Below are 113,205 nucleotides of genomic sequence, written 5' to 3'. Positions count from 1 at the left end.
CACCCGATTTCATCGAGTATTAGTCATTGCCAGCACCCTGCTGGCAACGCCTATTTCAGCCGAGATACCCCCTGTTTGCAAGCCGGATTTGCCAATTTCAGAGGTACCTCACATCTGACAAATCCAGGTCTAAAAAAGCCTTACGAAAAGAAACGGGTCAGGATCCAGGAGTAGGCCAATCCCCCCAGATAGACCCCGACAATCCCCATCACCCCGGACAAAACGGGAGGCGCCGGGATCGGCAATTTGAGGAAAGAAAACAACAAACCAACTATAAAGCCGGCCACCATCGCCAGTAGCACTTCATTCATATAACCTCCGATTTGACTCATTTTATTATTAGTTTAGATAGGAAAACGGTTGTCACCGCTCCATACGCGAACGCCACGGCAGATGCCGTGGCGTTCGTGTTTATACCCTGTCAGTCAGGCGGCGATTACATGCCGGACAGTGCCAGGAAGAAGCCTGCGATAGTGGCAGACATCAGGTTGGACAGAGAGCCAGCCAGTACGGCTTTCAGACCAAAGCGTGCAATGGTGCCGCGGCGGTTCGGCGCCATGGACCCCAGACCACCCAGCAGGATGGCAACAGAGGAGAGGTTGGCAAAACCACACAGCGCGAAGGAGATGATCGCCTTGGTGTGATCGGACATGGCCACACCGTTGATCAGCACTTCGTCTTTCAGGTACGGAGCGAAGTTCAGGTAAGCCACGAACTCGTTCACTACCAGCTTCTGACCGATGAAGGAACCAGCAACCACTGCTTCATTCCAGGGCACACCGATCAGGAAGGCCAGCGGGGAGAAGATCCAACCCAGCAGCAGTTCCAGAGAGAGTTGCGGATAACCGAACCAGCCACCCATACCGGAGAAGATGCCGTTGATCATGGCGATCAGACCGATGAAGGCCAGCAGCATCGCGCCGACGTTCAGGGCCAGTTGCATACCGGCAGAAGCGCCAGCAGCAGCAGCGTCAATGACGTTGGCAGGCTTGTCATCCAGCTCGGCATCAGCAGAGCTTTCGTCGTAGTTCGGGGTCTCGGTCTCGGGAACCAGCAGTTTGGCGAACAGCAGACCACCCGGCGCAGCCATGAAGGAGGCAGCGATCAGGTACTCCATCTTCACGCCCATGGAGGCGTAACCGGCCAGTACGGAACCGGCAACGGAAGCCAGACCACCACACATGACGGCGAACAGCTCGGAGTCAGTCATCTTGGCGATGTAGGGACGAACCACCAGCGGCGCTTCGGTCTGACCGACGAAGATGTTGGCGGTTGCAGAGAGGGATTCGGTGCGGGAAGTACCCAGTACTTTCTGCAGACCGCCGCCCAGCAACTTGATGACCATCTGCATGATGCCCAGGTAGTAGAGCACTGCTATCAGGGAAGAGAAGAAGATGATGACCGGCAGAACACGGAAGGCAAAGACAAAGCCGCCGCCACCGAACACTTCAAACATCTTGTTGCTGACCAGACCGCCAAACAGGAAGTCGATCCCGTTCTGGCCGTAGCTGATCACGCTGGATACCGCGTCGGATACGCCGACCAGGATATCGCGACCAACCGGAACATAGAGTACAAACGCCCCCAGACCGGCTTGAATTGCGAACGCACCGACAACGGTACGAACGTTGATTGCCTTGCGATTGCTGGAGAACAGCACCGCGATAAGGACGAGCGTCGCCATCCCTACCAGACCCATGAACAAATTCATTATTATCTTCCTCTAGTAGCACCTGGCTTGTTAGCGAGTTGTTATTAAACCCAACTAATCAAGGGGAGCGCATTATACTAATTAAAGTCCGATAAAATAGAATGCTGGTCACATTTTATCGTTATCAAAATGTCCAAGTGTCACAAAATTAGACAGCAAACGATTTTTACGCTCATTTTTTTTCCTGACAACTCAATCAGGTGTTGCGAATTTGTTTCATGGCTATTGGTCGTGATGGAAAATATGTTGGGCAGTTTCAAATAACACCTTGGCAACATCTGCCGATGGTTCATCCCGCAATGTCATCAATATTTCCGCTATTTTCGGCAGAGCTTCCGGTGTATTTCGGGAGCCTTGTACGCCTTGCAACGGCATATCTGGCGAATCGGTTTCCAGCACCAGGGCCTCGAGCGGCATAGCCCGAAATACCTCTCGCGTCTTGTTCGCCCGTTCAAAACTGATTACCCCGCCCACCCCGAGTCGAAAGCCCAGTTGCCAGAAGGCCTCCGCCTGCTGCAACGAACCGCTGAAAGCATGGATCACCCCACCACGAGGCGGCTTGAAGCGGCGCAACAGCTTGGCCACAGTGTCATTGGCGCGCACCGAGTGGATCATCAGGGGGAGCCCGGCATCTGCAGCCAGCCGGATCTGAGCCTCAAACAGCGCAAGCTGCCCCTCCTGCGGCACGTGAGAACGGAGGTCCAGCCCACACTCACCGATAGCCACCAGCCTAGCAGGTTGGCTCATCACCAGCGCTCGCAGCCGTTCCATCACCCCCTCACGCTGCTCACCGGCATACCAGGGATGAATGCCCAGACCATAAAAGAGGCCGTCATGCTGATCTGCCAGTGCCATCACACGAGTCCAGTTATCCTCTGCGATGGCAGGAATGATATACTCCGTCACCCCTAATGCCCGACAACGGGCCAGCAGCGCCTCCCTGTCTTGGTCGAACACCGGAAAGTCGAGATGGCAATGGGTATCTATCAGCTGCATATCACTCACACCTGTTTGCGGTATTTAATGGGTCATTGAACATGATGAACAACAGAAACAACGGCTTTACCCTGATTGAACTGGTGTTGGTGATCATAGTGCTGGGGATCCTGGCCGTCACCGCCCTGCCACGCTTTATCAATATCAAGGATGATGCCCTGAAAAGCACGGTCTCGGCGACTGCTGGCAGCTTTGCCAGTGCTGTTCAGCTGGCTCATGCTGGCTGGGCAGTGAAAGTACAGGGGCAAGCGATCGCGCTCTACAACCTGAGCAGCTTTGGTAAAGGCGATGTGGATATCAATCGATATGGTTGGCCAACGGGCTCGAAGGAAGACCAAGGGAGTGCGGGAAGCGATAAACCATATCAGCCGGGCTCAGGTAACCATATATCGGTCAACAATGATGATGACTGTGAATTGCTATTCAATGACCTGCTTGATGGAGACCAAACGGTCACCCCCATAACTCCCAACGCTGTGAATATCCCAGAAGGGTTTGATTATCTATCCACACAAGTCGGTTCAGGCCATCAAGATGAGGATGAAGGCAACGAGAAACACTTCAACTGCCGCTATATCCTGCGCGACTCAATCAACCGCTTCCAGACCAACCCGGATTATCGAAACGGCCTCGGCTTCGAGTACAACAGCGTTACCGGTGCCGTGACCCGCAATTTTGATTGAGCTCAGCCTCTTCTGCGCAAGCTCGCTCTTTGCTTGAATCATCATCATAACGAACCGGCGTGCAGCAGCGCCGGTTCTCCTGAGTGAGCCCCCACTCCTCGCACCATGCATCGTAACGGGCCAGCCAACGCAGCAATATCCCTTTCATCGTCACACCTCCGCCAACAGGTTCAGGTCAAAAACCATCCTAATCAGAGTTGGCAAGGGGAGCAAGTCATCCCCATAACCGCGATCAGGCGGAATAAAAAGAGCCGGTCAGCATGGCTGACCGGCTCTTTTAACATTCCCTGAAGAGGTTATCCGATGAGCGACAGCTCATCAGCCTCACAGACTCTTCAGCTTCTCTTCCGGCAGGGCCAGCTCGTCGTTGTGGTTGACGCCGATACCGCGCTCCAGCACATGACGGGCGATGGCGTGCGCCTCTTCCAGCGAGTGCATGCTGTAGGTGCCGCACTGATACTCGTTCAGCTCGGGGATCTTGGCCTGATCCTGCACGGTCAGCACGTCGCTCATGGCCGCCTGCCAGGCTGCGCCAACACGGGCTTCGTCCGGCGCGCCGATCAGGCTCATGTAGAAGCCGGTACGGCAACCCATGGGGGAGATGTCGATGATCTCCACGCCGTTGCCGTTCAGGTGATCACGCATAAAACCGGCGAACAGGTGCTCCAGCGTATGGATACCGCGCTCGGAGAGGATCTCCTGATTCGGCACACAGAAACGCAGGTCGAACACGGTAATAGTGTCCTTGTTCGGGGTCTGCATGGTCTTGGCCACACGCACCGCTGGCGCTTCCATACGGGTGTGGTCAACGGTAAAACTGTCCAATAACGGCATTTCTGACTCCTGATTTGGTTACCAGAACCAGCCCCCACGGGAGAGCTGATCCTTGCATTGACGGTACTGGGCGCCGTAGCGCTGGGCGCGAGCTTCCACTTTGCGAGAGGTCTTCATCAACCACCCCTTGCTGCGATAGCTGCCACGCCGGTAGCCACCCCACCCTTCGTGATAGTTGAGGTACTGGCCATAGGCATCCCACTTGGAGGTGCCATTTAGCCGCTGGGCCTTGTTAGTGTACCAACCCATAAAATCGATGGCGTCGGCAAAGTCATCGCGGTCACTCCAGCTGTTGCCGGTTTCCCGCTGGTAATCCACCCAGGTTTCATCTTTGACCTGAGCATAACCATAAGCCGAACTGGCCCGCCCGGTCGGGATGAAGAGGAAATACTGCATCGGCGGCTGGGCATCATGTACGTAAGAGGACTCCTGATACATCATGGCCATCACCACATGGATCGGCGTCCCCCACTTCTCGTTCATCTTGAGCGCGGCCTTGTGCCAGTCAGGCTTCTCGCGAAAGATCTGGCACAGATTCTCCGGCTGAGCCGGTGGACGGGTACTACAGGCGGTCAGGCCCGCCAACAGGCTGGCGACCACAGCAAAACGCATCCACCCCATCAAATGAGGTCGCGCTTCACGCCTCTGGTCAGGTAAAGAGATAGCCAAGGTCAGATCGCGTCTTCGTTCTCTTCGCCGGTACGGATACGAATGACACGCTCCACCTCGCAGACGAAGATCTTGCCATCACCAATCTTGCCAGTACGGGCGGTGTTCTGGATCGCTTCCAGACAGGCATCGAGATCCTCGTCCTGCACCACCAGCTCCACCTTCACTTTCGGCAGGAAGTCGACCATATATTCGGCGCCGCGATAGAGCTCGGTATGGCCCTTCTGGCGGCCGAAGCCTTTGACTTCGGATACGGTCATGCCGTTGATGCCGATCTCGGCCAGGGCCTCGCGCACATCGTCCAGCTTGAACGGTTTGATGATGGCTTCAATCTTCTTCATGGTGACTCCTTACCAGTTCTGTTTGCCGAACCCGGATGTAATGGGGTAACGGCGATCCTTACCAAAGTTGCGAGCCGTAATGCGGGGCCCAACCGCCGCCTGACGGCGCTTGTATTCGTTGAGGTCCACGAGGCGGATCACCTTGCGCACCACCGCCTCCTCGAAGCCCTCTGCCACCATGTCGGCGACCGAGGCATCCTCTTCCACGTAACGTTTGAGGATGGCATCGAGGATGTCGTATGGCGGCAGGCTGTCCTGATCCACCTGATCCGGCGCCAGTTCTGCCGAAGGGGGGCGGTCGATAACCCGCTGCGGGATCACGTAGTCAACCGAGTTGCGATATTCGCACAGCTTGAAAACCAGCGTCTTGGGCACATCTTTCAGCACGTCGAAACCGCCCGCCATGTCACCGTACAGCGTGGCATAACCGACTGCCATTTCGCTCTTGTTGCCAGTGGTCAGCACGATACGACGACGTTTGTTGGAGAGCGCCATCAGCAGCACGCCGCGGCAGCGGGCCTGCAGGTTCTCTTCGGTCGTATCGCGGGCGGTGCCTTCAAAAAGCGGCGCCAGCTGGGTCATAAATCCTTCGAACATCGGCTCGATGGAGATGATGTTGAACTCAACCCCCATCCGCTCGGCCTGCTCCTTGGCATCTTCCACACTCATCTGTGCTGTGTAGCGGAACGGCATCATCACCGCCTGCACCTTGTCGGCCCCGATGGCATCGGCCGCGATGGCCAGCGTCAGCGCCGAGTCGATCCCACCGGAGAGACCCAGCACAGCGCCGTGGAAGCCGTTCTTGGTAACGTAGTCGCGCACTGCCAGCACCAGCGCCTGATAGGTCTCTGCCAACGGCTCAAGCGGCGCAGCCGGTTCACACTCTTTCACCGGCTGGCCATCAGCAAAACGTACCAGCGCCAGCTCTTCGGCAAACGGGGCCAGCTTGTGAGTCAACTCGCCCTGGCTACTGAACACCTTGGAGCAGCCGTCGAAAATCAGCTCATCCTGACCGCACACCTGATTGAGGTAGACCAGCGGCAGACCGGTCTGATCGCAGCGCTCCGCCATCAGCTCGCGGCGGATCCAGGGTTTCTCCTGATCATAGGGCGACGCATTGATGGTGAGCAGCAGCTCGGCACCCGCCGCCTTGGCGGCCAGCGCCGGGCCCGGCTGCCACAGATCTTCACAGATGAGCAGCCCCAGCTGGTGACCACGGAACGGCACCACGCAGGTCTCGGTTGCCGCGGTGAAGTAGCGCTTCTCATCAAACACGCCGTAGTTGGGCAAGTCCTGCTTGAAGTAACGGGCAATCAGCTTGCCCTGCTCATAGAGTGACGCCGCGTTGTAGAGCGCCTCCCCTTCACGCCAGGGATGCCCCACCAAAATGGCACAGTTGCCCTGCCATTCGGCAACACGAGCCAACGCGGCTTCGACCCGCATCATCAGATCGGCGCGCAGCAGCAGATCTTCCGGTGGATAACCGGTCAGGGCCAGCTCGGAGCAGACGAGCAGATCGGCACCTTGCTGTTCGGCCTGAGCCGCAGCAGCGAGCACTTTGTCAGTGTTATCTTCGATGGCGCCTACCGTCAGATTCAACTGGGCAAGCATCAGAGAGAGGGCTTTTGCCATGGCGATGCATCTTGAATTCGAAAATGATGGGGAATGATAAAGAAAAGGGGGGCAATCTGCCAGTTCAAGACAGGCGTAACCGTGTGACAGCAACCTGCGGGAAGGATAAGCTGTAGATAGTCACGGAACGACAGGCCTTCGCAGATATGAAAAACGCCGGATTTACCCTGATGGAGTTGATGATAGCCATTGCGCTGGGCGTCATTCTGTTGGGAATTGGTATTCCTTCCCTCTCTAACCTGCTTGGCAGCAATAATTTGGCGACCTAGGAAAAAAGCCTTCTCAACCACTTAAACTATGCCAGACAACAGGCTATCTCTAACCAGCAAACGGTTACTCTCTGCCTGACCACTATCAATAATTCTGTAGAAGAGTGCGTTACTGCCAATCAAAATGGAGCGACCCGGCAGATCGCTTTTATCGATACTAATAGCGATCAGAAGCTCAATGGCAGCGAAACAACTCTGACGGCAAGTCCAGAGTTTCCTGCAGAACTGGCCATTTCTGCAGATGCACAGGCGCTGCGCTTCACCCCAGATGGCACCATTACGTCTGACAGCGAGGTCATCTTTTCACTCTGTGTAAGCGGCGAAAAGGGCGTTCAGATTGAAGTTATGCCTGCCGGGCGTGCCCATAGCCAGGCAAGTGGTGCAGTATGTCCATGACCAGCATTAACTACCGCGAAACACACACGAGCACAAAAGGATCCATTTCAATCCAATAGCTATGCTTAGAGTCTCCTTTGAATAAGGACTCATACGCTATGGCACGAAATGGATTTACCCTGCTTGAGTTTTTGATATCGGCAAGCCTGACAACCATCCTGCTGACATTAGGACTGCCGTCATTGGCAAATCTGCTGACATCTACCGACAGCGACATCTACACAAGAAACCTGCAGGACCACCTGATCTTCGGCCAACGACAAGCCATCACACAGCAGCAACCCGTCACGGCATGTCTTGCCATGCCTGTCAGGAACTCCACAAAAGAAAGCTGCGTACTCGCAAATCAAGCTGGCGCCCAGCGCATGCTTGTCTTTCTCGACATCAATCAGGATCGCCAGTTCGATATTGCAAATGGCGATATCTTGTTATCAGCAACAGAACCCTTTCTTGAAAAACATACCGTGACGGCCAATCGACAATTTGTGCGATTCAGTCCAGATGGCACTGCGATTGGCACCAACATGACACTCCGGTTTTGTATCGACCAGGCACCTCGAGTCGATATCATCGTTTCCCCATCCGGCAGAAGCAGAAGCGAAAAAAAGGGGCTGAGTTGTTCTTAGCCCCTTTACCCTACTCAATAACCAACGTTATCTGGGTTGGATTTCATCTTGTTTTTTTGCATCAGCCAGCGAAAAGGTAGCCGCCAAAGGAACGCACTCGATTACCTCTGTGACAAGATGTACCACCCCATCAATCTCATAACCTTTCTGTTTAAACACCCTGACCAGATTTGCCTTGCTCGTATCAGTTACCGGTTGCTGCAACACCATCTGCACGCCACCTTCCAGAGTGACATAACATTTTATGTCTTCCGTTTGGGCATGAACCAACAAGGGCAAGCTCACACACCAGAGCAGCATGCGTTTCATCCCTGTTCTCCTTCATACAGATAGATTTTCTTGGGAGACATATCCATTTTTGCCTCTTCCGCACCTTGTGAGCATTCTCCTTCACCGGTACAGCGCTCAGGCTCTCCCTTCCCATCATCTTTGAGGATGACCTCCTTGCCCGGAGCACCACCTATAATCCTGATCCGGCCATCATCCCCACCATGAATAACCAGATCATCAGCAACCTTATTTTGCACCTCTACGTAACGCTGAATAACTTCCTGATTGTTGTTATCCAGTACATATTTGAAAGAAGTGCCATAGTGCATATCAATCATATATTGGCGCATGGCACCGATCGATTGAATCGTACATTGTTGGAAGTCCTGTACCTGAGGCAAGAAGGAGGTGAAATAGAGCTTGCCTTGCAACACCAAACCAGCCCCCATTGATTTTTCACCGCTTTCATTGAGCCAGAATTTCCATCCCAACTTGCTGGTCAACGCCTTGGTGGTGTTTACAATCTGCTCTTCATTCAAACCCGTAAAGGGATCGCTGGTCACATCGTAGAGATCGTTCAGTGTGATACTTGATGGCACAGCTGGTTCAGACGTTGCCCCAAACAAGGTTGGATTAACATTGTAGTCACGTAGCATCACATACACATTTTGGGTTGTCGCCTCCGAGGAGGGGCGGTTTCTATCACCACTGCCTATCAATACGGCATCAAACGGACGCTCACTGTAAAGATAATTTGTACCATCATACTTCCAACCTTTATTAATGGTGCGCACCAATACGGGCTGGGTAAAGAAACGGCGATCATCTTCCAGCTTCTTGGCAGTTCCACTTAAATGTGCATTTCCCAAACTGGCAAATTTGATGGCCGTCCATTTGGATTTTTCTGTCCCCTTCATGTCGATGCGCCAGATCTGGCCGCCGGTATCACCCGCATAAACCCGATCAGATACACCATCTCCATCGCTGTCCAGCACAGAAACAGAGCCAGGCATGCTATAAACCATGCCTGCAACCTGTTTGTTGGTTGCACTGGCCGCATCCGGGGTAAAGCTGAACAATAGCGTACCGGCCTCAGCATCCACGATATAAATACCCAACCCTTCACTGTCTTCAGCCCCCTGGCCCAAATAGCTCTTGGCCTGATCATAACCTCCAGAGAATATCAGGACTGGCTTATAGGTTTTTTTACCATTGGTTTCTGTGTAATAACCGGGAATAAACGCAACCTCGGGGATCGACCAGGTCTCACCCAGTTTGCTGAAACCGGCGCTGTTTTTATCCAACCGCCACATCAGCGAAGGGGAGTCCGGATTAGATATATTCAACGCATAATAGGCCTTGCCACCACCGCGCAGCCCGGTAAATAACCACACCTTGTCACCTTGTGACGACTTGATATGACCATCTTTTACTTGCTCATTGACCAGCACTGTAGGCGATGCATCCACACCATAGAGATGCACTGATGAGTCCAGGTTCTCTCGCAGCGCTTTCTGATTCGCGATAAATTGATAAGGCATAACGGCCCAGCTTTCATCAACCGTGGTGCCGCTGTCTTTAAACATATGCAAGAAGCCGGCATTACTTCCCATCACAATGCGCAAGTCAGGTGTACATGTAGTCTGTCCTGTCGACGTTGTACAACCGTAGTTGATCACTAATGGCCGTGAATGCAACGGGTCACCAAGAATATGCTCCCGATTATCTGTTCTATCACCATCCTGATTCTCATCAAACGCATCAATCCCCTTGGTCCAATTAAGCAGGTCATCCATGCTATCAGCACTATCAAGCTTCATGACAGTGCGTAGCTGCGTCGCCCCGCCTGCCATGCCCTCAAGAGCAGACTTGCTAAAGGGAGTTAATGTATTAGTGGAAGGGGGCATAACATAAAGATTGCGATTGGTTTTAGCTGCCAGCATCTCTTGTACCCCACCCTCGGCAACCTTGTTACCATCACTGGTGGATGACCAATAGGTTCTTGCTGACTCAAGAATTGTTCCATCACTGGATATCGCAGGTAAGCCACTCTGATCGACTACATAACCCTTATCTGGATTCAGAACCAGCTTTTTAAGATTGCCCTTCCATCGTGGACCAGAACCAGGCTCAAACATTGCATAATAAATATTATTCAGACTGCGAGTACGGTCAAAGTTATTAGTGGCAATGGCGGGAGAGACCAACGAGGTATTCATTTTCAAGATAGCTAGCAATGATGATTTTAATGCTTCGTTAAGTTGGGTTGCATCGGTTGCTGGATAGTATTTACCCCCACCACGACGAGCGGTCTCTGCCAATAATGCACCGGCCCCCTTAATTGCTTCATCTCCAAAACCCACGGTGAATGTTGTGACTGTTTGTTTGCCTATAGCCGAGGTGTTTACATCATTGTTTTTCATATATCCGGCAAGTGCAGCAAGATAGCTTTTTTCACCAGAAGACCCATAACTAACCAAGCCGCCATAAGCAACCTTATCCTCTGTAGATAACGTACTGATCAGGTTGGCAACAAGGGAATCGGCTGCTTTATCATTGGTTGGTTCACCATCTGTCATATAGATGATATAACCATTATTGGAACATTTATCATAGGGGGTTTTATATATACCCGATGTTACTTCAGCATTGCTATCCCGCTTGGGAGTACGATTTACATCATCGTCACCAAAGTACACCCCCAAACCGCCAAAGTATCTATATGATTCATATAATGTTTCACACAAGGGAGTCCAAGTGTCAGAGCTCAAACTATTTACCTTGTCAATCAAATCCTGCGCACCGCTTTTACCAGAGGTGAGGATGGCATCGTTACCTACAATATTGCGGATTATTCTTCCGCCATTTCTACTACCTGGTTCATTGCCATCATTGTAGTTAAAAACAGCCAGACCAAAATCGACAGCTGGCGTAGCCAAAACCAGTTCTTTGACTGCATCCTGAGCAACTTTTAATCGAGTTTGTGTTGACACACCTGTACTACCGTAATACCAACGGACATAATTTGCCGTAAATAATGAGATCTGGGTAGAACTACCACTAGCAAGAGCATTGGCTACATTTGATGTGTAAAACCAGCTTCCCGTTGTGCGGTTTGGCTTGTCAACGGGATAACCATCAACAATATATGTTGAATATGGACCTGAATATTGATTATTTGCGTCTTGCTCATCAATATCTTGCTGGCAATCTGCAATTATTATACTGTAAATATCAAAATCATTTAGAGATCGCCAACGCCCCTTTCTATTTTTATCATATATTTCATATCCCCAAACTCGTGACTGAAATCGGCCCACATTATTTAGAGGGCCTTTAGATGTCGCACATGCATTTAAATTCTCACTAAAACGTTTGGTACTGTTGATAGTGGGAACTTTTCCATCAGTGGAGAAATAGATGAAGCGATTACTATTATTAACATCTGGATCATTAGCTAATGATGGATAACTTATCGATGAGTCATAAGGCTCTTTAGCAACTTCGGTTGTATTTTTCATACTCCCCGAGTTATCGAAAATAAAGAGCACCTTAGGGCGGAAGTCCCCCGCCTTGGCAAAGTCATAAATAAACAACTCGGTATCATCGGAATAGCCAGTACCTACCGCCAAAGATCCCCCTGATATTCCGCAACACAATACCAGCAAGCTTGTAAACAAACAGTTCCTTATGTTCATCACCCGCTCCCTAATTGGCACTGAGCAAGGGTTGTTCTACCCCGGCAGTAAAGGTCATTTGGCTATTCACCTTGCCATAAGCACTGGATGTGGTGGCTTCAGCATAACGACAAGCTGGCGTTACATTCTGGCTACTGGCTTCAAATTTTCGTTTGCATACACTTTCTGTATTGACTGTCAAAGTAGTAGCAGGAGTGGTAGTGCCTATTGCCGCCGAAGTACCAATTGCCTGCGTTGCAATTTGTGTTGAGAGAGAAGTATCGCTCAATGCAGACTCCAGAGTACCTTCAACTTCGTGCTCCGCCCGTTGCAAACTGGCACTGGAACCCGCCATCTTCAGACTCATACCACTGGATTGCATGACGACCACCGCAATCAGAGTCAAGGGAACCAGAATAACCAGTGCAACGATCAATGCTACACCCTGGTTTTTTTTAACCAATCTCATGTTCCACCTCGGGTGGTTATTTGTTGATTGCGTAATGCAATACTGCTTTCCAAGAGCAGACGGCGATAACCATCACCACCACCATTAACCGTAATATTACCGAGTTGATAGCTATTGTTATTCTTATAGCGACTTGACTCCCGAGCAGCTCTAATCAGCAAGAAAAGCCGAGCCCCCAATACTCGCCCCTCATTCCAGCGCTGTGTTGTCATTTGGTCCGTTGACATATATCTGTCTATGCGTCCATCAGGGATCAAGGAATCGTCAACACCATACATCAGCACCATATGTTCAACGCCCTCAGCCATGGCTCCACCAATCAGAGCAGAGCCACCATTGACGGTCAAATAGCGCTTGCGTAAAACAGGAATACCATCTTCTTGTGACAGGTAATAAATGTAGTGCTGGTATTCCCAGATCTGGCTCTCATTATTGGCACCAAAGAGTGGTCTGGTTTCGCTTCCCTTGATGACTCTCGCCTCCTGACTATTGGTTGCCATATAAAAGCGGTTTGTATCCAATCCCTCTGATGCTGGTATAGGACGCCCTACCAGTCGCTTGATACTGATTACATCGGAGTTTGCCACTCGATCGTTGGCATCAATACAAGTAAAACCACTCAATCCTTTGCTTGCGGAAACCCGTGAAACCCAAAGCCCGCGAATTGGCCCAAGAGGTGATGGCAAACTACCGACAGAGCGCTCATCCAGACAATCACTGGCTGATAAAATGGTACTGCCAGTGCTGAGCGACAGTGAGGAGCCAACCTGAGTTGATTGGCCGGTATAGGCGCCAAAAAAACCAGCCCATTTGATATCTTGGCTAATCAGTCGAATAGCCAGCCGACCATTCTCCTGTAATTCACTTTGATCAAAGGCATCTTCAGAGCTGGAGCGAGACATCACAAAAACTGTGAATACCCCCGCCAACAAAAATAAACCGAGAAGCATAGCGACCAGCCACTCTACCAGCGTGAAACCGCGAGAATTCATAAAGTCGTCGTCAGAATAAACTGGCGCCTCGAAAGATTATTTGCTGTCGAGAGTTGACACTCATTGATCAGCGTTGCTGCAGCGGCAGCAGCCCCCCCATCAGATATCTCTTGTTTGCCAGCCCAGAATATACCGACAGCCAATACATTATTGGCCCGCCGCACCACGCAGCCTATCGGGGAATTCAAGGAAGATGCCGCCCCCGACACACTGGCCCCAAGCAGGGCTTGTTGCCAGTAGTGAAGGTCGGCGTTACGTAAATCTGCAGCACTGCACGCGCTGATTGTGCCATCTGCAGCGGCGCATGTCGGGCGTGGCAAGTTGGCGGCAAGATTGACGGTCACTGCACCGGATGCACTCCAGCTATCGCGATTTATCCGTACTCGTTCAACCATATCGTTAGCCAACCAGCTGGCAATAGTACGCTGACGAGCTTCATAACTGGCAAATTTGGAATGGGTTTGCAAAGCAACCAGACCAAGCAGCCCCAGCGACAGGATGACAGCGGTGATCATCACCTCCAGCAGGCTGAATCCCCTCTCATGTGATGAAACATGAATGGCCATGGCTATTCCCAACAGCTATTGCTAGCTGCACCAGAGGCACTTTTGACACCCAACTGATTAATGGAAAACACCGTGCAATCGGTATCTTTGGCTTGGGCTGTCGTCGAGCCAGCACTGGCTGACAAGGTGTAGGTGTTGCCTGATACGGCAATGGATAATTGATACAGACCATTCTCAGATGCACTACTGATACCAAGAGCAGCAGCAGAGGATGCATACTGATTGAAATCCATGAAATAGGTTTCTTGCCGATTGGCCGCATTGAGCAGCATGCTCTTGGCTTCGACACGATGACTGGTCAGCACATATTGCTGATAGGCGGGATAAGCGATGGTGCCAAGAATCGCCACGATGGCGATGACAATCATCAACTCAATAAGAGAAAAGCCACGAAAGTATCCAATCATATCCCATCCTTGGTGACAGACTGCTGCATAAGTTTAACGCCGAGCCTGTCTCATGAACAAACCCGGCGTCATTATCAACACACTTTATTCTTAAGCCTTCCTGGCTGCACTCAAATTATTCTAAGTTCGGGAGGAACCTCAAAGACTACGTTCTCTTCACGGCCAGGATGCTCGGCGACCACCTTGCCACCCAGCTCGCGCAGGCGGGCAATCACAGACTGCACCAGCACCTCGGGGGCGGATGCGCCAGCGGTGACGCCAATCGCCTTCACGCCTTCCAGCCAGCTCGCCTCAATCATCGACGCATCGTCGATAAGATAGGCTCTGGCGCCCACCTTCTCGGCCAGCTCGCGCAGACGGTTGGAGTTGGAGGAGTTGCGAGACCCCACCACCAACATGGCGTCCACCAGCCCTGCCATCTCCCGCACCGCATCCTGACGGTTCTGGGTGGCGTAGCAGATATCGTCCTTGCGCGGCCCCTGGATCTTGGGGAAGTACTTGCGCAACGCATCGATGACGTCAGAGGTCTCATCCACGCTCAGGGTGGTCTGGGTGACAAAGCAGAGGTCATCCGGATTCTTCACCTTGAGCTTGGCGACATCTTCCGGCGTCTCCACCAGATACATGCCGCCTTCGCGATTCTCGTACTGCCCCATGGTCCCGATCACCTCGGGGTGACCGGCGTGGCCGATGAGCACCGCCTCGGAGCCCTTGCGGCTGGCTCGATGCACCTCCATATGAACCTTGGTCACCAGCGGACAGGTGGCATCAAATACCTTGAGGGCGCGGGACTTGGCCATCTCGCGCACTGTCTTGGCCACACCGTGGGCAGAGAAGATGACGATGCTGTCATCCGGCACCTCGTCCAGCTCCTCGACGAAGACTGCGCCAGCCTCTTTCAGCTTGTTCACCACATAGCGGTTATGCACCACTTCGTGGCGGACATAGATGGGGGCACCGAACTTCTCCAGCGCGCTCTCGACAATGCTGATGGCACGATCGACACCGGCGCAAAAACCGCGAGGGTTAGCGAGCAGAATATCCATTAATGCACCTTCTCCTCATCATGAACGCCCAGGATCTCCACCTCGAAGGTGACGGTATGACCGGCCAGCGGGTGGTTGAAATCGACCGTGACCGACATCCCGGCTACCGCCCGGATGATGCCCGGCAGCTCGCTGCCATTGGGCTGATCGAACAGGATGATAGTGCCGACTTTTGGCTCCACATCGGCGCCAAACTTGGCGCGATCCAGATGGTAGATGTTGTCGGGGTTGGAGAGACCAAAGGCCTCTTCCGGCGCCAGAGTAAAACTCTTGCTCTCCCCTTCGCTCAGCCCCAGCAGACACTGCTCGAAGGTGGGGGTCAGGCTGCCATCGCCTATCCGCAGGCGGGCTGGTTTGCCGTGCAGCGCCGTGCTGTCGGCCACCGAGCCATCTTCCAGCTTGATGGAGAAGTGGAACAGCACGCTGCTGTTAGCGGTGATCTGCTGGCTCATGCCTGCTCCTTTTTCTCGCCACGGAAACCGTCCAGCACAATCATGGCGGCCCCGATAAAGATAAAGCTGTCGGCCAGATTGAATGCCGGCCAGTGCGCACGCTGCCAGTAGAAGTCGAGGAAATCGACCACATGGCCCAACACCAGTCGATCAAAGACGTTGCCGAGGGCGCCGCCGATGATAAGTGAATAGGCGATACCGCTCCAACGCTGGGTCACCGACTGCTTGCGCAGCCAGTGGATCAGCAATCCACAGATGGCAAAAGCCAGCACCGCGAAGAACCAGCGCTGCCAGCCCCCCTGATCAGCCAGGAAGCTGAATGCGGCGCCCTTGTTGTAGACGTGAACCAGGTTGAAGAAGGGGGTGATCTCCACCCCCGGGTAACCAAATGGCAGCAACTTGACCACGGCGAGCTTGCTCGCCTGGTCCAGAACAAAGGCCAGCACCGCCAGCCACAGCCAACGCAGGCCGCTTTTATGTTGAGTCATGTTCATCAGGCAAATTGACGCGTTTCGCCGTCACCCTCGACGTTGGTGACGCAGCGGCCACAGATCTCTTCGTGACCCGCGATGGTGCCCACATCTTCTACGTGGTGCCAGCAGCGGTCGCACTTGGCGGCGGCAGACTGGGCCACGCTCAGCCACAGGTCATCACGCTCGGTCGCCACAGAGCCTTCCGGCGCAGAGTCAGCCACGACCACCTTGGCCTTGGAGGTGAGCAGCACGAAGCGCAGCTCATCAGCCAGGGCGTTCAGGCGTGCAGCCAGCTCCGGCTTGGCGAACAGGGTCAGTTCGGCCTGTAGGGAACCGCCGATACGCTTCTCGCCACGGGCCACTTCCAGCGCCTTGTTCACTTCACCACGCACGGTGAGGATCTCGGCCCAGAAATCGTCGTTGAGAGATTCACCCGCTTCCAGACCGAACAGGCCGTCGTACCACACCTCGGTGAAGACGAACTCGCCGCGCTCGCCCGGCAGCAGAGCCCAGATCTCGTCGGCGGTGAAGCTCATGATCGGCGCCATCCAGCGCACCATGGCTTCTGCAATGTGATACAGGGCGGTCTGGCAGGAGCGACGGGCCAGGCTGTCAGCCTTGGCGGTGTACTGACGATCCTTGATCACATCCAGATAGAAGGAGCCCATCTCGATGGAGCAGAACTGCATCAGCTTCTGGGTTACACCGTGGAAGTTGTACTCGTCGAATGCCGCCATGATCTCGGCCTGTACCGCTTTGGCACGACCGACAGCCCAACGATCCACCACTACCATGTCGGCAGGTGCCACCATGTCGGTCGCCGGATTGAAGCCGTTCAGGTTGGCCAGCAGGAAGCGGGCAGTGTTGCGAATACGACGATAAGCATCGGCAGAGCGCTTGAGGATCTCGTCGGAGACAGTCATCTCGCCGGTGTAGTCAGTGCTCGCTACCCACAGACGCAGGATGTCGGCACCCAGCTTGTTCATCACGTCCTGCGGGCTCACCACGTTGCCGATGGACTTGGACATCTTGCGACCCTGACCATCCACGGTGAAGCCGTGAGTCAGCACTTGGTTGTAGGGAGCCTTGTCTTTCATGGCCACGCCGATCATCAGGGAGGACATGAACCAGCCGCGGTGCTGGTCAGAACCTTCCAGATACATGTCGGCCGGCTTGCCATTGAACTCGGGACGGGCATCAACCACGGAAGCGTGGGTAGAACCGGAGTCGAACCAGACGTCCAGAGTGTCAGGCACCTTGTCATACATGTCGGCATCGGCACCCAGCAGCTCGGCCTTGTCCAGATCCCACCATGCCTGAATGCCGGACTGCTCGACACGCTTGGCTACTTCATGCATCAGGCGCACAGATTCCGGGTGCAGTTCCTGGGTCTCTTTGTGGACGAACAGGGAGATAGGCACACCCCAGGTGCGCTGACGGGAGATACACCAGTCAGGACGGTTCTCGACCATCGCCTGAATGCGGTTTTTACCCCAGGCCGGTACCCAGCCGCTCTGGCCTTGCTGGGCAATACCGTCCTTCTCGATGCGCTCGATTTCCTCCAGTGCGCGCTTGCGCAGACCCTTCTGCTCCATGCTGATGAACCACTGCGGGGTGGCACGGAAGATGATCGGGGTCTTGTGACGCCAGCAGTGCGGATAGGAGTGGTTGAACACCTTGTGGTGCAGCAGGGCGCCGCGCTCGGTCAGCACTTCGATCACGGAGGCATTGGCCTTGAACACATGCTGGCCGGCAAACAGTTCGGTATCCGGCAGGTAAACACCGTTGCTGCCAACCGGGTTGGCCACTTCCAAACCGTACTTCTGGCCGACCACGAAGTCTTCCTGACCGTGGCCAGGGGCAGTGTGTACGGCACCGGTACCGGCATCCAGGGTGACGTGATCACCCAGTACCACAGGCACGTCGAAGCTGTAGAAGGGGTGGTTGAAGCGCAGCAGCTCGAGCGCGGCCCCCTTGGCATAGCCCAGATTGTGGAATTTCTCGATACCGGCGCGATCCATGACGTCCTTGACCAGCTCTGCGGCCAGGATCAGACGCTCGGGGTGCTCACCTTCAACCTGCACCAGTGCGTAATCCAGATCGGCGTGCATGGCGATGGCGCGGTTGGCTGGCAGGGTCCACGGAGTGGTGGTCCAGATCACCGCAGAGAGCGGGCCCTTGCCGGTGTGGCCTTCGGCGCAGTCAAACTTGGCGGCAACGGTCGCCTCATCAACAGCCTTGAAGCGCACATCGATGGAGGGGGAGTTCTTGTCGTAGTACTCAACCTCGGCTTCAGCCAGCGCGGAGCCGCAATCGGTACACCAGTGCACCGGCTTGGAGCCTTTGTGCAAGTGGCCGTTTTCAACGATCTTGGCCATGGAGCGGATGATGTTGGCTTCGGTGCCAAAATCCATGGTCAGGTAGGGGTGTTCCCAGTCACCCAGCACACCCAGACGGATGAAGTCGGTCTTCTGCGCTTCGATCTGGGTCTTGGCGTATTTGCGGCACTCGGCACGGAATTCGGCAGCGGAAACCTTCTCACCCGGCTTGCCGACCATGCCTTCCACTTTCAGTTCGATAGGCAAACCGTGGCAATCCCAACCCGGCACATAGGGGGAATCGAAACCGGAGAGGCCCTTGGACTTGATGATGATGTCTTTGAGGATCTTGTTGACCGAGTGACCGATGTGAATGTTGCCGTTCGCATAGGGGGGGCCATCGTGCAGAATGAAAGAAGGCTTGCCCGCTTTGGCGCGGCGAATAGCGCCGTAGAGATCCTGATCGTACCAACGTTTCAGCATGTTGGGTTCGCGCTTGGCCAGATCGCCACGCATCGGAAACTCGGTTTCCGGAAGATTCAGGGTGTGTTTATAGTCGCTCATCAGTCCTGGGTTCCCTTCTTTTCTAAAAGAGTGCTGGGTAAATTGAATTGTGGCAGCCCGAACCAGGCTCGGGCCGCCAGGGCATCTCGTTCGATCTGCTCTTTCAAGGCAGTGAAAGAGGTAAACTTCTGCTCTTCGCGCAGCTTGTGGCGAAGCAGCACCTTGACCTGCTGACCATATAGATCACCAGAAAAATCAAATAGATGTACTTCCAATCTGGCTTGTGTACCGCTCAAGGTCGGCCGTACACCCACATTGGCTACACCGGGGAAGGTCTTGCCGGAACATATCACTTCCACCGCAAACACGCCACCGACCGGGATCACCTGGCGCTTGAGGGCCAGATTGGCGGTGGGAAAACCTATGGTGCGCCCCAGCTTGTCGCCGTGGGCCACCCGGCCGCTGATGGTATAGGGACGGCCAAGCATCAGCTCCACCTCCGCCATCCTGCCCGCTTTCAAGGACTCGCGTACGAGTGTGCTGCTGACCCGCTGCCGTTCGAGCTGGAAGCTCTGGGTACTGATCACCTCAAAGCCGAAGCGATGACCCGCCTCCTCCAGCAGGTGGAAGTCCCCTTCCCGCCCCTTGCCGAAGCGAAAATCATCGCCAACCACCAGATAGCGCACCCCGAGCTTCTCCACCAGCAACTGCTCGATGAAGGTCGAGGCCGCCTGCTCGGCGAAGCGGTGGCTGAAGCGCACGCAGAGCATGCGATCGATATGCAGCCCCTGCAGCGCTTCGTACTTCTCCCGCAACCGGCTCAGCCGGGCGGGCGCAGCTGTGCCGGCAAACAGCTCCAGCGGCTGCGGCTCAAACAGCATGACGCAGGCGGGCAATCCCAGCTGGGCCGCTTTCTCCTTGAGACGTGCCAATACCGCATGGTGACCCTGATGAACCCCATCAAAGTTGCCAATGGTTAATACACATCCCCGGTGACGGGGCTTGAGATTGTGAATGCCGCGAATAAGCTCCATCAGTGCCTTGTGCGTTGCTGCCATGGAAATCGGCGGATTATATATCAGGCAGCAGGCAGGGTCAGCCCTCATAGCCTGATTTCAACTATCCGGGCCCAATCACGCCCCCTGCGGCACCATGAGGCACTATCCCCATGGCGCCGCAGGATCACGGCTACTGCTGCCCCGATTTAAGGTGACGCGGCCGAATGCCCAGCAGCAGCAACACCACGGCATAGACCGCAGCCCCCAGCGACAGCAGCATGGTCAGCTGCAAACTGGCCTTGCCCATGCTCCACGCCCCCCACTGGGTCAGATCCGGCGACAGATAGGCGAGCACGCCCCCCATCAGCACGCTGGCGACCAGCAACTTGAGGCAGAACACGCCGGTATGGCGGGAGGGACGATAGACGCTCTGCTGGTACAACCCCTTGAACAGCAAAGCCGCATTCAGAGTGCCCGAGCAGGCGGTCGAGAGCGCCAACCCCACGTAACCGAGCGGGTAGATGAAGATGAGGTTGCAGACCATGTTGGCAATCATCGACATCACCCCGATCCGCACCGGCGTCTTGGTGTCCTGACGGGCGTAGTAACCGGGCGCCAGCACCTTGATCAGCATCAGGGAGAGCAGACCGGTAGTGGAGGCCAGCAGGCTGGCGCTCGACATGGCCACTTCATGCAGGCCAAATTCGCCGCGCATGAACAGCACTCGCAAAATGGGCTCGCGCATCACCGCAATGCCTATCATGGCGGGCAGGCCGAGCAGCATCACCATCCGCACCCCCCAATCCATGGTGCGGGAGAAGTCCGCCGGATCGGCATCCACATGCTTCTTAGCCAACGCAGGCAGGATCACGGTGCTGATGGCTACCGCAAACAGCCCGAGGGGGAACTCCAGCAGACGATCCGAGTAGTAGAGATAGCTGATGGCACCAGTCGCCAGGAAGGAAGCCAGCATGGTGTTGACCAGCAGGTTGATCTGGCTAACCGAGACCCCGAACAGGGCCGGGATCATCAGTGTGCGGATCTTCACTACCCCAGGGTGATTCCATCCCCACTTGGGCCATACCAGCATGTTGATTTGGCGCAAAAAGGGGTACTGGAACAAAAACTGCACCAAACCGCCCAAAAAGACACCAATCGCCAGCGAGATCTCCGGTTTGTCCATCAGTGGCGCAATCCACCAGGCCGCCGCAATCATGGTGATGTTGAGAAACACCGGCGTAAACGACGAGACCGCAAAGCGGCCGAAGGTGTTGAGGATGGCCCCCGCCATGGCGGTAAAGGTGATGAACCAGAGGTAAGGGAAGGTGATTTTGAGCATCAGACTGGCGAGCTCGAACTTCTCGGCCGCAGGGCCGCCGTGCAGCCAGTCCCAGAACCAGCCCCAGCCAAACAACGCGGTCAGCACACCAGACCCCAGCACACCGAGCAGGGTGACCACAGTCACTATCCCCCCCAGCGTGCCCGCAACCGCCGCCAGCAATTCACGCACTTCCCCCTCGTCGCCATTTTTCTTGTACTCCGTCATCACGGGAACAAAGGCCTGGTTGAAGGCACCTTCGGCGAACAGGCGACGCAGAAAGTTGGGAATGCGATTGGCAAAAAAGAAGACGTCGGCGGCCACCCCGGCACCGAGCAGATTTGCGATGACCACATCGCGAACCAAGCCCATTACGCGGGATGCCAGCGTCATTCCGGACACTATCATGCCGGATTTGATCAATTTCTTACTCAAGACGAGGCCTCTGGAACTGTCAGAATGAAAAGAATGCTGCTAGAATCGGCCGACAGTTTAACCGTCTCCCTACTGACACACCACCGGGAGGCGGTGTTTATTTGCACAAATCATTTGACAATATGTGGTTGGAAGGGCATATTTCCGGGCCTTTTCAATACACTCGCTAAGACAGTTTTAGGAGTTTTACCTTGGCTAACATCAAATCTGCTAAGAAGCGCGCTCTTCAGTCAGAAAAACGCCGTCAGCACAACGCCAGCCGTCGTTCCATGACCCGTACCTACCTGAAGAAAGTCATTGCTGCTATCGCCTCTGGCGACAAAGCTGCTGCGACTGCCGCTTTCGCTGTTGCTCAGCCGATCATGGATCGTATGGCGACCAAAGGCCTGATCCACAAGAACAAAGCTGCTCGTCACAAGAGCCGCCTGTCTGCCCAGATCAAAGCTATGGCTTAATCAGCTTCTGCTGATCAAAGCTGAAAAAACCGGCCTTAGTGCCGGTTTTTTATTTATCTGCGCTGCAATAAAGTCGATGCAGCAAACTGATCATTTCACGCACCTCATGGCTGCGCAGCGAATAGTAGACCGTCTGAGCCTCTTTGCGCGTCGTCACCAGCTCATCCCGCCGCAGCAGCGCCAGATGCTGTGACAAGGCCGACTGACTCAATCCCAATCGCTCGTTGAGCTCCCCCACTGACAGTTCGCGCTCCAGCAACTGGCACAGAATAAACAGCCGCCGCTCGTTGGCCAGCGCCTTGAGCAAGGCCAATGCTTTACTCGCATTGGCTTCCATCTCTTCAAGTTGCATCACATCTCTCCTCTACCACTCATCGCCGATGATACGTGGTGACGGGTCGTTTTAAAACGACAGGGTGGCCGGCTGGATAGCGGAGAAATTCTCCTGGCCGGAAAAGAGAAAGGTAAAATCGCTCTCACAGACCCGCTTCACCGCCGGATGCTGGATCATCCGCTCGGCGAAGATGACGTAATACTCCTCCATCAGATCCTGGGTTTCCCCGATCAGCATCACCCCCTCCCCCTCGAGGATCTCCTCCCGATAGATGGTGGGAGCCATGAAGATGCCCTGATTGAAGAAGCCAAACGCCTTCATCAAGGCGGCATCATCAAACTCGCCAAGAATGCTGGGAGAAACCCCCTGCTGCTCGAACCACTGGGTCAGCTGACGCCCCATGGCAGTACGGCGACCGGGGATCAGCAGCTTGCGCTCTTCCAGACAGGCGGGAAAGGGCTTTTCGGGCAATGGCGCCTTGCAGAAGAAGCTGACGCCACAGCCGCCCAACCGCTTGGAGAGCAGCCCCGCATGCTGGCTGGAGTCCACCGGACAGTCGGAGAGGATCATATCGAGCTTGTGTTCGCTCAGCTGCTCCAGCAGCAGTTCGTGGGTCGATTCGAAACAGCGCAGATGGATGGAACCATCATTGGGGATGACGGAGAGCAGCACGCGGCTGGCAAGGCGCTTGGAGAGGGCATCGGCGATGCCGACGTCGAACAGGATCTGGCTCTCCTTGCGGTAGTTGACGATATCGAGCATCTCGTAGGAGAGGCTGAACATCTTGTCGGCATAACGAAATACCAGCTGGCCCAGCTCGGTTGCCTCAAGAGAGCGCCCCTTGCGTTTGAGTAGCTTGCCCCCGAGGCGCTGCTCCAGCAGCTTGATCTGGCCGGTGACGGTTTGCGGGGTCAAAAAAAGGGCTTCCGCAGCCTGGGTAACGGAGCCCTTCTTCTGCGTCATCCAGAAATAGTAGAGATGGTTGTAGTTAAGGTGTGACATCCGATGGGGTTCCCGCCTGGCGCGGGCTCCGGTAGCAGCTGAGTTCAACCGCCAGAATGTCATACATGTCGCTGACCGAGTCAACCTTGTTCGCGCCAAACTGCTCCATCAGAGTGGCCTTGAGGCGTGCCTTGTCCGGCATCCGGTCAGCGCAATAACGCTTGTTGGAGCGCTTGACCATCTCGCCAGCCCGGCTGCTTAGCGCCCGCTCGGAGAAGGTCTCGCCAAAGCGCGCCTTGGCCTGCTTGTCCCCCAGCAGCAGGGCACTGTCTACCACTCCGTTCAGATAGGCAGAGCAGTTCGCCGAAGTGGCGTCCTGCTTGCAATCCTCCAGCCCGCCGGCCCATGCCGCGGGGCTCAACAACAGCATCAACAACCCTGTATGCAGCTTCATAGTCCCTCCGTACTCTGTTCCCCTTCACCCTTGGGAAGGGCCATGCGCAAGGCAAGATAGCCGACTACCGCCGCCATGGTGGAGCCCACCAGGATCCCGAGGCGAGAGTAGCTGCCGTAATCCAGCCCACCGTGCTCAAAGGCGAGCGACGCGATAAACATCGACATGGTGAACCCGATGCCACAGAGGATGCTGACCGCAAAAATCTGCTTGAAGTTGACCCCGGGCGGCAACTGGGCGATGCCCAGCTTGACCGACAGCCAGCTGATGGTGAACACCCCGAGCGGCTTACCGATAAACAGTCCCAGCATGATCCCCATCGGTACCGGACTCAGCAGGGAGGAGAAACCAATCCCCTCCAGCGATACCCCTGCGTTGGCAAAGGCAAACAGCGGCAGGATCAGATAGGCACTCCAGGGGTGCAGTTGATGCTCCAGATACTTGAGCGGCGAGGCGTAACGCTTGCCGTTAAGCGGAACCATAAAGCCCACCACTACACCCGCCAGGGTCGCATGGACACCAGACTTGAGCACCGCAACCCAGAGCACCAGACCAACCAGCATGTAGAGGCTGATCCTGTCCTCACCACGGCGATTCATCCAAAGCAGAGTGAGGGTTGCCAGAATACCGATGGCCAGCGCCTCCAGCGACAGCTGCTGGGTATAGAAAAGTGCGATGATGATGATGACGCCGAGGTCATCCATGATGGCCAGCGCCAACAGAAATACCTTGAGGCTCACCGGCACCCGCTTGCCGAGCAGCGCCATCACCCCGAGGGCAAAGGCGATGTCGGTCGCAGCCGGGATCGCCCAGCCAGCGCGCGCCACTTCATCCGAATAGTTGAAAAAGGCGTAGATCAAGGCCGGAGCCAGCATGCCGCCCACCGCCGCAATAGCCGGGAAGGTCGCCTGAACCCGGGTCGAGAGCGCCCCTTCCAGCATTTCACGCTTCACTTCCAGACCAACCAGCAGGAAGAAGATCGCCATAAAGCCATCGTTGATCCAGAGCAGCAGCGGCTTGTTGATGTCGAGAGCCGCGATGCGTACCTGCACCGGCGTGTCGAGAAACGCCTGATACCCGCCAGCCAGCGCGGTATTGGCTAAAATCATTGCCAGCATGGCAGCCATGATCAGAATAATTCCGGAGGCGGCCTCCAGCTTCAGGAACTTTTTGATTACGTCACTCATGGTTAATTTTTCCACAAAATTACTTGAATTTAAGTCTATAGCCTGCAACAACCAATGGAAAATCGTTTCTTGCAGCCAAAAACCTCGGAAAAATCGAAAGCAAAATAGAACTGGCCTACCTAGAACAGATTTTGCCTGCGTCATATTCACAACTAAGTTAGCCAATAATGAGATTTTTAAATGTTTTTATATATAAAAAAAGGCGCCTCATGGCGCCTTTCTGTCAGATGGCGACGGGCGCCTTGATGCCGGGGTGGGGGTCATAACCCTCGATCTCGAAATCCTCGAACTTGTAGTCGAAGATGGAGTCAGGTTTGCGCTTGATCACCAGGGTCGGCAGCGGGCGCGGCTCGCGGGATAGCTGCAGGGCTGTCTGCTCCATGTGGTTGGAGTAAAGATGCACATCACCGCCAGTCCAGACGAAGTCACCCACTTCCAGATTGCACTGCTGGGCCATCATGTGGGTCAGCAGGGCGTAGCTGGCGATGTTGAACGGCAGGCCGAGGAATACATCACAACTGCGCTGGTAGAGCTGGCAGGAGAGCTTGCCGTCCGCCACATAAAACTGGAAGAAGGCGTGGCAGGGAGCCAGCGCCATCTTGCCCAGTTCACCCACGTTCCAGGCGGATACGATGATGCGGCGCGAATCAGGGTTGTGCTTGATGTCATCCACCGCCTTCTGGATCTGGTCGATGACAGACCCGTCAGCGGCAGGCCAGGAGCGCCACTGAGCACCGTAAACCGGCCCCAGATCGCCATTCTCGTCGGCCCACTCATCCCAGATGCTGACGCCATTTTCCTTCAGATAGGCGGTATTGGTATCGCCATTGAGGAACCAGAGCAGCTCGTGAATGATGGAGCGCAGGTGGCACTTCTTGGTGGTCACCAGCGGGAAACCTTCCGCCAGATTGAAGCGCATCTGATGGCCGAACAGGGAGACAGTACCGGTGCCGGTACGGTCTGACTTGACGGTGCCCTCATCGAGGATTTTCTGCATCAGGTCGAGATAAGCTCGCATTATTTCGCCTCCTTCACGGCATTACCGAACAACTGCGGACGCTTGTAGGCGGCCCAGATCATCAGGGCACCGGCGATAATCATCGGGGTGGAGAGGATCTGGCCCATGCTGATCTCCTGGAAGTAGAGACCAAGCTGGCTGTCCGGCTGGCGCACAAACTCCACCAGGAAGCGGAACAGGCCGTAGAACAGCAGGAACATGCCGGAGATGGCGCCGCGCGGCGGATTCTTGCGCCAGAACAGGTTGAGGATGATGAACAGCACCACCCCTTCCAGTGCGAACTGGTAGAGCTGGGAGGGGTGACGCGGCTCGGGGCCGGCCTCCGGGAAGATGATGGCCCAGGGCACATCGGTGACCCGACCCCACAGCTCGCCGTTGAGGAAGTTGCCGATCCGGCCAACACCGAGACCGAACGGAATGAGTGGTGCCACAAAGTCGGCCACGGTGAAGAAGTGGCGCTTGGTTTTGTGGGCAAACCAGATCATCGCGGTGATCACCCCGATCAGCCCACCGTGGAACGACATGCCGCCGGTCCAGATCTTGAACAGGTAGGTGGGATCCGCGAGGAAGAGATCGAAGTTGTAGAACAGCACGTAACCGACACGGCCACCGAGGATCACCCCGAGGAAACCGTAAAACAGCAGGTCCGACACCTCGTTGCGGGTCCAGCCGCTGTTCGGTGCATCGGCGCGACGGCCAGCCAGCCACATGGCAAACGCAAAACCGAACAGGTACATGAGACCATACCAGCGTACCGATAGTGGTCCCAAACTGAATGCTACGGGATCAATCTGCGAGAAAACCCAATATCCATCGTGCTGCATATGCGGCCCCAGTCAAAATAAAAGCCGCATTTTCCGATCATTCGTCAGCAGGGACAAGGCATGATTATCAATCACTCTGTTTCGATTTATGACCGGCTCGCAGCAAACCGCCCAAACCATGCTCCTCCAGATAGCGGGCAAACAGGCCGCGCAGTACGTGGGGGTTGTCATGTTTGAGGCCATCGGCCATCAGTTCGGTCAACTCGCTCAGAGTGGATTGACGCAGCACGTACTTGATCCGGGCGATGTTGTGGGTATTCATACTGAAGCGGCGATAACCCATGGCCAGCAGCAGCAATACACCGACCGGATCACCGGCCAGCTCGCCACACACCGACACCGGCTTCTGGTAGCGATGGGAGGCATCAACCAGCTGTTGCAGGGCGCGGATCACCGCAGGATGGAAGGCATCATAGATGTTGGCAACCCGGGAATTGTTGCGATCTACCGCCAGCAGGTACTGGGTCAGGTCGTTACTGCCCACCGACCAGAAATCGATGAGCGGCGCCATCTCCGGCAAGATAAAGAGGGCAGAGGGCACCTCGATCATCACCCCGAGGCTGGGGTAGCGGATCACCGCATCGCGGCTCGCCGCCTCTTCCGACACCTCCCGCCACGCCTGATCCAGCAGACGACGGGAGGCTTTGATTTCGCTGACGCTGCTGATCATCGGCAGCATGATGGCCAGATTGTCCAGCCCTTCACTGGCCCGCAGCATCGCCTTGAGCTGCACCAGAAACAGTTCGGGGTGATCCAGGGTGATCCGGATCCCCCGCCAGCCAAGGAAGGGATTTTCCTCGACGATGGGGAAATAGGGTAACGGCTTGTCGCCGCCCACATCCAGCGTCCGCATGCAGACCGGCCGGTTGCGGTAGGTCTCCAGAATGCCGCGATAGCGGGCAGTCTGCTCCCATTCGGAGGGAAAGCTCTCCTGCAGCATGAACGGGATCTCGGTACGATAGAGCCCAACCCCGTCCGCCAGCTGATTGAGGGAGATCTCGGTATCGGCACTGAGACCGGCGTTGAGCAGCAGGGAGACCTTGGTGCCATCGGCGGTTTCAGATGGCAGGTTATCGACGCTGCGCACCAGGGTATCGAGGGCCCGCTCTTCGCTCAGCAGCTGACGATACTCGGTCAGGATCACCTGATTGGGCTCGATGAAGAGATCGCCACTGTAGCCATCGACGACCAGCATGCGACCACCGATGTCACCAAGGGGCAGATCGACCCCCATGATGGCGGCGACCCCCATGGCGCGGGCCAGAATGGCTGCGTGGGAGTTGGTCCCCCCCTTGAGCGAGACCACCCCGGTCAGATACTCGCGGGGCACTTCCGCCAGAATGGTGGCAGTCACCTCGTCGGCAACCAGCACCACCGGCTCGCCGATGGAGATATGTTCCGGTTCATTCTGCACCAGTCGGCTGATCAGCCGCTGGGCAATATCCTTCACGTCGGTGGACCGCTCCTGCAGGTAGGGATCCTTCATCCCCTTGAATTGCTCGATCAAGCGATCGCTGATCAGCTTGACCGCAGATACCGCAGTCCAGTGCTCCTTGCTCACCTTGTTGCGAATGGGCTTGATGTAGCCGGGATCGTTCAGCAGATGGAGGTAGATATCGAAGATCGCCACCGAATCCTGGCTGTAGCTCTCGCGAAAACGCAGCGCCAGACTCTCCAAGTCGTGCCGCACCTCCTCAACCGCCAGCTCCAGCCGCGCCAGCTGGCTGGCATGGTCTTCATCCTTGCGCGGGGTAATGGACGAGAGCGCCTTGCGGGGCCGCCACACCCAGGCCTTGGCCATGGCAATGCCGCTGGCACCGGCAATACCGCGCAGCGGCTTGCTCCAGTCGGTCTTCTGCAACCACCCCTTGGCCTGCGCCTGGGCAATCCGCGCCGCCAGCTGGGCCGCCAGGGTGACCATGAAGGACTCTTCCCCCTCATCGAAGCGGCGGCTCTCCTTCTGCTGCACCACCAGAATGCCGACCACCTGACGCTGATGCATGATGGGAGCGCCGAGGAAGGAGCGGAACGCCTCTTCGGCCACATCGGGCAGGAATTTGAAACTGGGGTGCGCGGGGGCATCAGCCAGGTTGATCAACTCTTCCCGCTGACCCACCAGACCGACGATGCCCTGCTCGTAGGGCAGGGTCACCTTGCCGACCGCGGACGGGGCCAAGCCGTCGGTAGCCGCCAGGCGATAGCGGCGCACCTCGGGTTCCGAGACATAGACGGAGCAGCAGTCCACTGCCATGGCGTGCCGGGTCTGGCTCACCAATGCCTGCAAGGCCTGCTCGAGGGTATTGGCCTCGGCCATGCTCTCGACGATACGTCTCAGTTCCGTTAACAACTAATCTGTGCTCCTTAACGGGCGCGGTTGCGCCGCCCATCCTTCTTGTTGACCTGCACTGCCGGCACTGGCATCGCCAGCGGGGCAAACTCTTTCATGACCCGGCGGTAAACCTCCCGCTTGAACGAGACGACCTGCCGCACCGGGTACCAGAAGCTGACCCAACGCCAGTCGTCAAATTCGGGATGGCCATGACAGCCGAACTGGATCCGCGACTCCTTGCCCGAATTCAGCTGTAACAGGAACCATTTTTGTTTTTGGCCAATACAGACCGGTGAACTGTCCCAGCGGACAAGACGTTTGGGTAAACGGTACTTTAGCCAGTTACGACTGGTGGCCATGATGGTCACATCTTCGGGCTTGAGGCCAATCTCCTCATACAGCTCTCGATACATGGCCTGCTCTGGCGTTTCACCATCATCAACCCCCCCCTGCGGAAACTGCCAGGAGTGCTGCCCATAGCGTTTAGCCCACAACACTTGTCCTTCACGGTTACAGATCACGATACCGACATTGGGACGAAATCCGTCGCCATCAATCACGTGATCACCTTATAAAGGCTGAATCTATAAGGAGATTGTTCCACATTCACTCCGTGGCAGCAAACAAGGAGTGAATCCCCTGTTTCATGAATAACTTTCAATTTCAAACATACTTATAAACAAATCCAAGGATCCGCGCCCCCAAGTTGCCCACCCAGGCTGTGCATAAAGCTGTTAGCAAACGGGTATATACAGTACTTTTTAACTGTACGCGAAAAGTGCCTCTCCGTATCACCACCCGACATTAAATATAAAAAATCATTATTTTTTATTAACTTGAGATAAAATAACTGGATCTAGATCCATGTTACCCCAAGAGCCTGATCCATGATCCGGATTGTGAACAAGTTCAACTGCTCAAAGATCCACCGCGGCGAAATTATCCACAGGAGTGGCACAATATCTACCCCGTTTACCCTGTAAAAATGGGGTGGCATTCACAATTTTTTGTAACATATCAGCGACCCCAACCACTTTCATCCACTTATCCAATATTTCTGTGGATAACTGTGTGTAACATCATGCACAAACCCTTGGACAACTATTTAGAGGTCAAACCAGACCAGGATCACTACTCGATAAAATAGACAAAATCCTTTAAAATCATAATGATGAGATGATAGCCCCCAAACTCTCTGCATTTGATCTTATCCACCCAGGATCGGTTATAAAAACAGCGATCCTTCTCGGGATCCTCCCCTGTTAGAATATGGCGAGCAAGATGGAGCCAACTATGCCAAGCAATCCCCAATCCGAGCAGGAGTTATTGAGCCGCGCCTATGCCATGGCCGGATTCACCCTGGCGCAGCTGGCCGCCGAGGCTGGTGTCGCGGTGCCCAAAGACCTGCGCCGTGACAAGGGGTGGGTCGGTCAGTTGATCGAGCTGCAACTGGGAGCCAGCGCAGGGAGCAAGCCGGAGCAGGACTTCCCGGAGCTGGGGATCGAACTCAAGACGATCCCCGTGGATCCTCAAGGCAAACCGCTGGAGACCACCTTCGTCTGCGTCGCCCCGCTGATCGGTGTCAGCGGCCAGCGCTGGGAGGAGTCCAACGTGCGCAACAAGCTATCCCGGGTGCTCTGGATCCCGGTGGAAGGCAATCGGGAGATCCCGGTTGGCGAGCGGCGGGTCGGCATGCCGCTGATGTGGAGCCCGAATGAAGAGGAAGATCGGCTACTGCGTCAGGACTGGGAGGAGCTGATGGACATGATAGTGCTGGGAGAAGTGGAGCAGATCAGCGCGCGCCACGGCCAGGTGATGCAACTGCGGCCCAAGGCGGCCAACAACAAGGCGCTGACTCGCGCCATCGGCCGCGATGGTCAACCCATCATGACCCTGCCCCGCGGCTTCTATCTCAAGATCGACTTCACCCACAGTCTACTGCAACGCTATTTTGCCTTGCCGACTTGATCTGCCTTATCAACATCTTTGTCATATGGTGGTATAAAAATAGACAGGAGCTATTTTTAACTCACAGACAAGGAGGCGTCATGCCACTTACCAAGCAGTTTCTCAAGTCCAAACCCGAGGTCAAGGTGACCTTCGCCGTAGAGAAGGAGGCCGCAGCAGGGGCAGAACAGGTGATGCTGATCGGCGAGTTCACCCAGTGGCAACCGGTCGAGCTGAAACGCATGAAGAGCGGCGAGTTCAAAGCCACCCTCAATCTGCCGACCGACGGCCCGGGGTACTTCGAATACTGCTACCAGCTCATCACACCGGCAGGGGAAACCCTCTACGAGAATGACTGGGCAGCGGATGACTATGTGCCAGGCCCCTTCGGGCGAGACAACTCGGTAGTTCGGGTCATCCAGTAACGGCACCCAGATAGCCAATAGACGGATACAAAAAAGGCTCGCCATTGGCGAGCCTTTTCACTACCTGTCGAGCTATTGCCGACATACCGACACCAATTCGAATCGAATTAGTTGAGCTTCTCTTTGATACGAGCAGCTTTGCCGGACAGGTTGCGCAGGTAGTACAGTTTGGCGCGGCGAACATCACCACGACGCTTCAGTTCTACACTGTGGATCAGCGGAGAGTGAGTCTGGAATACACGCTCAACACCTTCGCCGTTGGAGATCTTGCGAACGGTGAAAGCAGAGTGCAGACCGCGGTTACGCTTGGCAATAACGATGCCTTCGAAAGCCTGCAGACGCTCTTTACCACCTTCTTTAACACGAACTTGAACACGTACAGTGTCGCCCTGGGCAAAAGCCGGGATGTCGGTACGCAGTTGCTCTTGTTCAAGCTGCTGAATAATCTTGCTCATTGTCTTTCCTTACCTAGGATAAACTGAAAACTCTACTTAACGCTGTCACGCACTTCGCGGACATACTCGGCAAGAAGTGATTCTTGCTCGTCAGTCAGAGCTAGGTTGTTAATAAGTTCCGGCCTTCTTTGCCAGGTTCGTCCGAGCGACTGCTTGAGACGCCAGCGTCGAATCACTTCGTGATTGCCGCTTGTCAGCGCCTCGGGCACCGCCAATCCATCCAACACCTCCGGCCGAGTGTAGTGGGGATGATCCAGCAAGCCATCCGTAAAGGAGTCCTGCTCGGCACTGGCCTGATCGCCCAAAACCCCAGGGACCAGACGCGAAACCGCATCGATCAGGGTCATGGCAGGCAACTCGCCACCACTTAACACGTAATCCCCGATAGACCACTCTTCGTCGACTTCGGTTTGTATCACGCGTTCATCGATACCTTCGTATCGACCGGCTACCAGAATCAGTTTCTGATTCGTCGCCAACTCGGTTACGCCAGCTTGAGTCAGCTTGCGTCCCTGAGGGGAGAGATAGATGACTTTCGCCCCGTCTCCCGCCGCTTGCTTGGCTGCATGAATCGCGTCACGCAGCGGCTGAACCATCATTAACATGCCGGGCCCACCACCATAAGGACGATCATCGACCGTACGGTGTTTGTCGTGGGTAAAGTCCCGGGGGTTCCAGCACTCAATCTGCAGCAGGCCACTCTTGACGGCCCGACCCGTTACCCCGTGCTCGGTAATGGCTCGGAACATTTCAGGGAAGAGGCTAATCACCCCAATCCACATAAGAAACCTCCGGCACCCGTGTTAGCGCGGGAAACTAGAAACCAGGATCCCAATCAACTTCGATTGTTCGAGCAGTCAGATCAATGTTCTTGATCACCTGCTCTTCCAGAAACGGAATCAACCGCTCCTTTGCACCAAAGGCATCTTTTACATTGGCCTCAACCACCAACACATCGTTGGAGCCGGTTTCCATCAATTCGGTCACCTTGCCCAGGTCGTATCCCTTGGTGGTCACTACCGAGCAACCAATCAGGTCACGCCAGTAGAACTCGCCCTCAGGCAACGCAGGCAACAGATCGGCGGGTACGCCGATCTCGACATTGGTCAATGCCAGGGCATCTTCGCGCACATCGATACCATCGAGTTTGCAGATCAGACCCTTGTTGTGACGTTTCCAGGATGAAACCCGAATTTCACGCCACGCCCCGTTCTGATTAATCAGCCAAGGGTTGTAATCGAAAATCGCTTCGGCAACATCGGTGAAGGAGTTCACTTTAAGCCAGCCCTTGATGCCATAAACGGTACCCAGGGTGCCCAGAACTACAGGTTTTTCCACCTTAACTCCTTACCGTTGGGCTGATTAAGCAGCTTTTTTAGCGTCTTTGATCAGCTTGGCAACGCGGTCAGAAACAGCGGCACCAGTAGCAACCCAATGCTCGATACGAGCCAGGTCCAGGTTCAGCTTTTCAGCTTGACCAGCAGCAACCGGGTTGAAGAAACCAACGCGCTCGATGAAGCGACCATCACGGGCGCAACGGCTGTCAGAAACTACTACCTGGTAGAACGGACGCTTTTTCGCGCCACCACGTTGTAAACGAATGGTTACCATATCGTCCTCATTAACATCTAATGAACAAGGCCCGCAAACACGCGGACCCTAGCTTAAAATAAGCCGCGTAATTCTACTTGGATTCGTAATAATTGCAACCAAGCCAGCCATTTTTTGCGCAGAGCGGCAATGAAAAGGGGCCTGCCGCTGCAGACCCCCATCAACACGCAGGCCGGATCAGAACGGGCCGCGACCGCCACCGAAACCGGGGGGCATCATGTTCTTCATCTGGCTCATCATTTTGCGCATGCCGCCCTTGCCGGACATTTTCTTCATCATGCGCTGCATCTCGGTGAACTGCTTGAGCAGCTTGTTCACGTCCTGCACCTGCATGCCGGAGCCTGCGGCGATACGGCGTTTGCGGGAACCCTTGATGAGATCAGGATGAGCACGCTCTTTCGGCGTCATGGAGCTGATGATAGCCTCCATCCGCACGGTGAGCTTGTCATCCATCTGATCTTTCACGTTATCCGGCAGACCGGACATGCCGGGCAGCTTGTCGAGCATCCCCATCATGCCGCCCATGTTGCGCATCTGGGCCAGCTGCTCGCGGAAGTCCTCGAGATCGAAACCCTTGCCACTCTTGACCTTGCTAGCCAGCTTGGCCGCTTTCTCTTTATCGACGTTGCGCTCGACCTCTTCGATAAGAGAGAGCACATCGCCCATACCGAGGATGCGGGAGGCGAGACGATCCGGGTGGAACGGCTCCAGCGCATCGGTCTTCTCACCCATACCGATAAACTTGACCGGCTTGCCGGTGATGTGGCGCACCGACAGGGCTGCACCACCACGGGCGTCACCATCCGCCTTGGTGAGGATCACACCGGTAAGCGGCAGCGCTTCGTTGAACGCCTTGGCGGTGTTGGCGGCATCCTGACCAGTCATGGCATCCACCACGAACAGGGTCTCGACCGGCTTGATGGTGGCATGCAGATCCTGGATCTCGGCCATCATCTCGCTATCGACGTGCAGACGACCGGCGGTATCGACGATCACCACGTCATAGAATTTCTTGCGCGCCTGATCGATGGCGGCGGTGGCGATGTCAACCGGCTTCTGGCTGGCATCACTCGGGAAAAAGTCGACACCGATGTCGCTGGCCAGGGTCTCCAGCTGCTTGATCGCCGCAGGGCGATAGACGTCGGCACTGACCACCAGCACCTTCTTCTTGCTGCGCTCTTTGAGCAGCTTGGCCAGTTTGCCAACCGTGGTTGTCTTACCGGCACCCTGCAAACCGGCCATCAGGATGATCGCAGGCGGCTGGGCAGCCAGGTTGAGCTGTTCGTTGGCCTCCCCCATTACGGTGACCAGTTCACCGTGCACAATCTTGATAAATGCCTGGCCCGGGCTCAGGGATTTGGCCACTTCCTGCCCGACTGCGCGCTCTTTGACACGCGCCACGAAATCACGCACGACCGGCAGGGCGACATCCGCCTCGAGCAGCGCCATGCGAACTTCGCGCAGGGTTTCCTTGATATTGTCTTCGGTCAGACGACCACGGCCACTGACATTGCGCAAGGTGCGCGAGAGTCGTTCAGTCAAATTCTCAAACATGACGGATTCCGGTTCTTGGCGTAATAAATTGGGGGCATTATAACCCAGAGCGGGCGCGAGGACGATTATTCGCCGCACCGCAGCAGCAGGGACCTTCTCCCTATATATGGGCAGATCGGCCGTTGCACAACTGGCGAGCACTTCTCGTGCAAGGTATACTGCCCCTCTTACCCTCAAAAGCTTGTGCAACAACGACCTGGTTATGATCGTAATCTCTGTTCTGGCCCTGGCGTTTTATCTGCTGGCCATCATCGCCTCCCTGCATCTGTTACTGAGCGCCAAGCCGGTGGGACAGCGCTCCCTGTTTGCCTGTATCGGATTGGCCCTGATCGCCCACGCCAGCGCCCTCGGTTCAGAGGTATTGCAGAGTTACGGCCAGAACCTGAGCATGCTCAACGTTGCCTCGCTGGTCAGCCTCATCATCAGTTGTTTCATGACCTGCGTGACCCGCCGCTTCAACGGCTGGATCCTGCTGCCGGTGGTCTACAGCTTCTCGGCCCTGCTGTTGGCGGCCAGCGCCTTGATCCCGGGTCGCTACATAACCCATCTGGAGGCCCATCCCCAGCTGTTGCTGCACATAGGCCTCGCCCTGATGGCCTACTCGGTATTGATGATCGCCTGTCTGTTTGCGCTGCAGCTCGCCTGTCTGGACAAACAGCTTAAATCGAGAAAAATCAGCAACCTGCCAGCCATGCCGCCACTGATGACAGTGGAAAAACGGCTGTTTCAGTTGATCTCTGCAGGGGTGCTGCTACTGACACTTTCCATCGCCTCCGGCCTCTTCTTCCTCGAAGATATGTTCGCCCAGGGCAAGTCTCACAAGGCAGTGCTCTCCATCCTGGCATGGTGTGTCTACGTGTTGCTGCTGTGGGGTCATCACACCTATGGCTGGCGCGGCCGCAAAGTCATCACACTCAGTCTGATCGGCAGCTTCATCCTGACTCTTGCCTACTTTGGCAGTCGCTTCGTCAAAGAAGTGCTGTTGAGCTGACACCTATACTCTTTTAGCCATACCATCCAACAGGAGCCCTTTTTGGACAGCATCTCAACGAGTACATTACTGATTGTTCTCGTTATCTTGATCCTTCTTTCCGCCTTTTTCTCCAGTTCCGAAACCGGCCTGATGTCCATCAACCGCTACAAACTGCGGCATCTGGCACAGACCAAACACAAAGCCGCACGTCGCGTCGAGCAACTGCTCGCCCGCCCCGATCGCCTGCTGGGGCTGATCCTGATCGGCAACAATCTGGTCAATATTCTCGCCTCCGCCATCGCCACCATCGTCTGTATCCGGCTGTTTGGTGATCTCGGGGTCGCCATCGCCACCTTCGGGCTGACCCTGGTGGTACTGGTATTCGGTGAAGTGACCCCCAAGACCCTGGCCGCCATGTTTCCGGAGAAGATCGCCTATCCCGCCTCCTGGATCCTCAAGGGGCTGATGGTGCCGCTCTCGCCGCTGGTCTGGCTGATCAACGGCATCACCAGCGGGCTGCTCAAGATGCTGAAGATCAATCCCAACAAGGATGACGCCCTCAACACCGAGGAGCTGCGCACCATCGTCAATGAGGCGGGTAACCTGATCCCCCAGCGTCATCAGGAGATGCTGCTGAGCATTCTGGATCTCGACAAGATGCTGGTCGAGGACATCATGGTGCCGCGCAGCGATATCTACGCCATCGACATCAACGATGACTGGAAGAGTATCCAGCGTCAGCTGGCCCACTGCGCTCACACCAAGATCCTCCTCTATCGCGACAATATCGACGACGTTGTCGGATTTTTACACGCGCGCGATGCCCTGCGGCTGGTAGCCAGGGACCAGTTCAACAAATCGAGTCTGTTGCGGGAAGTGGACGAGATCTACTTCATTCCGGAAGGAACTCCGCTCAACGTGCAGCTGGCCAAATTCCAGCGCAACAAGGAGCGAATTGGCCTGATCGTCGACGAATACGGCGACATTCAGGGGTTGATCACCCTGGACGATATTCTGGAAGAGATCGTGGGCGACTTCACCACCTCCATGACGCCTGCACCGAGCGACGAGATCCATCCCCAGTCAGATGGTTCTTATCTGGTCGAAGGCTCAGCCAATATTCGTGAGCTGAACAAGGAGATGAACTGGCACCTGCCCATCGACGGCCCGCGTACCCTCAACGGTCTGATCCTCGAATATCTGGAAGAGATCCCCCAGCCCAACATCGGGATCCGGCTGGCCGGTTATCCTATCGAGATCCTCGATGTGGAGAACAACATGGTCAAGATGGCGCGGATCATGCCAGCATCGTATCGGGCGGAGTCGGATTCGCAAGATTGAAAAAGGGCTGCCAGTGGCAGCCCTTTTCTATTGCTCATCGTCACTATTCATCTTCATCATCCGGCTCCAGCACCAGCGTCGGGATCAACTCGCCAAACACCCTCTGTAGCTCGTCACGGTTGGCCAGCAGGTCTTGCAGCGTATAGCTGTCCATCACCGCCAGAAACGCATCCATCGCCTCTTTCAGCGCACTCTTGAGCAGACAGACAGAGACGATGTGGCAAGCGGGTGAGCCGCAGTCAATGCCGTCCAGATTGCCTTCCAGCGCCCTGATAACCTGCCCGATATTGATGGTGGCGGGATCGCAAGCCATACGAATACCGCCATTCTTGCCACGCTGGGATTGCAGATAGCCCAGCTTCACCAGCTGATTGACCACCTTCACCATGTGGTTGCGGGAAACGCCATACAGGGCCGATACCTTGGCAACGCTCGACAACTCCCCTTCCGGCAGGGTGGCAAGATAGAGCAGGGCTCTCAATCCAAAATCTGTATAACTGGTTAGTCTCATAAAACCTGATTAGCGCGATGCGAAAAGTGGAGTATTGATTCAAATCAAATAAACATCTAGGATGCCACTTATTAAATGACATTTTATATGTTCAATTAGAACGAGGCCCCTATGCTAGATCAAACCACCGTTGCCGTCATCAAAAGCACTATTCCGCTGCTCGAATCGGCAGGCCCTGCCCTCACCCAGCACTTCTACCAGCGGATGTTCAGCCATAACCCGGAGCTGAAAGATATCTTCAACCTGGCCCACCAACGCAGTGGCGGCCAGCCGCTGGCCCTGTTCAATGCAGTCGCCGCGTATGCAAAGAATATCGACAATCTGGGAGCGCTCGCCGGTGCGGTCGAGCGGATTGCACACAAACATACCGGATTCCTGATCCAGCCGGAACAATATCACATTGTAGGTAGTCATCTCTTGGCCACGCTCAAAGAATTGGGCGGAAGTGCGGTCACCGACGAGGTGCTGGAGGCATGGGGCAAGGCGTATGGCGTGCTGGCCGACATCTTCATCGGCCGCGAGCAGGAGATCTATCAGGAGAAGGCCAATCAGGATGGCGGCTGGCAAGGTACCCGCACCTTCATCATCAAGGAGAAGCGAGCCGAGAGCGACCTCATCACCTCCTTCCTGCTGGCGCCGGAAGATGGCAAGCCGGTACTGACCTTCAAACCGGGCCAATACCTCAGCATCAAGCTGGTTCACCCCGAGCTGGAATATCAGGAGATCCGCCAATACTCCCTCTCCGATGCCCCCAACGGGCAGGATTACCGCATCAGCGTCAAGCGTGAGCCGCAGGGTCAGGTCTCCAACCTGCTGCACGATCACCTGCAGGCGGGTGACAAGATCGAGGTGATGCCCCCTACCGGCGATTTCTACCTGAAAGCCGACAGCCAGACCCCGGTGGTACTGCTCTCAGCCGGTGTCGGCGTGACGCCGATGATGAGCATGCTCAACCAGCTGCTGGAAAGTACTCATCAGGCCGAGATCACCTGGCTGCACGCCTGCGAACAGGGCGCTGTACACGCCTTCCGGGAGGATATTCAGCAAAAATCCCGCCAGCATCCCAACTTGCTGAGCCGGGTCTGGTATCGGGAGCCGGAGGCCAGCGATGTACAGGGTGAAGATTACGACCTGGCCGGCACCATGGATCTGACTGCCGTGAAGGAGCGCATAACGCCGCAGGCCCACTACTACTTCTGTGGCCCTGTCGGCTTCATGCAGGAGATCAAGCGGCAGCTGCTGGCGGCTGGGGTGCCAGCGGGGCAGCTCCATTACGAAGTTTTTGGCCCCCACCAAGATCTCTAAGGCGCAGGCAGCCATATAACAGAGGGAGGTTCCGGCCTGTCATGGCACGGCGGCTGGAACCGGACCCACAGGTGCAGACCTGTGGGTCATTTTTTTGGATCAGTGCATCGCCTTGGCGCGGGCCACCACGTTGGCCGGCATCCGGTTGCCAAGACGGCTGAGCAGACTCGCCGCCTTCTGGTGTAGCGCCTTGTCACCTATGACGGAGCCATGGAGCCAGCGATAGGCGTCCTCATAATCGAGCGGACTGCCCATCCCCTGCAACAGCATCTCGACCCACTCGATGCGAGCCCGCAGAAAACCGAGGCTGGCTGCCTCGCGCATCAGGGTCTCGGCTCGCACCAAATCCTTCTGCACCAAAGTTCCTTTCCAGTAGTAGCGACCCAGTTGCTCCAGCGCCGGTGCCAACCCCTGATTGGCCGCCTCCCACATATATTGCACCCCGAGCTCGGCATTGGGTTTGGTGCAGACACCCCACGCCAGCATATCCCCCCAGAGGAATTGATAGGCCGGGATCTTCATCACCGAGGCGCGCGCTTCGATATCCTGCGTCAGCTGACAGCGATCCTGCTTCACCTGAGTGAGGTGGCGCCCCTGCTCAATCCAGTTGAGCAGCTCGTCCTGACGATAGAGCGGCACCGCCTGCAACTCGCTAGCGGCCAGAGGTGCGGGAGGCGCCACCACAGCGGCAGGCTCCGCCGGTTTTGGCAGCGGCGCGGCCCCCTCGCCACTGCTGGCAACGGGTGTGACCGGCTCGGCCGGAAGCAAGACGGGGACAGCCTCAGAGGGCGCAGGCGTAGCAGCAGAGACAGGGGCCGTTGCCACCGCAGCACTGCTTGCGGTCGGGGCCGATGCACTTGCTGCAGGCGCATCGCTCGATACGGCAGCCGATACCGCCTCGGCACCATAGAGGGGCGCGGTGAATGCACCGACAAGAACGAGAAGGGTAAGGGGTTTCATCATAAGGATCTCCTGCTGCACTTTGTTATCGGCACCAAGCCCCATCCCCTTAGCCTGCCGGGCGGATCTCATCAATACAAAAGGGAGCCGAAGCTCCCTTGTTGGCACGGTTGACCCGCTTACTTGACGAAATCGACACCCAGCTGGATATCGGCTTTCAGGGTAGCCAGCATGCCTTCCATCGCTTCCTGCTCGAAGGCGCTCAGCTTGCCGTAATCCAGTACGGTTTCGACACCGTTCTTGCCCAGCAGTACCGGCTGCGCGAAGAAGGTGGCGTGCTCGCCGTTGCCTTCCACGTAGGCGCACTCGATGACGTTGGCTTCGCCCTGCAGACCCTTGATGAGGGAGAGACCAAAACGGCAAGCCGCCTGACCCATTGAGAGAGTGGCAGAACCGCCACCGGCCTTGGCTTCAACCACTTCGGTACCGGCATTCTGGATGCGCTTGGTCATGGCAGCCACTTCTTCAGCGGTGAAGGAGGCGCCTTCAATCTGGGAGAGCAGCGGCAGAATGGTGACGCCACTGTGACCACCGATCACATTGACGCGAACCTTGTCGATGTTCACCCCTTTGGCAGCGGCCACGAAGGTCTCGGCGCGGATCACGTCCAGGGTGGTGACACCGAACAGGCGACGCTTGTCATAGACACCGGCTTTCTTCAGCACTTCGGCGGCGATAGCCACAGTGGTGTTGACCGGGTTGGTGATGATGCCGATCAGTGCTTTCGGGCAAGTGGCCGCGCACTTCTCGACCAGATTCTTGACGATACCGGCGTTGATATTGAACAGGTCGGAGCGATCCATCCCCGGCTTGCGTGCCACACCGGCGGAGATCAGCACCACATCGGCCCCAACCAGCGCAGGAGTCGGATCTTCACCGCAGAAGCCCTTGATGGCGACGTCGGTAGGAATATGACTGAGGTCAACGGCCACACCCGGAGTAACCGGGGCGATGTCATACAGGCTCAGCTCGGAGCCAGCCGGCAGACGGTTTTTCAACAGCAGAGCGAGGGCTTGACCGATGCCACCAGCGGCACCCAGAACGGCAACTTTCATGATCAACTCCATGTTTAAGCGTAGGTTTAAGGTTGTTTGTTGTTGTGCGCCCAACCTTAATGGATCCCCCCATAAAAAACAATCTGATAACAGTTGCAGTCACGGGTTCTGTGAGCCACGAAACATGCGGGAGCAAAAATTGGAGGGAAATACAAAAAGTTGGAGGAGAAGCACAGTTTTTCTGCACTTCTCCCTACCATAAAGAGGTAGATCTGAAGGTCTCAGGATTGGAATGCCAACGCCCGTTTTTCACACCAGCGAAAACCAATTGTTAACAATCCGTTCATCGCCAGATAAAGCCCGCCAGCCACCCCGAACACCGCCAGGGTATCGTAGGTCTGGGCATTCAACCCCTGCGCCAGCCCCATAATGTCCATGATGGTGATGGTACTGGCGAGGGAGCTCCCCTTGAGCACCAGGATCACCTCGTTGGAGTAGGCAGGCACCAGATGACGGGCGGCGTGGCGCACCTTCATCCACAAGGTCTGGCGACCGTTAAAACCAAGTGCACGACACGCTTCCACCTCACCGGCCGGGATGGCATCGAGCGCCCCCTTGAACAACCGGGTGGAGTAAGCCGCGGTGTTGAGACCCAGCGCCAGTACGGCGCAGAACCAGGGCTGCTTGAGCAGCGGCCAGAGCGGACTGGCTTTCAGCCACTCAAACTGGCCCGGTCCGTAGTAAATCAGGAAGATCTGAATGAGCAGCGGCGTACCGGTAAAGAGCAGCACCCACAGCTGCACCAGCTGGGTCGCTACCGGCAGGCGCAGCTCCAGCACCCAGGTCATCAGGGCCGCCAGCACAATCCCCAGCAGCAGGCTGAACAGGGTCAGCTCCAGCGTGGTAACCAGACCGCCCAGTAACGTAACGAGATACTCTTGCATCAGTTAGCCTCCGTAGCGGCGGGTGTAGCGGGCAGCCAGCCCGAGGCCATATTCACTCACCAGACTGATGGCCAGATAGATGAGGGCGGCGGCGGCATACCAGGTGAAAGGCTCATAGGTACTGGCCGAAGCCATCTGCGCCTGACGCATCATCTCGTTCACCCCGATAAGCGACACCAACGCGGTATCTTTCAGCAATACCAGCCACTGGTTGCCGAGGCCCGGCAGGGCGTGACGCCACGCCTGCGGCAACACGATGCGAAAGAAGATGTGGCTCTTGCTCAAACCCAGCGCCAGAGCCGCCAGCCGTTGACCTGAAGGCACCGCATTGAGCGCCGCCCGCAGGGTCTGGGTCGCATAGCTGGCGAACAGCAGGGAGAGCGCCAGCACGCCACAGGCAAACGGGCTGAACTCCACATACTCGCCAGTGATGAGGAACAGCACCTGGGTCGAGCCGAAGTAGATGAACAGCACCACCAGCAACTCGGGCAGGCCACGGATCAGCGTGGTCAGAGTGGCCACCGGCCACACCAGCGCATGCTGCTTGCTGAGCTCGGCGGCACTGAACGCCAGTGCCAATACCATGCCCCCGACCAGTGATGCCAAGGCCAGCCCGAGGGTCATCCAGGCTGCATCCAACAACAGGCTCAACATGGCTTACTGCGCGAAGTATTTGTCGAAGATTTTCTGATAGGTGCCGTTGGCCTTGATCTCGGCCAGCCCCTTGTTCAGCTGGGTCAGCAGCTCCTGATTGCCCTTGGCGACCGCGATGCCAAAGCCGGTACCGAAGTACTTGGCATCGGTCACTGGCGTACCCACCACCGCATACTCCTTGTGCTGCTTCAGCCAATCGGCAGCAACGGCGGTATCAGCAAACACACCGTCGGTACGGCCATTCATCATGTCGAGGAAGGCGCTCTGGTAGCTGGCGTACGGCACGGTCAGCAGGCCCTTGCTCACCCAGTTATCCACCAGATAGGACTGGTGAGAGGTACCGTTCTGCACGCCGACTGTCTTGTCTACCATCTCTTCCGGCCCCTTGAAGGCCCCTTTCTTGGCGACGAATACGGCCGAGTTCTCGTAGTAGATGTCGGAGAAATCGACCTGAGCGGAGCGCTCCGGGGTCACGTCCATGGCAGCGATGGCGGCATCGTAGCGACGGAATTTCAGGCTGGGGATCAGGCTGTCAAAGGCCTGGTTGTGGAAGCTGCACTCCAGCTTGGCCTGCTCGCAGATGGCGCGCGCCAGATCGATGTCAAAACCCTGAAACTCGTTCTTGTCATCCAGGTATTCGAACGGTGCGTAGGTGGCCTCGGTGGCGAACTTGATCTCTTTGGCCATGACGGAGGCACTCAACAGGCCCATGGCAGCAACCAACAACAGACTCTTTTTCATGACAGCTTCCTTATCGATTCAATATCAATGCATCAAGAATTCGGCAAACCGGCTGGTTTGCGGGGATTGGAAAATGGCAGCGGTGCCGGATTCGATGATCCGCCCCTTCTCCAGATAAATCACCTGACTGGCCACCTTGCGGGCAAAGTCGACCTCGTGGGTCACCACCACCTGGGTAATGCCGGTCTGGCTCAGGTTACGGATGATCTCGGCCACCTCCTTGGTGATCTCGGGATCGAGGGCGGCAGTCGGCTCGTCAAACAGCAGCACTTCCGGATCCATCATCAGGGTACGGGCAATGGCCACCCGCTGCTGCTGACCGCCGGAGAGACGGGCAGGCCAGGCATCGCGCTTGTCGGCCAGTTGCAGCTGGGCCAGCAGGTAGGCCCCCTTCTCGATGGCGGCCTCCTTGCTCATGCCGAGCACCTTGACCGGCGCTTCAATCAGATTCTCCATCACTGTGAGATGTGGCCAGAGATTGTACTGCTGGAACACCATGCCCACCTTGCGACGCAGCAGTTGGGACTGGCGGTTGAATTCGGCAGCAGAGAGGGAGTTCGGGAAAGAAAATTCACTTTCGCCAATCCGCAGAACACCCGCATCCGGGGTATCCAGCAGGTTCATCATCCGTAGCAGGGAACTCTTGCCAGCACCGCTCGGGCCCAGCAACACCAAGGTTTCACCGGGGGATGTCCGAAAGCTGACCTGTTGCAGAACCGGCACCTTGTGCCAGGACTTCTCGATACCTATTAATTCAATACCCATACAGCCCAATTGAATAAGTTTTCAAAATTTCATCCCGATTCTATCCCTAATAAAGGTTGATGCAAGCCATTTTTGAATCAATATGCAGAACAAGCGCCGCTTCCTTGCAAAAAACGGCATATGAATGCAAAATGGCCCCGCTGTTCGTATCTGCCGCCTGTATCGCACAGGCCGCCACACCTCCTCATTCGTGAGACCAAGATGAAACACAACGACAAGCAAGAAAAACTGGCCAAGGCCTTTAAAGCCTTGCTGAAAGAAGAGCGCTTTGGCTCCCAGGCAGAAATCGTCACCGCCCTGCAAGAGCTGGGCTTCGAGAACATCAACCAGTCCAAGGTATCGCGCATGCTGAGCCGCTTCGGCGCCGTTCGCACTCGCAACGCCAAGATGGAGATGGTCTACTGCCTGCCGGTAGAACTGGGCGTGCCCACCACCTCCAGCCCGCTCAAGAATCTGGTACTGGACGTCGATCACAACGGCGCACTGGTGGTGATCCACACCAGCCCGGGCGCAGCCCAGCTGATCGCCCGCCTGCTCGACTCCCTTGGCAAGGCAGAGGGGATCCTCGGTACCATCGCCGGTGATGACACCATCTTCATCACCCCGACCAGCGATACCGATATCGAAGAGCTCTACCTCTCCGCCCTCGAGCTGTTCGAACAGACGCCGTAATGGCCGCTACCGCGGCATCGCGGTCACGCCAGAACGAAAAATCCCGGCCAAGGCCGGGATTTTTGTTTTCTGAGTCTTCGTCAGGCGGGCTTATTTGCCCTGCGCCATCAAAAAACCTTCCGATGGAGCGAAGAAGGCCGCGCCGGTCACTGCCCTGGTGAAGCGCAGCAGGTGGTCGAAGTGGCTACCCTCCCCCTTGTACATGCTGGCCAGCATGGCGTTGAAGTGCTGCGGTGTGCGGCAGCAGGAGATGAAGTAGAGCCCCTGCTCGGTCATGGTGCCCCAGGGCATGCTCTGGCGCAGGATCTCCATGGACTCCCCTTTCGGCGTCTTGAGGTTGACCCGCTTGATGTGGGCGGTCAGCGGCTTGGCGGCAGATTCATACTCGATATTGTCGGGCTTGGTACGACCGATAATGTCTTCCTGCTCTTTCTGCGCCAGCTTCTCCCAGTCGCTCATGGCGTGGACCCAGCGCTGGACGTGGATGTAGGAGCCACCGGCAAACTCGCCTTCCGCCAGCAGCGCCACTTCGGCACGGTGCTCATCCTGCGGGTTCTCGGTGCCGTCAACAAAACCGGTCAGGTCACGGAAATCCAGATTGCGGAAACCGCGCACCTCTTCGGCCAGCTCGACCAGTCCGGCCAGCAGCGCCATCACACGGTGACCGGCGTGGTGCAGCACATCCACCCGATCGGCGCGCAGCTGAATAAAGAGATCAAACGGGGTGTTGGGGGCTTCCTGACCGTTGGCGGAGTGCGCCATAAAACTGCGGAACTGGGGCGGACGGGCGGCAGGGTAGAGACCATCCCAGGCATCGGCGCCAACGGCAACCAGACCGCTGAACCCGGCATCAGGGAAATCGGCAGCAACCGCCTGCCACAGGGCGGGCAGTTTGGCCAGACGGCCGACCAGTTCGGCGGCGTCGCCGGTGCGATTGAACATCAGATAGAGGGCGTGCAGATTCGGCTCTGCGCAGATCCCGGCTTGGGCTTTCATATATCTCTCCCCTGAGTAGGCGTTAGCGTTACGGGCTATTTGCGTTGCGCGATTATAAACCAGAGTGGATCCAGTTCTTTGATTTCACGACGATATCACGCGTTCAGGGCAAAGGGTCAAACAACACCAGCCCATGGGGGGCAACCTTGATCCGTGCCCGCATCCCATCAAGGGGCTCGCCAATGCTCGCCTCCAGCTGCAGATCGCCACACTCGAACAGCACCCGGCAGTGGTGGCCGAGGAACTGCTGCTCCACCACCTTGAGCTCGCCATCTGCGGCGCTCTCCAGCAGCAGTTGCTGGGGGCGGAGCATCAGCTGCAACTGCTCGCCCACCGCCCGGCCATGAGGCTCGCTGCCACAAATGACCCCGAGCGCCGTCTGCACGCAGTGGCTGTCGAGCACCTCGGCAGCCAGATAGTTGACCCCGCCGAGAAACTCCGCCACGAAGCGGTTTTGCGGACGGCGATAGAGCTGCTCCGGCTGACCCACCTGCTCGATGTGACCGGCGCGAAACAGCGCCAGCCGATCGGCGAAGGCGAACGCCTCCTCCTTGCTGTGGCTGACGAAGATGGCGCCGATCCCCTGCTGCTTGAGCAGGGCGCGGATCTCGAGGATCAACTTCATCCGCACCTGGGTATCGATGTTGGAGAAGGGCTCATCCAGCAGCATCAGCCGCGGCTTGCACACCAGCGCCCGGGCGATAGCCACTCGCTGCTGCTGGCCACCGGAGAGCTGGTGAGGATAACGATCCCCCAACCCCTGTAGATTGACCAGCGCCAGCGCCTCGTCCACCTGCTGCTGGCGGGCACCGCGGTCGAGTTTGGTCAGACCGAAGCCGACGTTGTCGGCCACCGTCAGGTGGGGGAAGAGGGCGTAATCCTGAAAGATCATCCCGATATTGCGCGCCTCGGGCGGCACGCTGGCACCCGGCCCGTCGAGCAGGGTATCGCCGAGGCGAATCGAGCCCTCTGCCAGCGGCAGCAGCCCGGCGATAGCCTTGAGCAGCGTGGTTTTGCCGCAGCCACTGGCCCCCAGCAGGCAGACGATCTCGTTGTCTGCCACCGTCAGGGAGAGCTGCTCCAGCACATTGCGGCCGTTGTAACGGCAGCTGACATTTTCAACCTGCAAACAGGACAAGGCTGACTTCCTCTCGTTTCTGGCGGCGCGCTGCCTTCGGTTCAGCACACCGCATGCAATTTCATTGACCGACATGGCGACTCAGTGGCCCGGACTGTCCAGACTGCGGTTGACCCAGATCAGCGGCAACAGCCCCACCAGCACAATGACGATAGCCCCCAGCGCGCCGCGCTCCAGCATCTCGTCCGAGACGAACTGGTAGACGTGGGTCGCCAGAGTATCGAAGTTGAACGGCCGCAGCAGCAGGGCGGCGGGCAGCTCCTTCATGGATTCGATAAACACCAGCATGGCACCGGCAAAAAGACCGCGGCGCACCAGCGGCAGATGGACCCGGCGCAGCATAGCGCCATCCCCTTGCCCCAGAGAGCGGGCAGCCATGTCGAGACTGGGGGAGATCTTGCCCATGCTGCTCTCCACCGAGCCGATGGCGATGGCCACGAAGCGCACCAAATAGCCGAACACGATGGCGGTGATGGTACCGGTCAGCAGCAAGCCCGGCCCCTGACGCCCCAGCCACTCGGCCAGATCGTTGATGGCAAAGTCGAGGGCGGTGAGCGGCACCAGCACCCCGATGGCGAGCACGGTCCCCGGCATGGTGTAACCCATGGCGGCGATGCGCAGGGGCAACAGACTCTTTATCCCGCCATCGAGGCGGCGGAAGAAGCCGAGCAGCAGGGCGATACCCATCGCCAGCAGAGCTGTCAGCGCCGAGATAGCCAAGCTGTTGCCGGCGAAGCGGACAAACTCCGGCGTCCACGACAACTCGAAGTAGCGCACCCCGTAGTCGAGCAGGATGACGAACGGCAGGCCAAAACCGGCCAGCACCAGCCCCCAGCACCAAAAAGCGGCCAGCCAGCGACTCATCCCCTTAAGCGGATAGCGCAGCGGCTGCTCATGGCCCATGGACTTCTGGAACACCTGCTGCCGACTGCGCGAGCGGCGCTCCAGCGCGATCAACAGCACCACCGCCAGCAGCATCAAGCAGGAGAGTTTGGCCGCAGTGGCCAGACTGCCGTAACCGAGCCAGGTGTCGTAGACCGCCGTGGTCAGGGTGTTGATGGCAAAGAAGTGGACGGTGGCGAAATCGGCCAGCGTCTCCATGGCCACCAGCGATACCGCCACCATGATGGCGGGGCGCGCCAGCGGCAGACTGAGACGACGAAAGCTCTGCCACGGGGTACAACCAAGCAGGCGGCTGGAATGAATGAGGCTGACTGACTGCTCCAGAAAGGAGGCGCGGGTCAGCAGATAGACATAGGGGAACAGCACCAGCGCCAGCACCCAAGCGGCGCCGCCAAGGGAGCGAATGGCAGGAAACCAGTAATCGGCAGGGCTGTTCCAGCCAAAGAGTGCTCGCAACCCGGCCTGTAGCGGACCCGAGTAGTCGAGCAGGTCGGTATAGACGTAGGCGACGATATAGGAGGGCATGGCCATCGGCAGCATCAGCGCCCATTGCAGAGCGCGCCGCCCCGGCACCTGACACATGGCCACCAGCCAGGCGGCGGGTACGCCAAACAGCAGGCTTAGCAGCACCACGCCGACCACCAGCCCTAGGGTATTGCCCAGATAATCGAGCAGCACGGTATCGGCGAGGTGACGAAACAGCTCCCCCTCAGCCGAGAAGGCAGAGAAAAGCAGGGCTATAACCGGTAAACCCAGCAGCAGGGCGATGGCCCAGCTGCCGGTCATCCATCCAAAATTTTTCATGAGACCACAGATGTTGATGGGGCCGTTGGCCCCATCTGATTACAAGTCGAACTTCACTTCATCCAGCAACTGCAAGGCGTCCTTGCGGTGCTTGGCGTAATCGCTGACCGGTAGTGCGTCAGACTTGAAACTACCCCAGGACTTGACCATGGCAGAAGGCTCGACCCCGGCCTTGACCGGATATTCGGCGTTCACGTCCGCATACATGTGCTGGGCGGTGTCACCAGCCAGAAACTCCATCAGCTTCTGGGCCTCTGCCTTGTTCTTGGCATACTTGGTCATGGCCACGCCGCTCACGTTGACGTGGGCACCGCGGTCAGCCTGGTTCGGGAAGTTGATATAGACCGCATCCGCCCAAGACTTCTGCGCAGGATCTTTCAACATGGCGCCCAGATAATAGCTGTTGCCGAGTGACACGTCACAGATACCATCCTTGATCGCCTTGACCTGATCCCGGTCGTTGCCCTGCGGCTTGCGCGCCAGGTTGGCCTTGACCCCTTCCAGCCAGGTTTTGGTCTCAGCCATGCCGTGATGGGCAATCATGGAGGAGACCAGCGCCACATTGTACTCATGCTTGCCGCTGCGGGTGCAGATTTTCCCTTTGAATTCCGGTTTGGCCAAGTCTTCGTAGCTGATGGTCTCGAGCTTGCCTAGGCGATCCTTGCTGGAGTAGATGGCGCGAACCCGGGTGGTCAGGGCGAACCAGCGATTCTCCGGATCACGATAGATGGCGGGGATGTTCTCCTGCAGGATCTTGCTATCCACCGGCTGTACCAGCCCCTTGTCCACCAGATCGGTCAGACGGCTGATATCGACGGTCAGCATCAGGTCGGCCGGAGAGAGCTTGCCTTCCCGCTCCAGACGCTCGTTCAACCCCTCTTTGGCGAACACCACGTTCACCTTGATGCCAGATTCCTTCTCGAACTGCTGGATGATGGGCTTGATCAGCTCATCCTGCCGGTTGGAGTAGACATTCACTTCCCCGGCCGCCAATGCCGACTGAGCTGCCAACGCAGAGAAAGCCAGTGCCAACATCTTCATTTTCATCATCCATTCCTTGATTAGCTATACAGAGTGATAACGATTTCCGTTTGCATTCTGCATACATCTTATAAGCGGATCAAGAAAGCTCGCCGTCGCCACATCACATATTTAATCGCCCATAAATGAAAAGGGCCGGATGGAATCCCATTCGGCCTCTTCTGAGCAAAACGTTATGTTGATCAGGCTTCAATAAGCGCTCACTCCATCGGGATTCCCCGAGATCGGGAGGTCAACAGATCTGTACGTCACTGATGCGGTTCATCACAGCGCCTCGTCGTCACTCTCGCCGGTGCGGATGCGCACCGCTTGCAGCAAGTCGTAGACAAAAATCTTGCCGTCGCCGATCTTGCCGGTATAGGCCGCCTTGCAGATCGCCTCGATCACCCCTTCCACGTTATCATCGGCGGTAGCAATCTCCAGCTTCACCTTGGGCAGGAAGTCGACCTGATACTCGGCTCCCCGGTATAATTCGGTGTGTCCCTTCTGGCGGCCAAATCCCTTGACCTCGGACACGGTCAGCCCTTCCACCCCCAGGTTGGCAATAGCCTCGCGGACATCGTCCAACTTGAACGGTTTGATAATCGCACTAATCAGCTTCATCTGGTTGCTCCCAATCCATGGTGTGTCATGAATCGGGTTTCAATTCTTATGCCAAGTATTTTTATTGTTTTATTTCATATAGATAGAGTTTAATGTCGGCGCCATTCGCCAGGCACATCCCCATAACTGGCCAGCACGCCCCATAATGAGGCACCATGCTGCAGCGGTCAGCGGGTATGCACCAAACAAGAGCAACACAGCATGTTAGTTATCTCCAACAGCGTCACTATTCCCTGGCATGAGCTGCAATTTCAGACCATGCGGGCACAGGGCAACGGTGGACAGCACGTCAACAAGACCGACTCCGCCGTCTGGCTGCGCTTCGATTACCGCAACTCTCCCAGCCTGACGCCCCTCTACAAGGAGGGTCTCGACAAGCTGAGCGACAGCCGGGTACACGACGGCTTTATCCTGATCCGGGTCGAGAGCCATCGCAGCCAGGACATGAACCGCAAGGAGGCGATGAGCCGTCTGGTGGAGTTGCTGAAGAAAGCAGCCTGGCGCCCCAAGGCTCGTCATGCCACCAAGCCGACCCGCAGCTCCCAGCGCAAACGGGTCGATGCCAAAAAGCGCAAGGGTGATATCAAGTCCACCCGCGGCAAGCCGGTGCTGGACTGAGCCCCCCCCAGCCTCCAAAGGATGTCAGCCGATGAGATACAGTTTTTGCGACAGCGCCCGCGGCCCCCTGCTGGTCGCCATCGATCAGGATGGACTGCGCCACGTCGAGTTTATGCACGGGGAGCGTCCCGTCATGCCGCAGGCTGACTGGCAACGGGATGACAAGGCACTGGCCCCCTATCTTGCCCAGTTCAACGCCTATTTCGCCGGAAAATTGCAGCAGTTCGATCTGCCCATGGCAGCGATGGGCACCCCGTTCCAGCAAACGGTGTGGAATGCTTTGTGCGATATCCCCTATGGCGAGACCGTGAGCTATCTCGAGATTGCCCAGGCGATAGGCAATCCCAAGGCAGTGCGGGCGGTGGGCGCTGCCAATGGGCGCAATCCGCTCAGCATCATAGTGCCCTGCCATCGGGTGATCGGACGCAGCGGCGAGCTGACCGGCTACGCAGGCGGCATTCCCATCAAGCGCTGGTTGCTGGCACTGGAACAGACAGGCACAACATTCGAGCTGGCCCCATGACACGATGACCACCCCGGAGAGGGACGGGACAATATCGTGACCAGAATGAAAAGGCTTTCAGCCAGTGGCCACGCTTTGCTGACAAGATGAACAGAAAATGAAGAATCGCCTCAGAACTACTTCAGATTGAGCTTGGCATGATGGCTCCATACTTGAATGGCACGGCTCATTCGCTGATTCAAGTAGCACCCATGTGACGCTTCCAATCTGTCTTTTTCCCCGCGCCTCCTCTGAGGCGCTTTTTTTGTGCCAACACAGCAGGGCACCACCCGGGTTGAGTGGGCTGAGCGCCACAAAATCTGCACCAGCCCAAAAACCAAGAGGCGAAGGATCATCCTTCGCCTCTGACGTAACAGCTGGCTACTCGCTCTGGGGCAGGAACTGCAGCTCCGGCGCCGAAGAGGTCAGCACATCAGCGCAATAATCCCAGGTCGAGATGCGATAGTGCTGCAGATCTTCATCCAGATGCAGGCCGTCTGACTCCTGATGGAACCAGCTGGCAAAACGGGATGGGGTGATGAGCTGGATCTGCTCTTCGATAGCGTGACTATCCTTCCCCTCGGCCAGATCGCAATCTTCGATGACCCGCAGGGCGTAGATATGGCGAAAATAGACCCGGCAGAGGATTTGCGGAGGCAGATCGATGCTGCGCGCCCGACCCAGCATGATGGTCAGGGAGTCGCTCCAGAGATCCTGATGCAGCTCGGCCACAACCAGACCGGGCGGTAGCTGGCGGGACGGAGCCCAAGGGACGGCAACCTGCCGAATGGCATTTTTCTGTTCCATATTCACCTCACGACGACTCGCTCCCTGTCTTGAGTCTATCTGAACCACATAGTCCCGGCGAAGGCAATCGATGGACACTAAAAACGGCAATAAAAAAGCCGACGTATCAAACGTCGGCGAATAAAAAGTGCTTACAACAGAGGATTCACATATTCAGACCCGCGGGTCGAAAGATTGGTTCCCTCTTTTTGTAATTAATTTTCGGCGCGTTTAAACATCAGGGTATTGGCGTCCGACTCTTCCGGTACGAAGTAGTAGCCCTCGGCGTTGAAACCGGTCAGCTGCTCCACCTCGGTCAGACGGTGCTTGATGATGTGGCGAGCCATCATGCCGCGCGCCTTCTTGGCGTAGAAGCTGATGATCTTGAACTGGCCGTTCTTCTCATCCTTGAACACCGGTGTGACAATCCGCCCTTTCAGGCTCTTGGGCCGTACCGACTTGAAATACTCGTCGGAGGCCAGATTGATCAGCACCTCATCCCCCTGGGCTGCCAGCGCGTCGTTGAGATGGTGAGTGATCACCTCGCCCCAGAACTGGTAGAGATCCTTGCCGCGATCATTGTCGAGCTTGGTCCCCATCTCCAGCCGGTAGGGCATCATCAGGTCGAGGGGACGCAACACGCCGTAGAGGCCTGAGAGCATCCGCAGGTGTGCCTGAGCGAAGTCAAAATCGGCCTCGCTGAAATCCTCCACCGCCAAACCGGTGTAGACATCCCCCTTGAAGGCCAGCAGCGCCTGACGGGCGTTGGCGGGGGTGAAATCTGGCTGCCACTCGGCAAAACGGGCGGCATTGAGACCGGCCAGCTTGTCGCTGATCTTCATCAGAGTGGCGATCTGGTCAGGGCTCAGTTGGCGGGCCCGGCTAATCAGTTCGGCGGAGTGATCCAGCAGCTCGGGTTGGGTGAAACGGGGTGTCACCAGCGGTGACTCGTAATCCAGCGTCTTGGCCGGGGAAACCACAATCAGCATAACGTTCCTTTCTGGCTAGGGGCCGAACAGCGGATCGGCCCCATGTTTCATTCATCCAGCGTCACATTTTCCAGTGTGCCGGACCCCAGCTGCTCGCGACCGGAGAGCTTGATCAGCAGCCGCAGGTCGTTGGCCGAGTCGGCATGGGCGAGGGCCTCACTGTAGCCAATCTGGCCGGCGCAGAACAGGCTGAAAAGCGCCTGATCGAAGGTCTGCATGCCCAGTTCGGCAGATTTGGTCATCACCTCCTTGAGACGGTGCATCTCTCCCTTGCGGATTATGTCGGTGATGAGCGGGGTATTGAGCAGGATCTCGAATGCCGCACTGCGCCGCAAACCATCGACACTCGGCACCAGTTGCTGGGCGACAATAGCTCTGAGGTTGAAGGAGAGATCGAACAGAAACTGGCGATGTTTCTCCTGCGGCACCAGATGGAGGATGCGATCCAGCGCCTGGTTGGCATTGTTGGCATGCAAAGTGGCGAGACAAAGGTGTCCCGTCTCGGCGAACTGCAGGGCAAATTCCATGGTCTCCTGACTTCGGATCTCGCCGATCAGGATCACATCCGGCGCCTGACGCAACGAACTTTTCAGCGCCACATCGAACGACTCGGTGTCGATCCCCACCTCCCGCTGGGTCACCAGGCTACGGCCATGCTGATGGACGAACTCCACCGGGTCTTCCACCGTCAGGATATGACCATCGGCATGCTGGTTGCGATAGCCGATCATCGCCGCCTGAGTGGTCGATTTACCCGCCCCGGTGGCACCGACAAACAGCACCAGCCCGCGCTTGGCCATCGCCACCTCCTGCAGGATCCTGGGGAGCTGCAGATCTTCAAAGGTGGGAATGCGGGTCTCAATACGCCGCACCACCATGCCGGGCAGCTCCTGCTGCCAGAAGGCGCTGACCCGAAAACGGCCAAGCGCCTCACGATAAATTGCGTAGTTGGCCTCCTTGGTGCGGATATAACGCTCGAAGTGATCGCTGCTGAGGGTATCCCTGACCAGCGTCAGCGCACCCTTCTTGTCGAGCGCTTCGCCCCCCAGTGACACCAGATGGCCATTGACCTTGAGGGTGGGCGGCGAGCCCACCGTCACAAACAGATCCGATCCCTTTCGCTCGACCAGCTCGCTCAGCAGATCATCCAGATTCATCATCTATCCCTCCCTGGGTGCGAGTCTCTTAAATGCTGTTGGGATCAACAGCCTTGGCCTTGGCATCGAGGGATGCCACCACGCCACGACTCACCAGCTGCTTGAGGCTCTGATCCATGGTCTGCATGCCGTGGGTCATCCCGGTCTGGATCACCGAGTAAAGCTGGGCAATCTTGTCCTCCCGAATGAGGTTACGCACCGCCGGAATGCCCATCATGATCTCGTGCGCTGCCACCCGACCGCCACCAATGCGCTTGAGCAGGGTCTGGGAGATGACCGCCCGCAGGGATTCGGAGAGCATGGAGCGTACCATGTCCTTCTCCGCACCAGGGAAGACGTCGATGATACGGTCGATGGTCTTGGCCGCCGACGAGGTGTGCAGAGTGCCAAACACCAGGTGGCCGGTTTCGGCGGCAGTCATGGCCAGACGAATGGTCTCAAGGTCGCGCATCTCGCCCACCAGAATGATGTCCGGGTCTTCCCGCAGGGCCGAGCGCAGGGCGTTGCTGAAGCTCTTGGTATCACGGTGTACTTCCCGCTGGTTCACCAGGCAGCGCTTGTTCTCGTGGACGAATTCGATGGGGTCCTCGATGGTGAGGATGTGGTGATGGAAGTTCTCGTTGATGTAGTTGACCATGGCCGCCAGGGTGGTCGACTTACCGGAACCGGTCGGGCCGGTCACCAACACCAGACCCCGCGGGAACTCGGCAATCTTGCGGAAGATCTCCGGCGCATCGAGATCTTCGAGGCTCAGCACAGTGCTGGGGATGGTACGAAATACCGCGCCCGAACCGCGCGCCTGCTGGAAGGCGTTGACCCGGAAACGGGCCAGATTGGGCACCTCGAACGAGAAATCGACCTCGAAGTTCTCCTCCAGCTCCTTGCGCTGATGGTCGTTCATGATGTCGTAAATGAGGGCATGCACTTCCCGGTGTTCCAGGGCGGGCAAATTGATCTTGCGAACCTCACCATCAACCCTGATCATCGGGGGAACCCCGGCCGAGAGGTGTAGATCCGAGGCTTTATGCTTTACACTGAAAGCCAATAACTCTGTGATATCCATAGACTTGTCATTCTCCCATCACAAGATCACTAACGAAATATGAACCAGATTGCCCAGCACCTGTTTCAGGTAAAGGAACGTATTGCCCAGGCCGTCGAACGGGCGAGCCGCAACCTACAGCAGATCCGCCTGCTGGCCGTGAGCAAGACCAAGCCTGTCGAGGCCATCATGGCCGCCCATGCCGCAGGTCAGCGCTGCTTTGGCGAATCCTACGCTCAGGAAGCAGCGGCCAAGATCGATACCTTGCGCCAGCAGCCGGAATATAGCGACATAGAGTGGCACTTTATCGGCCCTTTGCAATCGAACAAATCCAAACTGGTCGCCGAACGGTTTGACTGGGTGCAGAGCGTGGATCGGGACAAGCTGATCGACCGCCTCAACAACCAGCGCCCAACTACAATGGCACCGCTAAATGTTTGTCTGCAAATCAATATTAGCGGAGAGAGCAGTAAATCCGGAACGTCGGAACAAGAGATTTTCCGCCTTGCCGAGCAGGTCTCTCAAAGTGAGCGACTGGTGCTGCGGGGACTGATGGCCATTCCCGAGCACACCAGTGACGAGAGCGTACTGGCCGCCCAAATGACCCGCATGCAGACTCTGTTCACCGAGCTTGCGCGACAATACCCCACGGTGGATACCCTCTCGATGGGCATGACCGAGGATCTTGAACTGGCGATAGCCCACGGCAGCACCATGGTGCGGGTCGGCACCGCCATCTTCGGCGCCCGTGACTACTCATAGGCAAGGCCAGCGGATAACCCATAAGTCCGCCTCTTGCCGCGACTTCATCAACAGGAGCGTTTGATGGAACACCGAATTCTGGCGTCAGGTGGTGCAGGCAGCGCCAACCCCGCCGCGACCCCATATGCTACAGGAGCATCTGATGCAGCATAGAACGCTGGCCTTTATCGGCGCGGGCAACATGAGCCGCAGCATCATCGCCGGACTGGTCAAGTCGGGTTATCCCGCCGGGCAGATCACTGCTGCCAACCCCAGTCTGCCCAAGCTGGAAGCGCTGGCGAGCGAACATGGCATTCGCATCACCCAGAGTAATGCTGAGGCGGCCCGAGACGCCGAAGTGATCGTGCTGGCAGTCAAGCCACAGCTGATGGCCGGCATGCTGGCAGCACTGGTTGAAGAGCTGGGATCCCTTGAGGGCAAGCTGCTCATCTCCATCGCGGCCGGTATCAAGGTGGCGCGCCTTGGCGAGATGGCCGGTGGCCACGACCGCATCATCCGCACCATGCCCAATACCCCTGCCCTGCTGGGTCTGGGCATGACCGGCCTCTATGCGCCCGAGCATATTGCCGCCGCGGATCGCGAGTTTGCCGAGCAGATGATGCAGGCGGTCGGCAAGACCCTCTGGGTGGAGCAGGAGTCCGGCATCAACGGCATCATCGCCGCAGCGGGCAGTGCCCCGGCCTACTTCTTCCTCTTTATGCAGGCCATCGCCGAAGAGGCGGAGGCACTGGGCTTCTCGCCCGAACAGGCACGCCTGCTGGTGCAGCAGACCGCGCAGGGCGCAGCCGCCATGGTGGAGCAAAATCCCGAGCTGTCGCTGCAGACCCTGCGTGAGCAGGTGACCAGCAAGGGTGGAACCACAGCCGAAGCCATCAAGACATTCCAGCAGCAGGGGCTGATGCCGCTGACTGCGCAAGCCATGCAGGCGGCCGTCGCTCGTGCCACCGAAATGGAAACCCTCTTCTAACAGGAGCCCAGATGAACACTGCTTACTTTCTGATTAACACCGTTTTCGATCTCTACCTGATGGTGATCCTGCTGCGCGTCTGGCTGCAGTGGGCTCGCGCCGACTTCTACAACCCGATGAGCCAGATGGTGGTCAAGCTGACCAATCCGCTGGTGATCCCGCTGCGCCGTGTCATCCCGGGCTTTGGCGGCATCGATCTCGCCTCCGTGGTGCTGGCGCTGGCTGTCGCCTTCCTCAAGCTGGCCCTGCTCAAGAGCATGAACGTACTGCTGGCGGACTGGCTCAGCATCAGCCTGTTTGCCGCGCTGACCGTGCTGAAGAAAGCGGGCTCGATGATCTTCTGGGTACTGCTGATCCGCGCCATCCTGAGCTGGGTCAGCCAGGGCCGCAACCCCATCGAATACGTGATGCATCAGCTGACCGAGCCCTTCCTCGCCCCTATCCGCCGCGTACTGCCGGCACTGGGCGGACTTGATCTCTCGGTGCTGGTCGCCTTTATCGGCCTGCAAGCCATCAACTACCTGCTGGGTGACCTGTTCGGCCAGCTGTGGTGGATGATTTGATGCCAGCCGTCCTGCAACAAGGGGATGAACTGGTACTGCATCTGGTGATCCAGCCCAAGGCGAGTCGGGATCAGATCATCGGATTGCATGGTGAAGAGCTGAAAGTGGCCATCACGGCGCCGCCCGTCGATGGCCAGGCCAACAGCCATCTGATCAAGTTTCTGGCCAAGCAGTTCAAGGTGGCCAAGGGACAAATCACCATAGTGCGGGGCGAGCTGGGGCGACACAAAACCGTCGCCATCGATAGCCCCAAACAGTTGCCGCAAGAAGTGAGTGCACTGCTGAATGACACGCAAGGCTGAATGAATCGGCCTGCGCCAACCGTAGATATGAGAGGGATGACAGATGAAAACAGCCTGGATGAGTGGCCTGCTGGCACTGCTGATGACCCTGCCGCTCAAGGCAGAACAGATGAAGGAGCTGGGGCCCTGGTTGGTGCACTACAACGCCTTCAACTCCAGCTTCCTTACACCAGAGGTCGCCAAGGCGTATGGACTGGAGCGCAGCCGCTACAACGCCATCATCAATATCGCGGTACAGGACAAGCAGAAAGTGGCGCAAGCCGTGGGGATCACCGGTGAGGCCAAGAACCTGACCGGTACCATCCGCACCCTGAACTTTCAGGAGGTAAAAGAGGGCGATGCCATCTACTATCTGGCGACCCTCCCCTACCGCAACGAAGATACTTATCAGTTCACCCTGAAGATCATGGGCGGTGGGCAGCAACAGAACCTCAGCTTCCAGCAGACCTTCTACGTCGACTGAGCAGCAACAAGAAGCCCCGAACAAGGTCGGGGCTTCATTTTATCCATATGACAAGGGCGCCATCAGGGCGCCCTTGTTACATCTATTCCGTACCGCTGCGGTTACAGGGCGAGGAACAGACCGGCCAGACAGGCGCTCATCAGGTTCGCCAGCACGCCGGAGAGAATGGCGCGCATGCCGTAACGGGCGATGAAGGATTTGCGCTCCGGCACCATGGAGCCCAGACCGCCGATCAGGATCGCCATGGAGGAGATGTTGGCAAAGCCACACAGGGCGAAGGTCACGATGGCCTTGCTCGACTCGCTCAGGGTCTGATCCTGCACCAGACCGATGAAGGCGACGAACTCGTTGACCACGATCTTGGTACCGATCAGGGCGCCAGCGGCTTGCGCCTGATCCCAAGGCACACCGATCAGCCAGGAGACGGGGGCAAACAGCCAGCCCAGAATGATCTGGAAGCTCAGATCCAGCCCCACCAGACCACCAGCCCAGCCGAGCAGACCATTGAGCATGGCGATCACGCCAACGAAGGCCAGCAGGGTGGCACCGACCGCCACCGCGATATTGAGGCCGGACATGGCGCCATCGGCCGCCGCTTCAATCACGTTGGTGGCGCGGGGGATCTCGACATCCTGATGGTGATCGACCTCTTCAGCTCCCGGCGGCACCAGGATTTTGGCCATCGCCAGACCGGCAGGGGCCGACATGAAGGCGGCAGCGATCAGGTATTTCAACTCAACCCCGAGGCTGGCATAGCCCACCAGGGTGCCACCGGCGACGGAGGCGAGACCACAGCTCATCACAGCGAAGAACTGGGAGTCGGACATCTTGGAGAGGTAGGGTTTGACCACCAGCGGCGCTTCCACCATGCCGACGAAGATGTTGGCGGTCGCGGAGAGGCTCTCGGCGCGGCCGGTGCCCAGCAATTTCTGCAAGCCACCACCCAGCAGGGCGATCACCCGCGGCATGATGCCGATATGGTAGAGGATGGCGATCACCGCGGAGAAGAAGATGATGACCGGCAACACGTTGAAGGCAAAGATGAAGCCCAGCTTGAACTTGGCCAGATCACCGAACAGGAAGGCGATCCCCTCCTGACCATAACCAATCACGCTGCTTACGCTCTCGCTGACCCCGTTCAGCACGTGCTGACCGGCAGGCAGCCAGAGCACCAGACCGGCAAACATGATTTGCAGGCAGAGGGCAAGGCCAACTGTTCGCAACGGGATACGACGACGATTATCAGAGCAGATGACGGCAAGCGCCAGGATACTCAGGATGCCGAGCAGGGCAATCATAGGGACTCCATCAGGTAGGGCAAAAGATGGGCGCGGATTCTGCGCCTCTCACCCCGTCACTGCAAGTCAGCTTGGTTACAACCCTGTTAGAAAAAACGTTTGCACGATATCGATTGCGCCAACTGGCTGATTTGGTTCGATTTTAGTATCAGGAGAAATCGAGAGTTTTTATATGGAAACAATCATTCCTCACTGCCGGACAATTTACCCCCGAGCCAGGGGACCAGTCGCTGCTCCCAATAGGGTTCGGGGCCAAAGCGGGCCTTGAGGAAATCGATGAAGAGACGGATTTTGGGATCCAGATGTTCGCGCCGGGCATAAACGGCGTGTACCGCCATCTGCTGGTTCGGTCGCCACCCTGGCAACACCGGGATCAGCTTGCCGCTCTGCAACTCCTTGTCCAGCAAGTAGTTGGCGATATAGGCGATGCCGAGCCCGGCCAGTGCCGCATCCCGCACCGCCTCCGCCATATCCACCCGATAGTTGCCCGCCACCTGCACCGTCTGGCGCTCCTTGCCCTGGCGAAACGACCACTGGTGATAGCGCCGCTCCCGACTCTGGTAAGTGATGCAGTTGTGCTGGGCCAGATCCTTGGGATGAAGCGGCGTACCGTGGCTCAGCAGGTAATCCGGCGAAGCCGCCACCACGAAGCCAATGTCGGCCAGCCGCTGTCCCACCAGCCCTTCCGGCTTGTCCTCATAGGTGGTGAGCCAGAGATCCAGCCCCTCATCCACCAGATTAGTTCTGTGGTCGAACAGCGAGACTTCCAGCTCCAGCTCGGGATAGCGATCCTGAAACGCCTTGAGATGGGGAATGACGTGCAGCCGGCCGAAAGATTGGCCCACCCCGAGATGGAGCACGCCGCTCACCTTGCCACGCCGCTCGGCGATCATGGAGTCCGCCTCCTGCGCCACCGCCACCAGCGCATGACAATGACGGGCATACTCCTGACCCAGCTCGGTCAGGACAAAGCGGCGGGTGGTGCGCTGAACCAGCTGGGCGCCAAGGGTGGTCTCCAGCAGCGCCAGCTGCTTGCTGATATGGGATTTGGAGACCCCGAGACGACGGGCGGCGGCAGAGATCCCCTGCTCGCGCACCAGCGCATCGAAGATCACCATTTGAGGAAGACGTTGTAGCACAAGATAACCGGATTGAGTGGCGGGAGCCCATTATTCCAGAGCCGCCCGCCAAGGGGTAGGGTCAGAGCCCCAGCGCCCGGGTGATCTGCAGTTTGAGGGGGTCGTCAGCCGGATTCTGGTTGGCGCCGTAGCTGGCGATCAGCTTACCATCGCGCCCCACCAGATACTTGTGGAAGTTCCAATTCGGCTCATCCCCGTCAGCGGCCGCCGCCAGCCCCTTGAACAGTGGCACTGCATCGGAGCCCCGCACCGCTACCCGATTGAACATCGGGAAGGTGACGCCATAGTCGCGGCGGCATACCTCCGCGGTCTTGGTCTCGTTGCCCGCCTCCTGCCAGAAATCGTTGGAGGGGAAACCCAGAATAATCAGCCCTTTATCCTTGTAGCTCTGGTAGAGCTTCTCCAGATCGCGGAACTGGCCGCTGTAGCCGCAGTAGGAGGCGGTATTGACCACCAGCACCACCTTGCCCTCGGTCAGCTGACAGAGGTTGTGGCGCTGAGAGTTGTTTAGCTCCCGCATCTCCACATTGAAATAATCGGGGCACGCCGCAGAGGCCGCGCCAGCCCCCAATAACAGCAACAGAGTGAACCATTTCATCGCCAAGACTCCTTTTGTTTTGTCCATCATACGCGGTTACCAGAGCCGCAGTTCACTCTCAATGCAATGGAATGCCGGTCAGCCAGCCGTGGCCCCAGAACACCAGCAGCGCGGTGGCAGCCAGGCCCGCCCCGACGCTGATGCCGGTGCCCGTCCAGTTGGCCGCAGGACGGGGATATCGCTGCCAGTCCCGCACCGAAATCCAGACCATGCTCACCAGCGCCCACAGCCCGATGCCGCCAAACAACACCAGAGATCGCGCCTCGCTGTTAACCAGCAGATGAGCCACCGCCCAGAGCAGGGTACCGAGCAGTTGGGGATGCACCAGCCAACGGCGCAGATGGTTGGGCCCCTGGCCGGAGAAGAAAAGGATCAGCGCAAAGGGCATCATCACCGTCATGGTCATCGGCCCCCAATCCGGCAGGAAGTAGAGCGGCAGCGAGCTGGCCGAGCGCCAACCGGCGATGATGCAGGCAATGGCGACAAACACCAGCAGGGAGAAGAGCCCCTTGTAGCGATTCTCACCCAGCCGTTCTCTCAGTCGCGCCCGATGGGCCACCGCAAAACAGGGGTAGAGATGGATCAGGGTAAACAGCGCAACCCCCAGGGTCAGCAGGAACATGAGTCTCTCCTTGTACTTGGTACGACCACTATGCCGTAAAGGGAGATTTGCGCCTATCAAAACCGCGCTGACCCATGGAGTCAAAAGTGTGGCAAGACAAAGGAACGGAAAGAAAAGAGCCGATCACGATGGATCGGCAAATAAGTGCCAGGGCAGTCAGACATCTCGCGGGATAGGAGATGCCCCAAACGGGGATATTGAGTGGCCGATGGCGCCCATCGGCCGAACCGGATCAGCCCTTGAGCTGATAGAGCGCCGCTACGTTGCGCGCAGTGAGCTGAATGTTGGTGCTGGCGCTTTCCAGCGCCTCCGGCAGAGACATGGCGCGGTTGACCACGGCGAATACCGCGTCCAGCCCGTGATCATGTACCACACCACAATCGTCGGTCAGGCAACCGGAGATACCGATCACTGGCTTGCCAAACTGCTTGGCGCAGCGTGCGACACCGATTGGCGTCTTGCCGTGAATGGTCTGGCTGTCGATGCGCCCTTCGCCGGTGATGACCAGATCCGCATCGGCCACTTCCTCGGCCAGTTTCAGCGCTTCGATGACGATCTGGATGCCGGGCTTGAGCTCGGCACCGAGCAGACCGACCAGCGCGGCACCCATGCCACCGGCGGCACCCGCCCCCGGAATATCCTTCACCTGCTTGCCAAGGGCCTGCTCAATGCAGTCGGCATAACGGGAGAGGTTGGCATCGAGCTGTGCCACCATCTCCGAGGTCGCCCCCTTTTGCGGGCCAAACACCGCAGAGGCGCCTTTCGGGCCGCACAGCGGGTTGTTCACATCACACGCCACCTCGATAACCAGGTCGCTCAAGCGCGGATCCAGACTACTCAGATCGATGGTCACGAGCTCACTGAGACCCGCGCCACCCAGCTCGATGGCTGAGCCATCGGCTTTGAGCAGCTTGCCGCCGAGCGCCTGGATCATACCGGCTCCGCCGTCATTGGTGGCGCTGCCGCCGATACCGAGGATAAGGTGCTTCACCCCCATCTCCAGCGCGGCCAGGATCAGCTCGCCGGTGCCGAAGCTGGAGGTGAGCAGCGGATTGCGCTGCTCGGGCGCCACCAGATGGATACCGGAGGCGGCAGCCATCTCGATGACGGCGCGCTCGCCATCACCCAGCAGGCCGACGAAGCCCTGCACCTTGTTGCCAAGGGGCGCGGTCACTTCGACCGGCAGGATCCGGCCACCGGTGGCATCGACCAGCGATTGCACCGTACCTTCACCGCCATCGGCCATCGGCAATTTGACGTAGGTGGCGTTCGGCAGCACCTGCTTGAAACCGGCCTCGATGGCATCAGCCACCGCCATGGCGCTCAGACTCTCCTTGAATGAATCGGGGGCAATAACAATTTTCATATCAATTCCTTAGGCGAGGCCAAACACGCCAAACATCAGGGTGGAGACAGTGGCAATGGTCAGACCGACTGCAGTTTCGTAAGGGATAAGTTTCAGGCGCTCACCCACGCCCATGTGGACGCTGCCACCGGTGGCATGGAAAAAAGAGCCGTGGGGCATGTGGTCAAACACAGTGGCACCGGCATGGATCATCGCCGCCCCGGCCAGACTGCTGATCCCCAGTTCAATCAGGGTGGAGCTGAATACGTTGGAGGCCACCACGGTACCGGCAGTAGTCGAGGCGGTTGCCAGCGACATCAGGGCACCGGAGATAGGCGCCAGCAAGTAAGAAGGCAGACCGGAGGCGGTCAGGCCGCTGATCAGCACATCTTTCAGGCCGGAGTTGGCAATGATGCCCGCCAGGGTACCGGTACCCAGCAGCATGATGGCGACCGGCGCCATACGGGCGAGGCCGGAGACCGCAAACTGGTTCACCTTGCGGAATTTACCCATCATCAGGGCGCCGACCAGACCACCGAGGGGCAGCGCAATCAGCGGATCCACCACGATACCGGCGACCGGCCGCAGGGCCAGCAGCAGGATGGCGACCAGCGGAGCGCTGATGGCGGCGGCAAAGTCTGGCAACTTGGCACCGGCAAAGCTCACCACTTCATCAGCAGAAACCTTGCTGCCCTTGTTGTTCAGCCGCTTGGCCAGCCAGTAGGCCATCACCAGACCGAACAGGCCCGGAATGATGCCCGCCGCCATCACAGAGGTCAGGGGTAAATGGAAGGCATCAGCCGCGGCAATGGCGTTGGGGTTGGGGGACATGACGTTACCCGCCTTGCCGCCGCCGATCATCGCCAGCAGGATGGCCGCCTTGGAGAGATCGGCACGGCGGGCGATGGCCAGCGCGATGGGCGCAACAGTGATGACTGCCACATCCACGAATACGCCGACCGCAGTCAGGATCAGGGTTGCCAGCGCCAGCGCCAGCAGGGCGCGGGTTTCACCGAGTTTCTTGACGATGGTCTCGGCGATAGTGGTGGCGGCACCCGATTCGATCAGCACGCCGGCCAGTACACCGGCCGCCAGGATCCGCATCACAGCTGTGGTGATCCCCTGGGCGCCGCCGATCATCAGGGCGACGGTCTGGGTCAGATCGGCACCGCCAATCAAGCCACCGGCCAGGGCACCCACGATCATGCCGTAAGCGGGCGGCACCTTCTTCAAAATGAGGATGATGGCGATGGAGAGCGCCGCGATGGCGCCAAGGGCAGTAACCGGGATCATGACGGACACCTTCAATAGGAGTGAATGGCCGCCATTATGGAGATCTGCAATCAGAATGCTTTGGCTTAAAAACCAAAAATTGCGTCATGTAAACGTGTTTTTTTGTCAAACCTCACAATCACAAGTCGAGATTAAGGCCGAGATAGAGCAAAAATTTGTCATCTAACTTGTTGAAATTCAACCCGGTTATCTGCTCTATCCGCCCCAGACGATAGCGCAGGGTATTGGGGTGAATGAACAGGGATTCGGCACAGCGATGCAGATCACAATCCTGCAAGAAATAGTGGCGCAGGGTCTTCTGCAGCGCCCCCTTGCCATCTTCCCGGGCCAGTTTCTGCAGCGGTGTGCGCAGCTGATCCGCCTGCCAGGAGTCCGCCAGACTGCCCAGCAGCACTGGCAAACGGTAGTCCTCAAAGAAGTAGACCTGTTTGCGCGGCGCCTGCCGCATGCCACGGCGCAGGGTATCTCGCGCCGTCTGGTAAGAGCGCGCCAGCCCGTCGATCCCGGCGAAGTAATCGCCCACCGCGATATGCACCTTGAAGTGGGGAATGCGGGCCAGCAACTGCTTGATCCGGCTGCGCTCCTGCGCCGATTGCCAGACGCCATCACTCAATTGTGCCGGTTTGAGCACCACTATCTCGTCGAGCCCGTTGATGGCGACCAGATTGTCCCGCTCCGGATTTTCCAGCTGATGAACCAGCTCTCGCAGACGCGCCGGATCCGCCTCCTCCAGCGCCAGCACAGCTACCACCCGAGGCTGGGCCAACTCCAGTCCGAGAAAGCGGGCCGCCTGTTGCAATTGATCGACTCGCCCCTCGCCCCGAATGAGCTGCAACACCAGCTCCTCTTTGTGGCGCTTGTCCCACTGCAACTGCTCGGTGAGCGCCGCCTGCTCCAGGATCAGTTCGGCGGTCATTCGCACCAGCTCGGCGTAAGCACGAACGATGTCCGGGTCGCCGGAGATGCCGATCACCCCGATCAGCTCCCCCTGATAGGAGATGGGCAAATTGATGCCGGGTCGCACCCCTTTTAGCTGCAAGGCTGTCGCTTCGCTGATCTCCACCACCCGGTTCTCGGTCAGCGCCAGCACGGCCCCTTCGTGGCGCTGATGGATCCGCTCCGGATTGCCGGACGCAATGATGAGGCCGTGTTCGTCCATCACGTTGACCGAGAACGACAGGATCTTCATCGCCCGCGCGACGATCTGGCGGGCAAGGTTATCGTTTAGCTGCATAACATCTCCGGACAAGGGGCTGATCTGGCGGCGCCACCACGGGTCGATTCAGGGCACATGGGCGCAAAGATGCCACATCATCAAGACAAGCGAGAGGGGGATCGCTAGAATAGGCCACTTTACCCGATGTGTGCCCCGCCATGGAGCAGGAATTGCGTGCTTGCACCCGCCTGCCCGTGATGGCCCATCCCTCCGATCTGGACTGTGCTATGGATTATGAATTTCGCCGCGACCCGTTTGGTGGCTATCGCGCCCGGTTCTCCATGGGCCATGAAGCCATCGGTCAGTGGCTGATCGACGAGGTTGGCAAGGATGAAGAGAAGCTCGACGAGCTCTTCTCCATCATTGATCAGCTCTCCAACCGCACCCGAGTCGAATACCGGCTCAACGGCGGTGACTACTCCCTGCTGCTGACCCATGAAGAGGCGGAGGTGAAAGCCAACGCCCTCAATATCGAGCTGGGTGAGGATCTTGACGATCTCGCCTACTACGATGATGAACAGCTGGCCATGTGCGGGCTGGAAGATTTTGCCCAGGTGCTCGGCTCCTGGCGCGCCTTTATCCGTAACGAGGATATGGGCTGATTGACCCAATGTCGGGCAAATGTGCCCTTTTGCCTAACTCAACAGGATTGACTATGTCTATTTACGATTTTGATGACGAACTGCCGGAAGACGAAGAACAGGAATCCACCAAGAAAGCGGCTGCACCTTCCAAGAAGAAAGGCAAGCAGGTGATGAACACTCAGGTCAACCTGAGCCCGCGCGATGCCAGCCGTCTGAACGGCATGCACGTTGAAGCGATCGCCACGCTGGACGACGTCAGCCTGCCGAAGAACGTCATCTTCAAGGCTGGCCTGATCGCCTTGGGCGAACTGGAAGCCAGCAAGCGCGCCGATATCATCGCCCGCGTGATCGCCGAATCAGGCCGCTAATCGCCCCTGAAGGCATAAAGAAAGCCGGAGCCACTGCTCCGGCTTTTTGTTTTCCGCCTAGGCACTCTCAACGGCAATCGATCCCCTTTCCGGCTCGGGAGACCAGTTGGTCATAGCGACCATCGGCACGGGCGGCAGCCAAGGCATGATTGAAGCGCTCAAGCAGGCTGGCGGCCTCCGGGTACTGCCGTGAAATGATCAGATAAAAAGTGTCGCTCTGGCGAAAGTGGGGCAATGCCTGCAGATGGCAGGGGTCGCCAAACAGTTGGCGGCTGGCATCCCGGGTCACCGTCTCGTTCATCGGCAGCAGATCGATCCGTTTGCGATCCAGCAGTTGCAGACACTGTGCCAGGGTCTTGGGGCGCTGCAGATCCAGCCCGAAACGCTTGATCACCCCGTCGGCATGGCTGGTGCTCCACCCCAGCGGAATGCAGACACGCAGCCCTTGCCAGCGGCCAGCCTGAATGGCCTCGCTCCCCCGATAGGTGAACCAGGAGAGGCGATCTATATGAATGGGAGCGCTGTAGTGGAAGAGCTTGGCCCGCTCGGCAGTCCAGGCGTAGGGGAAGGTGGCCGCGACCAACCCATTGCGGGTCAACTGATAGCCGCGTGGCCAGGGCAGGTAGTCGACCCGGATCTCTCGATACCCGGCCTCTTGCAGCAGGGTCGTCACCAGCCGGGTGCTCTCGCCGCCGTCAGGCAGGGCCTTGCCGGTATAGGGGGTGAACTCACCGGTCACCAGCAGCAAGGGTGCGGCCTGCAGCCAGACACACCAACAACACAACAACCACAGACAGTGCTTCATCAGCTGCTCTCCCTTTACCCTGTTGATGAGTATAGAGAAGGGATCCGACCACCTCCTGCGCGGTTGTCCTGCTGACGCCCACTTGTTAAGGTTGCCGCCTGCCTCGATCAAGGAGATCCAATGTTACCCCTTCCCGACTCATTTATCTGGGGCGCGCTGGCGCTGGCCGTGCTGCTTGCCCTCTTCCGCCAGCGTCTTCCCGCCTTTGCCCTGCTGGGACTCTCCCTGCTGCTGGCACTGTGGCTTGACCGAATGACACTACCCGCCCTGCTGGTCTCGGTCGCAGGATTACTGCTGGCGTGGCGTACGCCAACCCTCCCCGCCCGCTGGGCGATGGCGGCCAGAGTGGTGCTGATCCTCTGGGCGATTACGCTGACCCTGCACCTGATCCCCGGCTTCAACAATCTCAAGGTGCTGGATCAGGCGCTGGCAGGCCCCGCCAGCGTGCCGTTCAACATGTATCTGAACCTCGACAAGCCGCTGCTGCTCTTTGGCTTGCTGCTGGCCTGCCCGATGCTGCTGGGCAAGGGGGGCGCAATCCGCTGGCGCCCATTGGCCCTGTTGCTGCTGCCGCTGGGTGCCCTGCTGGTCATCGCCTGGCAGTTGGGGGCACTGAAACCGGAAGTGGGTCTGCCCCACTGGTGGTGGCTGTTTGCACTCAACAATCTGCTGTTCACCTGCGTGGCGGAAGAGGCGCTGTTTCGTGGCGCGATCCAGCAGGGGCTGACCGAACGTTACCGCCCCTGGATTGGCATCGTCGTGGCCGCGCTACTGTTCGGAGCCATCCACCTGCCCGGTGGCCCACTGCTGGCGCTGTTTGCGACCCTGGCAGGCTGCTGCTACGGCTTGGCATTCCAGCTCAGCGGGCGACTCTCCGTGGCCATCCTGATCCACTTCGCCTTCAACTTCGCCCATCTGGCGCTCTTCACCTACCCGCTGGCCCACCGCTAACTCCTGAAGTGAAGGCGCCTGACACGGGCGCCTTCCCTCGCTCTTCCCTCTCTCTTTAAGCGTGCTGCCTCGCTCGCTTTACACCTCCACAAAGCTCCAAACAAAACCAATTCATTTACTTGTAACCAAAATGTAAACAAACTGACCTCTGCATTCGCCATAACAGTCACTTTCCATTGCCCTGCAACCAAAAGGATCCTGTGATGCAGAAAACCCTCAGTTATGCCGCCCTGCTGCTGGTCAGCCAGTTCCCGCAACTGGCACTGGCCGATACCGATGTCTATCTCACCAACAACAGTCCTGAACCGCTTCAGATCGACATCCGCCAAAGCGGCAGCGGCCAGTTGCAACCCGGCAGTCAGTGGAGCCAGCACCGTACCGAACTGGGCCCATGGGAGAGTGCCATGGTGCTCAGCTTCAATCGCTATGAGGGGGTCAAGGCGGGCAAGAGCTATCTGTTCGAAACCCGTGTGACCACAGCGGGTGGCGACGTCTATCGGCTCAACCAGCTGATGGAGGGAACCTGGTGGAACACCACCTTGCAGCACGGTGGCGAGACACCGACCAGCGCATCCGGTTGGCAAAACGATCGGGCGATCCACCGCGTTGCCGGGCCACAAGAGCTGGCCTTTGCCGCCAAGTTCACCGGCCGCTACGACGATCTGCACTATATGATCACGCCCCCCCAAAAACGGGAGCAACCGGAACCGGCAGAAAATAGGCTCAAGGTGGCCAGCTACAACGTCTGGGCACTGCCGGTCATCGCCTCCAGCATCGGCGAGCGATTGACCTTGCTGCCTGATTACCTCAAGGGCTATGACGCCCTGCTGCTGCAAGAGGTATTCGATGGCCGCCGCGAGGGCTTTTTACAGGCGCTGGCGAAAGAGTACCCCTACCAGACCAAAGTACTCGACAAGCCCGGGGTCAACATTCATGACGGCGGCGTGGTGATCGTCAGCCGCTATCCCATAGTGCGGGAGGCCCAGCTGGTCTATCCCCAATGCACCGGCACCGACTGCTTCGCAGACAAGGGGGTGATGTACGCCGAGGTGATCAAGGGGGGCAAGGCGTGGCACCTGTTCGCCACCCACACCGCCAGCTTTGACACCGACGAGGCGCGCAAGCTACGGCAGATCCAGTTCGGTCAGATCCGCTCTCTGGCAGCCAGCCTCAAGATCCCCGCCAGCGACACCGTCATCTACGGCGGCGACTTCAACGTCAACAAACGCAAGTTTGCCGATGACTACGCCAACATGCTGGCCAATCTGAACGCCCATGAACCCGCCTATGGCGGCTATACCGAAGCCACCTTCGATCCCAGGATCAACCCCTATGCCGGTGGCCCACTCTCCGGTGGCGCCAACGTCGAGTATCTGGACTATCTGGTAGTGAGTCGGGAGTACGGCAACGCCAGCCACAACCTCAACACGGTCTGGATCCCGCGCAGCAGCGATGACAGCCTCTGGCCCGCCAGCAACCTCTCAGACCACTTCCCGGTCAAGGGAGAGATCAGCCGATGACTCGTCGTTACGGGATACTGGCGCTGGCTATCCTGACCCTTTTGCTGGTGAATCTGGGCTGGCAGGAAGAGCAGTCCCCGATATCACCAGAACGGTCGGCTACGCCCTCTCTGGCCGATGTGCAGTTGCCAACAGAACCGGGGAGCCCGCCTCCCCGCATGCCAAACGCTGAGGGGATGGATGGCAAAAGCAAAGAAGTGCCCAGCAGCTGGCAGGCGATGCCGGATGAACTGCTCAATCAGCTTGCCAGCGAGATCAGCGACAGCGAGTTGCCGCTGGCGCAGCGTGTGAGCAATCTGGAAGCAACAGAGGCCGGGTGGCTGCGCGAGGGGGAGAGTCTGATCCGGTTACAGGGGCGCTATGCCCTGGCGCTGGATCAGTTGGCGCAGGAGAGCGAGCTGTTACCGTTGGCCGAGCGGCTGGACGCCCTCAGCCGCTTGCAGGATCGGTGGGCGGCGGGTCATCCGGATCTGGCGGTGGATCTGTTCAACCCGGATGCCCGCCTGCAGCAAGCTCGTCAGCTGTGGGGAGATGAGGATCTGGCCACCCTGGCCCGCCACTTCCTGCCCGCAGAGCAGGCTGAAGCCACGCTGGCGTTTGCCGGGGCGCGCCAGCAACAGCTGGATCAACGCAGCCGCTACCAGCGAGAGCTGGCCGAGCTGGAGCAGCAACTGGCGATCAGCCAACAGCAGATGGATCCTGCGCTGTGGCAACAGCACAAGGAGGAGGTATTGAGCCAGTGGCGTCGTGACTTCTTCGCGCGGGAGCAAGGCACACCCTGAGGTCAGCGCTTGCCCTTGAACTGCTTGACGCTGCGTTTGGCCTGAGTGCGGCGATTGGCCTGCTTGTCACGAGGGGGGCGCTTGCCTTCCCCGCTGGCAGGCTGGTCAGTGACCGGGAATCCCACCAGATCGCCCAACGGCAGCTCGCGGCCGGTCAGGGTGCGGGTAGCTTGCAGCATGTCACTCTCGCCATGGCAGACCAGTGAGATGGCCAGCCCCTCGAGGCCAGCCCGGGCGGTACGACCGATGCGGTGTACATAGACGGGGGCGCTGGCGGGCAAGTCCAGATTGATCACCACCGGCAGCGCCTCCACATGGATGCCACGCGCCATCAGGTCGGTGGCCACCAGCACCCGAATTTTGCCCTCTTTGAAATCGCCGAGCGCCTGCTCACGCACTGCCTGCTCCTTCTCACCATGGAGGGCGGCCACCGCAATGCCCGCCTTGGCCAGCTTTCTGGCCACCCCGTCGGCATCATCCCGCGCACTGATAAAGACCAGCACCTGCGGCCACGCCTGCTCCTTGAGCAGACTGATGAGCGCCGGGACCTTGCTGCTCTTGTTGACCAGATAGAGTCGCTCTTCGATCTCGTTCACCACGCTGTTGAGAGGGGTGGCCTCGATACGGGTAGGCTCGCGCAGCAGGCCGTTGGCCAGCGTCTCCAACTCGGCAGGCAAGGTGGCGGAGAAGAGCAGGGTCTGGCGATCCGCAGGAATAAAGCCGAGTAGCGCCTTGATGTCGGGAGCAAAGCCCATCTCCAGCAGGCGATCCGCTTCATCCAGCACCAGCAGTTGCAAACCATCCAGCCCCAACAGTTGCTGGGTCAGCAGATCCCGCAGCCGCCCCGGCGTCGCCACCAGCAGCTGTGGCCCCAGCGCCAGTTCGGCCTGTTGCCGCTCCTGCGCAACGCCCCCACACAACGTCACGATGCGCAGCCCCAGCGCCTCGGCACCCTCTTTTAGCGCGGCAGTGACCTGAATCGCCAGCTCGCGGGTTGGCACCAGCACCAGACCCTGCACCTGGCTGGAGGCAGGATCCAGCCGTTGCAGCAGCGGCAAGCCAAACGCCAGCGTCTTGCCGCTGCCGGTCTGGGCCAGCGCCAGCAGATCCTGCCCCGCCAGCGCAGCCGGAATGGCCAGCTGCTGGATGCGGGTCGGCGTCTGCAAGGTGACGGGCAAAGAGGCCAGCAAGGCGGGATGAAGGGCAAGTTCGCTAAAGGTCATGGCGCTACGTCAACAAAGAAGTGGGAGGCGAAGTCTAGTGAGCGGGGGCCGAGAAGTAAAACCCTATCCATGATGGTTTGGCCAAGGGGGCTGACGACGGGCTGACTACACTTTAGCTGACCCATCACCAAGAGAGACTCGCCATGACCAGACACATCCCCCTTCTGCTGCTCGTGGTCACCCTGCTCGGCAGCGCGACTCTCGGCCTGTCGCAGACTCCGGAGAACGACGCCGCCCCCGAGCCGCCTAAACCGGTGCGCATCCTCAATGCCCACCTTGGCGAGCTGCCGGGGCTGATCAATGCCGACAAGACAGGCCCCTTTGTCGATCTGGTACACGCCATCGATGACCTCTACCCCGATGTAACCATCAAGATCACCATCTACCCCATCGCCCGTGCCATGGCTGGGGTGATCTCCGGCAAGGCTGATCTGGGGCTACCCGCCATCCGCAACCTCAAGGATATCGATATGCTGGCTTATCGCTTCAGTACCCGCAGTTTTGGCAAGGTTGCCCATGTCATCTACAGCAATACCAATTATCCAGTCACCACGGACATGGCCTACGGCATAGTGCCCACCAAACGGGATCTGCTGATCGAGGCCGTACCCGACTATATGCCCTTCCCGGTGCAGCGCTCGATGAGTATCGAGCAGTCACTGCGCAAGCTCTCACGCGGCCGTATCGACGCCTTTGTCTGGGCGCAAGAGGAGGCCGACCTGATGCTCAAGCAGCTGGGGCTGGCAAATATCAGGCGAGAATTTTTCGGAGATTTCGAGGATGTCTTCATCATCCAGAAAGGGGCAGCAGGTGATGAGATGGACGAATTTCTCCGGCAAGCCATCGATAAGCTGGCCGCCACCGGCAAACTGGCCGAGATCTACGAGAAGATCCACCGCCCCTACGTGGAGTGGCAACCCTCCCCACCCGCCAAGTCTGAACCGACGACCAACCCGCCCGCTACGCCCTGAACAGACAATTCCCGCATAAAAAATCCCGCCGAAGCGGGATTTTTCATGGCTTGCAGCCTTACAGCACTGCCAGCGCCGCAGCGTAGTTCGGCTCGTCGGCCACTTCGGCGACCAGCTCACTATGCAGCACCTTGTTGTCACCATCCAGCACCACGATGGCGCGAGCGGTCAGACCGACCAGCGGACCGGAAGAGAAGGCAACGCCGTAATCTTCCATGAAGGCCGCACCGCGCAGGGTGGAGAGAGTCACTACCTTGTCCAGACCTTCGGCGCCGCAGAAGCGAGACTGGGCGAACGGCAGATCGGCGGAGATGCACAGTACAACTGTGTTATCCAGCGCGCTGGCCTGCTCGTTGAACTTGCGCACAGAGGTCGCGCAGGTCGGGGTATCGACGCTCGGGAAGATGTTCAGGATTTTGCGCTGACCGGCAAAGCTTGCCAGGGTCACGTCGGAGAGATCCTTGGCCACCAGGGAGAAGGGCTTGGCTTGCTCACCGGCGACCGGGAAGTGACCAGCGACGGAAACCGGGTTGCCTTGCAGAGTGACTGAGTTGCTCATGTGTTATGTCCTTTATTGGTGTAGTAAAAATCCGGGTGATCAGTATAGGGGCGGCGGGACCAGACAAACACCCGCGAAGACAAGGGATATAAAGGGGTTGACCTTGGACTTAACACCAAGGTTTAGACTCCTTCTCAGTAATCAAGGATCTCGCAGGGGCGGGATCCATCAAGAGGGACTCATCATGAGCAAATCCTGCTGCAATCATCAGCACGCCGCCCCCATCAAGGCCGTCAGCAAGGCGGCCTCCGGCCAGAATGAACATCACCACGATAGCCACTGCTGCGACAACACCACGCCCGTCAGTTGCTGTTCAACCCAGACGCCTCATGAGCACGCATCCCGTGACGGCAATGAATCCCCCGGGGATGATGAGCCTCCCCGAGGAGGTTGCCACGATCAAGCGTGCTGCAGTGCCCCCTTATCGCCAGCTCACGATCATAAGCATGAGCATGAGCACGATATGCCCCCTGCCGACCCGCTGGTTGCGCCGGAGCAAGGCAACAGTCGCCACAGCTGGCAGGTGTTGGGGATGGATTGCCCCAGCTGCGCCCGCAAGATCGAGACCGCCGTCAGCCGGGTGAGCGGCGTGCAACAGGCCCGCGTGCTGTTTGCCACCGAGAAGCTGGTAGTGGATCTGGCACCCGGCCTCTCCCCCGATCCCGTCACCGCCGCCGTGCTGGCCGCCGGTTTCCAGCTCAAGGGGGAAAGTGCTGACAAGCAGGCAGCTGGCCGCGAGCAAGCGTCACAACAGCCCCTACAGGGCAATCTATTCGGTAACTTTTTGGGCAAATATTGGCAGCCCCTGTCACTGGCGGGTCTGATGCTGGTTGCCGCCCTGCTGCCGAGCGAGTTCGGTCAGCCGCTCTTTACCCTGGCGACCCTCTGGGGGCTGTGGCCTATCTCTCGCAAGGCGTGGGCGCTGACCAAAAGCGGCACCCCCTTCGCCATCGAGACCTTGATGACGGTGGCCGCCGTGGGCGCCCTGTTTCTCGGTGAAACCGCCGAAGCGGCCATGGTGCTGCTGCTCTTTATGCTGGGTGAACATCTGGAGGCCTACGCCGCCGGACGCGCCCGGGCCGGAGTGACCGCTCTGATGGCGCTGGTGCCTGACAAGGCGCTGCGGATCCGTACCACTGCCGAGGGCGAGGTGCGGGAAGAGGTCGGCGCCGATGAGCTGCGTCCCGGCGAGATTATCGAAATCGCTCCGGGTGCCCGCTTGCCTGCCGACGCCCGCCTGCTCGATGAGCTCGGTGCGTTTGACGAGAGCGCCCTGACCGGTGAATCCATTCCGGTGGAACGTCGCCAGGGGGACAAGGTGCCGGCCGGTAGTCTGGCGGCGGATCGGGTGCTGCGCCTTGAAGTGGTATCGGAGCCGGGCAACAACGCCATCGACCGCATTCTGCACCTTATCGAGGAGGCCGAAAGCCAGCGTGCCCCCATCGAGCGCTTTATCGACCGCTTCAGCCGCTGGTATACCCCGGCCATGATGCTGGTTGCCCTGCTGGTGGTGCTGGTGCCGCCCCTTGCCTTCGGCCAGAGCTGGGACGAGTGGATCTATCGCGGACTGGCACTGCTGCTGATCGGCTGCCCCTGCGCGCTGGTCATCTCCACCCCGGCAGCGGTCACCTCGGCGCTGGCCGCCGCCACCCGTCAGGGAGCGCTGATCAAGGGGGGCGCCGCACTGGAGCGACTGGCCCATATCGACACCGTCGCCTTTGACAAGACTGGCACCCTGACCCTGGGCAAGCCGCAACTGACCGAGCTGGTGAGCCTCAATGGCCAGCCGGAGACCGAGTTGCTGGCACTGGCGGCTGCCATCGAGCAGGGCTCCCACCACCCGCTGGCCCGCGCCGTGGTCGCCAACGCGACCGAACAGGGGCTGACGCTGGCGGAGGCTCGCGACCTGCGTGCCCTGCCGGGCATGGGCGTTGAGGGACGCATCAACGGTGAACTGTGGCAACTGCTGGCACCGAGCCGGGTGGCGACCCTGAATGTGGAACAGCAAACCCGGATTGCTTCGCTGGAGCGGCAGGGCAAGACCGTTGTGGTGCTCTGCCAGAGCAGCGATGCTCAGGCGTTGCCAGTCGCCCTGCTGGCGCTGCGGGATCAGATCCGGCCGGAGGCGGCGGCTGCGCTGCAAGAACTCCATCAGCTCGGGCTCAACAGCATCATGTTAACCGGGGATAACCCCCGTGCCGCCGAGGCGATCGCCACCGAGCTGGGCATGGGCTGGCGTGCCGGTCTGCTGCCGGAGAACAAGGTAGAAGAGATCGCCAAGCTCGCCAACACCCGGAAGGTTGCCATGATCGGCGATGGTATCAACGATGCCCCCGCCATGAAGCGGGCCAGTATCGGCATCGCTATGGGGGGAGGCACCGATGTGGCGCTGGAGACGGCCGATGCGGCGCTGACCCACAACCAGCTCGGCGGTATTGCCGCGATGATCCGGCTGTCGCGGGCGGCACTGGCCAATATTCACCAGAATATCGCGCTGGCGCTGGGGCTGAAGGCCATCTTCCTGGTCACCAGCCTGCTCGGCATCACCGGACTGTGGATTGCGGTGCTGGCCGATACCGGCGCCACCGCGCTGGTGACCGCCAACGCCCTGCGCCTGCTGCGCAAGCGCTAATCCCGCACCATTAGAAACCGTGAAATAACAACCGCCGCCCCAACCGGGGCGGCTTTTCTTTTTCCTCTCATTTCTCTCACTGCACCCCGTAAAAGAAAAAGCGCGCCTGCCGGTCGGCAGTCGCGCTTTGCTTACTCTCTCGGAGTTATCCCACCCTTGGCAAGGTGGAATTCAACCCGGGGGTGCCGAGCCATCCCCCGGACTCAATGGCTTGCTTACTTGACGCTGCACTCCTGAATGACGGCTGTGCCCGCCTTGACGCCAGCCGGGTCAACCTTCACCAGCACACTCCACAGCCCCTGCGGCAGGGTGATGCTGTTATTGGCACTGCCCCCCTTGGAGAAGGCGAACGAATAGCCGGTTTCAGCGTTCACCGCACCGCCACCGTTGAGCAGGTACTCCTTGCTCCAGTCCTCGTTGGCCACCTTGAACTCGGTGCTGCCGGCGTAGTTGAACGCCGCCTGATAGATGGCGAGATCGCCGTCCATCCCCTTGTAGCTCAGCTGGTACTGAGGTTGGGCTCCCCAGCCGGAGAGCTCACCCTTGACGAACAGGTTGTAGCCGAGCGGATTGCCCGCCACCGTATCCAGCACCTTGCAGCTCTGCACCGGCTCGGTGAAGCTGACGCTCAGGGTCGGTTTGTCCTTGTTCATGGCGGTAAAGACAAACTTGTAGCTGCCTGCCTTGGCCAGATCGAGCCCGATGTTGCCGGTATCGCCACCCTTGCAAAGGGTCAGCGGAGTGCCGACCACCAGCTTGTCACCAGCGTTGCAACTGCCGTAGTTAATGCTCCAGCCAGAGTCCGCCACCTTCAACTCGGTGTTACCAAGCTGCTCCGCCGTCACTTCTGCGCTGAACTCGTACATGAAGTTACTGGTAAATGTCAGCGGATTCTTGTCGCCAAAACTGGGGTCCAAGAAGCCCTTCAGATAAACATCGGTGTTGCCAAACGGTGGCAGGGTGCTCAGGTCGGTCTTCTTGCTGACCGGCAGGCCCGCGCCCTGTGCACCAGACTGCGGCTTGACGAACACGGCGGCAGACCAGGCCCCCAGCGTCAACTGGCCGTTATCATAGGCGGCGCCGCTGGCGATGCTGTCGACTACGCGATGCTTGCTGCTAAGCACCATACCGCTCAGATCGATCGGCTGATCGTTGCCGTCACGGAAGTCGCCGATGCTCTGGCTCTGGTTGCTGGCGTTGATCATCACCACCAGACCGTCGATGGCCGGATCCAGGTCCGTCCCGGCACTGACGCCATCATCCACCGTCATGACGATAAGGCCGGGCACCTGATCCGGGCCGGTATTGCGGAAGTCGACCCGCTTGATCACCTCGGCACCGCTGCCCAGACGCAGCAGACGGGAAGAGTTGCGCAGCTCCGCCAACTCCTGATAGAAGCTCACCATCTGCGCCATCTCGGCCGAGCCCGGCTTGGCATGCTTGCCGAGCACCTGCTCGATCAGCGGATAGTTGTCGCCATCCTTGTCCTTGCGCGGCAACCCCTTGTCGAAGTTGTTGTCGCCCAGGGTGTAGTCGACCTTGTTGTACCAGTCGCCCGAGTCATAGCTGTCCCGCTCCATGGATTTGGAACGCAGCAGCTCGACACCGGCGTGGGTGAAGGGAATGCCCTGACCCAGCATGGCAGTCGCCAGCGAGACCCCCTGCATCCGCACCAGATCGGCTCCGGCAGGCGCCTTGTATATCAGGTTGTCGAACAGGGTCTGGTTGTCGTGCTTGTCGACATAGTTCTGCACTTCCACCGGATCCTGGGCATAACCGGCAGGCTGACCGTTGTAGTCGATCTCGGCGCCTTTCTTCGGCATGCCATCCTTGTCGGTCAGCACGAACTCCTTGAGGTTGCCCGCCATGCCGAGCCGCACCAGATCGGACTGGTGCAAGGCCGTTGCCAGCTCCACCTTGCTCATTTCGTTAGGATCGACGAAGGCACCGTTGCCAAAGCCCTGGGTCTTGCGAATGGTATCGCCACCGTCAAACGGACTGCCGCCGCGCACCGCATCGCGCAAGCGGTCGGAGAAGGAGCCGATGCCAGTACCACCCAGATGCTTCTGGGTCGCCTGCACGAAGCGCTTGTCATCCTGCACTTCGCCGAAGTTCCACCCCTCGCCGTAGAAGTACATCTCGGGATTGACCTTCTTCACCGCGGCCAGCGCCTGCACCATCTGATCTTTCGGATGGTGGCCCATCAGGTCGAAGCGGAAGGCGTCGATCTTGTAGTCGCGCGCCCAGGTGACCAGGGAGTCATCCATCAGCTTGGCAAACATGGCGTGTTCCGGCGCCGTGTTGGAACAGCAGGTGGAGTTCTCCACCGAGCCGGTCTCCGGATTGAGGCGCTGATAGTACCAGGGCACTATCTTGTCTAGCACCGACTTGGGGCCGAGCCCGGATTCGTTGGTGTGGTTGTAGACCACGTCCATCACCACGTTCATGCCGATGTTCTGCTTGATGGCCTTGACCATCTCGCGGAACTCCAGAATACGTTTGGTGCCCTCGGCGTTGGTGGCGTAGGAGCCTTCCGGCGTGGTGTAGTGGTAGGGATCATAACCCCAGTTGAAGGAGTCGACGCCGCGCAGATAGCCGGAGAGCTCCTGCACCTGCGGATTATCCTTGCTGTCGCCCCCTTGCAGGTCGGCCAGCACATCTCCCACGGTCTGACCGCCACCGCAATAGCCGCCAAATCTGGATGTTTTCACATCCGGATTGACCTGACAGAGCTTGCTGAAGTCATCGCCGAGATTGGCCACCTTGGCCGGATCCTCATTGACGGTGGCGATATCGAACACCGGCAGCAGGTGCAGGTGGCTGACGCCGCTTTTTGCCAGCGCTTTCAGATGGTTGACCGGTACAGAGTCGGGCTGGGTCAGGCCGACAAACTTGCCGCGCTTATCTTCATCGGTGGAGGCATCGTTACCGGTCAGGTCGCGAACATGGGCCTCATAGATGGTGATATCGGCGGGGTTCTGCTGGCTGTGGGGCGCCTTGAGGCTGTCCCATCCTTCCGGTTTCAGGGCCGGATCGTCGAGATCCACTACCTGACTGAACTCGGAGTTCATCGCGAGGCTCAAGGAGTAGGGATCGGTCACCTCGTAGTGCTCCACCTTGCGGCTCAGCGGATGGTAGACCTCCATGTCGTAGCGGTAGAACTGGCCGATCAGCTCGCTGCCCCCCTCGTAGCTCCAGCTGCCGCTGGCGCTGTCGAAAGTCATGGCCACTTCACCACTCTTCTGATGGCTGGCGTTGTAGAGGGCCAGCTTGACCGACTTGGCGGTCGGCGCCCAGAGGCGGAAGGTCACCCGGTTGCCCTCTACCACGGCGCCATAGCTCAGCTTGGTCGCCTCGGGAGCATAGAGCGCATCGAGGGCGCCGGCGCTCTGCACCAGGGTCGCTCCTTGCAGGATACCGTCGGCATCGGTGCCGATAGCCACCAGTTCCCCCTTGAGCAGGGGCTTGAGATCTTTACCGGCAGGCAGGGCAAAAGCGGCTGCATCCTTGAGATGCGGATATTTGGCCTGCTGCTCGGCAGTCAGGCTGGTCGCGATCAGGCTGATATAGGGGAAATCGAACACCCCATCGGCATTGGCCTTGATGGTGCCCGAGTCGGTGTAATAGAGGCGAACGTGGGGCTTGTCTTTGCCCCCTTGCCAGATCAGGGTATTGCCATCGATCAGATGAGCGCTGGCCCCCGCCACGCCAAAGGCGGCGGTAAAGGCCTCGGCACGGCTGCCAAACAAATCTTTCTTGCCCGCGACGATGGCCACGGTGCGATCCGGATGCTCACTGAAGATCACCTTCATATCGCTGCCGGTCAGGTTGGCCAGATCGCCGTTGCGAGCGATAAAGTTGATGCACCCTTCCACATTTTTGAGCGGCACGACCCAGGCCGGACCAAAGCTGTCAGCGGTGGCAGGAGTCTTGCTCTTGTCATCCCACCCGGTATTCAGGCCACTATCAGCCGTTGCCTTGCAGGCGTCGTTGTTCCAAAGGTGCAGGCTGTGGCTGTCAAACGGTGCCTTGGCCCCTTTGGCTGCCGACTGGGTATCCACCAGCGCAATGACTACCTCGTTGGGGCCTGCTTGCAGCAGCTCCTTGGGGGGATCCATCTTGGGCAAGCGAGCGACAGGTCCATCAGAAGGTTCAGGTGTAGAAGTAGATGTGCTGTTGTCATTACAGCCAGACAAAAGCGCGAGCAGTGAGGCTGTTACCAGCGCCACTTTGGTCTTTTTCATATCCATATTTTTATAATTCCCGCTGTAGTTAGTCTCGATAGTCGAGCACCCGGTCATTGCCAGGCGGTGCCATATTAATCAGCGGCAATCGATTCAAATGTGAGCGGAAAGGCAAAAAAACCATCCAGTTTCAACAAGATAACGTTTTCAGACTGAAACTTCGATCCGGCTCACAGACCTCGCAGCCATTTGGCCTCATATCTGGAAAACGGCAGTCACGGGGTCAGAAAAGCAATGTCTGATCAAGTGGATAGACAAGGAGTAAACAATGAAACGGATTGAAGAGCAGGCAAGACGACTCGATCAGGAGTATCAGGCGATCGGGCAGCTATTCGACCAGTTTTGCCAGCAGGCTGGCACCCTGGCCGAGCAGTATCACTTCTTCAACTGGCCCGATTATGAAGACTCGCCCCCGCTGAGCCGCGCCTTCACCCTGCTGGGGGAACCCCGCGAACTGCGGCTGCGCTGTCAGCCCGGTGAGCGCTCCGCCCTCAATGGCCTGATCCAGGTAGTCTCGGAGGATGGCACCATAGATGCCAGCCTCGGATTTCGCGCCGATGGCCAGCTGCTGCTGGAGTCCGGCAATCTGCTGGACAACCCGCCCGGACTGCTGCTCAAGTTGCTGCTCGGCGCTGTGTGGCAACACAAGCCCCAGGAGGAGATCACCGGGCAACCGCACTGACATCAGGTGCCAACGGCACTGAAACCAAGGGGGGTAACGGCCCCCGCTATTTATCCTGTTCGCTGGCGATCTCGATGGTCACATGCACCAGCTCTTCATGGATCGCCAACCGTTCGCGGATCTGCTGCGCAGATAGCGGATTGGCCATCAGCAAAGAGAGCACGCAGGCATACTGCTGCTGCCCTACCCGCCAGACGTGCAGATCGCAGATCTCGGTCTGTGGCAGTTCGGCGATGACCTCACGGATCTCCGCCACCAGCGGGGTATCCATCTCGGCATCCAGCAGCACCCGACCGGAGTCGCGCAACAGCCCCCAGGCCCATACCGCGACCAGTCCGGCACCCACTATGCCCATCAGCGGATCGAGCCAGTCAGCCCCCCACAACATACCCCCAGTCAGCGCCAGAATCGCCAGCACGGAAGTGGCCGCATCCGCCAGCACGTGGATATAGGCTGCGCGCAGGTTGAGATCCTGATGTCCGTGCTGATCGTCATGGTCATGATGATGATCGTGGTCGTGATGCTCATGATGGTGGTCATGCCCATGGTGATGGTGGCCGTGATCATCCTTGAGCAGCCAGGCACAGGCGAGGTTCACCAGCAGCCCCACCAGCGCGATAGCGATCGCCTGTTGATAGTGGATCGGGCTGGGATCCAGCAGCCGGAACACCGACTCGAACAGCATCAACCCGGCAACTCCCACCAGCAACAGGGCGCTGGTGAAGCCACCCAGCACCTCTATCTTCCAGGTGCCGAAGCTGAATCTGTGGTCACGGGCAAAGTGGCGGGCGGCGCGGTAGGCCAATACCGAGAGACCGAGGGCCAGCGCGTGGGAGCTCATGTGCCAGCCATCGGCCAACAGCGCCATGGAGTTGTAGAACCAGCCGCCGCCAATCTCCGCCACCATCATGATGACGGTCAACAATACGGCCCAGCGGGTCTTCTGTTCGGCCAGCGGATTGCCCTCATGGATGACGGGTTGATGGCAGTGGGATTGAGCGAGGGATGACATGAATTTCTCCTGAGAGCGATGATGCAATATACTATACCCCAGTATAGTTTTATTGATCGAGAGGATCCGTCATGTCCCACACCATTCACGACAAAAAGAAGCTGCTGGCACGGGTGCGCCGCATCAAGGGACAGGCCGGTGCGCTGGAGAGCGCGCTGGAGCAGGAGAGCGACTGCACCGCTATCTTGCAGCAGATCGCCGCCATTCGCGGCGCCGTCAACGGCCTGATGCTGGAGGTGCTGGAGGGGCATATGCGCGAGCATCTCGGCGCCCCCGATGCCACCCCTGCCGAGCGATTGGAGGATCTGGATCAGGTGGTCAGCGTCCTGCGATCCTATTTGAAGTAAGCAGGATGGCGGCGCCATCTGTTCAGGCTCGACCAGTGTCGGGCTTGAGCCACCGCCAGCTTTGCGCCATGATGTCCAGCCCGGCTGACCGCCGGTTTTACTGGACAGTCAATTTCAAGGATCCCCCATGTTTGAACACGTCGATGCCTATGCTGGCGACCCCATCCTGACGCTAGTCGAGACCTTCCACAAAGACACCCGCGAGCAGAAGGTGAACCTGGGGATCGGCCTCTATTACGACGAGCAGGGCCGCATTCCGCTGTTGCCGTCGGTGCAGCAGGCCGAAGCCCAGCGCGCCACCGCCCCTGCCCCGCGCCCCTACCAGCCGATGGAAGGCGCCGCCAACTACCGCACCGCAGTGCAACACCTGCTGTTTGGTGCCGACCATGAAGCGGTCAAGGCGGGACGTATCGCCACTATCCAGACCATCGGTGGCTCCGGCGCACTGAAGATTGGCGCCGACCTGCTCAAGCGCTACTTCCCGACCTCCGAGGTGTGGGTCAGCAATCCCACCTGGGACAACCACAAGGCGATGTTCGAGGGAGCCGGCATCAAGGTGCATGACTACCCCTACTACGATGCGGCCACCGGTGGTGTGCAGTTCGATGCCATGATCGACTGCCTGAGCACTCTGCCGGCCAAGAGCATCGTGCTGCTGCACCCCTGCTGCCACAACCCGACCGGGGTGGATCTCTCCCGCGCCCAGTGGGATCGGGTGATCGCGCTGGTGGTCGAGAAGAACCTGATCCCCTTTATGGATATTGCCTATCAGGGCTTCGGCGACGGGCTGGAAGAGGATGCCTACGCCATCCGCGCCATGGTGGCCGCCGGTGTCAGCTTCTTCGTCAGCAACTCGTTTTCCAAGAACCTCTCCTTCTACGGCGAGCGCTGCGGCGGCCTGTCGGTCATCTGCAAGGATGCCGAAGAGGCGAGCCGCGTACTGGGCCAGATGAAGGCCACCGTACGCCGCAACTACTCCAGCCCTCCTACTCACGGTGGCCAGATCACCGCGGCGGTGATGAGCCAGCCCGAGCTGCACGCCATGTGGGTCGATGAAGTGACCGAGATGCGCACCCGCATCAAGGCAATGCGCCAGAAGCTGTTCGAGGTGCTGAGCGCCAAGGTGCCGGGCCGCGATTTCAGCTACTTCATCAACCAGCGCGGCATGTTCAGCTACACCGGCTTCACCCCGGAGCAGGTAGATCGCCTGCGCGAGGAGTTCGCCGTCTATCTGGTGCGCTCCGGCCGCATGTGCGTGGCGGGCCTCAATAGCCGCAACGTCGACTATGTGGCTGACGCCATGGCGGCGGTGCTCAAGGGCTAATCCGCATCAGCCCCGCTTTGGCGGGGCTTTTTGTCTGTTGCGTTCGCAGTCACCTCTTGAGGAGTCTGCTCACCCTCCCCCTGCTGTGAGAGAATGCCAGCGAGTCACGCTGAATCTTCCTGATTCCGAGCCTGTTTATCTTCATCAATTTCAGGAGCCACTATGGATCTGATCGCTCTCTCTCGGCTGGGAGGTCGCCATCTGGTCACCCTGCACCTGCTGCTCGACAACCAGAGTGTCACCCGCACCGCCGAGCGGCTCTGCACCACCCCTTCCACCGTCAGCAAGACCCTCAACCAGCTGCGGGATCTGCTGGGGGATCAACTGCTCTACCGCCAGGGCAACCAGCTGCTGCTCACCCCCATGGCCGAGCGACTGGCGCCCACCCTGCACCGGCTGTTGGGGGAGCTGAACGGCCTCACTCGCCAGAACGCCTTCAACCCCCAGCAGTGGCAGGGCAGCTTGCGGCTGGGATTGCGCGAGAGCGTGATGACCTGGCCGGTGGGCCCCATTCTCGGTCAGCTGATGCAGGAGGTGCCGGGCATGGTGCCGGAGATCTGGAACAAGGATGAGCAGGGGCTGGAGGCGCTGGCAGCGGGCAAACTCGACTTCGTGATCCTGCCCCATGACCAGAGCCAGCCGTTGCCGCGCCAGCCCGGGCTGGTGTGGGAGACCCTGCGGGAAGAAAAACTGGTCTGCCTGCTGCGCAAAGACCATCCCGCGCTGGCCAAACCCTGGGATCTCGATGCCTACCTGAGCTGGCGCCATATCGCCATCCGGGATCAGGAGCTGGCCAACCCCTTCTTCGAACAGAGCCTGGCCCAGCAGCAGGTGCGTCGCCAGATTGGCGCCACCCTGCCCGATTTTGCCAGCGCGGCGGCTCTGCTGCCTCAAACCGACCTGATCCTCACCGCCATCGGTGGCTGGGCGGCCTGCATGGCCAGTCAGCCGGATCTGGTGATGCGTCCGGCACCGTTCGATTACGGCAAGGTGAGTCACAGTCTGGTCTGGTATGGCCCGGCCGGTGATGGCTCGGCCCGTCACTGGTTCCGCCAGCGGATCCTGCAACTGGGTCGCGAATTGATTGAGCCCTGAGCCGGACGACAGCGAGCAGAGATTGATGTTTCACCGCGGTGAAACATCAACGGCAAGTAGGGACTAGGGACGTTTGGTATAGATGGGGCTGGGGAAGGAGGCAACGTTGCTGCCCAGATCCGTGATGCGAGCTGCCCCCTGCTTTTTCACCTGATCGATGCGCAGCACCTGATGCATGGGAATAAGGGTCTGGCGCACATCGGCAAATTCGCTCTTGAGCTTCTCGTGACTGGGATCGACGATAAGCGCCGTATGGTTGTCCCAGACAAAGTCGGCAATCTCGATAAAACCGAACAGCTGGCCCTGATTGACTTCGCGCACATACACTTCGTAGCGCTCGCTGTGGCAAATAAACTGAACCCGATATAACGCCTTGCTTTCACTCATGATTATCTGTCATTGAGGGGTAAGAAGATGGCCATTATTCTAGCCGCCGTTCTCGCCCCCTCCAATAGACAGAAATCACAGTTGCGGCCTTTCCATGCCGCACCTCACGCCATGACGGTCACCGGATGACGCAGCCACTCAGCCCATCAAGGCAGGCAGTGAGACCGGCCCCAATCCCGCTGCACGCAAACGGCTGGCCAGCTGTTTCAGCTCGGTTTGGTGAGCCTCTGGCCATTGCGCCGCCTCTCCCCGCACCCCGTGGTGGCGAAAGCCGTTGAGGCGAATGGGCACAGGCCCAAGCTGCTGCAAGAAGGCGGCAAGATCCGCGTCCAGCTCACCACTTGCATCCAGAAAATCACTCTTGCCCGGCACATGGAGCAGCCGCAACTCGGCCAGCTTGCCGTGGCTTGCCAGCAGTTGCAGCGATGCCAACACTCGCTCGCGGCCATAGCCGGTCAGGGTGTGATGGACCGAGTCGCGCCACCCCTTGAGATCGAGCATGGCGCCGTCGAGCACCGGCAGCAGCCGCTGCCAGCCGGTTTCGGCCAGAGAACCGTTGCTGTCTAGCAGGCAAGTGAGATGGGTCAGATCCGGCGCGCCCTTGATGGCGGCAAACAGCGCAACCACGAAGGGGAGCTGGGTAGTCGCCTCACCACCGGAGACGGTAATTCCGCTCAGCAATGGGCCGTAGCGGCGCAGCAGGGCCAACACGTCGGCCACCGTCATGGTTGTGGTCTTGGGATTGGCACTACGGGGGCAGACATCCAGACAGGCATCGCAATCGGTACAGAGCGCCTCCTGCCAATGAACCTTGCCCTCGCTCATGGTGAGGGCGCCGCTCGGGCAGACCGCAAGGCAGTCACCGCAATCGTCACACAGCCCTATGGTGTGCGGATTGTGGCAGCCGGGGCAACGAAAGTTGCACCCTTGCAGAAACAGCACCAGCCGGTTGCCCGGCCCGTCGACACAGGAAAAGGGCAGCACCCTGCTTACCAGGGCGCTGCGTGTTGGCAAAACATCAGCCATCGGTGCGAACTCAATACTCGCCGATAGTCGATTCGTGGGCGACCACCCGCGGTGCCCGCTGCCGGATGGCGGTCACTTCACTCGCCTCGGCACCGAGACAGGTGGTCTGCAAGCGCGAGCCTTCTTCTGCAAAACGAGCTACGTCGCTCTTGCGGATCATGTAGCCGGTCACCCGCACCAGATCGCTGTCGGCCACGTTGGCGGTGAACTCGCGCATACCGATGGCAAGCGCCCCCTTGCAGAGCTGCAACAGCGCCTGCGGGTTCTGGCGGATGGTGGGATCCAGCGTGAGGATCTCGCTGATCCCCGAATGGTAATAAGTGTGGTGCGGCGCCAGCGCCAACACATGGCTGGACGGATCCGGCTCCTGCCCGTAGGGAATGCGCACCCCGGGGGTAACAGCCACATCGATGCTGAGGCCACCTTGCGAATGCAACAAAGCGCGGCCACCCCAGGCATGGGTCTGCGGGGTCGTGGTCACATAGGCGGAGAGCTGGGCCGAGATGCGATAGCCAAGCTGGTTCGCCTCCTCGCCATGGCCGTAGCGATCCGGCAGATTCTCTTTATCCATCAGGATATTGACCGCTTCCGCCATGCCGTAGATGCCGAACATGGGGACGAAACGATCCTCATCCAGCAGCCCCTCTTTCACCAGGAAGCTGTCGAAGAAACCGGACTCCTGATGCAAGAAAGCGGCCCGCGCTTCGATCAGCTGGGAGGCCAGACGGCAGTAATGGGGCAGCAGGCAACCGAGGAAGTCATCGATCCCCTGACACTGCTCGGCGACCCGCTTGAGGGAGATGCGCACCAGGGTATTGGCGCCACCGGCCTGCGGCAGGGAGTTGTAGCAGCTGACGATACCAAAACCACGCTGGTCAAAGGTATCGCGATGGATCGGGTAGTTGGCAATGTGCGGCTTGCTGCACTCGGCGATGTTCTTCACCGCCTGCAGCAGCAGATCGTCCGGGGTCTGCTCCGGATCGTGGAAAAAGGTGAGGTTCGGCGCCACCTGCTTGAGCTCGTTGTCGATGCGCAGGATCAGGCGGCAGATGCGGTTGTCATCCGGCCCGATGTTGACGTGCATGAAGGCGTCCGGCAGCACCCTGTCCAGATAGACCCAGAACCCCTTCAGCTTGCGATAGAGGGTCTCGTCATCCAGTTCGCCGACAAACGGCAGCAGCAGATGGTCGAGCCGACCCAGCCAGACCGGCATGCCGGTGACGGAGGGGGCATGGTGATAGAGGATGCGCAGGGCGTTGAGCGCCTCGTCGAAATCCTGCGGCGCCGCCAACTCCAGCCAGGCAGAGCCCTGAGTCAGGAATTTTTCATAGTCCGGCAGTACATAACGTGGCTTGTAAGGGGCGTGCCCTTCGAACATGTCGCAGATAAATCCCTGCTCCATCGCCTCGGCGACTGCGGCAGGCAGGTCGGGGTAGGGCAACGCATTCTCGGCGGCCAGCGCCAGCGCATGGCTCTTCTGGGCGGCGGAGAGATGGGGATCGCGCACGATACGCTGACAGGTTTCGATCAAAGACATGGGACACTCCTTCACGGACAGAGCCCATATCCTCACCATTTGCAGGCTTTTTTTGAAGTGACATTCACAACAATACGAATGTCTCAAAAAGACATCCGTGAGAGAGGATCACACCCCAAACAGAACGGGGGCCTTGTCTGCCGACAAGGCCCCCGTTGTGCGGATCAGGGCTCGATGACGATGGGCGTACCTGGGTCAACGGCGTCCCACACCTCATCCAGCTCGTGATTGAGCATGGCGATGCAGCCGTTGGTCCAGTTGGAAGGCTGAACCCTGCGGTTGCCAATGCTGTTGCGCTGGCCGTGGATCATGATCATGCCACCCGGACGAACACCCAGCTCATTGGCGCGCTTGATGTCATCCAGGTTCGGATAGTTGATATGGATGGCTTTGTAGTAGCCGGAATTGGTCTTCTTGTAGTCGAGGGTGTAGCGCCCTTCCGGCGTACGCTGATCCCCTTCCTGCTGCTTGTGCCCCTTGGGCGCCGGGCCCAGAGCAATCCAGTAGCGCTTCAGTTCTTTGCCATCCTTCATCAGGGTCAGGCTATAGGTCGACTTCTTGACCACCACCAAATCGGCTTTTTCGGTCAAGGCAAAACTCAATGCGGGCCAAAGCCCCAACAAACACAGTAATACGGCTCTCATTCCATCCCTCGACAAGCCTCTGGTGCGGGCTTTTCTTGTTACCAGATCATCTGAACGATGCCCGCCGAGCGGCGAGCGAGCGCCATGATATTGGATCGCCATCAATACTCAATATGCCCGGCAAAACATATCTTGCAGCAGCCAGGCCATCTTCCTTGAACGCCGTCATTTTGCATTGGTAATTAACAGTTAAAACAACAAGATACAAAAAATTATCGCGCTGGCACCCGGGGCAATGATCGGCGAAGATAACACTCCACTCCCCGACAGGATCATGCCATGCGCTCTTCGTGCCGCCTCGCCACCCTGCTGTTCTCGCCACTCCTGCTCTGGCTGCCCGCCAGTGTCGCCGCCGATGCACTCTGGCTGCGCGAGCCCGCCCTCTCCCCCGATGGCAAGCAGCTTGCTTTCACCTGGCAGGGGCGCATTTTTGTCGCCAGTGCCGAGGGTGGCCCCGCTACGGCGCTCACCGGCAGCGACTACCTGAGCCAGCGGCCAATCTGGTCGCCGGATGGCAAACAGCTCGCCTTTGCCGCCAATCTCTACGGCAACGAAGATGTGTTCGTGGTACCCGCCAGCGGCGGTGAGATGGTGCGCCTCACTCGCGATTCGCGCACCGATCTGCCGCAAGCCTTCAGCGCCGATGGCAAACGACTGCTGCTGAGCAGCCAGCGCTTGGGGGCGCCCGATGCCGACCATTTTGTTGCGGAAGGCTACCAATGGGGCGAGCTCTACTGGACCCCGATCACCGGCGGCACCTTGCAGGCCGATCTGCCGCTGCCTGCGACCCTCGCCCGTCCCCACGGGGAGCGGCTCGTCTACCAGATGCCTGCGGCGGATCAACCCTTTCGCAAGCATCAGCACTCGTTCGCGGTGCCCCGCCTCTGGCTGTTTGATGGCAAGCAGCACAAGCAGCTGACCGAAGATCGGGTGGCGGCCACCGATCCAGTCTGGAGCGACAAGGGAGATACCCTCTTTTACCTGAGCGAGCGCAGCGGCGATTTCAACGTCTGGCGCCGGGATCTCGCCAGCGGCAAGGAGCAACAGCTGACCCACTATCAGGGCCATCCGGTGCGGGGGCTCAGCGCCTCTCGCAATAGCGATCTGGTCTGGTCATGGCTGGGCGAGCTCTATCGCCTCGATGCCGGTAGCAGCGAGCCACGCAAGCTGACCCTCACCCCGCAAGTGGCGAGCGAGCCGGATGAGGCGAGCGAGGCCCTGACCCTGGCAGACGAAGCGCTGGTCAGCGAAGAGGCGGACGAGCTGATCCTGGTGAGCGAGGGCAACCTGTTTGCCGTCGACCCCGAGCGGGAGCGGGTGCGCCAGCTGACCCGAGATCCGAGCGAGCAGTCCAGCCCCCTCTTCGCCGAGCAGGGCCGCGCCCTCATCTATCTGTCGGAGCAGCAGGGGCACGCCGCCCTCTATCGCCTGCGCAAGGGGGATCCGGATCTGCTGTTCAGCGATCCCGGCACCCTGACCGAGACTCTGCTGCTGGCGATTCCCGACAAGCGGATCAGCCGTCCGGTGCTCTCCCCCGATGGCAAACAGCTCGCCTTCGTGGTGGATGGCCAGGCCATCCACCTGCTGGATCTGGCGAGCAACAAGCAGCGGGAGCTGGTGCCTGCCAGCTTCAACCCGTCGCGCCACGAGGTGCATCTCGCCTTTGCCCCCGACTCCCGCCATCTGGCGCTCACCTTCCGCCCCGATGCGGCAGAGCAGGAGATCGCGGTGATCGACACGGCCAATCCCAAGGCCAAACCGGTCAATGTCAGCCTCAACGGCTATCAGGATGGACAACCGGGCTGGAGTCAGGATGGCGCCATCCTCTACTGGCAATCGACCCGGTTTGGCGCACTGGGGCCCGATGGCGAGCCCCTCGTCACCAACCTGCTCGGCATTTACAGCAGCCGCGCCGCCAGAGCCGATGCGATTGCCGAGCTGGAGCCGCCGAAAGAGGGATACGGCTTTGAGAGCGATCGTCTCAACCATAGAGAAGCGCTGCTGCTGCAACCCACCGGTACCCTGCTCGCCAGCCGCATCATCGGCGACCAGCTGATCTATCTGGTGGAGGAGATGGGGGTCAACAGCGAGAGCGAGATCAAGGGCTACAGCCAGGATCTGCGCAAAGGCAAAACCAGCGAACTGTTTGGCGAGCAGCCCGGCCCAGCGCTGGCAAGCCTCAACCAGCAGGGCACCCTGGCTACCCTGGTGCGGGATGGGGAGATCACCCGGATCCACCTCGACTCCGGCGAGGCCACCAGCGCCCCCTTCGCCTTGCAGCCCACCAGCCGCTGGCAGGAACGCATGACCGCCGCCTTCGATCAGATCGCCCGGCTCACCCGGGACGAGTTCTATCTGGACGACATGAACGGGGTGAACTGGGATAGCTATGTCGCCGCTTACCGCCGCCTGCTGCCGGGCATCGGCAACCCGCGGGACTTTGGCAACCTGTTGGCGGAGCTGGCTGGCGAGCTCAATGTCTCCCACACCTGGGGCAGCAGCCCCGCCCCCTTCCCGCGCATGGCGGACGAGACCGCCAGCCTTGGCGGCTACTGGCAGGATGGCGAGCAAGGGGTGATGCTCACCGCCATGCTCTCTGGCGGCCCGCTGGATCAGGAGAGCGATATCGCCCCGGGCACCCGCCTGCTCGCCATCAACGGTGTCCCGATTGCCAATCTGACCGAGCTGGATCGGGCCCTCAACCATCAGGCTGGCGCCCGGCTTGCCCTCACCTTCCAGCAGGCGGGCAACAAGCAAACTGACGAGGTGGTGCTCACCGCCATCGACAAACAGCAGGAGTACCAGCTGCAACAGGATCGCTGGATTGAGAAACGGCGGGAGCTGGTGGCCAGGCTGAGCGGAGGACGGGTCGGCTACGTCTATCTGCCGGCAATGAATAGCGAGGTCTACGATGCGGTGGTGGCGGATGTCCTCGGCAGGCAGCGCAATCGCGAGGCGCTGATCGTCGATGTCCGCTTCAACAGCGGCGGCTATCTCGCCAATACCCTGGTGGAGTTTCTGACCGGCAGCGGCAGCACCAAGGGAATGGCCAGCAGTTGGCCCCGTCAGGGCAAGGGGGAAACCGACGCCGCCACTCGCCAGTGGACCAAGCCCTCGGTGGTGCTGGTGAACGCCGCCAGCTACTCGGAAGGCTCCGCCTTCCCCGAGTACTACCGTGCCCTGAAGGTCGGCCCCATCGTCGGCGATCCGGTGCCCGGCACCGGCACCATGGTCTACAGCCACGACTCCCGGCTGATCCCAGGCCTCTCCTACGGCATTCCGACCCTGGGGCTGCGCAAACCGGACGGTACCTTCTACGAGAATCAGGAGCTGATCCCGGACCAGCAGGAGCCCCTCACTCCGGCTGACATGGTGGCTGGACGCGACCCGCAGCTGGAGGCGGCGGTACAAGCCGCCCTCAAGCAGTTGCCAGCCAGCACCAAATAACTGCGCTCAACGAAAGCGAAACAGCTCGCGATGCAGATGCCCGTCCGGCAACAGCCGGGTCAGGGCATCTGCCATCCCCTCCGGCCCGCAAAACCACACCTGCTCGGGGGCATCCTGCGCAATGCGGGCAAGATCCAGTCGCCCGGCCGCCTTGTCCAGATGCAGCTGATAGCGCACGCCGGTGCGATGACAGAGCTCGGCCAACCGCTGCTGGTAAACGGCCCCCGCCAGATCCGGCGCACACTGGATCAGGGTGATCCCCTCGCTGCGCACCCCACGGGCAGCCAACCCCTCCAGCCAGGCGACAAATGGCGTGATACCTATCCCGGCCCCCAGCCAGAGGGCTCGACCTCCCCCTTGCGGCGCAACAAAGGCGCCATAGGGCCCGGTCACCACCACCCCATCCCCGCTGCGCGCCTCTGCCACCAGCTGACGGGTATGATCCCCGAGCGCCCGCACCGCGATCACCAGCTGGCGCCGATCCGCCGACACCCGCACCAGGGTAAAGGGGTGCGGCCCCTCCTTGGCATCAAATTCGAAGAAGGCAAACTGACCCGGGCGGTAATGGGCGAGCGGCCGCTCCAGCTCCATGGTCAGCTCGCAGGTGTGATCCGCCAGCGCGCGCACCGCAATGACCCGGCCCGGATGGCGATCCCGCGCCCCCACTTGTCCCAGCAGGGAGTAGAGGGCCCCGATAGCACCGATCCCGCCGATCAACCAGATCGCTACCCCAACCGGCGTCATGGCTCCCACCTGAGGCAGCAGGCAGAGCCCGTGGCCCCAACCCGCCAGATAGATGAGCGGCGCCAGCCGGTGGATCAGCCGAAAGCGACCATAACTCACCAGCGCCAGCAAGCTCACCACCACCAGCGCGATCAGCAGATAGAAACTCCACTCCCCCAGGGTATTGCCAAGGGCATGGAGCGAGATGCCATTGCCTGCTCCTGCACCAGCTGCGGCAGCACTGGCCCCACGCCGGGCGGGACGGCTCAGCCAACCCGCCGAGACCGCCCACTTGGGCGCCTCCACCAGCAGCCAGTGAGCGGTCAGTGCCAATGCGCCGCCGATGGCCGTCTGGCGGTGCAATCGCAACATCCGGTCCAGACCGCCACACCACACCTCCAGCCGCGGCAGACGCAACGCCAGCAACAGCGAAATGGCCATATAGGCCATCCCCAGCAGGCCCGTCAGCAGCAACATCTCATGGCGCCAGGGCCACACCCCGTTGGCATCCCCCGCATAACCGAGCCACCAGACCCCGACCGCCAGCAGCGGCAACAGCCACCACACCCGTTTACTCGTCATAACATGCTCCCTGGTTCCATCGTGGCAGGGCCTCACCCCTGCTCATGGCTCCATTACAACCCCGTCCGGTCACAAGACTTTGCCAGAGGGGGAAGCTTGTGTGGCAATGTGTGACAAACGGAAACAAAAGAGGGGCCGACCGGCCCCTCGTGATCACCCTTGTTGGCTCGCCCCTCTTCATAGGAGATGGCGCACAATTCGCCTCCGCTGTGATTGACGATCCGCCAGCAAGAGGAATCAAATGGGGACGTTACATATCTGCGGCGGAAAACCTGCTGCCCACTCTTCCGGACAAGGAGTCCCCCTTGCTTTCATCCACCGAACAACGCGTCTGCTCAAGCTGTCAGCGCGAGACCAACCATGTCGTGGTGCTGGTCGACAAATCCTATGGAAAAGAGGTGAAACCAGAGCAAAAGCACACTGTATTTATCAAAGACTTCATTACCGGCTGGGCCGCCGGCCCCTTTCTGGCCAACATGGATCGCTTTGAACGCCACACCATCTGTGAAAATTGCTGAAATAAAGTCATTGATGAATCGTGAATAATGAAAAAAATAATGGCAGGAAGGTCGCCCCTCCTGCCAATTGCCTATTCATATCAAGCCTGCCTTCATCAGATCACTTACTGCACGCAGCTCAGCTCCTCTCTGACATCTCCAGCAAAGTAGCACCGGGTAATCCACGCCTCGAAATCGGCCAGCATACGGGTTTCCGACTCGCTGTTGTCGGCGATAAGCTCGGCGCCGTGTACCACGCGGATATGGGCATCGAGCGGGGACTCCTCACCCGTAGCCGGACGTTGCTGCGCGGCGGCCATGCAGGCCTTAGCCTGTTGCCACGCTTCGTCTGCGCTCAGGTTGCATGCCTCGGCCAGCGGCACCGCGCTGAATCCCTCGCCAGTCAGGCTGCGCAGGGTCTCATCGTGAGTCATGCCGTTGCCCGGCCCCCAGTAGTGGGCGGCCAGATCCGGCCCGATACGCGGGTTGTCGGTGAGGTAGCCATCACGTTTGAGGAAAAAGGCGCGGGTCTGCTCCACCGCCATCAGCGCCAGCAGGTAGCCGTGATAGGCGCAGGCCGACTCCTGATTAAGGAGGTGCGGAATGGCCAGCAGCGGGCGCGGGCTCTCCACTCCGACAATCTTGCGCTCCCACTGACGGGCCAGCGCCAGCACCGCCTCGGGGCTACGTTCGGCCTCATCCATGGCGTAGAGATCCCGCTCGAAGTAGGCCACCAGCGCGATCTGGCGTTCGTTGAAGGCACGAAACGGCTGGCGTGCGGCGATCATCGCCTTGATAAGCGCATCGGGGAGCGCCTCTCCTGCCGCATTTCTAGCGTAACGTTTGAGCCAGTCGGCATCGTCCAGCAGGCTGTCGCAGAACATCGACTGGGTCTCGGCATAAGCCATGGAAGTTGGCGGGAACTCCTGGGAGAAGCAGGGGGCGTTGCCGGTGACATTGGCAAAATGCGCGGCGTGCCCCCCCTCGTGGAACAGGGTGTTGAGGCCACTCCAGCCGCTGCCCACCTGCGCCGGATCGGCCAGGCTGGTGAAATTGACCACCGCAGGCACCCAATCCCCTTGCTGGAAGAAGCTCGGAACCGGGCCGTGGCAGAAGCCGTTCTCATACTTCCCCTCCCGTGTCAGCAAATCCAGGGTCAGGGTCGCCCCGCGATACTGGATGCCGAGCCGGCGGAAGCTCTCGATCCAATCTCGCAGCGCCCGCGAGAAGGGCACGTAAGGATCGAGCTGACGGGTCACGTCGCCGCTCACGCTGTAACGCAGGTTGTGAGGCAGCAGGGCCGCCTCGCCCTTGGCGGCCTTCAGCTCGGCCAGGCTCTGCTGCAACCGAGCGTCGGTGCGGGCAATAAAGTCGTCGAGGATGGCGAACAGCTGCTCCGGGCTCATCTGCTCGTTCTTGCGCACCTTGTAGTCGAAGTAGTCGCGATAGCCCATGGCGCGGGCAAAGCGGTTGCGGATCGCCACCACCTCGAGAAAACCGTTGCCGACCACCCACTGCTCCAGGGTGTGGAACATGGCGAGCGCGCTCTGGCGCACCGCCTCGTTCGGGCTGGCGGCAAGGGAGGTACTCGCGGCGGGCAGGCTGCCTGCGACCTGCTGGCCCTGCTCATCCAGCAGGGTCAGTTTCAGCCCCTTGCGGCGGGCGAACAGCGCCGCCTCGGCAGCCACCAACTCATCCATCAGGGCGGATGCGGCGGGATCTTCAATCACATTGCACTCGAAGAAGGCGATCCAGCCTTGCAGACCGCGCTTGAGATCATCCTCGTCGGCCTGCGCCAACATCTCCCGCAATTCGGGCAGACGGGCCGGATTGGCACAAAAGGCCTTGTAGGCCTGCTCGGCCGCGGTGAAACCGGCCTGATCGTCGCTGGTGCCCATATAGGTGGACCAGAAGAGATCCTCCTTGCGCCTGTGCACCTGCAGGTAGTCGGCGTTGAGCTGGTTGAAGTAATTCCTGGCAATGGAACTCATAAATTCCCTCTTGTTATGGGGTCACCCGCAGCGGGGCCCACTCCTTTTTTTAGTGAAATGCCAAATGATTCACACTCTTTGGCAAAAATTGCGCAGGGATGCGCATCAACACGCTACCAAAAAGTGGGGGTTGCTGTCTGCTGACTATACTGATGTTAAAACGCTCATTTGAGAAAGGTCGGCAAGAGACTGAAAGTAAATGAGTTGTTAACTCTTACGAACTGGCTGCCGCGGTACAGAGCCACATAAAATCAACAGGGAAATGAGGGTTTAGTCATGTTCAAGCTCGGTGATATTACCGTGAGCCGCAAATTGATTTTGCTGCTCGCACTGGCGTTTGTCGGTTTTGTCTCGCTGCTACTTATCTCGGCCAACGCGCTCCAGCGCAATCTGATGAGCGAGCGAGAGGCGCGGCTCAATGCGGTTCTGGAACAGGCCATGAGCCAGATCCAGTTTCTGGCCAGCACCCTGCCAGCAGAGCAGGCCCAGCAGGAGGCGCGCAAGCTGCTGACCAACACCCGCTTTGATGGCAACAACTATTTATTCGTCATCGACGAGAACCGCACCATGGTGGTTCACCCTATCCGTCCCGAACTGGTCGGCCAGAAGATGGGTGAAGGGGGCGCCGCTACCGCCGGGCAGTTCTGGTATCAGATGGTGGATATCGCCAAAGGGGGCAAACAGGGCACCCTGCAATATATCTGGACAGGCCCATCGGGTGAAACCGCCGACAAGCTCTCCATGGTATCCGGCTATCAGCCCTGGGGCTGGATCCTCGGTTCCGGCATGCTGCTGCAGGATATTCAGCAGACCATCTGGGCCCAGTACATGAAGATGGGGACCGCCACCGCCATCGTGATCCTGCTGATGGGGTTGCTGGGCTGGCGCATCACCCACTCCATCGTCTCCCCCCTCAGTCAGATCAACCACGCCATGCAACGGGTCGCCAAGGGGGATCTGGTGGTGAGCATCCCGGTACAGGGCAAGGATGAGCTGGGAGTGGTCGCCCGCTGCACCAACCAGAGTCTCGATGCCATCCGTCACGCCCTGCTGGAAGCCAGTCAGGGGGCTCGCAACGTGGCGGATGCCGCCCTGCGCATCGCCGCCTCTGCCGAGCAGACCAATCAGGCGGTGACCAGCCAGCGGGATCAGCTGGCCCAGCTCGCTACCGCCATGAACGAGATGAGCGCCACCATCTCCGATGTGGCCGGACACGCCGAAAATACCGCGCGGGATACCCAGGAAGCGACCGGAGAAGCCGGGCTCGGCAACCGCGACGTTCACGCCAGCGTGCACGGCATCAAGGCGCTGGCTACCGAGGTGGAGCAGGCCACCCAGCAGGTCAACCAGCTCAAGGAGGGGGTGATGCAGATCAGCGAAGTGACCGCTGTCATCAGCGCCATTTCGGAGCAGACCAACCTGCTGGCCCTCAACGCCGCCATCGAGGCAGCCCGTGCCGGTGAGCAGGGCCGCGGCTTTGCCGTGGTGGCCGACGAGGTGCGCCAGCTGGCCAGCCGCACTCGCCAATCCACCGAAGAGATCCAGAGTACCATTGCCCAGCTGCAGCAACGGGCCGTCACCGCAGCCAATGCCATGGACACCAGCCGCAAACTGGCGGAGAGCAGCGTCAACCAGTCCCAGCAGGCGGGGCAGGATCTCACCCTGATCGTCAACCACATCCAGCATGTGAGCGACATGGCGACCCAGATCGCCACCGCCGCCGAGCAGCAGAGCATGGTGGCCGAGGATATGAACCGCAACGTCAGCGGCATCAACGACTCGGCGCTGGAGATGTCCCAGTCCGCCTCGCAACTGGCGCAGGAGAGCGAGCTGCTGGCCGGTCTCTCCCGCAGCCTGGATGAGCGGCTTGCGGTGTTCAAACTGGGCAAGGAGTCCTCCACTGCGCCAATGATGGCTCCCATATCTCCCCCGTCAGGCGAGCAGCGCGCCCGTCATTGATGACGTCAATCCTTGTCGCCTTGTCACCCGACCTGCCAGCCAAGCTGGCAGGTTTTATTACGCCAACAACACGCAATCAGCATGCATCTTATCGGCATATTCAACGTTAATCGGTGCCATTCACAGATAAGAGAGCAATTTAAAAACAGTCACTTAGAATGATTTGCGCGCCATTGGATGATGCGTTTAAACATTCAACTTCAAATAACGAATCAATGCAGTGCACAATGGTGATGGCCGAACATTTGGCCCATCACTAATCATCTAGTCATTTGGCAAACTGACCGAAAGGTCGGGACGCAAAGCCTCCGGTCTACAGACGTTTTGTCCAGGATAGCGGGGTTGCCACACGCAAGTGTGTATCGGGGAATCCCCAGGCCAACTGACTGCCCACATCTGTCGAACAGAGGAATGTATGGCAGCAAAAATCCAACTCAATCACATCGCAGCGGTGCTGGCTCTGCTGGCCAGCGGCAGCGCCCTGGCCCACGGCTACATCAGCCAGCCCGAGAGCCGCAACTACCTGTGCAAAACCGGTGGCAACAGCCAGTGTGGCGGCGTGCAGTGGGAGCCCCAGAGCGTGGAGGGGCCATCAGGTTTCCCGCAAACCGGCCCGCAGGATGGACAAATCGCCTCGGCGGGCAGCCCGCGCTGGAGCGAGCTGAACATCCAGACCAGCGACCGCTGGACCAAACGTGAAGTACAGCCCGGTCCCTTCGCTATCAGCTGGACATTCACCGCAAACCACGTCACCCGCAACTGGCGCTACTACCTCACCAAGCAGGACTGGAACCCCAACCAGCCGCTCACCCGCGCCTCGTTCGACCTGACCCCCTTCTGCGTCATCGACGGCAACATGGTGCAGCCGCCCAAGCAGGTGACCCATAACTGTATCCTGCCGGAGCGCACCGGTTATCAAGTGATCCTCGGCGTGTGGGAAGTGGGCGACACCAGCAACAGTTTCTACAACATCATCGATGCCAAGTTCAAAGATGGTAGCCAGCCGCCGCTGGAGTGGAGCCAGGCAGGCACCATCTACCCCTCCATCGACCTCGCGGTGGGTGACAAGGCGATGACCCGGGTATTCGATGCCAACGGCGAGCGCCCCGATCTGCAGACCGTACTGACCATCACCACCGCCGAGCAGGGCCAGAAGAACAGCTGGGCTCATGCCCTCGCCAGCAAGATCAACGCCGAACAGAGCCTGATCCGCGCCGGTCAGCAAGGAGCCGATGGCCAGTTCAATCCGATCTACGGCATGAACCCCGTCTATCTGCATCGAGACAGCAAACTGGATCGAGTCGAGATTGACCTGCAACAGCAGCAACCGCCGGTGGTGGACAGTATCAGCGTCAGCGGTCTGGCCAGCGACTATGTGCTGGACAACGGCAAGGCAACCCTCGATTTCACCGTCACCGCACAGGGCGATCTGGCCGTCACCAGCACCCTCTATGACCACGGCGGCGTCGCCAAGGGTGAAAGCAGTGCAGATATCAAAGACAGCAGCCACACCTTCACCATGGCGCTGGAAGGACTCAAGGCAGGTCACCACCAGCTGGTGATCAAGGCCACTCCGAAAGCGGGCGGCGAGACCATCCAGCAGACCATGGATCTGATGTTCAAGGAGCAGAGCAGCGGCGAATATGACTTCGTCTTCCCGAACAACATCAAGTCCTACACCGCCGGTACCAAGGTGCAGCAGCCGAAAAATGGCAAGGTCTATCAGTGCAAGCCCTTCCCCTACAGCGGCTACTGCGTGCAGTGGGCCACCACCGCCACCCAGTTCGAGCCGGGCATCGGCTCCCACTGGCAAATGGCGTGGGATGAAGTGAAGTAACTCGCCACCGGATAGCAAAAGGGGAGCCATTGGCTCCCCTTCTGTCATCTCTTCCGATTCAAATCTGGAAGTCGAGGGCGGGCTCGCTGCCCATGGCGCGGGCCTGAATATCCGCCAGCGCCAGCTCGGGGTTGCAGAGCTGGATAAACTGCCAGGCAAAGTTGTGCTGGAACTGCCCCTGCTTGAGGCCAATCCAGGCGGTGTGGGGGGCAAACAGATGGCTGCCATCGAGCTGCACCAGCCCCTGATCGCGCTGGGTGTCGAACGCCATGTCGGCCAGTATGCCGACCCCCATCTCCAGCTCGACATAGGTCTTGATGACATCGGAGTCCTGCGCCGTCAGCAGGATCTGCGGCTCGATGCCAGCCGCAGCAAAGGCTTCATCCACCCGCACCCGCCCGGTCAACCCGGCTTGATAGGTGACGATAGGCCAGTTGGCCAGCGCCGCCAGCGTCAGATCCCGCTCGCCTGCCAGCGGATGTTGCTCGGGCACCACGATGTTGTGGTGCCAGCGGTAGTAGGGGAATGCCACCACCCCTTCGCTCTTGTCGAGCTGCTCGCTGCTGATGCCGATATCCACCTCGCCGGTCTGCACCAGCCGCACTATCTCCTCCGGGCTGCCCTGACGCAGCTCCAACTGTACCAGCGGGAACTGCTCGCGAAACGCCTTCACCACCCGCGGCAGGGCATAGCGGGCCTGAGTATGGGTGGTCGCCACCAGTAAACGTCCCGAGTCGCGGTTGGCGAAGGTGCTGGCCAGTTTGCGGATGTTGTTGGCGTCATTGAGAATGCGCTCGGCAATCACCAGCAGCTCCTTGCCAGGCTCGGTCATACCGAGCAGCCGCTTGCCGTAGCGTATAAATAGTTCGATACCGAGCTCCTCTTCCAGCTCGCGGATATGGCGACTCACCCCGGATTGCGAGGTAAAAAGGGCGTTGGCCACCTCGGTCAGGTTGTAATCCCGCCGCGCTGCCTCCCGGATAATGCGTAACTGCTGAAAATTCACCTTGTCGCCTCCTGCGAAGAGTGGGCGACACAATCTGCTCGCCCCTCTCATTTTTGTTATTTGGCCGGATCATGCCCCGGCAGAGCGCCTGAACCGGGCGGCCACACCGCCCGCAACACAGCATCAAATCTGATAGTCGGGATAGAACTGCGCCTGTCTGGCCACCAGCTTCACCCCCTGACCCGGGGCAAACAGCTTGGCCGCCTCCTTGGTCAGCTCCGCCTCATAGTGAGCTCCTTTGGTCTCACCGTCACCGCGCAGCTCCACCCGAATGCGCGGCCCCATGGGCAGCAGGCGGGTAATGGTGGCGCGGATCCCGCCCGGCGCATCGGCTGGCAAGATCTCCAGTTCATGGGGACGGACATAGGCGATAGCGGCACTGCCGTGGGCCAGATGAGAAGCCGACGGCCCGCCGAGCAGTTGCTCGCCGACACCGAATCCCTGCTCCGCCACCCGACCGCGGAACTGGTTCACGCTGCCAAGGAAGCTGTGGACGAAGGAGCTGGCGGGCTGGTCGTAGACCTCGGCCGGGGTGCCGATCTGCTCGACCCGTCCGGCATTCATCAGCACCACCCGATCCGCTACCTCCAGCGCCTCTTCCTGATCGTGAGTCACGAACAGACTGGTGACGTGCAGCTCGTCGTGCAGCTCGCGCAGCCAGCGACGCAGCTCCTTGCGCACCTGCGCATCGAGGGCCCCGAAGGGCTCGTCCAAGAGCAGTACCTTGGGCTGCACCGCCAGCGCGCGAGCCAGCGCGACCCGCTGACGCTGACCGCCGGAGAGCTGGGTCGGATAGCGCTCGGCCACATGGCTGAGCTGCACCAGATCCAGCAGCTCTTTGACCCGGGCACGAATGGCCGCCTCGGCCGGGCGTTCACTGCGCGGTTTGACCCTAAGGCCAAACGCCACGTTCTCGAAGACTGTCATATGGCGAAACAGGGCGTAGTGCTGGAACACGAAGCCGACGTTACGCTCGCGCACATGGAGATCCGAGGCGTCCTCACCGCGGATGATGACGCTGCCACTGTCGGCCTGCTCCAGCCCGGCGATGATCCGCAGCAACGTGGTCTTGCCACAGCCGGAGGGACCGAGCAGCGCCACCAGCTCACCGTCGTGAAAGTCGAGGTTGATGTCTGCCAGCGCCGCGTACTGATTGAAATGCTTGTTGAGTTGTTGAACCTGAATGCTCATGGCTGCCTCTTTAAAACGGTGATCAGTGAGATTTGGTGGGCTGGGCACGCAGCCGGGCCAACAGGGTTTCCCCCAGCAGGGTGAAGATCCCGAACAGAGCCAAGAGGCTTGCCACCGCGAAGGCGGCGCCGGTCTGGTACTCGTTGTAGAGGATCTCGATATGCAGCGGCAGGGTATTGGTCTGGCCGCGAATATGACCGGAAACTACCGACACCGCGCCAAACTCCCCGACCGCGCGGGCGGTACAGAGCAGCAGGCCGTACATCAGGCTCCAGCGAATGCCGGGAAGGGTGATGCGCCAGAACATCTGCAGACCGCTCGCCCCCAACATGATGGCGGCTTCTTCCTCTTCCGGGCCGCGCGCCTCCATCTGGGGCAGCAGCTCGCGCACCACGAAGGGTACGGTAATGAAGGTGGTGGCCAGGATGATCCCCGGGGTGGCGAAGATGATCTTGATGTCATGTTCGCTCAGCCAGTCACCGAACCAGCCGCGGCTGCCGAACATCAACACCAGCATCAGACCGGCGATCACCGGCGACACCGAGAAGGGCAGATCGATGATGGTGATGAGCAGCTGCCGACCGGGGAAGCGGAAACGGGCGATGGCCCAGGCCGCCGCGATCCCGAACAGCAGATTGAGTGGAACCGCACAGAGGGTCACCAGCGCGGTGAGACCGAGGGCGCTCAGAGCATCCGGCTCGCTGATGGCGTGCCAGAAGAAGGCGAGCCCCGGCGTCAGCGCCTGAATAAAGACGGTGGCCAACGGCAGCAGCAACAGGGCGGCAAACCAGCCCAAACCGACCGTGATGAGCAGCCACTTGACCCACTGAGGTTCACGGATCACGACCGGTGCCTTGCGAGCGGGGGTCGCCTCTACAGAGGCCGCCTCAATGGCGATAGCAGATGAACTCATATCCGGCTCCCTCCGATGCGAGACCAGCTCCAGGCCTGCAACTTGTTGATTAGCAGTAACAAAATGAATGAGATCAGCAGCATCACCACTGCGATGGCGGAGGCACCGGCGTAGTCATACTCCTCCAGGTGGCTCATGATCATCAGCGGCGCGATTTCCGAGACCATCGGCAGGTTGCCGGCGATGAAGATGACGGAGCCGTACTCCCCCACCCCGCGGGCAAACGCCAGCGCAAAACCGGTCAGCAGGGCAGGCACCAGGGTGGGCCAGAGCACTCGCAGAAAGGTCTGCCAGCGATCGGCGCCGAGGCTGGCGGCCGCCTCCTCTTGCTCGGTTTCAGCCTCCCGCAGCACCGGCTGCAGGGTACGCACCACAAACGGCAATCCGATAAAGGTGAGTGCGATGACCACCCCGATAGGGTTGTAGGCGAGCTGAATGCCGAGCGGCGCCAGCAACTGGCCGATCCAGCCGTTGGGGGCGAAGATGGCGCACAGGGCGATGCCGGAAACGGCGGTCGGCATGGCAAATGGCAGGTCGATCAGCGCATCCACCAGACGACGACCGGGGAAGGTGTAGCGCACCAGGATCCAGGCCAGGATCAGGCCAAACAGGCTGTTGAGCAGCGCAGCGACAAAGGCCGCCCCGAAGCTCAGGCGAAAGGAGGCGAGCACCCGGGGTGAACCTATCACCTGCCAGAACTCGGCGGCGGTCAGGTTGTTGATCGCAAACAGCACCAGGGCCGAGAGCGGCAACAGCACCAGCAGGCCCAGATAGAGCAGGCTGAACCCCAAGGTGGGGCCAAAACCGGGCAGGACAGAATAAGAACCAAATCGCATAACACATCCATTTGTTATGAAGAATTTTCGATATGGTGATTCTGCGCACTCCCCTCATCGGCAACAAACATCAATTGCGACTTTGCTAATCACTTTTTTGTCTAACCGCAGAGTCACAAGGCTCTTGGCGCACTCCAAATAAAAAAAGGTCTTTTATATAAATAAAAGACCTAAGAAATGGAGCAATACGGAGCGCAACATTCAAAGAGCAGGGTTCGCAACAGCTCACCCGATAACATATCCCGCCATTGGTTAAGGGCCGATGGCAGAGACAACAACAGTTCTGATAGCCGAAGCCGCTTGCGGAGCAACCACCAGCTCGGCCCGGCGATAGAGAGAGCCAAGCAGTTCCAACCCCTGATGCCAGTCGCCATGGCCGGACTGGGCATTGATATGGCCCGCGTTGCCGGCGTCGAACAGGGGCACCTGCCACTGGCGACTCCAGTATTCGGCCCGCTCGAAACTCATCCAGGGATCGTTGCGACTGGCCACCAGCTGGGCGGAGACTTGCAACGGCCCTTCCAGCCGTTCATCGACAATCCCGAAACGGGCTGGGTCAGCCGGTGCCACCAGAAAGAGCGAGGCAACCTTTTCCGGCTGCAATCTGGCTGCCGCGATGGCGGTCAGGGCACCGAAAGAGTGGGCCACCAGATGGACCCGACTGCGGCGACTTCTCAACTTGCTCGCCAGCTTGGCACTCCAGACCGTGAGGTCCGGTTTCTCCCATGGCAGACCCGTCATCCTCTGCCAGTAGGGAAAGTGCTCGTGCCAGCGACTTTGCCAGTGATCCGGCCCACTGTTGTGCAGACCGGGAACCAGGAGGATCTTGTTCATCTTGGTGCTCCTATCGGCTGGCACAGGGGCCAGTTCAAAGGGGTTAAACGGAGTTATCTGCCTCAGCCACCGGGTTGGTAGATCTGGTCAAACAGACCGCCCTGTGCGAAGTGTTTCTTCTGGGCTTTATCCCAGTTCCCCTCGATATCCTTGACCGTAAAGAGTGCCAGCTTGGGGAACTGATCTGCGGTCTCTTTCAGGATTGCCGGGTTGCTGGGGCGATAGTGATGTTTGGCGACGATATGCTGCCCCTCGTCAGAGTAGAGATAATCGAGATAGGCCTTGGCCACCGCTTCGGTACCGTGCTTCTTGGCCACCTTGTCCACCACCGCGACCGGCGGCTCCGCCAGAATGGAGACCGAAGGCACCACCAGCTCGAACTTGTCGCTGGCACCCGCCTGACCAAGCACCAGCAGGGCTTCGTTCTCCCACGCTAGCAGCACGTCACCGAGACCGCGCTCAGTAAAGCTGGTGGTGGCACCGCGGGCGCCTGAGTCCAGCACCTTCACGTTCTTGAATAGATCGCCAACAAACTGCTTGGCCCCCTCTTCACTGCCGCTCTTCTTCAGGGCATACCCCCAGGCGGCCAGATAGTTCCAGCGTGCCCCGCCGGAGGTCTTGGGGTTGGGAGTCACGATGGCGACATCCTTGCGCACCAGATCATCCCAATCCTTGATCTGCTTGGGATTGCCCTTGCGCACCAGGAAGACAATGGTGGAGGTATAGGGCGAGGCGTTGTTGCCGAGGCGACTCTGCCAGTCGGCAGCGGTCAGCCCCTCCTTGGCGATGGCGTTGACATCGTAGGCCAGCGCCAGCGATACCACGTCGGCCTCCAGTCCATCCACCACGGCGCGGGCCTGCTTGCCGGAGCCACCGTGAGACTGGCTCACCACCACGTCGTCACCGGTTTTGGCCTTCCACTCCTTGGCAAAGGCGGCGTTGTACTCCTGAAACAGCTCGCGGGTCGGATCGTAAGAGACGTTGAGCAGGCGGATCTCGGCGGCATTGGCCTGGCCAAATGCCAGCAGAGAGAGCAGGGTCAGGGCGGTCATTCGCAGTTTCATGGTGATACTCCATATCTTGTTGGGTTGAGAACAGCATGCCGTGGAGTTGTTATGCCCAGAAGAAAGAAATAACTCTTTGCTTATCTCTTTTGCTCATATCAACTCAGCCACCCGCACCGGAAGCCGGACGCAGACTCTGTGAGCCATGCCCCTCTGGCCCCTTGCTCGCTGTGCCATCATGGGAACAAGGCAGGCAGATGACGAAAAGGAAGTCGTTATGTGGATCAATGCAGAACCGGTCAACGGAGCCCTGGTCTCGCTGGCCATCGGCCTTATCATCGGGCTGGAGCGGGGCTGGCAGGTGCGCCAGCTGGGGGATAACCAGCGCATCGCCGGGATGCGGACCTACGGCCTCATCGGCCTGCTTGGCGGGGTGTGCGGTTTGCTGCTGCCGACCCTGGGCCCTTGGCTGCCGCTGCTCGGCCTGCTGGCGGTGGTGATCGGCTGCGGCCTCTCGGTCTGGCTGGCCCAGCGCTGGCAAGGGGAGTTCGGTCTCACCAGTTCGGTAGCTATGCTGCTCACCTATTTGCTGGGGCTTATGTCGGTGCTGCTGAGCCCGAGCGAAGCGGTGGCCTGCGCCGTGCTGGCCGCCCTGCTGATGGGGCTCAAGGGCAAGATCCAGCAGGGGATGCTGTTTCTCAGCGAGACCGAGTTTCACGCCACCCTGCGCTTTCTGCTCATCTCGCTGGTACTGCTGCCGGTACTGCCCAACGAGGAGATGGGCCCTCTCGATGCCTTCAACCCCTTCAAGATCTGGCTGATGGTGGTGGTGATCGCCGGCATCTCGTTTTGTGGCCACTTCGCGGTACGCCTGCTCGGCACCCGCGCCGGACTGGTGCTCACCAGCATACTGGCGGGATTGGCCTCCTCCACCGCCCTTACCCTGCAGTTCGCCCGTCTCAACAAGGAGCAGGGGGGGCTGGAGCGACTGCTGGCCACCGGCATCCTGCTGGCGGGGGCCACCATGTGGCTGCGGCTGCTGGTACTGGTGCTGCTGATTCACAGCGAGCTGGCGATGCGCCTCGCCGCCCCGCTCGTGTTGCTGGCGACCACGGTGTACGGCTTTGCCTTCTGGTTCTGGCGCCAGCGCGAGGAGCTGACAGACGGCCCGGTACAGCCGGAAACCAGCAACCCGCTCGATCTGGCCACCGCCATCAAGTTCGGCCTGCTGTTGGCGCTGATCGGCTTTATGGCAACTCTGCTGCAAGACAAGGTAGGCAACTCGGGGGTCTATCTGCTGTCGCTGGTTTCAGGGATCACCGACGTGGATGCCATCACCTTGTCGCTCTCCCAGCTCTCCCACAAGGAGCTGGCGCTGGAGGTGGCGGCCCGCGGCATCCTGCTGGCCGGTCTGGTCAACTCGCTGGTGAAGGGGCTGCTGGCCCTCGGCATCGGCGGGCGCAGTCTCGGGCTGCGGGTATTGCTCCCCTACTTCGTCTCGGCCCTGCTGATCCTGCCCCTCGTCTGGCCCGCAGGTTGACGGGGATCACCTGCAACAAGTGGCAGACTGACGGCGCCCCTGACAGTCACGTATACTGCCTGCTCTTGCAGCATGAGGAGGTAGCAATGGCGAGCGACTGGGACAAGGTACTGGCAGGCGGGGCACTGGATAGCCAGAGCGAGGAGATAGCCAACGACCGGATCCGCGGTCAGGCGCTGCTGGCTCGGCTCAATGGTTCACCTGCAGGAGATGCCCCTCTGCGCCAGCAGATCTGCCACGAACTGTTTGGCCACTGCCCCGACTCCTGCTGGATCAGCACGCCGTTTACCTGCGAGTTTGGCCGCAACATTCATATCGGCGAGAAGACCTTCTTCAACTTCAACGTCACCATTCTCGACGTGGGCGAAGTGCACATCGGCAGCCATGTGCTGCTGGCCCCCAACGTGCAGATCTACACCGCCACCCACACCATGAACTATCTGGAGCGACGCAACTGGACCGCCTACAACAAGCCGGTGCGGATCGGTGACGACTGCTGGATTGGCGGCGGCGCCATCATCTGCCCCGGCGTCACCATAGGGCCGCGCTCCATCATAGGTGCCGGCGCCGTGGTCACCCGAGACATCCCGGCTGACTCGGTGGCGGTGGGCAATCCGGCCAAGGTGATCCGCACCCTCAAGCAGGACGAGGAGCGCTGCTGGGAGTTGGCCCAATGATGGCGCTGGTGCTGCTGCCACTGGGCGCCGCCCTCTGGCTCGGCCTAGGCGAACAGCAGTGGTGGCCGCTGGCCGTGTTGCTCACCATGAGCCTGCTCACGGTGGCCGCCTACGCCTGGGACAAGCGGCAGGCGGTACGGGGTGAGTGGCGCATTCCCGAATCTCGCCTGCACCTGCTGGAGCTGTGCGGCGGCTGGCCGGGGGCACTGGTGGCCCGCCAGTGGCTGCGCCACAAGACCCAGAAGCGCAGCTACCGGCTGGTCTTCTGGTTTATCGTGCTGCTACACCTCACCCTGTGGGCGCTCTGGGTCGGGCGGCCGCTCTGGCAGCAATAGCCAACTGCATCACAAAGGCGAAACGGGCCCCATTGCGGCCAATTGGCGGCTGTGAGAAAACAGAACGGATCCATCAGCGTTTTCGCCGTTTATAGACGACAAGGAGTCGTGACATGACCATGTGGACAGGCATAGTCCTGATCGTATTTATCAGCGTATTGTTCGGATATCTCGGCAAGCGGGCCCGCTATCAGATGGGGGATGCCCGCATCACCGACCGCCTCGGCAAGCAGGATATGATCATCAGAGAATTGCAGGAGCGGATCGCCAATCTGGAGGCGATCGTCATCGAAGAGGAGAAGCGGCGCCCGTTTCGGGAGCTGTGATTTTTCGCCATCAGGCGTCAGATAACCAAAATTCAAATCAAAGAAAGAGGGCTGCATGATGCAGCCCTCTTTCGTTTCAGCAAATTCAGATAGCCAGCGGCAGCAACTCCGCATAATCGCGGATCGCCGGAAAAGCGGTGATGCTCTGCTCCGGCTTGCAGCTATCCGGATTCTGGATCGCCAGCTGATAGCCGATGCCATAGTCGGCGGCGGCCCGCAGGATCCGCTCGCTGTCATCCACAAACAGGGTACGGGCCGGATCGAACGCCAGCCGCTCAGCCAGTGCCTGCCAGCAGTGCTGGCTCTCCTTCGACCAGCCCAGCTCGTGGGTACTCACCATCAGATCCAGATGGTTGCTTAGTCCCAGCTGCGCATCCTTCACCGATAGACTGGCGGGGTGGGCATTGGTGAAAAGCACCAGCTGCTTGCCCGCGGCGCGCAGCTCGGCCAGAAAGGGGATGGCGTGGGGACGCCACTGGATCTTCGCCAGCAGCTCCTGCTTGAGGGCGCGAATATCGAGTCCCAGGGTCTCGCTCCAGTAATCCACGCAGTACCAGTTGAGGGTGCCGTTGACGGCGTGATAGTGGACATCGATCTGCGCTTTGGCTTCATCCAGCGGCAGACCGAGCCGCTCGGCGTAACGCTCCGGCACCAGCTGCTGCCAGAGGTGATTGTCAAAATGCAGATCGATCAGGGTGCCATCCATATCGAGCAAGACGGTATCAATCTGGTGCCAGGGCAAGGTGGTGGAGCGGGAGTGTGGCATCGGGCCTCTTGATCGCGGATCTCGGAAAACGGGGCGGCAGTATAACGGATTTTTCCTCCCCCTTTGTCATCCCTGGCCCGTGGTGTTCGGTGTGAGAGTCGTTTACTCTTGAAGCACGATTTTTTAACGAGCAGCCAGCGTCCGATGAGCGACCCCCACAAGAGCAAACCCGAGCACATCTCAGCCGACCAACTGGATCACCCCAAGAGCAAGCCGGAGATCCTCAAGGCCGATATCGTCGCCGAGAGCCGACTGTTCAAGGTGGAGTCGCTACACCTCAAATTCTCCAACGGCGAAGAGCGGGTCTACGAGCGGATGCGCGGCGGCAATCGTGGCGCCGTCATGGTGGTGCCGCTGTTCGATGCCCGCACCCTGCTGCTGGTGCGCGAGTATGCCGCAGGCACCCACTCCTACGAGCTGGGCTTTCCCAAGGGGCTGATCGACCCGGGCGAAGATGCCTTCGAGGCGGGCAACCGGGAGCTGATGGAGGAGGCGGGCTTTGGCGCCAACAGCCTGACCCTGCTCAAACAGGTGTCGCTGGCGCCCGGTTACTTCTCCAGCCGGATGGATATTTTGCTGGCGCGGGATCTCTTCCCCGAGCAGCGGATCGGCGACGAGCCCGAACCGCTGGAAGTGATCCCCTGGCCACTCAACCGGATCGACGAATTGCTGGCGCGACCCGACTTCACCGAGTCGCGCAGCATCAGTGCCCTGCTCCTGGCCCAAAAGTGGCTGGCGGAGCAGGCAGAGTAGCCCGCAGACGGGCAGTTAACAGACAGAGGATAACGAGATGCAGGAGTTGTTGGCCTGGGTGCCGGGGGTCAAGGAGATTGCCCGCGAAGCCGGAAGGATCCTTCACGACATCTATCACGGCGGTCAGTTCGAGCGTCAGCTGAAGGAGGATGCCACCCCGGTCACCAGTGCCGATCTTGCTGCCGATGCCTACCTCAAACAGGCGCTGTCGGCGCTCACTCCCCACGTTCCCGTGCTGACCGAAGAGGCAGCCGACATCCCCTTCAGCCAGCGATCCAACTGGCGGCAGTACTGGCTGGTGGACCCCCTCGACGGCACTGGCGAATTTATCGCGGGTAGCGGCGATTTCGCCACCCTGATCGCCCTGGTGCGGGACAATGTGCCGGTGCTCGGGGTCATCTATGCTCCCGAGTCCAACGTGCTCTACTGGGCGGTGCGCGGCTACGGCGCCTTCAAAGAGGTGAATGGCGAGGTACTGCCCATCAGCGCCATGCATCACGAGCATGACCAGCCCGACTCGCTGGTGGTCGCCATCAGCCGCCGCCAGAAGCTGGAGAACCTCACCCGCCGCCTCAACCCGGCCATCAACTACGAGCTGATCCCGCTTGGTTCCAGCTCCCTCAAATCCTGTCTGGTGGCGGAAGGAGCGGCCGATTGCTACGTGCGACTCGGCCCCACCGGCGAGTGGGACACCGCCGCCGCCCAGTGCATCGTCGAGGCAGCCGGTGGCCGTATCCTCAGCCTGGCGTTGCAGCCACTCAGTTACAACGAAACCGAGTCGCTGGAGAACCCTGACTTTATCGTGATGGGGGATCCGGATCTCGCCTGGGGTAGCATTCTGGCCCACTAGACGAGTAGCGATATCATCACACCAGACAAGCAGGCGGCCCGATGGCCGCCTGCTTTTTCAGGGAAGTTGCCCCGGGTGATGGCCGGTGTGATCCGCTGGTCAAGGCGCTCTTGAACAGCGTGATACGCTGGCAAAGCGGCAAAATGATAGTGAAACATCACAATCGGTCGGCGAGAAATGGTGCGATTTTTCACGTAATTCTGAAAACACCTGGTTAGCCAAAATAAAAAAATGATAGTAGATCAAATTTTGGTTTTATATTTCACAAAAATCACCAATATCAGTTTTGTTTCATTCTGCGATCCAGATTCCATTCCCAATCTCGCTGGCTAAACCCCGCAATGGCAGTGATATGTTTCAGTCTCGCTTTTTGAGAATTAAATCCCGATAAACCACAATGAACTCAGATTAAAACACTAACAAAAAGTGAATTAGTAATGAGTTTATCTGTAGAGGCTACCAAGGAGCTATCCGGTTCCTGCTCCACCACGTCCAGCACCACCCGCTGGCGCCGTCACGACACCCACTGGGTCATCAGTCTGTTTGGCACCGCCGTTGGGGCCGGTATCCTGTTCCTGCCTATCAATCTGGGTCTGGGCGGCATCTGGCCTCTCGTCATCGTCGCTGTACTGGCAGGTCCCATGACCTTCCTGGCCCACCGCGGACTGGCGCGCTTCGTGCTCTCATCGTCACGCCCCCACGCCGACTTCACCGAAGTGGCGGAGGAGCACTTCGGCAAGATGGCCGGTCGCCTTATCTCGGCGCTCTACTTCCTCTCCATCTTCCCGATCCTGCTCATCTACGGGGTCGGGCTGACCAACACGGTAGAGAGCTTTATGGTCAACCAGCTCGGCATGACGACCCCGGATCGGGTGATGCTCTCCGGCGTGCTGGTGTTTGCCATGATCGCCGTGATGCTGGCGGGTGAGAAAGCGATGCTGCGCGCCTTCGCCTTTATGGTCTATCCGCTGGCGGCCATTCTGGCGGCCCTCTCCTGCTACCTGATCCCTCAGTGGCAATGGCCGGAAGTGACGGCGTTTGAAGGGGTCAGCTTCCTCAACACCGTCTGGCTGGCGCTGCCGGTCACCGTGTTCGCCTTCAGCCACGCCGCCGCCATCTCCGGCTTTGCCAACGTGCAGCGCCGTGAATATGGCGAGCAGGCAGAAGCCAAGAGCGGCCTGATCCTGCGCAACACCACAGTAATGCTGGTGGGCTTCGTGCTGTTCTTCGTCTTCTCCTGCGTGCTGAGCCTCTCGCCAGCCCAGCTGGCTGAAGCCAAGGCCCAGAACGTCTCTGTGCTCTCCTATCTCGCCAACATCACCGATAACCCGGTGATCGTGACTCTGGGACCGCTCATCGCCTTTATCGCCATCAGCTCCTCCTTCCTTGGCCACTTCCTCGGTGCCCGTGAAAGCCTGAAAAGCCTGATCGCCAAGCCTACCGGCCTGCCGCTGGCCAAGGCGGACAAAGTCGGTATCGCCCTGATGTTCTTCTCTATCTGGGGGGCCGCCGTCATCAACCCGGGCATTCTGGGGCTGATGGAGACCCTCTCCGGCCCGGTCATCGCCATGATCCTGTTTATCATGCCGGTGATTGCAATCTACAAGGTGGAGGCGCTGGCCCGCTTCCGTCACGGCTGGACCAACGGCTTTATCCTGCTGACCGGTTCGCTGGCGGTATCGGCGCTGATCTTCAGCCTGTTGAAGTAACGACTCGCAGCAGAAAACAAAAAGAGAGGCGACCTTGGGTCGCCGCGCATGACGGGGTTCGGGGGGGAGCTCAGCCCCCCCATGCGCCGGTGTCCCACGCCTGCGCCGGGA

112 protein-coding genes, 1 pseudogene and 1 riboswitch are annotated in these 113,205 nt (G+C 59.0%); of the genes and pseudogenes, 40 read left to right on the top strand and 73 right to left on the bottom strand.

Going from position 1 to position 113,205, the window contains the following annotated elements; all coding sequences use genetic code 11:
• Positions 1-140 precede the first annotated feature (140 nt).
• The 3 genes from ACW5XC_RS11365 to ACW5XC_RS11355 all read right to left on the bottom strand — a co-directional run bounded on the left by ACW5XC_RS11365 (position 141) and on the right by ACW5XC_RS11355 (position 2,707).
• Positions 141-311, bottom strand: a complete 171-nt coding sequence (locus ACW5XC_RS11365; RefSeq protein WP_005340467.1) for a XapX domain-containing protein — start codon at positions 309-311, stop codon at positions 141-143.
• A 125-nt stretch (positions 312-436) separates the two neighbouring features.
• Positions 437-1,711 carry a NupC/NupG family nucleoside CNT transporter gene (locus ACW5XC_RS11360; RefSeq protein WP_042053357.1) on the bottom strand — a complete coding sequence of 425 codons (1,275 nt, stop codon included), beginning with the start codon at positions 1,709-1,711 and terminating at the stop codon, positions 437-439.
• A 222-nt stretch (positions 1,712-1,933) separates the two neighbouring features.
• A complete protein-coding gene (locus ACW5XC_RS11355; RefSeq protein ID WP_042053355.1) occupies positions 1,934-2,707 on the bottom strand; it encodes a TatD family hydrolase in 774 nt (257 codons plus the stop codon).
• Between the two features lie 41 nt (positions 2,708-2,748).
• Here ACW5XC_RS11355 and ACW5XC_RS11350 point away from each other — a divergent pair, with 41 nt between their 5' ends.
• Positions 2,749-3,390 carry a type II secretion system protein gene (locus tag ACW5XC_RS11350; RefSeq protein ID WP_042053354.1) on the top strand — a complete coding sequence of 214 codons (642 nt, stop codon included), beginning with the start codon at positions 2,749-2,751 and terminating at the stop codon, positions 3,388-3,390.
• 324 nt (positions 3,391-3,714) lie between these two features.
• On the opposite strand, the gene luxS is transcribed toward ACW5XC_RS11350, so the two are convergent.
• From luxS to ACW5XC_RS11330, 4 genes are read right to left on the bottom strand one after another with little or no spacing between them, the layout of a single operon-like run.
• Entirely contained in the window at positions 3,715-4,224 is a 510-nt protein-coding gene (gene luxS, locus ACW5XC_RS11345; protein ID WP_005340462.1) for an S-ribosylhomocysteine lyase, read from the bottom strand.
• Positions 4,225-4,242: 18 nt separating this feature from the next.
• Entirely contained in the window at positions 4,243-4,836 is a 594-nt protein-coding gene (locus ACW5XC_RS11340) for a transglycosylase SLT domain-containing protein (RefSeq protein ID WP_321969349.1), read from the bottom strand.
• A 59-nt stretch (positions 4,837-4,895) separates the two neighbouring features.
• Positions 4,896-5,234 (bottom strand): nitrogen regulatory protein P-II, encoded by a 339-nt coding sequence (gene glnB / locus ACW5XC_RS11335; protein ID WP_005308848.1) that lies wholly within the window; start codon positions 5,232-5,234, stop codon positions 4,896-4,898.
• 9 nt (positions 5,235-5,243) lie between these two features.
• Positions 5,244-6,866: an NAD+ synthase gene (locus ACW5XC_RS11330; protein ID WP_042053351.1), complete on the bottom strand. Its 1,623-nt coding sequence runs from the start codon at positions 6,864-6,866 to the stop codon at positions 5,244-5,246.
• A gap of 146 nt (positions 6,867-7,012) precedes the next feature.
• Here ACW5XC_RS11330 and ACW5XC_RS11325 point away from each other — a divergent pair, with 146 nt between their 5' ends.
• The 3 genes and pseudogenes from ACW5XC_RS11325 (at position 7,013) to ACW5XC_RS11315 (ending at position 8,157) form a co-directional block, all read left to right on the top strand.
• Complete coding sequence (locus ACW5XC_RS11325; protein WP_236727559.1) at positions 7,013-7,135, top strand: pilus assembly FimT family protein; 123 nt, start codon at positions 7,013-7,015, stop codon at positions 7,133-7,135.
• Between the two features lie 18 nt (positions 7,136-7,153).
• Positions 7,154-7,531: pseudogene (locus tag ACW5XC_RS11320) on the top strand (GspH/FimT family protein); the annotation flags it as partial.
• Positions 7,532-7,629: 98 nt separating this feature from the next.
• Complete coding sequence (locus tag ACW5XC_RS11315; RefSeq protein ID WP_042053349.1) at positions 7,630-8,157, top strand: GspH/FimT family protein; 528 nt, start codon at positions 7,630-7,632, stop codon at positions 8,155-8,157.
• Between the two features lie 27 nt (positions 8,158-8,184).
• Here ACW5XC_RS11315 and tapY2 read toward each other — a convergent pair whose 3' ends face one another.
• The 12 genes from tapY2 to murJ all read right to left on the bottom strand — a co-directional run bounded on the left by tapY2 (position 8,185) and on the right by murJ (position 22,082).
• Complete coding sequence (tapY2, locus tag ACW5XC_RS11310) at positions 8,185-8,466, bottom strand: type IVa secretion system protein TapY2 (protein WP_042053348.1); 282 nt, start codon at positions 8,464-8,466, stop codon at positions 8,185-8,187.
• Positions 8,463-12,125, bottom strand: a complete 3,663-nt coding sequence (locus ACW5XC_RS11305) for a pilus assembly protein (RefSeq protein ID WP_042053347.1) — start codon at positions 12,123-12,125, stop codon at positions 8,463-8,465. The genes tapY2 and ACW5XC_RS11305 overlap by 4 nt, the downstream gene beginning before the upstream one ends.
• 10 nt (positions 12,126-12,135) lie before the next feature.
• Complete coding sequence (gene tppD / locus ACW5XC_RS11300) at positions 12,136-12,573, bottom strand: type IVa pilus pseudopilin TppD (RefSeq protein WP_074042661.1); 438 nt, start codon at positions 12,571-12,573, stop codon at positions 12,136-12,138.
• A complete protein-coding gene (locus tag ACW5XC_RS11295) occupies positions 12,570-13,565 on the bottom strand; it encodes a PilW family protein (RefSeq protein ID WP_074042660.1) in 996 nt (331 codons plus the stop codon). Before ACW5XC_RS11295 ends, tppD begins: the two co-directional genes overlap by 4 nt.
• Complete coding sequence (gene pilV, locus ACW5XC_RS11290) at positions 13,562-14,131, bottom strand: type IV pilus modification protein PilV (RefSeq protein ID WP_042053346.1); 570 nt, start codon at positions 14,129-14,131, stop codon at positions 13,562-13,564. Before pilV ends, ACW5XC_RS11295 begins: the two co-directional genes overlap by 4 nt.
• Positions 14,132-14,133: 2 nt before the next feature.
• Positions 14,134-14,538 carry a type IV pilin protein gene (locus ACW5XC_RS11285; RefSeq protein WP_021230967.1) on the bottom strand — a complete coding sequence of 135 codons (405 nt, stop codon included), beginning with the start codon at positions 14,536-14,538 and terminating at the stop codon, positions 14,134-14,136.
• 110 nt (positions 14,539-14,648) lie between these two features.
• Positions 14,649-15,584 carry a 4-hydroxy-3-methylbut-2-enyl diphosphate reductase gene (gene ispH, locus ACW5XC_RS11280; protein ID WP_042053345.1) on the bottom strand — a complete coding sequence of 312 codons (936 nt, stop codon included), beginning with the start codon at positions 15,582-15,584 and terminating at the stop codon, positions 14,649-14,651.
• Entirely contained in the window at positions 15,584-16,036 is a 453-nt protein-coding gene (gene fkpB, locus ACW5XC_RS11275; protein WP_042053344.1) for an FKBP-type peptidyl-prolyl cis-trans isomerase, read from the bottom strand. The genes ispH and fkpB overlap by 1 nt, the downstream gene beginning before the upstream one ends.
• Entirely contained in the window at positions 16,033-16,530 is a 498-nt protein-coding gene (lspA, locus tag ACW5XC_RS11270; RefSeq protein ID WP_005340447.1) for a signal peptidase II, read from the bottom strand. The genes fkpB and lspA overlap by 4 nt, the downstream gene beginning before the upstream one ends.
• Positions 16,530-19,391, bottom strand: a complete 2,862-nt coding sequence (gene ileS / locus ACW5XC_RS11265) for an isoleucine--tRNA ligase (RefSeq protein ID WP_042053343.1) — start codon at positions 19,389-19,391, stop codon at positions 16,530-16,532. Before ileS ends, lspA begins: the two co-directional genes overlap by 1 nt.
• Positions 19,391-20,365: a bifunctional riboflavin kinase/FAD synthetase gene (gene ribF, locus ACW5XC_RS11260; protein WP_042053342.1), complete on the bottom strand. Its 975-nt coding sequence runs from the start codon at positions 20,363-20,365 to the stop codon at positions 19,391-19,393. The genes ileS and ribF overlap by 1 nt, the downstream gene beginning before the upstream one ends.
• A gap of 154 nt (positions 20,366-20,519) precedes the next feature.
• Entirely contained in the window at positions 20,520-22,082 is a 1,563-nt protein-coding gene (gene murJ / locus ACW5XC_RS11255; RefSeq protein ID WP_042053341.1) for a murein biosynthesis integral membrane protein MurJ, read from the bottom strand.
• A gap of 191 nt (positions 22,083-22,273) precedes the next feature.
• On the opposite strand from murJ, the gene rpsT reads away from it, so the two are divergent.
• Entirely contained in the window at positions 22,274-22,537 is a 264-nt protein-coding gene (gene rpsT, locus ACW5XC_RS11250; protein WP_005308808.1) for a 30S ribosomal protein S20, read from the top strand.
• A 49-nt stretch (positions 22,538-22,586) separates the two neighbouring features.
• Here rpsT and ACW5XC_RS11245 read toward each other — a convergent pair whose 3' ends face one another.
• The 8 genes from ACW5XC_RS11245 to rppH all read right to left on the bottom strand — a co-directional run bounded on the left by ACW5XC_RS11245 (position 22,587) and on the right by rppH (position 30,185).
• Positions 22,587-22,889 (bottom strand): ArsR/SmtB family transcription factor, encoded by a 303-nt coding sequence (locus tag ACW5XC_RS11245; protein WP_042053340.1) that lies wholly within the window; start codon positions 22,887-22,889, stop codon positions 22,587-22,589.
• Between the two features lie 51 nt (positions 22,890-22,940).
• Positions 22,941-23,873 carry a transcriptional activator NhaR gene (gene nhaR, locus ACW5XC_RS11240; protein WP_005340434.1) on the bottom strand — a complete coding sequence of 311 codons (933 nt, stop codon included), beginning with the start codon at positions 23,871-23,873 and terminating at the stop codon, positions 22,941-22,943.
• Positions 23,860-24,267: a Rossmann-fold NAD(P)-binding domain-containing protein gene (locus ACW5XC_RS11235; protein WP_042053339.1), complete on the bottom strand. Its 408-nt coding sequence runs from the start codon at positions 24,265-24,267 to the stop codon at positions 23,860-23,862. The genes nhaR and ACW5XC_RS11235 overlap by 14 nt, the downstream gene beginning before the upstream one ends.
• Positions 24,264-25,454, bottom strand: a complete 1,191-nt coding sequence (nhaA, locus tag ACW5XC_RS11230) for a Na+/H+ antiporter NhaA (RefSeq protein ID WP_042053338.1) — start codon at positions 25,452-25,454, stop codon at positions 24,264-24,266. The genes ACW5XC_RS11235 and nhaA overlap by 4 nt, the downstream gene beginning before the upstream one ends.
• Positions 25,455-25,677: 223 nt before the next feature.
• Complete coding sequence (thyA, locus tag ACW5XC_RS11225; RefSeq protein WP_042053337.1) at positions 25,678-26,472, bottom strand: thymidylate synthase; 795 nt, start codon at positions 26,470-26,472, stop codon at positions 25,678-25,680.
• Positions 26,472-27,296, bottom strand: a complete 825-nt coding sequence (gene lgt, locus ACW5XC_RS11220; RefSeq protein ID WP_031227775.1) for a prolipoprotein diacylglyceryl transferase — start codon at positions 27,294-27,296, stop codon at positions 26,472-26,474. Before lgt ends, thyA begins: the two co-directional genes overlap by 1 nt.
• A 67-nt stretch (positions 27,297-27,363) precedes the next feature.
• Positions 27,364-29,643 (bottom strand): phosphoenolpyruvate--protein phosphotransferase, encoded by a 2,280-nt coding sequence (ptsP, locus tag ACW5XC_RS11215; protein ID WP_005340422.1) that lies wholly within the window; start codon positions 29,641-29,643, stop codon positions 27,364-27,366.
• A gap of 14 nt (positions 29,644-29,657) precedes the next feature.
• Positions 29,658-30,185, bottom strand: a complete 528-nt coding sequence (gene rppH / locus ACW5XC_RS11210; RefSeq protein WP_005340421.1) for an RNA pyrophosphohydrolase — start codon at positions 30,183-30,185, stop codon at positions 29,658-29,660.
• A 733-nt stretch (positions 30,186-30,918) separates the two neighbouring features.
• On the opposite strand from rppH, the gene mutH reads away from it, so the two are divergent.
• A complete protein-coding gene (gene mutH, locus ACW5XC_RS11205; RefSeq protein WP_042053335.1) occupies positions 30,919-31,593 on the top strand; it encodes a DNA mismatch repair endonuclease MutH in 675 nt (224 codons plus the stop codon).
• Between the two features lie 80 nt (positions 31,594-31,673).
• Positions 31,674-31,997, top strand: coding sequence for an isoamylase early set domain-containing protein (locus ACW5XC_RS11200; RefSeq protein ID WP_042053334.1), 324 nt, complete (start codon positions 31,674-31,676; stop codon positions 31,995-31,997).
• Positions 31,998-32,104: 107 nt separating this feature from the next.
• Here the strand turns inward: ACW5XC_RS11200 and rplS are convergent, their stop codons facing one another.
• The 5 genes from rplS to ffh all read right to left on the bottom strand — a co-directional run bounded on the left by rplS (position 32,105) and on the right by ffh (position 35,617).
• Positions 32,105-32,452 (bottom strand): 50S ribosomal protein L19, encoded by a 348-nt coding sequence (gene rplS, locus ACW5XC_RS11195; protein WP_005313505.1) that lies wholly within the window; start codon positions 32,450-32,452, stop codon positions 32,105-32,107.
• 32 nt (positions 32,453-32,484) lie between these two features.
• The gene (trmD, locus tag ACW5XC_RS11190) at positions 32,485-33,234 is read right to left on the bottom strand and encodes a tRNA (guanosine(37)-N1)-methyltransferase TrmD (RefSeq protein ID WP_005308699.1); all 750 of its coding nucleotides are present in this window, start codon (positions 33,232-33,234) and stop codon (positions 32,485-32,487) included.
• Between the two features lie 34 nt (positions 33,235-33,268).
• Positions 33,269-33,790: a ribosome maturation factor RimM gene (gene rimM / locus ACW5XC_RS11185; RefSeq protein WP_005340394.1), complete on the bottom strand. Its 522-nt coding sequence runs from the start codon at positions 33,788-33,790 to the stop codon at positions 33,269-33,271.
• 24 nt (positions 33,791-33,814) lie between these two features.
• On the bottom strand, positions 33,815-34,063 hold the full coding sequence (gene rpsP, locus ACW5XC_RS11180) for a 30S ribosomal protein S16 (protein ID WP_005340392.1): 249 nt from the start codon (positions 34,061-34,063) through the stop codon (positions 33,815-33,817).
• A gap of 177 nt (positions 34,064-34,240) precedes the next feature.
• Positions 34,241-35,617 carry a signal recognition particle protein gene (gene ffh / locus ACW5XC_RS11175; protein WP_005340391.1) on the bottom strand — a complete coding sequence of 459 codons (1,377 nt, stop codon included), beginning with the start codon at positions 35,615-35,617 and terminating at the stop codon, positions 34,241-34,243.
• Between the two features lie 202 nt (positions 35,618-35,819).
• On the opposite strand from ffh, the gene ACW5XC_RS11170 reads away from it, so the two are divergent.
• Both ACW5XC_RS11170 and ACW5XC_RS11165 read left to right on the top strand, forming a co-directional pair.
• The gene (locus ACW5XC_RS11170; protein ID WP_005340390.1) at positions 35,820-36,608 is read left to right on the top strand and encodes a cytochrome C assembly family protein; all 789 of its coding nucleotides are present in this window, start codon (positions 35,820-35,822) and stop codon (positions 36,606-36,608) included.
• Between the two features lie 42 nt (positions 36,609-36,650).
• On the top strand, positions 36,651-37,931 hold the full coding sequence (locus ACW5XC_RS11165; RefSeq protein ID WP_042053332.1) for an HlyC/CorC family transporter: 1,281 nt from the start codon (positions 36,651-36,653) through the stop codon (positions 37,929-37,931).
• 43 nt (positions 37,932-37,974) lie between these two features.
• Here ACW5XC_RS11165 and ACW5XC_RS11160 read toward each other — a convergent pair whose 3' ends face one another.
• Positions 37,975-38,442, bottom strand: coding sequence for an Rrf2 family transcriptional regulator (locus ACW5XC_RS11160; RefSeq protein ID WP_042053331.1), 468 nt, complete (start codon positions 38,440-38,442; stop codon positions 37,975-37,977).
• A 111-nt stretch (positions 38,443-38,553) separates the two neighbouring features.
• On the opposite strand from ACW5XC_RS11160, the gene hmpA reads away from it, so the two are divergent.
• The gene (gene hmpA, locus ACW5XC_RS11155) at positions 38,554-39,747 is read left to right on the top strand and encodes an NO-inducible flavohemoprotein (RefSeq protein ID WP_042053330.1); all 1,194 of its coding nucleotides are present in this window, start codon (positions 38,554-38,556) and stop codon (positions 39,745-39,747) included.
• Between the two features lie 99 nt (positions 39,748-39,846).
• Here hmpA and ACW5XC_RS11150 read toward each other — a convergent pair whose 3' ends face one another.
• The 6 genes from ACW5XC_RS11150 to ACW5XC_RS11125 form a co-directional block, all read right to left on the bottom strand.
• The gene (locus ACW5XC_RS11150; RefSeq protein WP_042053402.1) at positions 39,847-40,431 is read right to left on the bottom strand and encodes a tetratricopeptide repeat protein; all 585 of its coding nucleotides are present in this window, start codon (positions 40,429-40,431) and stop codon (positions 39,847-39,849) included.
• Between the two features lie 395 nt (positions 40,432-40,826).
• On the bottom strand, positions 40,827-41,762 hold the full coding sequence (gene mdh / locus ACW5XC_RS11145; RefSeq protein WP_042053328.1) for a malate dehydrogenase: 936 nt from the start codon (positions 41,760-41,762) through the stop codon (positions 40,827-40,829).
• 221 nt (positions 41,763-41,983) lie between these two features.
• A complete protein-coding gene (gene artM, locus ACW5XC_RS11140) occupies positions 41,984-42,646 on the bottom strand; it encodes an arginine ABC transporter permease ArtM (protein ID WP_005348902.1) in 663 nt (220 codons plus the stop codon).
• A gap of 3 nt (positions 42,647-42,649) precedes the next feature.
• Complete coding sequence (gene artQ, locus ACW5XC_RS11135; protein ID WP_042053326.1) at positions 42,650-43,300, bottom strand: arginine ABC transporter permease ArtQ; 651 nt, start codon at positions 43,298-43,300, stop codon at positions 42,650-42,652.
• Between the two features lie 3 nt (positions 43,301-43,303).
• Positions 43,304-44,041, bottom strand: coding sequence for a transporter substrate-binding domain-containing protein (locus ACW5XC_RS11130; protein WP_042053324.1), 738 nt, complete (start codon positions 44,039-44,041; stop codon positions 43,304-43,306).
• A gap of 24 nt (positions 44,042-44,065) precedes the next feature.
• Positions 44,066-44,806, bottom strand: coding sequence for an ATP-binding cassette domain-containing protein (locus ACW5XC_RS11125; protein WP_005357971.1), 741 nt, complete (start codon positions 44,804-44,806; stop codon positions 44,066-44,068).
• A gap of 201 nt (positions 44,807-45,007) precedes the next feature.
• Between ACW5XC_RS11125 and argR the strand changes: the two genes are divergently transcribed.
• A complete protein-coding gene (gene argR, locus ACW5XC_RS11120; RefSeq protein ID WP_005340378.1) occupies positions 45,008-45,478 on the top strand; it encodes a transcriptional regulator ArgR in 471 nt (156 codons plus the stop codon).
• 90 nt (positions 45,479-45,568) lie between these two features.
• Here argR and ACW5XC_RS11115 read toward each other — a convergent pair whose 3' ends face one another.
• The 5 genes from ACW5XC_RS11115 to glnK all read right to left on the bottom strand — a co-directional run bounded on the left by ACW5XC_RS11115 (position 45,569) and on the right by glnK (position 50,963).
• Positions 45,569-46,474: a Dyp-type peroxidase gene (locus ACW5XC_RS11115; protein WP_042053323.1), complete on the bottom strand. Its 906-nt coding sequence runs from the start codon at positions 46,472-46,474 to the stop codon at positions 45,569-45,571.
• A gap of 103 nt (positions 46,475-46,577) precedes the next feature.
• Positions 46,578-47,612 carry an ABC transporter ATP-binding protein gene (locus ACW5XC_RS11110; RefSeq protein WP_042053322.1) on the bottom strand — a complete coding sequence of 345 codons (1,035 nt, stop codon included), beginning with the start codon at positions 47,610-47,612 and terminating at the stop codon, positions 46,578-46,580.
• Positions 47,613-47,693: 81 nt separating this feature from the next.
• Positions 47,694-49,319, bottom strand: a complete 1,626-nt coding sequence (locus tag ACW5XC_RS11105; protein WP_042053321.1) for an ABC transporter permease — start codon at positions 49,317-49,319, stop codon at positions 47,694-47,696.
• 39 nt (positions 49,320-49,358) lie between these two features.
• The gene (locus ACW5XC_RS11100; RefSeq protein ID WP_021230948.1) at positions 49,359-50,366 is read right to left on the bottom strand and encodes a Fe(3+) ABC transporter substrate-binding protein; all 1,008 of its coding nucleotides are present in this window, start codon (positions 50,364-50,366) and stop codon (positions 49,359-49,361) included.
• Positions 50,367-50,624: 258 nt separating this feature from the next.
• Positions 50,625-50,963 (bottom strand): P-II family nitrogen regulator, encoded by a 339-nt coding sequence (glnK, locus tag ACW5XC_RS11095; RefSeq protein WP_005341406.1) that lies wholly within the window; start codon positions 50,961-50,963, stop codon positions 50,625-50,627.
• 201 nt (positions 50,964-51,164) lie between these two features.
• Between glnK and arfB the strand changes: the two genes are divergently transcribed.
• Positions 51,165-51,581: an alternative ribosome rescue aminoacyl-tRNA hydrolase ArfB gene (gene arfB, locus ACW5XC_RS11090; RefSeq protein ID WP_042053320.1), complete on the top strand. Its 417-nt coding sequence runs from the start codon at positions 51,165-51,167 to the stop codon at positions 51,579-51,581.
• A gap of 31 nt (positions 51,582-51,612) precedes the next feature.
• On the top strand, positions 51,613-52,104 hold the full coding sequence (locus tag ACW5XC_RS11085) for a methylated-DNA--[protein]-cysteine S-methyltransferase (RefSeq protein ID WP_042053319.1): 492 nt from the start codon (positions 51,613-51,615) through the stop codon (positions 52,102-52,104).
• A 360-nt stretch (positions 52,105-52,464) separates the two neighbouring features.
• Here ACW5XC_RS11085 and ACW5XC_RS11080 read toward each other — a convergent pair whose 3' ends face one another.
• From ACW5XC_RS11080 to tapT, 4 genes are all read right to left on the bottom strand, one after another.
• Complete coding sequence (locus tag ACW5XC_RS11080; RefSeq protein ID WP_005340360.1) at positions 52,465-52,890, bottom strand: hypothetical protein; 426 nt, start codon at positions 52,888-52,890, stop codon at positions 52,465-52,467.
• Between the two features lie 194 nt (positions 52,891-53,084).
• Positions 53,085-53,858, bottom strand: coding sequence for a peroxide stress protein YaaA (gene yaaA / locus ACW5XC_RS11075; RefSeq protein WP_040067414.1), 774 nt, complete (start codon positions 53,856-53,858; stop codon positions 53,085-53,087).
• Positions 53,859-53,905: 47 nt separating this feature from the next.
• Entirely contained in the window at positions 53,906-55,015 is a 1,110-nt protein-coding gene (gene tapU / locus ACW5XC_RS11070) for a type IVa pilus ATPase TapU (protein WP_042053401.1), read from the bottom strand.
• A 28-nt stretch (positions 55,016-55,043) separates the two neighbouring features.
• Positions 55,044-56,078, bottom strand: a complete 1,035-nt coding sequence (tapT, locus tag ACW5XC_RS11065; RefSeq protein WP_005340354.1) for a type IVa pilus ATPase TapT — start codon at positions 56,076-56,078, stop codon at positions 55,044-55,046.
• A gap of 39 nt (positions 56,079-56,117) precedes the next feature.
• Between tapT and ACW5XC_RS11060 the strand changes: the two genes are divergently transcribed.
• From ACW5XC_RS11060 to ACW5XC_RS11040, 5 genes are all read left to right on the top strand, one after another.
• Positions 56,118-56,819 carry a YggS family pyridoxal phosphate-dependent enzyme gene (locus ACW5XC_RS11060; protein WP_042053317.1) on the top strand — a complete coding sequence of 234 codons (702 nt, stop codon included), beginning with the start codon at positions 56,118-56,120 and terminating at the stop codon, positions 56,817-56,819.
• Between the two features lie 142 nt (positions 56,820-56,961).
• Positions 56,962-57,786 (top strand): pyrroline-5-carboxylate reductase, encoded by an 825-nt coding sequence (gene proC / locus ACW5XC_RS11055; protein ID WP_042053316.1) that lies wholly within the window; start codon positions 56,962-56,964, stop codon positions 57,784-57,786.
• Between the two features lie 11 nt (positions 57,787-57,797).
• On the top strand, positions 57,798-58,349 hold the full coding sequence (locus tag ACW5XC_RS11050; protein WP_005340343.1) for a YggT family protein: 552 nt from the start codon (positions 57,798-57,800) through the stop codon (positions 58,347-58,349).
• Positions 58,349-58,651, top strand: a complete 303-nt coding sequence (gene yggU / locus ACW5XC_RS11045; protein WP_005340341.1) for a DUF167 family protein YggU — start codon at positions 58,349-58,351, stop codon at positions 58,649-58,651. Before ACW5XC_RS11050 ends, yggU begins: the two co-directional genes overlap by 1 nt.
• A 43-nt stretch (positions 58,652-58,694) precedes the next feature.
• The gene (locus ACW5XC_RS11040) at positions 58,695-59,114 is read left to right on the top strand and encodes a DUF4426 domain-containing protein (protein WP_005340339.1); all 420 of its coding nucleotides are present in this window, start codon (positions 58,695-58,697) and stop codon (positions 59,112-59,114) included.
• Between the two features lie 101 nt (positions 59,115-59,215).
• Here ACW5XC_RS11040 and ACW5XC_RS11035 read toward each other — a convergent pair whose 3' ends face one another.
• The 7 genes from ACW5XC_RS11035 to ACW5XC_RS11005 form a co-directional block, all read right to left on the bottom strand.
• Complete coding sequence (locus ACW5XC_RS11035) at positions 59,216-60,412, bottom strand: NupC/NupG family nucleoside CNT transporter (protein WP_005348874.1); 1,197 nt, start codon at positions 60,410-60,412, stop codon at positions 59,216-59,218.
• 182 nt (positions 60,413-60,594) lie between these two features.
• Positions 60,595-61,530 (bottom strand): LysR family transcriptional regulator, encoded by a 936-nt coding sequence (locus tag ACW5XC_RS11030; RefSeq protein WP_042053315.1) that lies wholly within the window; start codon positions 61,528-61,530, stop codon positions 60,595-60,597.
• An 82-nt stretch (positions 61,531-61,612) separates the two neighbouring features.
• The gene (locus ACW5XC_RS11025; protein ID WP_005340333.1) at positions 61,613-62,149 is read right to left on the bottom strand and encodes a glutathione peroxidase; all 537 of its coding nucleotides are present in this window, start codon (positions 62,147-62,149) and stop codon (positions 61,613-61,615) included.
• A 58-nt stretch (positions 62,150-62,207) separates the two neighbouring features.
• The gene (locus ACW5XC_RS11020) at positions 62,208-62,771 is read right to left on the bottom strand and encodes an NnrU family protein (protein WP_042053314.1); all 564 of its coding nucleotides are present in this window, start codon (positions 62,769-62,771) and stop codon (positions 62,208-62,210) included.
• A 232-nt stretch (positions 62,772-63,003) separates the two neighbouring features.
• On the bottom strand, positions 63,004-64,137 hold the full coding sequence (locus ACW5XC_RS11015; RefSeq protein ID WP_042053313.1) for a glycerate kinase: 1,134 nt from the start codon (positions 64,135-64,137) through the stop codon (positions 63,004-63,006).
• Positions 64,138-64,146: 9 nt separating this feature from the next.
• Positions 64,147-65,409, bottom strand: coding sequence for a GntP family permease (locus ACW5XC_RS11010; protein WP_042053311.1), 1,263 nt, complete (start codon positions 65,407-65,409; stop codon positions 64,147-64,149).
• Positions 65,410-65,527: 118 nt separating this feature from the next.
• Complete coding sequence (locus ACW5XC_RS11005; protein ID WP_042053309.1) at positions 65,528-66,643, bottom strand: sugar diacid recognition domain-containing protein; 1,116 nt, start codon at positions 66,641-66,643, stop codon at positions 65,528-65,530.
• 209 nt (positions 66,644-66,852) lie between these two features.
• On the opposite strand from ACW5XC_RS11005, the gene ACW5XC_RS11000 reads away from it, so the two are divergent.
• Positions 66,853-67,227 (top strand): YacL family protein, encoded by a 375-nt coding sequence (locus tag ACW5XC_RS11000; RefSeq protein ID WP_031227767.1) that lies wholly within the window; start codon positions 66,853-66,855, stop codon positions 67,225-67,227.
• Between the two features lie 53 nt (positions 67,228-67,280).
• A complete protein-coding gene (locus tag ACW5XC_RS10995) occupies positions 67,281-67,577 on the top strand; it encodes a hypothetical protein (RefSeq protein ID WP_042053307.1) in 297 nt (98 codons plus the stop codon).
• Positions 67,578-67,644: 67 nt separating this feature from the next.
• Here ACW5XC_RS10995 and ACW5XC_RS10990 read toward each other — a convergent pair whose 3' ends face one another.
• Entirely contained in the window at positions 67,645-68,382 is a 738-nt protein-coding gene (locus tag ACW5XC_RS10990; protein WP_042053306.1) for a substrate-binding periplasmic protein, read from the bottom strand.
• Positions 68,383-68,502: 120 nt separating this feature from the next.
• On the opposite strand from ACW5XC_RS10990, the gene ACW5XC_RS10985 reads away from it, so the two are divergent.
• The 3 genes from ACW5XC_RS10985 (at position 68,503) to ACW5XC_RS10975 (ending at position 71,635) form a co-directional block, all read left to right on the top strand.
• Positions 68,503-69,333 (top strand): CPBP family intramembrane glutamic endopeptidase, encoded by an 831-nt coding sequence (locus ACW5XC_RS10985; RefSeq protein WP_042053305.1) that lies wholly within the window; start codon positions 68,503-68,505, stop codon positions 69,331-69,333.
• 203 nt (positions 69,334-69,536) lie between these two features.
• Positions 69,537-70,853 (top strand): sphingomyelin phosphodiesterase, encoded by a 1,317-nt coding sequence (locus ACW5XC_RS10980; protein WP_042053304.1) that lies wholly within the window; start codon positions 69,537-69,539, stop codon positions 70,851-70,853.
• Positions 70,850-71,635: a GumC domain-containing protein gene (locus ACW5XC_RS10975; RefSeq protein ID WP_042053302.1), complete on the top strand. Its 786-nt coding sequence runs from the start codon at positions 70,850-70,852 to the stop codon at positions 71,633-71,635. Before ACW5XC_RS10980 ends, ACW5XC_RS10975 begins: the two co-directional genes overlap by 4 nt.
• Before the next feature lie 2 nt (positions 71,636-71,637).
• Here the strand turns inward: ACW5XC_RS10975 and ACW5XC_RS10970 are convergent, their stop codons facing one another.
• Entirely contained in the window at positions 71,638-72,858 is a 1,221-nt protein-coding gene (locus ACW5XC_RS10970; protein ID WP_042053300.1) for a DEAD/DEAH box helicase, read from the bottom strand.
• Between the two features lie 143 nt (positions 72,859-73,001).
• Between ACW5XC_RS10970 and ACW5XC_RS10965 the strand changes: the two genes are divergently transcribed.
• The gene (locus ACW5XC_RS10965; RefSeq protein WP_042053299.1) at positions 73,002-73,829 is read left to right on the top strand and encodes a type 2 periplasmic-binding domain-containing protein; all 828 of its coding nucleotides are present in this window, start codon (positions 73,002-73,004) and stop codon (positions 73,827-73,829) included.
• Positions 73,830-73,887: 58 nt separating this feature from the next.
• Here the strand turns inward: ACW5XC_RS10965 and tpx are convergent, their stop codons facing one another.
• Positions 73,888-74,388 (bottom strand): thiol peroxidase, encoded by a 501-nt coding sequence (tpx, locus tag ACW5XC_RS10960; protein WP_021230929.1) that lies wholly within the window; start codon positions 74,386-74,388, stop codon positions 73,888-73,890.
• Positions 74,389-74,572: 184 nt separating this feature from the next.
• Here tpx and ACW5XC_RS10955 point away from each other — a divergent pair, with 184 nt between their 5' ends.
• Positions 74,573-77,020 (top strand): zinc/cadmium/mercury/lead-transporting ATPase, encoded by a 2,448-nt coding sequence (locus tag ACW5XC_RS10955; RefSeq protein WP_042053298.1) that lies wholly within the window; start codon positions 74,573-74,575, stop codon positions 77,018-77,020.
• Between the two features lie 215 nt (positions 77,021-77,235).
• On the opposite strand, the gene pulA is transcribed toward ACW5XC_RS10955, so the two are convergent.
• Positions 77,236-81,270: a pullulanase-type alpha-1,6-glucosidase gene (gene pulA / locus ACW5XC_RS10950; RefSeq protein WP_143182572.1), complete on the bottom strand. Its 4,035-nt coding sequence runs from the start codon at positions 81,268-81,270 to the stop codon at positions 77,236-77,238.
• A 262-nt stretch (positions 81,271-81,532) separates the two neighbouring features.
• Between pulA and ACW5XC_RS10945 the strand changes: the two genes are divergently transcribed.
• The gene (locus ACW5XC_RS10945) at positions 81,533-81,946 is read left to right on the top strand and encodes a hypothetical protein (RefSeq protein WP_021230925.1); all 414 of its coding nucleotides are present in this window, start codon (positions 81,533-81,535) and stop codon (positions 81,944-81,946) included.
• A 46-nt stretch (positions 81,947-81,992) separates the two neighbouring features.
• Here the strand turns inward: ACW5XC_RS10945 and dmeF are convergent, their stop codons facing one another.
• Positions 81,993-82,958 carry a CDF family Co(II)/Ni(II) efflux transporter DmeF gene (dmeF, locus tag ACW5XC_RS10940; protein ID WP_042053294.1) on the bottom strand — a complete coding sequence of 322 codons (966 nt, stop codon included), beginning with the start codon at positions 82,956-82,958 and terminating at the stop codon, positions 81,993-81,995.
• A gap of 71 nt (positions 82,959-83,029) precedes the next feature.
• Between dmeF and ACW5XC_RS10935 the strand changes: the two genes are divergently transcribed.
• The 3 genes from ACW5XC_RS10935 to ACW5XC_RS10925 all read left to right on the top strand — a co-directional run bounded on the left by ACW5XC_RS10935 (position 83,030) and on the right by ACW5XC_RS10925 (position 85,724).
• Positions 83,030-83,305, top strand: a complete 276-nt coding sequence (locus ACW5XC_RS10935) for a metal/formaldehyde-sensitive transcriptional repressor (RefSeq protein ID WP_005340299.1) — start codon at positions 83,030-83,032, stop codon at positions 83,303-83,305.
• Between the two features lie 127 nt (positions 83,306-83,432).
• A complete protein-coding gene (locus tag ACW5XC_RS10930) occupies positions 83,433-84,629 on the top strand; it encodes an amino acid aminotransferase (protein ID WP_042053293.1) in 1,197 nt (398 codons plus the stop codon).
• Positions 84,630-84,791: 162 nt separating this feature from the next.
• Positions 84,792-85,724 carry a LysR family transcriptional regulator gene (locus tag ACW5XC_RS10925; protein WP_042053292.1) on the top strand — a complete coding sequence of 311 codons (933 nt, stop codon included), beginning with the start codon at positions 84,792-84,794 and terminating at the stop codon, positions 85,722-85,724.
• A gap of 63 nt (positions 85,725-85,787) precedes the next feature.
• Here ACW5XC_RS10925 and ACW5XC_RS10920 read toward each other — a convergent pair whose 3' ends face one another.
• From ACW5XC_RS10920 to ACW5XC_RS10905, 4 genes are all read right to left on the bottom strand, one after another.
• Positions 85,788-86,111 (bottom strand): DUF1820 family protein, encoded by a 324-nt coding sequence (locus ACW5XC_RS10920; protein ID WP_005340296.1) that lies wholly within the window; start codon positions 86,109-86,111, stop codon positions 85,788-85,790.
• A gap of 138 nt (positions 86,112-86,249) precedes the next feature.
• Positions 86,250-87,137 (bottom strand): YjjW family glycine radical enzyme activase, encoded by an 888-nt coding sequence (locus ACW5XC_RS10915; RefSeq protein WP_042053291.1) that lies wholly within the window; start codon positions 87,135-87,137, stop codon positions 86,250-86,252.
• Positions 87,138-87,147: 10 nt separating this feature from the next.
• Positions 87,148-88,674, bottom strand: coding sequence for a YjjI family glycine radical enzyme (locus ACW5XC_RS10910; protein ID WP_042053290.1), 1,527 nt, complete (start codon positions 88,672-88,674; stop codon positions 87,148-87,150).
• Positions 88,675-88,838: 164 nt separating this feature from the next.
• The gene (locus ACW5XC_RS10905) at positions 88,839-89,318 is read right to left on the bottom strand and encodes a L,D-transpeptidase family protein (protein WP_031227763.1); all 480 of its coding nucleotides are present in this window, start codon (positions 89,316-89,318) and stop codon (positions 88,839-88,841) included.
• Positions 89,319-89,597: 279 nt separating this feature from the next.
• Here ACW5XC_RS10905 and ACW5XC_RS10900 point away from each other — a divergent pair, with 279 nt between their 5' ends.
• Positions 89,598-92,765, top strand: a complete 3,168-nt coding sequence (locus ACW5XC_RS10900) for a S41 family peptidase (protein ID WP_042053289.1) — start codon at positions 89,598-89,600, stop codon at positions 92,763-92,765.
• Between the two features lie 6 nt (positions 92,766-92,771).
• Here the strand turns inward: ACW5XC_RS10900 and ACW5XC_RS10895 are convergent, their stop codons facing one another.
• Positions 92,772-94,070: a ferredoxin reductase family protein gene (locus tag ACW5XC_RS10895; RefSeq protein ID WP_042053287.1), complete on the bottom strand. Its 1,299-nt coding sequence runs from the start codon at positions 94,068-94,070 to the stop codon at positions 92,772-92,774.
• A 149-nt stretch (positions 94,071-94,219) separates the two neighbouring features.
• Here ACW5XC_RS10895 and ACW5XC_RS10890 point away from each other — a divergent pair, with 149 nt between their 5' ends.
• Positions 94,220-94,588, top strand: coding sequence for a hypothetical protein (locus ACW5XC_RS10890; protein ID WP_236727558.1), 369 nt, complete (start codon positions 94,220-94,222; stop codon positions 94,586-94,588).
• Between the two features lie 104 nt (positions 94,589-94,692).
• Here ACW5XC_RS10890 and ACW5XC_RS10885 read toward each other — a convergent pair whose 3' ends face one another.
• Complete coding sequence (locus tag ACW5XC_RS10885) at positions 94,693-96,558, bottom strand: M3 family metallopeptidase (RefSeq protein WP_042053284.1); 1,866 nt, start codon at positions 96,556-96,558, stop codon at positions 94,693-94,695.
• 276 nt (positions 96,559-96,834) lie between these two features.
• On the opposite strand from ACW5XC_RS10885, the gene ACW5XC_RS10880 reads away from it, so the two are divergent.
• Both ACW5XC_RS10880 and gbpA read left to right on the top strand, forming a co-directional pair.
• Complete coding sequence (locus tag ACW5XC_RS10880; protein WP_042053283.1) at positions 96,835-98,517, top strand: methyl-accepting chemotaxis protein; 1,683 nt, start codon at positions 96,835-96,837, stop codon at positions 98,515-98,517.
• Between the two features lie 264 nt (positions 98,518-98,781).
• Positions 98,782-98,867, top strand: a riboswitch (cyclic di-GMP riboswitch).
• Between the two features lie 65 nt (positions 98,868-98,932).
• Positions 98,933-100,354: an N-acetylglucosamine-binding protein GbpA gene (gene gbpA, locus ACW5XC_RS10875; protein ID WP_042053282.1), complete on the top strand. Its 1,422-nt coding sequence runs from the start codon at positions 98,933-98,935 to the stop codon at positions 100,352-100,354.
• A gap of 58 nt (positions 100,355-100,412) precedes the next feature.
• Here gbpA and cbl read toward each other — a convergent pair whose 3' ends face one another.
• The 6 genes from cbl to ACW5XC_RS10845 form a co-directional block, all read right to left on the bottom strand.
• Positions 100,413-101,360, bottom strand: a complete 948-nt coding sequence (cbl, locus tag ACW5XC_RS10870) for an HTH-type transcriptional regulator Cbl (protein ID WP_040096707.1) — start codon at positions 101,358-101,360, stop codon at positions 100,413-100,415.
• 123 nt (positions 101,361-101,483) lie between these two features.
• On the bottom strand, positions 101,484-102,551 hold the full coding sequence (locus ACW5XC_RS10865; protein WP_042053281.1) for a sulfate/molybdate ABC transporter ATP-binding protein: 1,068 nt from the start codon (positions 102,549-102,551) through the stop codon (positions 101,484-101,486).
• 22 nt (positions 102,552-102,573) lie between these two features.
• Positions 102,574-103,464, bottom strand: a complete 891-nt coding sequence (cysW, locus tag ACW5XC_RS10860) for a sulfate ABC transporter permease subunit CysW (RefSeq protein WP_042053280.1) — start codon at positions 103,462-103,464, stop codon at positions 102,574-102,576.
• Positions 103,461-104,300 (bottom strand): sulfate ABC transporter permease subunit CysT, encoded by an 840-nt coding sequence (gene cysT, locus ACW5XC_RS10855; protein ID WP_040067348.1) that lies wholly within the window; start codon positions 104,298-104,300, stop codon positions 103,461-103,463. Before cysT ends, cysW begins: the two co-directional genes overlap by 4 nt.
• A 252-nt stretch (positions 104,301-104,552) precedes the next feature.
• Complete coding sequence (locus ACW5XC_RS10850) at positions 104,553-105,134, bottom strand: RBBP9/YdeN family alpha/beta hydrolase (protein WP_041209034.1); 582 nt, start codon at positions 105,132-105,134, stop codon at positions 104,553-104,555.
• Between the two features lie 62 nt (positions 105,135-105,196).
• Positions 105,197-106,198, bottom strand: coding sequence for a sulfate ABC transporter substrate-binding protein (locus ACW5XC_RS10845; protein WP_042053279.1), 1,002 nt, complete (start codon positions 106,196-106,198; stop codon positions 105,197-105,199).
• Positions 106,199-106,415: 217 nt separating this feature from the next.
• Between ACW5XC_RS10845 and ACW5XC_RS10840 the strand changes: the two genes are divergently transcribed.
• From ACW5XC_RS10840 to ACW5XC_RS10825, 4 genes are all read left to right on the top strand, one after another.
• Positions 106,416-107,678: an MgtC/SapB family protein gene (locus ACW5XC_RS10840; protein WP_042053278.1), complete on the top strand. Its 1,263-nt coding sequence runs from the start codon at positions 106,416-106,418 to the stop codon at positions 107,676-107,678.
• An 86-nt stretch (positions 107,679-107,764) separates the two neighbouring features.
• Positions 107,765-108,355, top strand: coding sequence for a sugar O-acetyltransferase (locus ACW5XC_RS10835; RefSeq protein ID WP_042053277.1), 591 nt, complete (start codon positions 107,765-107,767; stop codon positions 108,353-108,355).
• On the top strand, positions 108,352-108,690 hold the full coding sequence (locus tag ACW5XC_RS10830) for a DUF1294 domain-containing protein (RefSeq protein WP_042053276.1): 339 nt from the start codon (positions 108,352-108,354) through the stop codon (positions 108,688-108,690). Before ACW5XC_RS10835 ends, ACW5XC_RS10830 begins: the two co-directional genes overlap by 4 nt.
• Before the next feature lie 113 nt (positions 108,691-108,803).
• Complete coding sequence (locus ACW5XC_RS10825; protein WP_005340264.1) at positions 108,804-109,016, top strand: hypothetical protein; 213 nt, start codon at positions 108,804-108,806, stop codon at positions 109,014-109,016.
• An 85-nt stretch (positions 109,017-109,101) separates the two neighbouring features.
• Here the strand turns inward: ACW5XC_RS10825 and yrfG are convergent, their stop codons facing one another.
• Positions 109,102-109,782 (bottom strand): GMP/IMP nucleotidase, encoded by a 681-nt coding sequence (gene yrfG, locus ACW5XC_RS10820; protein WP_042053275.1) that lies wholly within the window; start codon positions 109,780-109,782, stop codon positions 109,102-109,104.
• Positions 109,783-109,926: 144 nt separating this feature from the next.
• On the opposite strand from yrfG, the gene nudE reads away from it, so the two are divergent.
• The 3 genes from nudE (at position 109,927) to ACW5XC_RS10805 (ending at position 113,094) form a co-directional block, all read left to right on the top strand.
• Complete coding sequence (gene nudE / locus ACW5XC_RS10815) at positions 109,927-110,535, top strand: ADP compounds hydrolase NudE (protein ID WP_042053273.1); 609 nt, start codon at positions 109,927-109,929, stop codon at positions 110,533-110,535.
• A gap of 37 nt (positions 110,536-110,572) precedes the next feature.
• On the top strand, positions 110,573-111,385 hold the full coding sequence (cysQ, locus tag ACW5XC_RS10810) for a 3'(2'),5'-bisphosphate nucleotidase CysQ (protein ID WP_042053272.1): 813 nt from the start codon (positions 110,573-110,575) through the stop codon (positions 111,383-111,385).
• A gap of 437 nt (positions 111,386-111,822) precedes the next feature.
• Positions 111,823-113,094, top strand: coding sequence for an aromatic amino acid transport family protein (locus ACW5XC_RS10805; protein WP_042053271.1), 1,272 nt, complete (start codon positions 111,823-111,825; stop codon positions 113,092-113,094).
• Positions 113,095-113,205: the final 111 nt, after the last annotated feature.

This window comes from Aeromonas sp. 25-AL00135 (genome assembly GCF_054052385.1).
This window is presented reverse-complemented; position numbering and strand designations above follow the sequence as displayed.

Bases quoted from the DNA above. Each gene is read 5' to 3' on its own strand.
- ACW5XC_RS11365 (WP_005340467.1), bottom strand. From the start codon at position 311: ATGAATGAAGTGCTACTGGCGATGGTGGCCGGCTTTATAGTTGGTTTG.
- ACW5XC_RS11360 (WP_042053357.1), bottom strand. From the start codon at position 1,711: ATGAATTTGTTCATGGGTCTGGTAGGGATGGCGACGCTCGTCCTTATC.
- ACW5XC_RS11355 (WP_042053355.1), bottom strand. From the start codon at position 2,707: ATGCAGCTGATAGATACCCATTGCCATCTCGACTTTCCGGTGTTCGAC.
- ACW5XC_RS11350 (WP_042053354.1), top strand. From the start codon at position 2,749: ATGATGAACAACAGAAACAACGGCTTTACCCTGATTGAACTGGTGTTG.
- luxS (WP_005340462.1), bottom strand. From the start codon at position 4,224: ATGCCGTTATTGGACAGTTTTACCGTTGACCACACCCGTATGGAAGCG.
- ACW5XC_RS11340 (WP_321969349.1), bottom strand. From the start codon at position 4,836: ATGCGTTTTGCTGTGGTCGCCAGCCTGTTGGCGGGCCTGACCGCCTGT.
- glnB (WP_005308848.1), bottom strand. From the start codon at position 5,234: ATGAAGAAGATTGAAGCCATCATCAAACCGTTCAAGCTGGACGATGTG.
- ACW5XC_RS11330 (WP_042053351.1), bottom strand. From the start codon at position 6,866: ATGGCAAAAGCCCTCTCTCTGATGCTTGCCCAGTTGAATCTGACGGTA.
- ACW5XC_RS11325 (WP_236727559.1), top strand. From the start codon at position 7,013: ATGAAAAACGCCGGATTTACCCTGATGGAGTTGATGATAGCCATTGCG.
- ACW5XC_RS11315 (WP_042053349.1), top strand. From the start codon at position 7,630: ATGGCACGAAATGGATTTACCCTGCTTGAGTTTTTGATATCGGCAAGC.
- tapY2 (WP_042053348.1), bottom strand. From the start codon at position 8,466: ATGAAACGCATGCTGCTCTGGTGTGTGAGCTTGCCCTTGTTGGTTCAT.
- ACW5XC_RS11305 (WP_042053347.1), bottom strand. From the start codon at position 12,125: ATGAACATAAGGAACTGTTTGTTTACAAGCTTGCTGGTATTGTGTTGC.
- tppD (WP_074042661.1), bottom strand. From the start codon at position 12,573: ATGAGATTGGTTAAAAAAAACCAGGGTGTAGCATTGATCGTTGCACTG.
- ACW5XC_RS11295 (WP_074042660.1), bottom strand. From the start codon at position 13,565: ATGAATTCTCGCGGTTTCACGCTGGTAGAGTGGCTGGTCGCTATGCTT.
- pilV (WP_042053346.1), bottom strand. From the start codon at position 14,131: ATGGCCATTCATGTTTCATCACATGAGAGGGGATTCAGCCTGCTGGAG.
- ACW5XC_RS11285 (WP_021230967.1), bottom strand. From the start codon at position 14,538: ATGATTGGATACTTTCGTGGCTTTTCTCTTATTGAGTTGATGATTGTC.
- ispH (WP_042053345.1), bottom strand. From the start codon at position 15,584: ATGGATATTCTGCTCGCTAACCCTCGCGGTTTTTGCGCCGGTGTCGAT.
- fkpB (WP_042053344.1), bottom strand. From the start codon at position 16,036: ATGAGCCAGCAGATCACCGCTAACAGCAGCGTGCTGTTCCACTTCTCC.
- lspA (WP_005340447.1), bottom strand. From the start codon at position 16,530: ATGAACATGACTCAACATAAAAGCGGCCTGCGTTGGCTGTGGCTGGCG.
- ileS (WP_042053343.1), bottom strand. From the start codon at position 19,391: ATGAGCGACTATAAACACACCCTGAATCTTCCGGAAACCGAGTTTCCG.
- ribF (WP_042053342.1), bottom strand. From the start codon at position 20,365: ATGGAGCTTATTCGCGGCATTCACAATCTCAAGCCCCGTCACCGGGGA.
- ACW5XC_RS11245 (WP_042053340.1), bottom strand. From the start codon at position 22,889: ATGCAACTTGAAGAGATGGAAGCCAATGCGAGTAAAGCATTGGCCTTG.
- nhaR (WP_005340434.1), bottom strand. From the start codon at position 23,873: ATGTCACACCTTAACTACAACCATCTCTACTATTTCTGGATGACGCAG.
- ACW5XC_RS11235 (WP_042053339.1), bottom strand. From the start codon at position 24,267: ATGAAGCTGCATACAGGGTTGTTGATGCTGTTGTTGAGCCCCGCGGCA.
- nhaA (WP_042053338.1), bottom strand. From the start codon at position 25,454: ATGAGTGACGTAATCAAAAAGTTCCTGAAGCTGGAGGCCGCCTCCGGA.
- thyA (WP_042053337.1), bottom strand. From the start codon at position 26,472: ATGCGAGCTTATCTCGACCTGATGCAGAAAATCCTCGATGAGGGCACC.
- lgt (WP_031227775.1), bottom strand. From the start codon at position 27,296: ATGCAGCACGATGGATATTGGGTTTTCTCGCAGATTGATCCCGTAGCA.
- mutH (WP_042053335.1), top strand. From the start codon at position 30,919: ATGCCAAGCAATCCCCAATCCGAGCAGGAGTTATTGAGCCGCGCCTAT.
- ACW5XC_RS11200 (WP_042053334.1), top strand. From the start codon at position 31,674: ATGCCACTTACCAAGCAGTTTCTCAAGTCCAAACCCGAGGTCAAGGTG.
- rplS (WP_005313505.1), bottom strand. From the start codon at position 32,452: ATGAGCAAGATTATTCAGCAGCTTGAACAAGAGCAACTGCGTACCGAC.
- trmD (WP_005308699.1), bottom strand. From the start codon at position 33,234: ATGTGGATTGGGGTGATTAGCCTCTTCCCTGAAATGTTCCGAGCCATT.
- rpsP (WP_005340392.1), bottom strand. From the start codon at position 34,063: ATGGTAACCATTCGTTTACAACGTGGTGGCGCGAAAAAGCGTCCGTTC.
- ffh (WP_005340391.1), bottom strand. From the start codon at position 35,617: ATGTTTGAGAATTTGACTGAACGACTCTCGCGCACCTTGCGCAATGTC.
- ACW5XC_RS11170 (WP_005340390.1), top strand. From the start codon at position 35,820: ATGATCGTAATCTCTGTTCTGGCCCTGGCGTTTTATCTGCTGGCCATC.
- ACW5XC_RS11160 (WP_042053331.1), bottom strand. From the start codon at position 38,442: ATGAGACTAACCAGTTATACAGATTTTGGATTGAGAGCCCTGCTCTAT.
- hmpA (WP_042053330.1), top strand. From the start codon at position 38,554: ATGCTAGATCAAACCACCGTTGCCGTCATCAAAAGCACTATTCCGCTG.
- mdh (WP_042053328.1), bottom strand. From the start codon at position 41,762: ATGAAAGTTGCCGTTCTGGGTGCCGCTGGTGGCATCGGTCAAGCCCTC.
- artM (WP_005348902.1), bottom strand. From the start codon at position 42,646: ATGCAAGAGTATCTCGTTACGTTACTGGGCGGTCTGGTTACCACGCTG.
- artQ (WP_042053326.1), bottom strand. From the start codon at position 43,300: ATGTTGAGCCTGTTGTTGGATGCAGCCTGGATGACCCTCGGGCTGGCC.
- ACW5XC_RS11130 (WP_042053324.1), bottom strand. From the start codon at position 44,041: ATGAAAAAGAGTCTGTTGTTGGTTGCTGCCATGGGCCTGTTGAGTGCC.
- ACW5XC_RS11125 (WP_005357971.1), bottom strand. From the start codon at position 44,806: ATGGGTATTGAATTAATAGGTATCGAGAAGTCCTGGCACAAGGTGCCG.
- argR (WP_005340378.1), top strand. From the start codon at position 45,008: ATGAAACACAACGACAAGCAAGAAAAACTGGCCAAGGCCTTTAAAGCC.
- ACW5XC_RS11115 (WP_042053323.1), bottom strand. From the start codon at position 46,474: ATGAAAGCCCAAGCCGGGATCTGCGCAGAGCCGAATCTGCACGCCCTC.
- ACW5XC_RS11105 (WP_042053321.1), bottom strand. From the start codon at position 49,319: ATGAAAAATTTTGGATGGATGACCGGCAGCTGGGCCATCGCCCTGCTG.
- ACW5XC_RS11100 (WP_021230948.1), bottom strand. From the start codon at position 50,366: ATGAAAATGAAGATGTTGGCACTGGCTTTCTCTGCGTTGGCAGCTCAG.
- glnK (WP_005341406.1), bottom strand. From the start codon at position 50,963: ATGAAGCTGATTAGTGCGATTATCAAACCGTTCAAGTTGGACGATGTC.
- arfB (WP_042053320.1), top strand. From the start codon at position 51,165: ATGTTAGTTATCTCCAACAGCGTCACTATTCCCTGGCATGAGCTGCAA.
- ACW5XC_RS11085 (WP_042053319.1), top strand. From the start codon at position 51,613: ATGAGATACAGTTTTTGCGACAGCGCCCGCGGCCCCCTGCTGGTCGCC.
- ACW5XC_RS11080 (WP_005340360.1), bottom strand. From the start codon at position 52,890: ATGGAACAGAAAAATGCCATTCGGCAGGTTGCCGTCCCTTGGGCTCCG.
- yaaA (WP_040067414.1), bottom strand. From the start codon at position 53,858: ATGCTGATTGTGGTTTCCCCGGCCAAGACGCTGGATTACGAGTCACCG.
- tapU (WP_042053401.1), bottom strand. From the start codon at position 55,015: ATGAATCTGGATGATCTGCTGAGCGAGCTGGTCGAGCGAAAGGGATCG.
- tapT (WP_005340354.1), bottom strand. From the start codon at position 56,078: ATGGATATCACAGAGTTATTGGCTTTCAGTGTAAAGCATAAAGCCTCG.
- ACW5XC_RS11060 (WP_042053317.1), top strand. From the start codon at position 56,118: ATGAACCAGATTGCCCAGCACCTGTTTCAGGTAAAGGAACGTATTGCC.
- proC (WP_042053316.1), top strand. From the start codon at position 56,962: ATGCAGCATAGAACGCTGGCCTTTATCGGCGCGGGCAACATGAGCCGC.
- ACW5XC_RS11050 (WP_005340343.1), top strand. From the start codon at position 57,798: ATGAACACTGCTTACTTTCTGATTAACACCGTTTTCGATCTCTACCTG.
- yggU (WP_005340341.1), top strand. From the start codon at position 58,349: ATGCCAGCCGTCCTGCAACAAGGGGATGAACTGGTACTGCATCTGGTG.
- ACW5XC_RS11040 (WP_005340339.1), top strand. From the start codon at position 58,695: ATGAAAACAGCCTGGATGAGTGGCCTGCTGGCACTGCTGATGACCCTG.
- ACW5XC_RS11035 (WP_005348874.1), bottom strand. From the start codon at position 60,412: ATGATTGCCCTGCTCGGCATCCTGAGTATCCTGGCGCTTGCCGTCATC.
- ACW5XC_RS11030 (WP_042053315.1), bottom strand. From the start codon at position 61,530: ATGGTGATCTTCGATGCGCTGGTGCGCGAGCAGGGGATCTCTGCCGCC.
- ACW5XC_RS11025 (WP_005340333.1), bottom strand. From the start codon at position 62,149: ATGAAATGGTTCACTCTGTTGCTGTTATTGGGGGCTGGCGCGGCCTCT.
- ACW5XC_RS11020 (WP_042053314.1), bottom strand. From the start codon at position 62,771: ATGTTCCTGCTGACCCTGGGGGTTGCGCTGTTTACCCTGATCCATCTC.
- ACW5XC_RS11015 (WP_042053313.1), bottom strand. From the start codon at position 64,137: ATGAAAATTGTTATTGCCCCCGATTCATTCAAGGAGAGTCTGAGCGCC.
- ACW5XC_RS11010 (WP_042053311.1), bottom strand. From the start codon at position 65,409: ATGATCCCGGTTACTGCCCTTGGCGCCATCGCGGCGCTCTCCATCGCC.
- ACW5XC_RS11005 (WP_042053309.1), bottom strand. From the start codon at position 66,643: ATGCAGCTAAACGATAACCTTGCCCGCCAGATCGTCGCGCGGGCGATG.
- ACW5XC_RS11000 (WP_031227767.1), top strand. From the start codon at position 66,853: ATGGATTATGAATTTCGCCGCGACCCGTTTGGTGGCTATCGCGCCCGG.
- ACW5XC_RS10995 (WP_042053307.1), top strand. From the start codon at position 67,281: ATGTCTATTTACGATTTTGATGACGAACTGCCGGAAGACGAAGAACAG.
- ACW5XC_RS10990 (WP_042053306.1), bottom strand. From the start codon at position 68,382: ATGAAGCACTGTCTGTGGTTGTTGTGTTGTTGGTGTGTCTGGCTGCAG.
- ACW5XC_RS10985 (WP_042053305.1), top strand. From the start codon at position 68,503: ATGTTACCCCTTCCCGACTCATTTATCTGGGGCGCGCTGGCGCTGGCC.
- ACW5XC_RS10980 (WP_042053304.1), top strand. From the start codon at position 69,537: ATGCAGAAAACCCTCAGTTATGCCGCCCTGCTGCTGGTCAGCCAGTTC.
- ACW5XC_RS10975 (WP_042053302.1), top strand. From the start codon at position 70,850: ATGACTCGTCGTTACGGGATACTGGCGCTGGCTATCCTGACCCTTTTG.
- ACW5XC_RS10970 (WP_042053300.1), bottom strand. From the start codon at position 72,858: ATGACCTTTAGCGAACTTGCCCTTCATCCCGCCTTGCTGGCCTCTTTG.
- ACW5XC_RS10965 (WP_042053299.1), top strand. From the start codon at position 73,002: ATGACCAGACACATCCCCCTTCTGCTGCTCGTGGTCACCCTGCTCGGC.
- tpx (WP_021230929.1), bottom strand. From the start codon at position 74,388: ATGAGCAACTCAGTCACTCTGCAAGGCAACCCGGTTTCCGTCGCTGGT.
- ACW5XC_RS10955 (WP_042053298.1), top strand. From the start codon at position 74,573: ATGAGCAAATCCTGCTGCAATCATCAGCACGCCGCCCCCATCAAGGCC.
- pulA (WP_143182572.1), bottom strand. From the start codon at position 81,270: ATGGATATGAAAAAGACCAAAGTGGCGCTGGTAACAGCCTCACTGCTC.
- ACW5XC_RS10945 (WP_021230925.1), top strand. From the start codon at position 81,533: ATGAAACGGATTGAAGAGCAGGCAAGACGACTCGATCAGGAGTATCAG.
- dmeF (WP_042053294.1), bottom strand. From the start codon at position 82,958: ATGTCATCCCTCGCTCAATCCCACTGCCATCAACCCGTCATCCATGAG.
- ACW5XC_RS10935 (WP_005340299.1), top strand. From the start codon at position 83,030: ATGTCCCACACCATTCACGACAAAAAGAAGCTGCTGGCACGGGTGCGC.
- ACW5XC_RS10930 (WP_042053293.1), top strand. From the start codon at position 83,433: ATGTTTGAACACGTCGATGCCTATGCTGGCGACCCCATCCTGACGCTA.
- ACW5XC_RS10925 (WP_042053292.1), top strand. From the start codon at position 84,792: ATGGATCTGATCGCTCTCTCTCGGCTGGGAGGTCGCCATCTGGTCACC.
- ACW5XC_RS10920 (WP_005340296.1), bottom strand. From the start codon at position 86,111: ATGAGTGAAAGCAAGGCGTTATATCGGGTTCAGTTTATTTGCCACAGC.
- ACW5XC_RS10915 (WP_042053291.1), bottom strand. From the start codon at position 87,137: ATGGCTGATGTTTTGCCAACACGCAGCGCCCTGGTAAGCAGGGTGCTG.
- ACW5XC_RS10910 (WP_042053290.1), bottom strand. From the start codon at position 88,674: ATGTCTTTGATCGAAACCTGTCAGCGTATCGTGCGCGATCCCCATCTC.
- ACW5XC_RS10905 (WP_031227763.1), bottom strand. From the start codon at position 89,318: ATGAGAGCCGTATTACTGTGTTTGTTGGGGCTTTGGCCCGCATTGAGT.
- ACW5XC_RS10900 (WP_042053289.1), top strand. From the start codon at position 89,598: ATGCGCTCTTCGTGCCGCCTCGCCACCCTGCTGTTCTCGCCACTCCTG.
- ACW5XC_RS10895 (WP_042053287.1), bottom strand. From the start codon at position 94,070: ATGACGAGTAAACGGGTGTGGTGGCTGTTGCCGCTGCTGGCGGTCGGG.
- ACW5XC_RS10885 (WP_042053284.1), bottom strand. From the start codon at position 96,558: ATGAGTTCCATTGCCAGGAATTACTTCAACCAGCTCAACGCCGACTAC.
- ACW5XC_RS10880 (WP_042053283.1), top strand. From the start codon at position 96,835: ATGTTCAAGCTCGGTGATATTACCGTGAGCCGCAAATTGATTTTGCTG.
- gbpA (WP_042053282.1), top strand. From the start codon at position 98,933: ATGGCAGCAAAAATCCAACTCAATCACATCGCAGCGGTGCTGGCTCTG.
- ACW5XC_RS10865 (WP_042053281.1), bottom strand. From the start codon at position 102,551: ATGAGCATTCAGGTTCAACAACTCAACAAGCATTTCAATCAGTACGCG.
- cysW (WP_042053280.1), bottom strand. From the start codon at position 103,464: ATGAGTTCATCTGCTATCGCCATTGAGGCGGCCTCTGTAGAGGCGACC.
- cysT (WP_040067348.1), bottom strand. From the start codon at position 104,300: ATGCGATTTGGTTCTTATTCTGTCCTGCCCGGTTTTGGCCCCACCTTG.
- ACW5XC_RS10850 (WP_041209034.1), bottom strand. From the start codon at position 105,134: ATGAACAAGATCCTCCTGGTTCCCGGTCTGCACAACAGTGGGCCGGAT.
- ACW5XC_RS10845 (WP_042053279.1), bottom strand. From the start codon at position 106,198: ATGAAACTGCGAATGACCGCCCTGACCCTGCTCTCTCTGCTGGCATTT.
- ACW5XC_RS10840 (WP_042053278.1), top strand. From the start codon at position 106,416: ATGTGGATCAATGCAGAACCGGTCAACGGAGCCCTGGTCTCGCTGGCC.
- ACW5XC_RS10835 (WP_042053277.1), top strand. From the start codon at position 107,765: ATGGCGAGCGACTGGGACAAGGTACTGGCAGGCGGGGCACTGGATAGC.
- ACW5XC_RS10830 (WP_042053276.1), top strand. From the start codon at position 108,352: ATGATGGCGCTGGTGCTGCTGCCACTGGGCGCCGCCCTCTGGCTCGGC.
- ACW5XC_RS10825 (WP_005340264.1), top strand. From the start codon at position 108,804: ATGACCATGTGGACAGGCATAGTCCTGATCGTATTTATCAGCGTATTG.
- yrfG (WP_042053275.1), bottom strand. From the start codon at position 109,782: ATGCCACACTCCCGCTCCACCACCTTGCCCTGGCACCAGATTGATACC.
- nudE (WP_042053273.1), top strand. From the start codon at position 109,927: ATGAGCGACCCCCACAAGAGCAAACCCGAGCACATCTCAGCCGACCAA.
- cysQ (WP_042053272.1), top strand. From the start codon at position 110,573: ATGCAGGAGTTGTTGGCCTGGGTGCCGGGGGTCAAGGAGATTGCCCGC.
- ACW5XC_RS10805 (WP_042053271.1), top strand. From the start codon at position 111,823: ATGAGTTTATCTGTAGAGGCTACCAAGGAGCTATCCGGTTCCTGCTCC.